Genomic DNA, 111,615 nt, shown 5'->3' on the forward strand with positions numbered 1-111,615 from the left:
GCGCCGGCCTCGATTCGAGAATTCGGCGTGCGTCAGGTAAAGTCTTCAAGGTTGCCGACGCGAAAGCGTCGCACAATCGGGGGTATAGCTCAGGCGGTTAGAGCGCTTCACTGATAATGAAGAGGTCCCAGGTTCAAGTCCTGGTACCCCCACTCACCACCCATTCAGGGGCCTTAGCTCAGTTGGTAGAGCGCCTGCTTTGCAAGCAGGATGTCAGGAGTTCGAATCTCCTAGGCTCCACCATCGGAAGAAGCCGGTCCCGCTAGGGGCCGGCTTCTTCCGATTATCGGGCACTGCGATTCGAACTGGCGGCGAAGCCGTCGTTCGGCGGGCCCACGGCTCAGAGGCTCCGCGCGACGCGAAGCGGCGCGTGGAGGGAGCCGGGGACTCCTAGGCTCCACCAGGATGAAGAAGCCGGTTCCCTCAGGGAGCCGGCTTCTTCGTTCTTCGGTCTGTGCCCGCCCGGTTTAGGGTGAAGCATGGATCTGCGCGTCGCTGCGTACGCCGTCGTGGTCGATGACGACCGGCGGGTGCTGCTCGCCCACTGGAACGAAGGCCGCAAGGCCGCCTGGACGATGCCCGGCGGCGGTCTCGAAGCGGGGGAGGACCCCGAATACGCGGCGCGCCGCGAAGTCTTCGAGGAGACGGGCTATCGGGTCGAGATCGGCGAGCTCCTCGGCATCCATTCGCGCGTCATCCCGCCCGCCCATCGCATCCCCGACGGGTCGACGAGTCCCCTGCACACGCTGCGGATCGTCTACCGCGCGACCGTCAAGGGCGGTCGGCTTCGGCACGAGGTCGGTGGCACGACGGATCGCGCTGACTGGTTTCCGCTGCCCGCGATCGACGACCTGCATCGCGTCAAGCTCGTCGACATCGCGCTGTCGATGGCGGGGCTGCGCTGACGGGGACGGGATGCCTCGCCCGGCGGGCTACTCGATCGGCTGCGAGATGTCGGCGACCGTCGCGCCGAACGAGGCGATGAGGTCGTCGGCCTGCACGAACAGGCTGTACCCGTGCGCGCCGGCACCCATCGCGATGCGCTCGCCGACGATGCGCTCGTCCGCGAAGACGGGCCACTCGGTCGCGCTGCCGATCGGCACGATCGTGCCGCGCTCGTAGCCGGTCGCGGCCAGCGCGCGCTCGGGATCCGGCAGCTGCAGCTTGTTGACGCCGACGACAGCGCGCAGCTTCGGCCACGAGATCGCCCGGTCGCCCGGGACGAGCGCGAACAGATACGTGTCGTCGCTGCGCTTGACCACGAGCGTCTTGACGATGCCCGCGGGGGCGATGCCGAGCAGCTCCGCTGCTTCGGGCAGACTCTTCGCGGCGGGCCGCTCGCGGATCTCGACGTTCAGATCGCGAGCGGATGCCGCCTCTCTGACGCGCGCTGTCGGATCGTCCGTCACGCGTCGGGTGCGCGGAGCGGGTCGTCCGCGACCCAGAGCTCGTCGTCGGCGCGCAGCGTCTGCCATGCGGCGTACGCGACGCCGAGGGCCGCGGCCACACCGAAGATGATCGCGATGATGCCGCCTGCGCCGATTCCGCGCTTGGGCGGCTCGATGATCGCGGGCAGCGGGATGCGGCCGCCCGAGAGCTTCGCGCGCGTCTCGTTGGCGGCATCCCACACCGAGAGCGCGGAGCCGACGACGGCACCCGCAGCGGGAACGACCTTGTCGTTCACGACGTGCTTGGAGACGGCCACGCCGCGGTCGACGTACGGCGCGGCGTACTTCCCGTACGTGTCGCGCGCCTGGGGCACGATCTGCTCACGGCCGTAGTTGCCGGCCTGCCGACGCGCTTCGCGCGCGATGTCGGCGGCGTCGCTCACGAGGACCTGCTGGGCCTCCCACAGGCGCGACGCCTGGTCCTGAAGCTTGTGGAGTTCCTTCTTGCGCTTGCGGCTGAGGCTCACGGGGCCCTCCCTGTCGATGGGGGATGTGGTGTTGACCATATTGCCAGACGGGGCCTCACACGAGAGGGGTTGCAAGGAACTCTGCGAGAATGTACACATGCCCACCCCTACCGCGGTCGCGACCCTGCACACCAACCACGGCGACATCGTCGTCAACCTCTTCGGGGACCACGCGCCCCGCACGGTCGGTAACTTCACCGGCCTCGCCGACGGCACCGGTGAGTGGAAGAACCCGGCGACGGGTCAGGCCGGCGAGGGCCCGCTCTACAAGGACGTCGTCTTCCACCGCATCATCCCCAACTTCATGATCCAGGGCGGCGACCCGCTCGGTCAGGGCACGGGCGGACCGGGGTACACGTTCAACGACGAGATCCACCCCGAGCTCGACTTCCAGAAGCCGTACATCCTCGCGATGGCCAACGCCGGCCTGCGTCGCAACGCCATCACGGGCAAGCCCGAGGGCACGAACGGCTCGCAGTTCTTCATCACGACCGACCCGACCCCGTGGCTCCAAGGCAAGCACACGATCTTCGGCGAGGTTGCGGATGCCGCCTCCCGCGCTGTCGTCGACGCGATCGCCCAGGTGCCGACGGGTGCCGGAGACCGTCCGATCGAGCCTGTCGTCCTCGAGTCGATCGACATCGTCGCGGCCTGACGCGGGCACCCTCTCCCTCGCCCGTGACCACCGACGCGTTCCGCCGCAACAGCGACAACTTCTGCTACCGGCATCCCGATCGCGTGAGCTTCGTGCTCTGCCAGCGATGCCTGCGCACGATCTGCCCCGAATGCCAGACGCAGGGCGCCGTCGGCGTCATCTGCCCTGAGTGCATCAAGGACCAGCAGAAAGCGCAGACGGAAGTCCAGCGCAAGGCCGAGCGTCGGTGGTCCCGGTCGCAGCCGATGGCGTTCGCGACCGATTCCCGGCCGCTCGTCACGTACGGCATCATCCTCGTGACGGCCGTCGTCTACGTCCTGCAGCTCATTCCGGGCTTCGGCACGATCGTCGAGAACTGGCTCGCCTTCAACAGCTACTTCGTGTGGCCGGGCGGTCCCGTGCCGATGCAGCCGTGGCGGCTCATCACCGTGCTCTTCGTGCACGGAAGCTTCTTCCACATGGCGCTGAACATGCTCGCGGTGTTCTACATCGGACGCAGCCTCGAGCCGCTCCTCGGCCACTGGCGATACCTCGTGCTCTACTTCCTCGCCGGGCTCGGCGGCTCCGTCGCCGTCGCGCTCCTCGCCCCGGGCGTGTGGGTCGTCGGCGCCTCCGGCGCGATCTTCGGCCTCTTCGGGGCCCTGCTCGTGATCGGCCGGCACATCGGCGCCAACATCCGCATGATCGCGATCGTCATCGGCATCAACTTCCTGTGGCCGTTCGCCGTCGCGCTCATCTCGAGCATCGGGCGCGGCTCGTTCGCCGATGCGCTCGACGCAATCGCCGTCTCGTGGCAGGCGCATCTCGGCGGACTGCTCGTCGGCGGACTCGTCGGATTCATCTACGCCCGCACGCGCCAGCGCTCCCAGCGCGCGCTGCAGATCTGGCTGCTCGTCGGCGTGGCGGTCGGCTGCATCGCCCTGCTCGCGATCCCGCCGCTCCTGTACTGACGGTCCGTGCGAAGCACGTTCTATCGAAACCGGTCGTCGAGTAGGCGCGCAGCGCCGTATCGAGACGGATAACTTCCCGCGTAGCGGGAAGTTATCCACAGGTTCATCCACAGGTGGGGATGAATCACACGCGTGTAATTAGTGTCACACCCGCCAAAGAAAGCGGCCGAGACGCAACATGTGCGTCTCGGCCGGAAGTCGGAGGTGGTGCTGCGGGTCAGCGCCACCTTGTCGTCATGAGGAAGCCGATGAAGGCGATGCCGAAGCCGATCACGAGGTTCCAAGCACCGATGCCCGGAATCGGATATGCCATGCCGCTCAGGTAGAACACGAGCACCCACACCAGACCGACCAGCATGAGCCCGATCATCACGGGCTTGAACCAGACGGGGTTGGGGGCCGCTTCGCCCTCGCTGCGTTCGACGAGATCCTCGTCTTTGCCAGAACGTGCCATAGCGCCCAGTCTACCGTCAGCCTCGTGCCCAGCCCCTGACCTAGAATCCCTCTGTGGATGACGCGGCGCAATCGGCGCAGCCGGCCGGCGAGGCGGATGCTTCGCGAGCCCGCACACGTCGGCGCGCACAGCACGCGCGACGCCCTTCCGTCGTCGGCGTCCTCGGCGAGATCCTCATCACGCTGGGCGTCGTCACGCTCCTCTTCGTGGCGTGGCAGCTGTGGATCGGCGACGTCATCTACGGCGCCGAGCGCACGCAGCAGGCCGACGCCCAGAGTGATGAGTGGCAGCGCGAGTACGAAGAGCAGATCGCCGCCTCGCCCGAGGTGACCGAGACCCCCGCGCCCGCCGACACGACGGCGGAGCCGATCATCCTGCCGCAGCCCGACGACGCCCAGACGTTCGCGACGATGCACATCCCGCGCTTCGGGCCTGAGTACAACATCAATGTCGCGGGCGGCGTGACACGCGCCAACACCCTCGACCCCATCGGCATCGGCCATTACCCCGGCACCCAGATGCCGGGCGAAGAGGGCAACTTCGCCGTCGCGGCGCACCGTACGACGTGGGGCAAGCCCTTCAACCGGATCGCCGAGCTCCGAGTGGGGGACGCCATCGTCGTCGAGACGCCTGACGGGTGGTACACCTACCGCTTCCGCACGCTCGAGTACGTCGAGCCGAGCGCCGTCGAGGTGATCCTCCCTGTTCCGCAGGAGACGGGCGTCGCCGCGAACGACCGGTATCTCACGATGACGAGCTGCAGTCCCATGTACTCCATGGCCGAGCGCATCGTCGCCTACAGCGTCTTCGAGAACTTCACGCCCCGCTCGGCGGGGGCGCCCGCTTCACTGACGGGAGGGGTCGCCTGATGTACGCGGCACTCTGGCGCATCATCCCCGGTCCCTGGTGGCTGCGCGTCATCATCCTAGCGATCCTCGCGGCCGCCGTGCTGTACGGGCTCTTCGTCTACGTCTTCCCCTGGGTCGGCAGCTTCGTCGTGCCCCAGGAAGTGACGGTCGAATGACCGACGGCGCTGTCCTGGTCGTCGACAACCACGACAGCTTCGTCCACACCCTGGTCGGCTACCTGCACGAGCTCGGCGCTCGCACGCGGCTCGTGGAGGCAGATGCGATCGCACCGGGCGACGTCCCGCGCCTCCTGGCAGGCTGCAAAAGCGTGCTGCTGTCTCCGGGTCCCGGAACGCCCGAGAACGCGGGAGCGTCGATCCCCGTCGTCCACGCGGCGGCGGAGCGCGGCATCCCGCTGCTCGGCGTGTGCCTCGGACACCAGGCGATCGCCGTCGCCTTCGGCGCGACGGTGGATCATGCGTCCGAGCTCATGCACGGCATGACGTCGTCGGTGCACCACGGCGGCGATCCGCTCTATGCCGGGCTCCCCGACCCTTTCACCGCGACGCGGTACCACTCGCTGGCCGTCGTGCCCGCGTCGGTGCCCGCGGCGCTCACCGTGACGAGCTGGACCGACAGCGGCGTCATCATGGGACTGCGGCATCGCTCGCTGCCCATCGAGGGTGTGCAGTTCCACCCTGAAGCGGTGCTGACGCAGGGCGGGCACCGACTGCTCGGCAATTGGCTCGAGAGCACGGGGATGACGGATGCCGCTGCCCGCGGCGCCGCGCTGACTCCTCACCGGTAGCTCGGCTTCGACGCTTCGGCGAGCTCAGCGACCGTGGTCGGGCGTCAGGTGCCGGAGCAGAAGGTCAGCGTGATCGTCGAGTGGACGGGCACGTCGCCCGGCGGCAGCGACTGCTGTTTGACCGTCTGCGGGTCGGTCGCGGGACACGTCGTGTCTTCCGCCGTGACGACTTCGAGGCCGATCGACGGATCCGACAGCTCGCGCTGCGCGGCTTCGACGGTGTAGCCCGCGTAATCCACGATCGTGACCATGCCCGTCGCGACAACGAGGTTCACGACAGTCCCGACCGCGACCTCCGTGCCGGCGGCGGGTGTCGACGACAGGACAGTGCCGGCCGCGAGGCCGGGATCGTTGCGCGGCGTCACCGAGCCCGCGGCCAGCTTCGCCGTCTCGAGCGCCGAGCGCGCGGCATCCTCACCCAATCCCTGCAGAGTGGGGACGACGACCATCTCCTGTCCCTCCGAGACGTAGACCCGCACCTGCTGTCCCGGCGCCACCGAGGTGCCCGCTTCGGGATCCGTGCGGATGACGTTGCCTTCCGCGATCTCGCTGCTCGGCTCGTCGACGCGGTACGCGAGCAGGTCCTCCTCTTCGAGTATCGAATTCGCGCGGTCGTAGCCCATGTCGGTGACGTCCGGCACGATCCGCGCGTTGCTCGGCACCTGCGTGCCGGGACGGATCGTCGTGACCCAGAAGAAGACTGAGATGAGCAGCACCGCGAGCACCGCGACGCCCGCCCAGATCCACGCGACCGGAGGGCCGGCCTGCGTGCGCTTCATCGTCGTGTCGGTGCTGAGCTGACGCAGCGACCGTGCCGTCTCTGCCGCCTGGCGCGGATTCGGTCCGTAGAGCTCGCTCGTGAGGGCGCCCACCTGCCGCTTCGACGGGGACTTCCCGTCGATCGTCGCGTCGAGCGCCTCGCGGAAGGACGCGGCATCCTGATAGCGCTGGAAGGGGTCCTTGGCGAGGGCGCGCAACGCGATCGCGTCGAGGGCGCGCGGAACCGACGCGTTGATCTCGGACGGCGCCACCGGCGTCTCGCTCACGTGCTGGTAGGCGACGGCGACGGGCGACTCGCCGCGGAACGGCTGACGGCCGGACAGCAGCTCGTAGAGCACGACACCGGCCGAGTAGAGGTCGGCGCGCGCGTCGACAGGCTCGCCCTTGGCCTGCTCGGGAGAGAAGTAGGCGGCCGTACCGAGGATCTGCGTCGTCTCGGCGACGGTCGAGGAGGAGTCGGAGACGGCGCGGGCGATGCCGAAGTCCATGACCTTGATCTGCCCTGCGGGGGTGACCATGACGTTGCCGGGTTTGATGTCGCGGTGCACGACGCCGGCGCGGTGGGAGTACTCGAGCGCCTCGAGGATGCCGTCGACGTAGCGGATCGCGTCCGCGACGGGGACCGGACCCTCGGAGATCACGTCCTTGAGGAGCGACCCCTGGACGAGCTCCATGACGATGAACGGCACGGGGCTGACGGTGCCGTCCGGCGCCATCTCGCTGTCTTCGCCGGCGTCGTAGACGCGCACGATCGTGGGGTGCGACATGCGCGACGCGGCCTGTGCCTCGAGGCGGAACCGTGTGCGGAACGTGTTGTCGTTCGCGAGGTCGCGCTTGAGCACCTTGATCGCCACGACCCGGCCGAGCGTCAGGTCGTAGCCCTTGTAGACGCTCGCCATGCCACCACGGCCGATCGGCTCGTCGACGCGGTAGCGCCCAGAAAGAACGCGCGGCTCAGCTGTCAACGATCACTCCCTGGGTGTGGCAGAGCCAGCCTAGCCGACCCCGCCGCGACCCCTCAGTCGCTGCCGGTGGTCGTGGCCTCCGGTGCGGGGGTGGCCGCTCCGGCGATCTGGGCGTTCGCCTCGGGCGATGCCGGCGACGTGCGCTTCTCGTTGTTGCCTGTGCAGTCCACCGTGTACGTGACGATGACCGTCTCGCCTTCGGCGCCCGTGACGGTGAGCGGCGCCGACCGCGCGTCTCCGGGGAACGAGCTCGTCGACTGGCCGTTGGCGAACTGGCCCCGCGTCGCGGTGAAGTTGTAGGAACTCGGCGAACCGGCTCCCGACGGGCACGAGTACCCGTCCCATGCGACCGTGACGCTCGAGCCCACCGTGACGGGCGACGAGAGCCGCGGCGCGCCGGGCGCGCTCAGCGGGGTCTGGTCGGAGTAGAAGGTCAGCGTCAGCAGCTGCGTCGGCTCGATGCTCCCGGTCGGGGCGATGCGGTAGACGAGGCCGGCCTGGTCGGCCGAAGGGGCGGCGTCGCCGGGCGTGCAGGTGACGGACTCGACGCCCGCGGCCTTGGCCTTCGTGCTCGCCTCGTCGCAGTTCATGCCGTCGAGCGCGAGCGCGTCGATGTCGATGCGCGTCGCCGACGGCGTCGGCGTCGCCGAGGTGCGCGACTCCGACGGGGTCGAAGACGAGGACGGCTCGGGATCGTCCTCGTTGTTCGCGAAGATCGCCCACAGCGTTCCGCCGAGCACGAGCAGGAGGAGCACGATGAGCGCGATGAGAGGCCACGTCCACGGGCTGCGCTTGCGCTTCTCGCCCTCTTCGACGCCGCCCGGCACAGCCTCTGGCAGCAGACGCGTGGCGGTCGACGTGTCGGTCGCGCCGAGAAGCTGCGTCACGTCGTCGACGGGTGCAGCTCCCGTCGCGATCGCGGGCACAGCGGCGGCGGCGGCCGCGACATCCCCTCTGCGAAGCGCCGTCGCGGCGCGCGCGACGGCCGATGCCGTTCCGGGACGCTCCTCGGGCTTCTTGGCGATCATCGCCATGACGAGGTTCTGCACGGGGGACGCGACGGTCGGCGGCAGCGGCGGCGGCTGCTCATTGATCTGGGCCATCGCGATCGCGACCTGCGACTCGCCCGTGAAGGGGCGCTTGCCGGCGAGGGACTCGTAGGCGACGATGCCGAGCGAGTACGTGTCGGTCGCGGGCGAGGCCGGGTGGCCGGACGCCTGCTCGGGCGACAGGTACTGCACCGTTCCCATGACCTGGCCGGTCGCCGTGAGCGGCACCTGGTCGGCGATGCGCGCGATGCCGAAGTCGGTGATCTTGACGCGGCCGTCGGGCGTGATGAGCAGGTTGCCCGGCTTGATGTCGCGGTGCACGAGGCCCGCGGAGTGGGCGGCCTGGAGCGCCGCAGAGGTCTGGGCGACGATATCGAGGGTCTTGTCGGTCGACAGCTGCCCGTCGCGCTCGAGGATCGTGGAGAGGGCTTCGCCCGGCACGAGCTCCATCACGAGGAAGGCGGAGCCGTTCTCCTCGCCGTAGTCGAAGACGCTCGCGATGCCCTCGTGGTTGACGAGTGCCGCGTGGCGGGCCTCGGCGCGGAAGCGCTCGAGGAACCCGGGGTCGCCCATGTACTCGTCTTTGAGGATCTTGATCGCGACCGTCCGGCCGATGACGTGGTCGGTGGCCTCCCAGACCTCGCCCATGCCGCCGATGGCGATCCGGGAATCCAGTTCGTAGCGTCCGCCGAAAGTCGCACCCTGCGTCGGTCTCATCGTCCCAGCACCGCCTCCATGACCTTCTTCGCAATCGGCGCCGCGATCGTGTTGCCGCTGCCCGTCTGACCCTGTCCGCCGCCGTTCTCGACGACGACCGCAACCGCGACGTCCGGGTTCTCCGCCGGAGCGAAGCCTGTGAACCACAACGTGAACGGCTGACTGTCGCCGTTCTCGGCGGTCCCGGTCTTACCGGCCACCTCGACGCCGTCTATTCTTGCACCCGATGCGGCGCCGTCACTGACATTCGCGACCATCATCGCGACCATCTCGGCGGCCAGATCCGCGTCGAGCGCTCGCCTGAACTCGGTGCTCTCGAACGTCTGCTGAACCGAGAGATCCGGTGCCAGGACGCTGTCGACCATTCGTGGGTTCATGACCACTCCTCCGTTGGCGATGCCCGCCGAGACCATCGCCATCTGCAGCGGCGTGGCGGTGACCTGGCCCTGGCCGAATCCCGTCAGCGCCGTCTGCGGGTCGTCGAGTGCGCGCGGGTAGCTCGAGGGCGTCGAGACGAGCGGCAGCTCGAACGACTGGTTGAAGCCGTACTTCTCGGCCTCGTCGCGGATCGCGGCATCGCCCAGTTGGACGGCGAGCTCTGCGAACGGGATGTTGCAGCTGAACCGCAGCGCGTCGGCGATCGTGACCGTCTCGCCGGGGCCGCACGCGCCACCCGTCGAGTTGAAGACGACGTTGCTCGACTGCGGCAGCGTGTACGAGGCGGGGTTGGGCAGAGCCGATTGGGGCGTGTAGTCGCCGGAGGCGAGGGCCGCCGAGGCGACGACGAGCTTGAACGTCGATCCCGGCGGGTTGAGGTCTCCGCCGATCGTGCGGTTGAAGAGCGGATGCGACGGGTCGGCGTCGAGACCGTCGTAGTAGGCGTTCGCCTCGCGTGCGCTGTGCGACGCGAGCAGGTTGGTGTCGAACGTCGGGCTCGAGACCATCGCGAGGACACGGCCCGTGGACGGCTCGATCGCGATGACGGCGCCCTGCAGGTCGCCGAGCGCCTCGAACGCGGCGCGCTGCGTCGCGGCATCCAGCGACAGGACGACGTTGGATCCGCGCTGGGGCTGACCCGTCACGATCTGCTCGATGCGCGCGAGGAACTGCGAACCCGCGGTGCCGCTGAGCTCCTGGTTCATGTCGAGCTCGATGCCCCGCGCCGAGCCGAGCGCGGGGTTGATCCAGCCCGTCACCTGGCTCCACATCGGTGCGTCGGTGTAGGTGCGCTGCCACGAGTACACGTCGTCCGAGGGGACGGATGTCGCGATCGCGGCGCCGCTCGCGATGATCGAGCCGCGCTGCACCTGGTACGAGTCGTACAGGGCGCGGGTGTTGCGCGGATTCTCGGCGAGCGTCTCGGCCTGGACGACCTGGATCCAGCTCGTCGAGACGAACAGCGCGAGGAACATCGCGAGCATCACGATGCTGAGGCGGCGGAGCTCTTTCGTCACAGGCTGCACCTCGTCGGAGTGAGGAACGAACCGGTTCCTGAGCAGGCCGGGAAGCGGCCGTATCGAAGGGCTTTCGTCACCCGATCACCACCCGCGGTCGGCTGCGCACGGCGTCCGAGATGCGCAGGAGCAGCGCGACGATGATCCAGTTCGCGACGAGCGACGATCCGCCGGCTGCGAGGAACGGGGTCGTGAGTCCCGTGAGCGGGATGACGCGGGTGACGCCTCCGACCATGATGAACACCTGCAGCGCGATCGTGAACGAGAGACCCGTCGCGAGGAGCTTGCCGAAGTCGTCCTGTCCCGCGAGGCCGATGCGGATGCCGCGGCTCGCGAACACCATGTACAGGCACAGGATCGCGAAGACCCCGATGAGGCCCAGCTCTTCGCCGAGGCTCGGCAGGATGTAGTCGCTCTGGGAGAGCGGCGTGATGTAGGGGCGGCCCTGGCCGAGGCCCGTGCCGACGAGCCCGCCCTGCGCGAGGCCGAAGATGCCCTGCACGAGCTGATAGCTGCCGCCCGTCGCCTCGATGACGTCGGGGTTGAAGGCGTCGAGCCAGTTCTGGAACCGGCCCTGCACGTACGGCAGCACGCGCGACGCGAGGAAGGCGCCCACGAAAGCGAGGCCGACGCCGATGACGACCCAGCTCGTCTTGCCGGTCGCGACGTAGAGCATCGCGACGAACATGCCGAAGATGAGCAGGCCCGTGCCCAGGTCGCGCTGCAGGACGATGATCGCGAGCGAGACGAGCCAGATGACCAGGAGCGGCCCCAGCTCACGCGCGCGCGGCCACGTCATACCGAGGAAGCGCGTGCCGACCGAGCTGAGCGACTCACGCGTGCGCACGAGGTAGCCGGCGAAGAAGATGCCGAGGGCGATCTTCGCGAGCTCACCGGGCTGGAACGAGAAGATGCCGAGGTCGACCCACACGTCGGCGTTGGCGTCCGCGCCGAGCCCCGGAATGATCGGCAGCAGCAGCAGCAGGATGCCGACGAGGCCCGCGATGTAGGTGTAGCGGAAGAGCACGCGGTAATTGCGCAGGAAGACCACGACGAGCACGGCGCCGACGACCGCGATGGCCGTCCACGCCAGCTGGCGCGTCGAGGCGGCGTCCCACCCGTGCAGCTCGACCGCGATGTCGATGCGGTAGATCATCGCGATGCCGAGGCCCGTCAACAGCGTCGCGATCGGCACGACGAAGGGATCGGCATCCCTCGCCCGCAGGCGCAGCACGATGTGCAGGGCGAGAACGAGCGCCGTGAGCCCGCCGCAGTACACGAGGAAGAGCCAGTCGATCGCGTCCGTCGCACCGAGCTGGACGAGGGCGACCGCGCCGGCGTTGATCGTGAACGCGAAGATCAGCAGCGCGAGCTCGCGGTTGCGCTGCGTCTGCGGAACCCGGATGCGCCCGAGCGCGCGGACGACGCTCGTGTCGGCGTTGACCGCGTTCACGGGGCTCGTGGCGTTCGAATCGGCAGGCGTCATCCGCTCGTCCCCGTCGAATCGGCGAGACTCGCGACGATCCGCTGCGCGTGCTGCAGCGACGACGCGGGGATCGTCTGCTCCACCGTCGCCCGTGCGAACTCCGAGAGGTCGTCGAGCGGGATGCCGGTGTCCTGGTAGGGCGTCGAGAGAGAGATCGGCCCGAGATCCTGCTGGATGCCCTGGTAGATCACGACGGTGTCCTCGTCAGAGCCCACGAAGTAGCGGGTCTGCGTCCACTGGTAGGCGAGTCCGATCGCGGCCGAGAGCAGCAGGAGGGCGAGCGCGACGCCGACGATCCAGCCGATCCGGCGACGGCGGCTGCGCCGTCGGTCCTCTTCGATGAGCTCCTCGAGGAACTCGGCGGCCGGCTCGAAGTGCGACGGCTCGTTCGCGGCCTGCCGCACGGGGTGCAGCCAATTGCCGCGGCCGGAGCGGGCCGCCGGCACCTCGATGCCGAGCGGATTCGAGGCGGACCCCACGATCGTGGGGGTTCCCGAGAAGAGCGGATGCTGCCCCCCGACATCCACGAGGACGATCGTGACGTTGTCGGGCGCCCCGCCGTCGAGCGCCTGCCGCAGCAGATTGTCGGCCGTGCGGCCCGGCGGGAGCCCCTGCGCGAGCGCCTTCTGCATGTGCGGCTCGTCGACGACGCCGGAGAGGCCGTCGGAGCACAGCAGCCACCGGTCACCCGGCTGCGTCGGCATGATGAACGTGTCGACCTCGGGATCGGTGTCCATGTCGCCGAGCACGCGCATCAGGACGGACCGCCGCGGGTGGTAGCGCGCCTCTTCCGGAGTGATGCGTCCCGAGTCGACGAGGCGCTGCACGAAGGTGTGGTCGGTCGTGATCTGGGTCAGCGTCTCGTCGCGGTAGAGGTAGATCCGCGAGTCGCCGATGTGGGCGATGACGGCGTACTGGTCGACCATCACGAGCGCGCTGACCGTCGTGCCCATGCCCGCGAGCTCGGGCCGGATGCGGACCGTGTCGCTCAGCTCGCCGGCGGCATCCGAGATGGCCTCGCGCAGCGCCCGCTCGGCCTGCGACGTCGCGTCGTATGGCTGGTCGAGCAGCTGCAGGCGTGCGATCGCGAGGCTCGAGGCGACGTCGCCGCCCGCGTGCCCTCCCATGCCGTCGGCGACGGCGAACAGGTTCGATCCGGCATAGCCGGAGTCCTGATTGTTGGAGCGCACCTTGCCGGTGTGCGAGATCGCGACGCTCGAGCCCTGGAAGACCATATGCCGGTGGACCGCCGCTACTTCCGCATTTCGAAGGTCGTGGCGCCCACCTTGATGGGTGCGCCGACGACGATCGGGACGGGAGTCGTGACGCGGACACCGTCGTGCCACGTGCCGTTGGTCGAGTCGAGGTCCTGCAGCATCCACTGGTCGCCCCACAGCAGCAGGCGCGCGTGGTGGCTCGAGGTGTAGTCGTCGCGGATCACGAGACCCGACTCGCTCGAGCGGCCGATCGTGAGGGGCTCGGTGCCGAGCGGCAGCTCGAGGCCCGCCTTGGGTCCGCTCGTGATGACGATGCGCGACGCGGTCGCGGTGGTCGCCTTGCCGCCCTTCACGGGCGCCGCGGGAGCAGGAGCGGGGCCGGATGCCGTCGCCCGGGCCGGTGCAGGAGCGGGCGTCGCCGCAGCCTGCGGCTCGGGCATGCGCCGCACCTTGACCCCGAAGAGGTCGGCCCGCAGCGAATAGACGACCGCGAACACGAAGGCCCACAGCAGCACGAGGAAGCCGATGCGCAGGAGGAGGAGCGTCAGCTCGCTCACGGCAGGGGCCCTCCTTCGCGGATGTCGAACGCGCGCGTGACATCGGACGGCAGTGGCGGCTTGGGAGGCAGCGACGGCGCGGCCTGTGCGATGACGTGGAAGACGATGTCTGTGCGGCCGATCGTGACGGTCGAGTCGGGCGCGAGCGCCGCCTCGCTCACCTTGCGCCCATCGAGAAGTGTGCCGTTGGTCGAGTTCATGTCGCGCACCATCGCGCGCGAGCCGTCCCACAGTATCTCGACGTGCCGCCTGCTGGTGCCCGCGTCGGCGATCGTGATGTCGGCGTCGCTTCCGCGGCCGATGACGGTGCGCGCTTTGACGAGTGGATGCCGCGTCCCCGCGATGTCGACGACGCCGCGCCACGACACGCGGCCCTCCGCCGACGCGGAGTCGACGCGGAGCGTTCCCGTCGAGAGCTGGTCGTCGCGCTCGAGCGAGATCGTCACGGGGCCCGCGAACGAGTACCCCTGCGCCTTCGCGTGCTTCTGCACGAGCGTGTCGAGCTCGTGGCCCAACGCCGAGCCGAGCGACGCCATCTTGTCGTCGTCGGCGGGCGAGAGGCGCACCGTGAACGAGTTGGGCGCCAGAATGCGGTCGCGGCTGACGACAGCGGCCTTCTTGTCGAGCTCGCTCCGAAGGGCGGAAGCGATCTCGACAGGTTGAATGCCGCTGCGGAAGGTCTTCGCGAACGCGCTGTTCACTGCGCGCTCGAGACCCTTCTCGAAGCTGTCAAGTAGTCCCACAAGACTCCTCAGGCAGGCGGGCCGGTGCGTACATGCTAGTCAACGTGGCTGGGATGCCCGTGGACGGCTGTCGTTCGATTCGGGTGGTCCGTGTCTCCGTGATATCCTCGGGAGGTTGATCCGCGGCGGCTTCGGAAGCCGCGGTTCGCGCGAGTGGCGGAATAGGCAGACGCGCTGGCTTCAGGTGCCAGTGCCCGAAAGGGCGTGGGGGTTCAACTCCCCCCTCGCGCACGAAATGGAGATGGCCCCCGGTTCACCGGGGGCCATCTCCATTCCTGCGCATGGTGCTGCTGTGAACTCCACTGGGCGGGCCCGACTTGACTCTGCACCCGGGTGCAGGCTCCACGATCGGTGGCATGACCCACGCACAGCTCATCAGGATCGTCCGGGCATCCGCCGTCTACGACCTCGTCGTGACGTCCCTCTTCGCGCTCCCGTTCACGGCCCGGTGGCTCTTCGATGCGCTCGCGGCGCTGCACGATCAGCTCGGATTGCCGGGCACGACGCCCGATTCGGGCGATGTCTACGCCGTCATGTTCGCGAATCTGATGGGCGGGCTCGTCGTCGTCTGGTCGATCCTCCGCCTCGTCCGTCCGTCGTTCGCCGCGGGGACCGCCGACATCGGCGCCCGCGTCTTCTTCTCGATCGGCATGCTGAGCGCGCTCGCCGCGGGGGCCTCGCCCCTCGTCGCCGTCATGCTCGTCCTCGAGCTCGCGTGGGCCCTCGTCCAGGGTGCAGCCGTCGCCGTGCGCGCGAGGCAGCGCCGGGCGGGCGCGCTCGCCGGGGTAGCGGCCTAGGTTGGGACGATGCGGATCGCAGAGCTCTCCCGTCGCGCCGGAGTCAAGGTGTCGACCATCCGCTATTACGAGCGCTGCAGCGTGCTCCCCGAGCCCGACCGCACGGGGACCGGCTATCGCGACTACGACGAGGAGTCGCTGCGCTACGTGAGGTTCCTGCGTCGCGGGCAGGAGCTCGGCTTCACCCTCGCCGAGCTCGCCGAGTTCGCGGGCTACTCGGCGCAGGCGCGACGCGGCACCGTGAGTCGAGCGGATGTCGCCGCGGTCGCCGAGGCGAAGCTGAGAGATCTCGACAGTCGCATCGACGACCTGCGCCGCACGCGCGCCGCCGTCCAGAGTCTGCTCGCGGTCGAGTGCATCGACCCGGACGCGCCGTGCCCCGTCGTCTCGGCACTCGCCGACGCGCCCTCGTCCGCGCGGGCGAACCGGAGCGCGTGAAGCAAGGAGCGCTCAGGCCCCGTCGAGAGCCGGCACGAGCGTCAGGAGCGCTTCCTCCACGTCGCGGCCGACGCCCGGCGCATACGAGAGCGTCCGCGACACCTCGGTGAAGCCGCAGTGCTCGAGCACCGCGAGGGACCGGGCGTTGTGCACCGCGGTGCGGGCGAAGAGCGGCCGGATCGGCTCGCGCGCGATCAGCAGGCGCAGCGCCGCGGTCGCGACGCCGCGGCCCCACGCGTGCCGCGCGATCCAGAACGTCACCTCGCGGTCGCCGTCCACGGTGAACACCCCCGCGGTTCCTGCGAACCCGCCGCGCTCGGTGACGACGAGCAGCGCGACATCCGTCGACGCGCGCTCGCGCGCGATCCACGCGTCGAAGGCAGCCCGGTCGTCGGGGTCGGATGCCGTGAACGCGGCCATCTCGACGGCCTCGGCGTCGCGCATCATCTCGAAGATCGCGTCGAGGTCGTCGTCGTCCAGCTCGCGCAGCTCTATGTGGGCCACGCGCCCACCGTAGCGAGCCCTCTCGCTCACGTGAACCCTCAGGCCAGGCCGTGCACGGCGCGCAGCGCCCGCTCGGCGGCATCGCCGTCGCGTGCGGCCACGGCGCTGCGGAAGGCGAGGTAGGCGTCCGTGCGCGCGATGGGACACTCCAGAAGCGGATTCCAGCCGCGCAGATTGCGACGGATCGCGATCTCGGCCTCGTCCATGAGCCGACGGAACGCCCGATTGTCGGTCGCGAGGGTCATTGCCTCGAACAGGTCGGCGCTCGCGTCGATGACGGCCGCGTGATCGTCGACGCGGGATGCCGCGATGATCGTGTCGATGTCGGCGAGCGCCTCGGCGAGCACTTCGTCGGAGCAGCGGCTCAGTGCGATGTGGACGACGTTGCCGAGGGCGAAGACCGCGAACTCGTGCGTCTCTGCGATGAGCTTCGCGTCAGGGATCGACACGCGCGTGTAGCGGTTGGGCGCCACTTCGACGAGGCCCGTGCGCTCGAGACGCTGCAACGCCTCGCGGACGGGCGTGCGGGACACGCCGAGCCATCCTGCGAGCTCGTGGTCGCGAAGGTGGGCGCCCGGTTGGAGGCGACCGTCGAGGATCGCCTCGCCGATGGCGCTGTGCACCTCGTCGCCGAGGACCTTCCCGTGCGGATTCACGGGCCTGAGCGGAGCGATGGTCATGGCGTGGACAAGTGTACGTCGGCGGGGAGACTCCTCCTGATCGACCGATATATCGGTAGAGTGTCGGTGTCGCGCTTCGGCGTGGCCTATCCGGGGGGATCCGTCGGCGCCCGGGCCTTTTGAGCTCTGCTCGGCCCGGGCGTTCGATGGTCGTGCCCACGATTCACCCGGTCGCAGGCGGAATTCAGCCTCGGTGACCGCTGCAACGTTTGTGTCACCTTCGGAAACCGGATTGGCGCGTTTTCGTCTGGCTTCGATAACGTGGTAAGGGTCGGCATCAAATCTTTGCCGGCGTAAAGAGCGAAGAACGGCATTTCATGAGCACGCAGGGCACCGTCAAGTGGTTCAACTCCGAGAAGGGCTTCGGCTTCATCGCGCCGGATGAGGGTGGCGCAGACGTCTTCGCGCACTACACCGCCATCCAGGCCGGCGGCTACCGCGCGCTGGAGGAGAACCAGCGCGTGGAGTTCGAGATCGCCCAGGGCCCCAAGGGCCTTCAGGCGGAGAACATCCGCCCCCTCTGAGCAGCGCACCCAAGCCGCCGGACCGCATCTGCGGAACGGCGGCTTTCGTGTTTCCCGGGTGGCGCCTCGTCAGTCCTTGTCGCCGCGGACGAGTTCGAGTCCCGCGCCCGCGAACTGCCGCAGTGTCGCATCCGGCAGGAATGCTCGGGTCAGCGCGGCGCCGATGCGCGTGAGGTCGCTCTCGTCGCGATAGAGGAGGTACATCGTCTCGTACCGAGGGTGGAACTTCTCTTTGAAGCGGTGCAGCGACTGGAAGCCGTACACCGGCTCGAGGATGCCGGCGAGCTTGTCGGTGAGGTCTGCGATGGGACCGGCATCCGGCGGGTGCTCGTGTGTCAGGGGTGCACCCGAGAGTGAGAGCACCTCGGCGCCCGCTTCGGAGAAGTGCTGCGCGGACGAGCCGATCAGGAACTCCATGACGGGTCCGAAGCCGCCTTCGCGGCGCCGCATGAGATCGAGCGTCCAGCCGCGCACGCCCCCGTCGGCGCCGTAGACAGGCAGCCACGACAGGAAGCCGTCGACGTCGCCGCGAGGCGAGATCGCGAGGGCGAGGCACACCTCCGGGTCCATGGCCTCGTCGAGCGTGCCGAGCGTGAAGCCCATCTCGGGCAGGCCCTTGTCGCCGACCCACATCTCGGAGATCGCCCGCAGCTGCTGCTGTACGCCCCACGGCTCGTCGGCGAGCCGCGTCATCCGGAACGTCATCTCCTCGCGCCCCGCGCGATTGATCGCGGTGCGCACCGAGTTCCACTTCTTGCCCGTGAACTGCAGACCGGGAAGATCGACGATCGTGTCGTCCGCGACCACGAGGCTGCGCCATCCGGCCGGCACCGCGTCCTTCGTCGCCCCGCCGGCGCTGAAGAAGCAGGGGACGAGTCCCGCGCGCTCGCTCGCATCGATGAACTCCCGGACGGACGCGGCGCGGGATGCCTCGGGCCCGAGCGGGTCCGCGAGTGCCAGGGCGACGCCGGACCGGCGCTGGAACGCCACGATCCCGTTCGTCGTGCGGGCGTAGCTGTTGCCGTCCCACGTCGTCATCCACGACAGGGTTCCGCCGCCCGTGCGCCGCAACTCGGCCTTGACGTCGGCGATCGAGGGAGCGGGCGGGATGCCGAGCGCGCCGCGGCGCCGCGCGCGGAAGGCGCGGCGGACCCAGACGAGGTACACGAAGAAGAGGAGCCACAGTGCCGAGGTCGCGAGCGTCACACTCGTGTCGCCGACGGAGTCGCGGAGATCGTCGGCGAAGGGGCTCACGAGGATCCCGACGATGAGGATCGCGGTCGCGATGTTGAGGAGCGCGTACGCGAGCGTCCACCCCCACGCCCAGCGGCGGCCGCGTCGCAGGCCGTCGGCGAAGAAGAGCACCACCACGACATCGATCGCGACATCGATCCAGGGCCCGCCGACGGCATCCGTGTGCCCGAACATCCCGTCCGTCGGCACCAGCACCGTGATGAGCTCGACCGCGCCCAGGGTCAGCGCGACGACGAACGCGATGAGGCGCTGCTCGCGGATCGTCGTGCGCTGGATGCGCAGCGAGCGGTCGACGAAGAGCACGAGGAGCACCGCGAGGGCGTGCTCGAGGTCGGCGAGGGCGCCCCAGAAGAAGAGCGCGACGAACACCGCGCCCAGCAGCACGAGCCACGCGCGCACGCGCCACGGCTGGCGCAGCAGCCCGACCGCGGCGGCGATGCACGCCAGCGTCCCGCCGGAAGGGCCCACATCGAGCGCGAGCGCCTGCTCCTGCGCCCACACCCACGGCAGCGGTGAGAGGACGAGCAGGAGCAGGGCGGAGGCGAGGACCGCGAAGAGCTGGCCGACGGCGAAGTACGCGAGCGCGACTCGCGTCCCGCGGCGCAGCTCGAGGTAGGCCATTCCCCCGAAGCTCGCGAGCGTGAACACGTAGACCCACGGCTGATCGACGAAGAACGTGCCCGTCACGGGCGTCCACCAGCGGCCCGCCGTGAACGCCGGCAGTCCGTACGCGACGGCGTCGAAGACGGTGCTCTCTTCGAACGGGCGCCACAGGCCCTGCCACACGACGCCGGCGACCAGGAGCAGGCCGACGAGGGTCAGGGTTCCCGGCAGACGTGCGACGACGCGCATCAGCGAGCCCCGGCGCGGTCGTAATCGGCCAGTGCCTTGGCGTCTTCGGCCTCGCGCATCGCGCGGCGGGCCGCGTCGAGCGCCGAGACGGGATCCTGCGCCTGGCGCGCGTCGGCGAGATCCCGCTGCGCCGACAGCAGCCGCAGTCGCGCCGATGCGGAGTGGGCATGGACGACGGATGCCTCGGCCTGCGCGATCGCGGCCCGCGCTGCCGCGAGGGTACCGGGCAGCGCGGTGCGTGCGCCGCGGAGTCGCTGCTGGGCCGTGCGGGCATCGCCCAGCGCGAGATCGAGCCGATCGCGCAGGCGTGCGATGCGGTCGATCGTCCGCGTCGGAGTGCGGGCCGCGTCGGTCTGGAGGGCGTCGAGCTGTTCCGTGATCGCTCGCACCTCGGTCTGCAGGCGGGCGGCGTCGCCGGGCTCGAGATGCTCCGCGATCGTGATCGCCTGGCGCAGCGCCGCGCGCGCCGCGTCGAACTCTCCGGGGATGGCCTGCGAGGCCTGCGTCACGAGCCGGTGCGTCTCCTCGAGCGTGCGCGCGTCGACCTCGGCGAGACGCAGGGAGCGCTCTGCCGCCGCGAGGTCGGCAAGGGCGGTGCGCGAGGGATCGCTCGCCTCTTCGGCCGCGCGGGTGAGTATGCGTTCGGCGGCATCCGCCTCGGACATCGCCGATTCTGCCGCGCGCGCGGCATCCCGCCACTCGTCCTCGGCGTAGCGGGACTCGAGCTCTGCGACGAGCCGGCGGGGATCGCCCATCGACGCGCGCAGCGCGGTCAGGCGCTGCTGCTCCCTGACGAGCTGCTGCGCCGCCGACACGTTCGCCTGCATCCAGGCCGCGTGCTCGGCGCGCGCCCGCTGGATCGTGCCGAGCGACTCGGCCACCGTCCGCTCGATGCGGGACGCCGTCTTGCGGACGAGGTCCGGCGCGACGCCGGGTGTCCCGGTCGCGCGATAGTCCTCGAACGCGCGGTCGCGCGCGTGCTGCGCCGTGAGCCGCGCGCGGCGCAGCGACGTGGGGGCTTCGCCGCCGTAGAGCGCCCCCGAGAGCCCAACCTCGAGCTCGAGCTCGGCCACGGCATCGTCGAGGCGCACGAGCGAGGCGCCGGCGCGCTCGCGGTCCGCGAGCGCCGCGGCCCGGGCGCGCGGCGACCGGCGCGCGCGGCGGACGAGCCAGGTCGTCACGACGACGAGGAGCGCCGTGACGCCGAACACCACGAGCGCGGGGATGATCCACCCCAGCGCGCTCGCGATGAGTTCAGGCATTCGTGTCGTCTACCAGCAGGAGGGCTCGGAGCTCGGTGGCGTCGTCGACGGCGGCCTGCGCACCGTCCGACTCGTGCGGCCAGCTGAATCCCCAGCGGACGAAGATGACGGGGACGCCGTGGACGGCGCCGCCCTCGACATCGTGGTGGCGGTCGCCCACGAGGACGGGTCGGCTGATGTCGGCGCCGGATGCCTCGAGCCTGCGCAGCGCCTCGGCGACGATGTCGGACTTGGCGCTGAGTGTGCGCTCATCGAGGGTCGCCCCGACGATCGCAGCGAGGTGCGGCGCGAGCCCGAAGTGGTCCATGAGGGCGTCGACCTGGATCTCGGGCTTCGAGCTGGCGGTCGCCTGCGGAACGCCGCACGCGCCGAGCTCGGCGATGAGCTCGCCGACGCCGGGGAAGAGCTTCGCGCCCGTCGTGTAGCCGTCGGCCCTGCCGAGGGTGCGGTAGAACGAGACGGCCTCTGTGGACTCGGCGGGCGTCATGCCGACGTTGACCTGGAAGGAGTCGTACATCGGCGGCCCGATCCAGTGCACGAGCTCGGCGCGCGTGGGCGGCTTCTTGCCGAAGTGCTCGAGTGTGATCTTCAGGCGGCGCAGGATTCCGTCCGAGGCATCCACGATGGTTCCGTCGACATCCCACAGGACACAGGTCCACGGCGATCGCATCGGCATGCGTTCAGCCTAGAGGGACGGGCCGCAGGGCTTTGAGGCCGGTGAGCGTCAGAAGAGGGTCGGGGTTCCGCTCTGGACGCCCTTCATGGCGTCGTAGTCGAGCAGGACCGTGTCGATGCCGCGATCGCCCGCGAGCGTCTTGGCCTGCGGGGCGATGCTCTGGGCGGCAAGCACACCGCGGACGGGTGCGAGGTGCGGATCGCGGTTGAGCAGCTCGAGGTAGCGCGTCAGCTGCTCGACGGCGTCGATGCCGGCCTTGCGCTTGACCTCGACGGCGACGTGGCGCACGGCGCCGGCCGCGAACTCGATCTCGACGCTGCGCAGCATGAGGTCGACGGGCCCGATCGCGGTCGGGAACTCCCGCCGAACGAGTGCGAGGTCGTCGCCGATGACCTCGACCTGCTCGGCGAGGAGGCGCTGCAGATCCGCCTCGACGCCGTCCTTGATGAGTCCCGGATCCACCCCGAGCTCGTGGGAGGTGTCGTGGATGACCTCGTGGATGCGCACGAGCAGGGCGTCGCCCGTCTTGGCGTGCGTGACACGCCACAGCTCGACGATCCCCTCGTCGGCGGCCTCGGCATCCGGAGCCTCGACCGTCAGCGTGCACGGCGGGCTCATCCAGTTCAGCGGCTTGTACGAGCCGCCGTCGGAGTGCACGAGCAGGCTGCCGTCGCCCTTGTGCACGAGCAGCCGGGTCGCGAGCGGAAGGTGCGCGTTGAGGCGACCCGAGTAATCGACGGAGCAGCGGGCGATGACCAGGCGCATCCGAAGAGCCTAGCCGCGCCGGTCCGCGGCGAGGGTCAGTGCGCCGACGGATGCCCCGCGCCGACCTTGGAGCCGGCGATGGGCTTGGCAGCGCCGGACGCGAAGCCCGACAGGGCGATGAGGCCCACGAGGATCCACAGCGTCGGGAGCAGCCCGATCTCGTGGCTGACCCACCCGAGGATGGGCGGGCCGCAGAGGAAGGCGATGTACCCGATCGTCGCGGCGGCGCTGACGGATGCCGCGGCCTTCGCGGGATCGTCGGCGGCGGCCGACATGCCGAGCGGGAAGCCGAGCGACGCACCCATTCCCCACAGCGCGACGCCGATCAGGGCGATGGGCGTCGACGGAGCGAGGATGAACAGGACGAGGCCCGTGCACGCCGTGATGGCGAGGATCCGGAGGGTCCAGACGCGGCCGAAGCGATCCACGAGCGGGCCGCCGAGCGCCCGGACGACCGTCATCGCGATGGAGAACACCGTGAGCGCGATCGCGCCCTGCGCCTCGGTGCCCCCGTGCCCGTCGACGACGGCGAGCGGCAGCCAGTCGTTCGCGCCGCCCTCGGCGAATGCCATGCCGAGCATGACCGCGCCGATCGCATACGTGCGCGGGTCGCGCCACACGGCGACGCTCGCAGCGAAGCGCTCGCGGCGCGTGGGCGCGTCGGCCACCGTGTCGTCGTTCGCCTCGCGCACGGGGACGAAGATGACGGCGAGGGCTCCGCCCGCCACCACGAGGGCGCCGATCGTCCACAGGTGGGGTGCGACGCCGATGCCCCATGCCGTCATCGCGACGCCGACGGCGGCGCCGGCGACCGTGCCGAAGCTGAAGAAGGCGTGGAACAGCGGCATGATCGTCTTGCCCGTGGCCTGCTCGACCGCGGCGCCCTCGACGTTCATCATGACGTCGGTCGCTCCCATGCCGAGGCCCATGAGCGCGAGGCCCACGGCCGTGACGGAGAAGAGGGCCGTGGAGTCGGCGCCGGCGCCCACGACGAGGATGCCGGCGGTGAAGATCGCGAGACCCACGAGGAGGCCGCGTCGCGCACCCCAGCGGGCGAGGATGACGTTCGCGAGCGAGAGGCCGAGGATCGACGCCGCTCCGGATGCGAACAGCAGGATGCCGACCTCGAAGTCGTTGATGCCGAGGTTCGACTTGACCGACGGGACGCGCGACGCCCATGTCGCGAAACCGAGGCCCATCGCGAAGAAGATCACGAAGATGGCCGTGCGCCAGGCGACGATTTGGCGACGGGCGAGCGCGGTGTCCATCAGAGCATGGTATCGAATCGATTCGACGTACGCCAAACCGGCCGAGTACTATCGAGCGCAATGAGCACCCGCCGCGCCACCATCGCCGACGTCGCCCGCGAAGCAGGGGTTTCGCCGTCGACGGCATCCGTCGTCTTCAGCGGCAAGACGCCCGTTTCGGATGCCACGAGACAGCGGGTGCTCGCCGCCGCCGAGTCCCTCGGCTACACGGGTCCCGATCCGCGCGCGGCGTCGCTGCGCCGCGGTCGCTCGGGCATCGTCGGGGTCGTCTTCGAGGAGCACCTCGGCCGGGCCTTCCAGGACCCCGTGAAGATCCTCATGATGGACGGCCTCACCGAGAGCGTCGCAGGGATGGGCGCGGGACTGCTCCTCCTGCGCGATCGGGGCGAGGCGGGTGCGCCGTCGCTCACGTCCGCGCCCGTCGACGCCGCCGTGCTCGTCGGGTGCAGCGGGCTCCTGCGCGAGTCGCTCGACGTCGTCCGGGCCCGCGGCATCCCGGTCGTCGTGATCGAAGGCGATGCGGGCGAGGGCATCCCTCGCGTCGGGCTCGACAACCGTGAGGCTCAGCGTCAGGCGGCCCACCATCTGCGCGGTCTCGGCCACGAGCGCGTCGTGATCGTCGCGCTGCCCGTCCGCAGCGAGTGGCCCGGGGGGTGGATCGATGAATCCGATCACGTCACGGTCGACGTCACGCGGGACCGCCTGCGCGGAGCGCGGGACGTGTTCCCGGGTGCACCGGCCTACGCCGCGGCCGGGAGCTTCATCGACGAGGGGCTGGCGGCCGGCCGCGTGATCTTCCGCGACCGCGAGAACAGGCCGACCGCCGTGATGGCACAGAGCGATCTGCTCGCGGCGGGCGTCATCCGCGCCGCCGAGGAAGCGGGGCTCCGGGTGCCCGAGGACGTCAGCGTCACGGGATTCGACGGCATCGTCGTGGACGGTCTCGCGCCGTACGAGCTCACGACGATCGTGCAGCCGATGGTCGACAAGGGCCGTGCGGCGGGCCAGGCGGTCGTCGCGATGCTGCGCGGCGACACCGCGGCATCCATCAGCTTCACGTGTGAATTCCGCGAGGGGAATACGACGGCGGAACCGCCTCGATGACCTCTCGGATGTCGCCCGCGAAGAGCCGCCGCCCCGCTCGCCGGTAGACTGGACGAGACCCCGAACGCCCGCGCCCCTGGCCGCGACCCCCGAGGAGGCCGCGCATGCTCATCCTCCTCGGCGCGTTCGCGGTGGTGCCCATCCTCCTGCCGTGGCTCGTCGGACGGATCGGTGCGCGCGCGTTCTACGTCGCGGCCGTGCTGCCCGTCCTGGCCTTCATCCAGGCCGCGATCGAGACGCCCGCCGTGCTGCGGGGCGACACGCCGTTCGAGACGTATTCGTGGATCCCCGCTCTCGGCATCCAGCTCTCGATGCGCATGGACACGCTCGGCTGGGTCATGGCGCTCATCGTCACGGGCGTCGGCGCGCTCGTCATGCTCTACTGCCGCTGGTACTTCCGTCCCGCTCCCGGTGCGGGCACTGCCGAGGGCGTCGGGCAGTTCGCCGCGGTGCTGCTCGCCTTCGCGGGCGCGATGTACGGCCTCGTGCTGACCGACGACCTCGTCGTGCTCGTGATGTTCTGGGAGATCACGAGCGTGCTGTCGTACCTGCTCATCGGCTACTACCACCGGCGCGGCGCGAGCCGCCGCGCAGCCCTGCAGGCACTCCTCGTGACGACCCTCGGCGGACTGGTGATGCTGATCGGCGTCGTGCTGCTCGTCGTCGAGGCGGGCACCTCGAGCCTGTCGACGATCCTCGCGGAGGCTCCGACGGGCTCGGTCGTCGATGCCGCGCTCGTGCTGATCCTCGTGGGGGCCCTCAGCAAGTCGGCGATCTTCCCCTTCCACTTCTGGCTCCCCGGCGCGATGGCCGCTCCGACTCCCGTCAGCGCCTACCTGCACGCCGCGGCGATGGTCAAGGCCGGCATCTATCTCATCGCGCGGCTCGCACCCGTCTTCGCGATCGCACCGCCGTGGCGGCCGATCGTCGTCTCGCTCGGTGTCTTCACGATGCTGCTCGGCGGATGGCAGGCGCTGCGCGAGTTCGACCTCAAGCGCATCCTCGCCTTCGGCACCGTGAGCCAGCTCGGACTCCTCACTGTCGTCCTCGGATTCGGAACGAGGGATGCCGCGCTCGCGGGTCTCGCATTGCTGATCGGGCATGCGCTCTTCAAGTCGAGCCTCTTCCTCGTCGTCGGCGTCATCGACCGTCAGCTGTCGACGCGCGACATCCGCGAACTGAGCGGCGTGGCCCGTCAGGCGCCCGTCATGGCGACGTTCTCTGCGATCGCGGTCGCCTCGATGATCGGCATCATCCCGACGATCGGCTTCGTCGCGAAGGAGAGCGCCCTCACGGCGCTGCTCTACGAGGCGTCGCACGGCTCGGTATGGGGCATCGTCGCGTTCACGGGCGTCGTGCTCGGCTCGGTGCTGACGGCCGGCTACGGCCTGCGCTTCCTGTGGGGCGCGTATGCCACCAAGCGCGACGCCGAGGGCACACGCATGCCCGACACCGAGTGGCCCGACCCGCCCATCGGCTTTCTCAGCGCCCCCGTCGTCCTCTCCGGCCTGACTGTCGTCGCAGGCTTCGCGGCCCCCCTGCTCGACCTCGTGCTCGCGCCGTACGCCGACACGGCGCCCTCATCGACGCCCGGCGTCGCCCCTCCCGAGCACACCGCCCACCTCGCGCTGTGGCACGGCCTGGAGCCGGCGCTGTGGATCTCGCTGCTCACGATCGTCGCGGGCGTCGGGGTCTTCGCCATCACGCGTCGCGTCGTGATCGCTCGCATCCTGCCCTTCACGGCCGCGGACGCCTACAACGCGACCCTGCGCGGCGTCGCGCGCGTCTCGGTGCTGACGACGACCTTCACACAGCGCGGCTCACTGCCGCTCTACGTCGGCACGATCTTCGTCGTGTTCGTCGCGGCCGAGGGCACGGTCCTGCTCGCCGGGGACGAGTGGCGCGCGGACTTCGAGGCCTACCAGACCCCCGCGCAGCTGCTCGTCGCGCCGCTCATGATCGCGGCGGGCATCATCGCGACACGAGCCCGGAAGCGCTACACGGGGGTCGTGCTCGTCTCGGTGACGGGCCTGGGCATGGTCGTGCTCTTCGCGACCAGCGGTGCGCCCGACCTCGCCCTGACCCAGATCCTCGTCGAGACGGTCACCCTCGTCGCCTTCGCCCTCGTGCTGCGCCGCATCCCATCGCGCCTCGGCGACCACAACGCCTCCGTCGCGCCGATCGCGCGCGCTGTGCTCGGCGTCGGCGTCGGGCTCACGATGGCGGTCGTCGCCCTCGCGGCGACGGGCGCACGCACCGCCGAGCCCATCTCGACGGCGTGGACAGACCTCGCGTACGGGCTCGGGCACGGCAAGAACGTCGTCAACGTCGCCCTCGTCGATCTGCGCGGGTGGGACACGATGGGCGAGCTCTCGGTGCTCATCGTCGCGGCGACGGGCGTGGCATCCCTCGTCTTCGTGACACACCGCTCGGACACGCTCTCGACCCTGACGGCGCCGCTGCCATTCGCAGCCTCGCGCACGCGGCGCCCGCTCGTCGAGACCGAGGACGGCGTGCGGCCGCAGACCGCCGACCTCAGCCATCGCCCGCGGGCCTGGCTCGTCGGCGGCCAGCGCGTGCGGCCCGAGAACCGCTCGATCATGCTCGAGGTCATCGTGCGGATCCTCTTCCACACGATCATCATCGTTTCGCTGTTCGTGCTCTTCGCGGGCCACAACCTGCCGGGCGGCGGGTTCGCGGGAGGCCTCGTCGCGGGCATGGCCCTCGTCATGCGCTACGTCGCGGGCGGGCGGTACGAGCTCGGCGCCGCGGCACCCACCGACGCGGGCCGCCTGCTCGGCGCCGGCATGACGATCGCCGTGCTGTGCGCCATGGCGCCTCTGCTGTTCGGGCTGCCGCCGCTCAAGAGCATGTTCTTCGAGCTGGAACTCGCGGGCATCGGCCACATCGAGTTCGTGACGTCGACGATCTTCGACATCGGCGTGTACCTCGTCGTGATCGGACTCGTGCTCGACGTGCTGCGCAGTCTCGGCGCCGAGGTCGATCGCCAGACGCTCGAGCTGCGCGCGGCCGGTGTGGGAGCGGGTGCCGCATGACCGTCTCGCTCGTCCTCATCGTGATCATGGCCGTGCTCTTCGCGTGCGGCGTCTACGCGATGCTCGAGCGCAGCCTCACGCGTGTGCTCATCGGCTTCCTCCTGCTGGGCAACGCAGCCAACCTGCTGCTGCTCATCGTCATGGGTCAGCCCGGCTCGGCGCCGTTCTACGGCGCGGAGGGTGCAGTGTCCGATCCGCTGCCCCAGGCCCTGACCCTCACGGCGATCGTCATCACGTTCGCCGTCTCAGCCTTCCTGCTCGCGCTCATCTACCGGTCGTGGCAGCTCGGCCAGGCCGACACCGTGACGGACGACGAGACCGACCTCGCGCTGCGCGGGCGACGCCTCGCGGCAGAGGAGACGATGGACGAAGAGGCCGAGATCGTGACCGAGGATGTGGCGACCGACTTCGTGGGCGTCGACACGGCGCCCATCACGGTGCTCGGCAGCCGCGACATCCCCTCTCTCCTCGACGACGCCCCTTCTGATCGCCTCGCCGACCGCAGGCCCCCGAAGGACGGAGGCGACGGCGCATGACGGCACTCGTCCCGCTCCTGACGACCCTCCCGCTGCTCGGTGCGGCGCTCGCGCTCATCGCGGGCCGCCACCGTCGCATCCAGGTCGGCGTCTCGATCGCGACGCTGAGCCTCGTCCTCGTGATCGCGGCGATCCTGCTGTACGTCGTCGACACGGGCGGCGTGCCGCTCGCCGTCTCGGTGGGCGGGTGGCCCGTCCCGTTCGGGATCGTGCTCTACGTCGACCGCCTCGCGGCGCTGCTCGTCGTCGTCTCGAGCATCGTGCTGCTCGCCGTCCTGCTCTTCTCGGTCAGTCAGGGCGCCGCAGACGGCGACGACGACACCCCCGTCTCGATCTTCCACCCGTCGTATCTGATCCTGGCGGCGGGCATCTTCACGGCCTTCATCGCGGGCGACCTGTTCAACCTCTACGTCGGGTTCGAGATCCTCCTCGTCGCGTCCTACGTGCTCATCACGCTCGGCTCGACGGAGTCCCGCATCCGCACGGGCGTGGTCTACATCGTCGTATCGCTCGTGTCGTCGATCCTGTTCCTCGCTGCGATCGCGATGATCTACGGCGCGCTCGGCACCGTCAACATGGCGCAGATCTCCGAGCGGATGACGCAGCTCCCGCCCGACACGCAGCTGCTGCTGCACCTCATGCTGCTGCTCGCGTTCAGCATCAAGGCCGCCGTCTTCCCGCTGTCGTTCTGGCTCCCGGACTCGTACCCGACGGCTCCCGCACCCGTCACGGCGGTCTTCGCGGGACTCCTCACGAAGGTCGGCGTCTACGCCCTCATCCGCACCGAGACGCAGCTGTTCGCCGAGAGCGACGTCAACATGCTCCTCATGATCGTGGCGCTCGCGACCATGATCGTGGGGGTTCTCGGCGCCGTCGCGCAGGCGGAGCTCAAACGCATCCTGTCGTTCACGCTTGTGAGCCACATCGGGTACATGGTCTTCGGGCTCGCGATCGCGACGCCCGCCGCGATCGGCGCGACGATCTACTACATGGTCCACCACATCGTGGTGCAGACGACGCTGTTCCTCGCGGTGGGCCTCGTCGAGCGCCGCGCCGGCAGCACGTCGATCCTGCGGGTCACGGGCCTCATGCGCGCGGCCCCCGTCATCGCGGTGCTCTACTTCATCCCCGCCATCAACCTCGGGGGGCTTCCGCCGTTCTCGGGCTTCATCGGCAAGTTCGCGCTCTTCGACGCGGCGGCGAAGGTCGGCACGCCGATCATGCTCGTCCTCATCGTGGGCGGCATCGTGACGAGCCTGCTCACGCTCTACGCCCTCATGCGCGCGTGGAACCTGTCGTTCTGGCGCGAAGAGGAGGACTCGGCCGAGACCGAGTCGCGCATCTCGTACCTCGGCGCCGCGCCCGCCGCCGCCATCGAGACCGAGCGGCGCGTCATCCCGCGCGTGATGACGCTCGCGACGGCCGGCATGGTCGCCGTGACGGTCGCGCTCACGATCTTCGCGGGTCCGCTCTACGACATCTGCGAGCGGATCGGCGCCTCGCTGCTCGAGCCGGTCAGTCTCTCGCAGCTGCAGGACGAGGTCGGGCAATGAGCCCCGACTCGCGCGTCGGCGCGCGGCGGCTCGCGACCACGGTGTGGCGGCAGCTGCCGTTCGTCGTCTGGCTTGTCGCTCTCTGGATGCTGCTGTGGGGCCAGCTCACGGTCGTCTCCTTCGTCACAGGCGTCATCGCCGCCATCTTCGTGACCCGGGTTTTCCGGCTGCCGCCCGTCGAGCTGTCGGGGCGCGTGAGCCCGGGGTGGGGCATCCTCTTCCTGCTCGAGTTCTTCGTCGCGCTCGTGCAGGGATCGCTCACTGTCGCGTGGCAGGTCTTCGACTTCCGCCGTCAACCCGGGGCGGCGATCATCGCGGTGCACCTGAGGATCGACGACGACCTCATCATGACCCACACGGCGGTCACGGCATCCCTCATCCCCGGATCCCTCATCGTCGACGCGGACCGCGATCGGCGCATCCTGTATCTGCACGTCATCGGCGTGCGCGACGACCGGGACGTCGAGCGGCAGCGCGCGAGCGTTCTGCACTGGGAGGCTCGCATCGTCCGGGCCGTGGGATCGCGCGCGCAGGTCGAGCGGATCGCCGCCGCCGAGCGGGGTGGTGCCTCGTGACGAGCATCCTCATCGGCGTCATCGCAGTCATCTTCGCGGCCTCGGCGCTGCTGACCCTGTGGCGGATCGTCAAGGGACCGTCGATCCTCGACCGCGCCGTCGCCGCCGACGTGCTGCTGACCCTCGTCATGTGCGCGCTCGGAGCCGAGATGGCGATCAATCACCACACGCGCACCCTCCCCGTGCTGCTCATCATCGCGGCCGTCGGAGTGTTCGGGTCGATCTCGATCGCGCGGTGGGTCGCCCGCCGGGACGGAGACGAGTCATGACCGAAGTCATCGACGTCATCGCGCTCGTGCTGATCCTGCTCGGCGCGATCCTGTGCCTGAGCGCAGCGGTCGGGCTGCTGCGCTTCCGCGACGTGCCGACGCGGCTGCACGCCGCGACGAAGCCGCAGGTGCTCGGCATGGTGCTCATCAGCCTCGCGATCGCGCTCTCGCTGCGGTCGTGGCCCGTCGTGGCGTTCCTCGTGCCGGTCGTGCTCATCCAGTTCGCGACGGCACCGCTGTCGGCGCACATGGTCGGCCGGCAGGCCTATCGCAACGGCACGATCGCACGGCATTCGCTCCACGTCGACGAGCTCGCCGAGCAGACCGAGACCCCGCCGGCCGCGGGCGGCTGAGCCGCGGCATCCGTCCTCGGGCCTTCCACACCGCGTTGAGGCCGCACGAACGGCGGATCGCCGGCCGCTCGCGCCGCCGTTCGTGCGGTCTGGGCCGGTTCTCGGAGAGCGGGCTCAGGATGCCGGGACGAGCGTCAGGGTATCCGTCGCTGCGGCGGCCACGGCGTCGGGCGAGAACGCCCACGGCGTCAGCTGGGCCTGCTGCCACGCCGACGTCTGGTCGGTGTAGTCGGCGTGGAAGGCGTGCCCGCTCGCTCCCGTCAGATGGTTCCACCCGGACGCGTCGAAGTCGGCGAGGTCGACGACCATGCGCATCGAGGGCACCGTGACCGTCTCGAAGCCCTCGCCGAGGGTCCATCCCGTCGCGTCGACGACGGATCCGCCGCCGCCCACGGCGTACGGCCCGCGGTTGAAGAGCCACTCGATCGGCTTCACGCCGGACTCGCCGAACGTGCCGTTCGTGAGTGTCAGGGCGTGCAGGTCGCCCCAGTTCCAGCGGTCCGGGCGGTCGCCCTGCAGCTTCGCGAGCCGCTTGTAGGCGCCTTCAGCGGTGCGCTCGAGCATCTCCTGCTGCCCCGAGACGTCCAGCCCCGTGTTGTCCCACCACGGCGAGTCGGGGTTCTCGAGGAGGCCGCCGACGACGAGGAAGAGCCGGCCCTGGCCCGCGAGCGGCGCCGCCGCCTCGCGCCCCCGCACGAAGAGGTTCTGCACGAGCTCGTCCCACAGCACGTTCGCGTACGCGGCGGCCGCCGAGTCGCCCGCGTTCTGCGCGTCCCACGTACGCAGCAGGTCGATCGCGGCATCCACGTCGGCCTCGCCGGTCTCGAAGCCGTCGTACGCGGCGGCGAGCCGGATGCCCATCCAGAACTGCTGGTCGGACTGGATGTCGCGCATGTCGTCGGCGGTCAGCTTGTGCTTCGCTGCCTTGCGCTCGATGAGCTCGCCGATGCGGGCGGCGCGCCAGCCGTAGTCCCAGTCGTTCGTGAGGAAGTACGGGTACTCGGGTCCGACTATCGCGTTGTTCGCCGTGACGATGTACCCCTCGTCGGGGTTGAAGGCGACCGGGAGCTCGGCGAACGGGATGTAGCCCGTCCAGTCGTAGGTCGAGTCCCAGCCCGGCTGCGGCAGTGAGCCGTCGCCCGCCCCGCGGATCGGCAGGCGTCCCGGCGTCTGGTAGCCGATGTTGCCCGACGTGTCGGCGTAGATGAGGTTCTGGGCGGGCACGTCGAAGAGCGCGGCAGCGGCGCGGAAGCCCGTGAAGTCCTGCGCGAGGCCCATATCGAAGATGGCGGATGCCGCCGTCCCGGGCTGCAGCGCCGTCCACTGCAGGCTCACGGCGTACTCGCCGGCCGGCGGGTCGGCGGGAGTCACGACGATCCCGCCGGTCCCCGTGTACGGATCGGCGGCCATCGCGGTGAAGTCCGGCGTGAGGCCCGAGAGAATCGGCCCGTGCACCGTCGAGCGGATCTCGAGCTCGACGGGGTCGCCGCCCGCGACCGCGATCGTCTCGGTGCGCACGTCGAGGGGCTGGAGGACGCCGTCGCGCCAGTACTCGTCGCCCTCGACCTTCTCGATGTAGAGGTCGGTGACGTCGGTCGTGAGGTTCGTGAACCCCCACGCGATGTGAGCGTTGTGGCCGATCACGACGCCCGGCAGTCCCGAGAAGCCGAACCCGGCGACGTCGAAGGGGCACGCCTCGCTGACTGTCGCGCAGCGCAGCCCGATCTGGTGCCACACGCTCGGCATGTCGGCGCCGAGGTGGGGGTCGTTCGCGAGGAGCGGCATCCCGGACTCCGTGAGAGCACCCGAGACGACCCACGAGTTGGAGCCGATGCCCTCTCCGACGTCTCCGACGAGCGCCGACACTGCTTCGACGACGCCCTCGACCTCCTGCCACTGCACCGACGCCGTCACGGCTCGGGGAGCGGCATCCGTGTGCTCGATCATGCCGACGGGCGCGATCGCACCGTCCACCGGCGTGATCTTCGGCACGATGACGGGATTGAGGTCGAACGGATATGAGGGGTACAGCTCGGCGATCTGCTCGGGCGTGAAGTCGGGCGCCATGAGCGCGCGTTCGGTCTCGGTCTCGATGTTGCCGCGGAGGTCCCAGGCCATCGCCTTGAGCCATGCGACGGAGTCGGCGGGTGTCCACGGCTCGATCTCGTAGTCGGGGTTCTGCAGTCCCAGCACGGCGTACTCGAGCGAGACCGCTGAGCCGTCGTGGTCGGCGAGGTAGGCGTTGACGCCCTCCGCGTACGCGTCGTAGTAGCCGCGCACGGTCTCGTCGAGAGCCTCGACCTCCTGCTCGGCCACGTCGTGCCAGCCGAGCGTCCGCAGGAACTTGTCCGTCGCGAGCTGGGACTCGCCGAACAGCTCCGAGACGCGACCCGCCGTCACGTGACGGCGGAAGTCCATCTCCCAGAAGCGGTCCTGCGCGTGCACGAAGCCCTGCGCATAGAAGAGGTCGTGCGTCGTCTCGGCGGTGATGACCGGGATGCCGAGCGCATCGCGCTGCACCGTGACCTCGTTCTCGAGACCCGCGAGGGCGACCTCTCCCGACAGCTGCGGGAACGACCGCTGGATCGTCCAGGCGACGGCGCCGACCGCCACGAGCGCGATGACGACGATGCCCGCGAGGATCGCGTACGCGATCAGCCCCATCGTGCGCGCGCGGGAGCGCTTTCGCGGCGAGACGGGGACGGGCCCCGTGGCGGTCTTCGACATTGAAGTGTCCTTCGGCGTGACGCATGCCGAGACGGCGTCTCACGCGACGCGACCCGGGGTTCCACGCTCTCGGGTCGCGCAGGCACCGTGGGAAATCGTATCCCGCCGCTCGCGCAACGGTGAACCTCGTCAGCCGATGAGGCTCGGCTGCAGGTCGCGGAGCGTGCGGAAGTGCGTCATCCGGGTGACCCCGAGCGCTGCGATCGCAAGCGCCGCCAGCATCCATCCGACCAGCACGAGCACGTCCATGCCCGCCCGCTCGAACGCGCCGCCGTACATCAGCTGGCGCATGGCGTCGACGACGTAGCCCATCGGCAGGACATGGTGCAGCGAGCTCAGGGGCTCCGGCAGCGTCTGCCACGGGAACGTCCCGCCCGCCGTCACGAGCTGCACGACCATCAGGACGAGCCCCAGGAACTGCCCGACCGAGCCGAGCCACACGTTGAGCGCGAGGATCACCGCCGCGTACGTGAACGAGGCGAGCACCATGACCCCGAGAGTGCCGAGCGGGTTGGCGAACGAGAAGCCGAGCGCGACGGCGAGCACGCCGAACAGCGCGATCATCTGGATGCCGCCGAGAAGGGCCGGCGTGAGCCATCCCGCCGCCGTGACCCGGATCGGCGAGTGCAGTGCCGTCACGGCGCGCCGCGAGACCGGCTTGACGATGAGGAACAGCGCGTAGATGCCGATCCACCCCGCGAGGGCGGCGAAGAACGGCGCGAGGCCCGCTCCGTAGTCCCCCGCGGCCGTGAGCTCGTCGGACGCGACCGCGACGGGGTCGGCGATCGTCTGCGCCTGTCGCTCGCGCTGATCCGCCGTCGAATCCGGGATGCCGTCGACCCCCGTCTGCAGCCCGTCACGCAGCTGCGCCGTGCCGTCGGCGAGGGTGCCGAGGCCGTCGGCGAGCGTCGCGACGCCGCCGCTCAGCTGCGCGGAGCCGTTCGCGGCGGAGTCGGCGCCGGACGCGACCTGCCCGGCGCCCGCGGCGACCTGCGCCGCGCCCGAGGCGAGCGCGTCGACGCGTCCGACCGCCGACTGGACGGTGTCGTTGCCCTGCCGGAGGTCGGCCGCGAGCGGATCGAGCTGGGCGAGCACGGCGTCGATGTCGGTCTGGTCGAGACCCTGGTCGGCGAGGGCCGCCGCGATGTCGGCGCGTGCCCGCGGCAGCGCGTCGGTCGCGCTCTGGACCGCCGTGCCGGCACGGTCGGCGTAGCCCGCGATCGTCTGCGTGCCCGCTGCGACCTGCTGCGCTCCGGACGCGACGTCGTGGGCGCCGGCGGCAAGCGTCGCCGTGCCGTCGGCGAGCCGTCCCGCGCCGCTCTGCAGCTGCGCGGCGCCGTCGACGGCCTGCACCGCGCCGTCCGCGAGCTGGGACGCCCCGTCGACGGCGGTGCCGAGCTGCACGCGCACGTCGGCGAGGCCGTCGAGCAGCCGGCCCGCGGCCTGCTCGCCGACGAGCCGCGCGACCGAGGCGCGGATCTTCTCCACCGCCTGCGCGCCGATCGTGGAGGCGAGATAGTTGTTCGCGTCGCTCGTCTCGAGGCGGATCGTGGCTTGCCGTGGGTCGTCACCGGCGGCCGAGGCCAGGGCGTCCGAGAAGTCCGCTGGGATGACGACGGCGAAGTCGACGGTCCCGGCCTCGAGCGCGTCCTGTGCCGCGGCGGTCGACATCGGCCGCCAGTCGAAGGCGGCACCGTCGAGCAGTTCGTCCGCGATCTGCTTGCCGTAGTCGGCGGCCGGCTCGTCACCGGATGCCGCGACTCCCGTGTCGGCTTCGACGAGCGCGACCGGGATCCGGTCGAAGCTCGCGTAGGGATCCTGATTGGCCCACAGGTAGAGCCCGCCGTACAGGACGGGCACGAGCACGAGGGCGACGAGCGCGATGACCGACATGCGCGTGGAGGTCAGGCGGCGCAGTTCGGCCGCGATCATGGCGGGGATCTTCACGACCGGCCCCCACGCGCCGCGAGGGCGCCGGTCGCCCGCACGCGACTGCGGCTCGCGCCGGAGCGGGTCGCGCGGGCGCGCTGGGCAGGCGCCTTCGAGTGCGGCTGGGCCGCGAGGACGATCGCCGAAGCGTGCCCCGCGACGACGAGCACGGCGTACCCGCGCGCCGCGAACTCCTGCGCGAGCTGCCACCACTCGCGCGGGTCGCCCCCGTGGCGATCGGGCGAGACGAGGACGAGACCCTCGACGCCCTCGCGCAGGACGGCGAGCTCGAGGAGCAGCCGCACCCGCCGGGCAGGGTCCACATCGGCGATCGGGATGCGCGCGAGGTCGCGCGCGTCGAGCTGCTCGAGCCACCGCAGCGCGGAGCGCGGGTCGGAGCGCCGGCCCGAGAACATGAGCTCCTCCGCGACGATGCCCGCGACGGCGACGTCCGGCGCGGGATCCGAGACGTCCGGCGCGTCCACGAGCGCGACGCGGCGGCGGATTGCCGCGGCATCCACTTCGCCGTCGATCAGCACCGTGCCGGTATCCGGGCGCATGCGCCCCGCGGCGATGAGCCCGAGGATCGTCGGGCGCTGCTCTGTCTCGGCGATCGCGAGCCGGGCGCTGCCGGATGCGAAGGCGAGGCTCGTCTCGGGCAGCGCGATGCCCTTGCGTCCCTTCGAGACGCCCGTTGCTTCGACGCGCATCAGGCCTCCTCGAGCAGCGAGGGATGCGTGGCGAACAGCGCGGCCGACTCGGTCCACGACAGTCCCGCGATACTCAGCACGGCGCGGACGGCGAGCGACCGCGCCTCGGTCGAGGTCGCGTCCATGCGCGTGATGACGGCGCGCGCGGTCTCTTCGATGAGCCGCGCGAGCGTCGGTGCGACGACATCGGTGCGCAGCGAGCCGTCCGCCTGTCCCGTCGCCACGATCGCGGCGACCCGGCGGCGCACGGGCGCGAGGGCGTCGGCGGTCTCCTGCACGTGGACTTCGTCGAGGGCGATGGATGCCGCGACCTGCACGTGCGCGGCCTCGCGCCACAGCAGCGATGCGAGCCGTGCGAGCGCGACGCGGGGATCCGGGTCGTCGATGCGCAGGGCGATGTCGTTGAAGCGCTGTGCGCCGACCGCGATGACCTCGCGGACGAGGGCGTCGCGGTCGTCGAAGTGCCCGTACAGCGCCCGCCGCGAGAGTCCCGCCGAGCGGGCGATCGCGTCGACCGAGGCGTGCGGGTCGCGCGCGATGAGCTCGGTCGCCGAAGCGAGGATGTCGGCGCGATTCTCTCGCGCGTCCCGTCGCGGGCGTCGCTCGGCTGGGGTCGGTGTGCTCACCTACCCCAGGGTACTAACTTGCACACTACTGTGCAAGTTAACGAAACTCAGTCGGTGCCGAAGTCGAACGCCGAACCTTCGTTCGCGGCATCCGTCGCGCTCGTCAGCGCCTCTTCCGCCGCGCCGACCGGCAGCGCGGGCTCGACGATCTCGTCCGCCTCGCCGGCCGTGACACGGCCGACGAGAGCGCCCGTCGCGCCGCCGATGAGCCCCAGGCCCGCGTACTGCTCGAGCCGCGCGCGCGAGTCGGCGATGTCGAGGTTGCGCATCGTGAGCTGGCCGATGCGGTCGGTCGGTCCGAAGGCGGCGTCGCCGACGCGCTCCATCGAGAGCTTGTCGGGCGAGTAGGACATGCCGGCGGCCTGCGTGTCGAGGATCGTCCAGTCGTCGCCGCGGCGCAGGCGCAGCGTGACCGAGCCCGTGATCGTCGAGCCGACCCACTTCTGGATGGACTCGCGCAGCATGAGCGACTGCGGCTCGAGCCAGCGGCCCTCGTACATGAGGCGGCCGAGGCGGCGGCCCTGCTCGTGGTACGTCGCGAGCGTGTCCTCGTTGAGGATGCTGTTGACGAGGCGCTCGTAGGCGATGAACAGCAGCGCCATGCCGGGGGCCTCGTAGATGCCGCGCGACTTCGCCTCGATGATGCGGTTCTCGATCTGGTCGCTCATGCCCAGGCCGTGGCGGCCGCCGATGCGGTTGGCCTCGAAGACGAGCTCGACGGGGTCGGTGAACTCCTGGCCGTTGAGCGCGACGGGACGGCCGCGGTCGAACGAGACGGTGACGTCCTCCGTCGCGATCTCGACGGCGGGGTCCCAGTACCGGACGCCCATGATGGGCTCGACGGTCTCGAGCGAGACGTCGAGGTGCTCGAGGGTCTTCGCCTCGTGCGTCGCGCCCCAGATGTTGGCGTCGGTCGAGTAGGCCTTCTCGACCGAGTCACGGTAGGGGAAGCCGTGCTCGACGAGCCACTCGCTCATCTCCTTGCGCCCGCCGAGCTCCGTCACGAAGTCGGCGTCGAGCCACGGCTTGTAGATGCGGAGGGCGGGGTTGGCGAGCAGGCCGTAGCGGTAGAACCGCTCGATGTCGTTGCCCTTGTAGGTCGAGCCGTCGCCCCAGATGTCGACGCCGTCCTCCTTCATGGCGCGCACGAGGAGCGTGCCGGTCACGGCGCGGCCGAGCGGCGTCGTGTTGAAGTAGGTCTTGCCGCCCGAGCGGATGTGGAACGCGCCGCACGCGAGGGCGACGAAGCCCTCCTCGACGAGCGCCGTCTTGCAGTCCACGATCCGTGCGACCTCGGCGCCGTACTCGAGCGCGCGGCCGGGGATCGCATCGATGTCGTCCTCGTCGGGCTGGCCGAGGTCACCCGTGTAGGTGCAGGGGACGGCGCCCTTGTCGCGCATCCACGCGACGGCGACTGACGTGTCCAGGCCCCCCGAGAAGGCGATGCCGACGCGCTCGCCGACGGGCAGGGACTGAAGGACTTTCGACATGCCCTCAAGTCTACTGAGCGGCATCCGGACGAAATTCAGGGGCGGGAGGCCGCGCTGCGCGTCATCCCGCCCCTGAAACGGTCCGTCAGACCGGCAGCGCGCCCGGTGCGTGCACGGCGCTCCGTCGCGCCGCTCGCCGCTCGCGGTAGCGCCCGGTCGCGACGATCATCGCGCCGATCGCGAGGAACCCGGCGAAGATCGCGCCGATGTAGGCGAAGACCGAGCCGTAGCCGCCCGCACCGTGCGGGTCGAGGAACGGGTACGGGTACCACCACGGCGTGCTCCCGTCGGGGTTCGCGACGATCTCGCCGCGCACCATCGTGTACGTGATCCAGACGAGCGGGTAGCCGACGATGACGCCGAGCGACCACCAGGGCAGTCCGCGCCGTCGCGGTGCCAGCAGCAGGTCGAGTACGAAGTAGATCGGCATGACGACGTGCAGGACGTCGACCGCGTACGTGTCCAGCAGGTGGATCCCGGCGGAGTCGCCCAGCGCGACAGTGCTCGGCATGCCCCGCAGGAGAAGGTTGTAGACGAGTCCGAGCAGGATGACGGGGGCTGCCACCGCCGCCATTCCCAGGGCGATCGCCAGCGGTTCCCGAGCGCTTCCCGGGTGCCGCTCCGACCATGACGCTGCCGTCACGAGGATCGCGACGCTCAGGAGCGACGAGACGATCGTGAACAGGCTGAAGTAGTTCGCCAGAACGTCCCCAAGCTGCTGTCCTTCACGGGCGGCGCGATCGACGTTGACGATGAATCCCGCGACGACCCCGGACAGTGCCGTGAGCGCCGCTGCGATTCTGATCCAGATCCAATGCATTTCGAGACGACCCTTCGTTGTGGCTTCGGGTTGTCTCCCCCGCGATCAGGATCCTCGCCAGGGTGCCTCAGGCGGTGAAACTCCGTGTCACGGCGCGCTCCTCCGCGGGGCGCGATGAAGCGTTCTTGTACTCAGCCGACAAACTGTCCCCCGAAGGGTGGACACGTGTGGGGACGTGCCTTTTCCCCTGGTGAGAGGCCTTTCAGTCGGTGGTCTCGGCCGAAGTCGAGACCACCGGAATCGGTGCGCGGAGCTCGGCGCCCCGCCGCCGGCCGACCCACACGACGAGGGTCGCAGCGAGGCCGATCGCGACGGCGATGCCCACGACGTAGACCGCGACCCCCGCATATCCGTCGTCGAAGTTCGCGGGGTTGAGGAACGGGTACGGGTACCACGAGCCGTCGCCCGTCACGGGGCTCGTCGTGAGCGGCCCGCGCACGAGCGTGTAGATGACCCACGCGATCGGGAAGACGAGCACTTCGGCGATGGCCCGCCACGGCAGGGCCCGGCGGCCCGGCCCCAGGAAGAGGTCGGCGAGCAGGAACAGCGGGCCCACGACGTGCAGGACCTCGTTCGACCACGGCACCGTCGTGCCCTGCGGGAGCGTGATGCCGCGCAGCAGCAGGTTGTAGACGATCCCCGTCACGATCATGTAGGTCGTCGCGCAGGCGAGCACCGTCGCGAGGGCGCGCGGCTCGGGGGATTCGGTCGACCGCCCCTTCGACCAGAACCACACGGCCGCCCAGGCGAGGACGACGACCGAGATGACGTTCGAGAGGATCGTGAAGAAGCTGAAGAAGTTGACGGTCGTCGTGACGACGTCGCGTCCCCCGTCGATCGCGCCGCCGATCGTCGTCTGGGCCTGCGCGACGATCGCCGCGAGGATCAGGAGTGCGGCGACGGCACGTGCCGCTGTCCAGATCGAGGCCCAGGCGGGCGTGCGCGTCATGGCCTCACCCTAGCGGCGGGCGGACGGGGCGATCCGTGCGCCGCCCGGCGGGGCGAGCTCAGCGCGGAAGCCGCGGGACCGAGCCCACGAGGGTGCGGGCGTACTCCGTCGCGGGCGCCGTGAGAAGCGTCCGGGTGGGCGCCGACTCCACGACGCGACCGGATCGCAGGACGACAGTGCTGTCGCACACCGCGGCCACCGCGCCGAGGTCGTGCGACACCATGACGAGCGCGAGGCCCTGCTCGCGGCGCAGGCTCGCGAGCAGGTCGATGACCTGCACGCGCGTCGTGACGTCGAGCGCGCTCACGGGCTCGTCGGCCAGCAGCAGCCGCGGGCGCGAGACGATCGCCCGCGCGATCGCGATGCGCTGGCGCTGACCGCCCGAGAACTCGTGCGGGTAGCGGGTCAGGGTGCCGGCATCCAGATTGACGGATGCCAGTGCCTCGGCGACGCGCGTCCTGACCTCGTCGCCCTTCGCGAGCTTGAGCGATCGCAACGGCTCCGCCACGATCCGATCGACGCGCTGCCGCGGGTCGAGCGACGAGTACGGGTCCTGGAAGACGGGCTGTACGGATGCGCGGAAACGGCGCACGAGCGCTCGATCGCGCAGGTTCAGGGGGGCGCCGTCGAAGCGCACATCTCCGGAGTTCGGTGCGGCGAGCCCCAGCAGCAGCCGCAGGATCGTCGACTTGCCCGCCCCCGACTCGCCCACGAGGCCCAGGCTCTCGCCTTCGTCGATGGTCAGCGAGACGTCTTCGAGCACGGTCTGCGAGCCGTACGCGAAGCCCGCCTTCGTGAGTTCGAGGATGCTCATCGCGTCCCTCCCGCCCGCGGATCGGCGTCGAGGGCCGCATCGAGCGCCCGCGCGCTGTCGACGAGCGTTCGCGTGTACGGATGCCGCGGCTCGCGCACGATCTGCATCACGGGCCCCTCTTCCACGACGACGCCGTCCTGCATCACGATGATCCGCTCGACCATGCGCGCGACGACCGCGAGGTCGTGGCTGATGAACAGGAGGCCCATGTCGCGCTCGGCCACGAGGCGCTCGAGGAGGCTCAGCACGCCGTCCTGCACTGTGACGTCGAGGGCGGTCGTCGGCTCGTCGGCGATGAGCAGCCGCGGGCGCGCGGCCAGGGCGATCGCGATCGCGACGCGCTGGCGCTGCCCCCCGGACAGCTCGTACGGGAACGCGCGCGCGATTCGCTCGTCGGGCAGAGCGACGTCGGCGAGGGCCGCTGCGACGCCCGCTCGGAGGGCAGAGCCGCGCAGACCGCGGTGGCGTGTGAGCGGCTCTGCGATCTGGCGGCCGACGCGCATGAGGGGGTCGAGCGCCGTGAGCGGCTCCTGGAACACGATCTGCGCGACGGGACCTCGCAGGGGGCGCAGCGCGGCGTCGGGGCGGCCGACGATCTCGTGGCCGTCGAGCCGGATCGATCCGGAGGCCGACAGGGCGTCCGGCAGCAGGCCGAGTGCCGCGAGCGAGGTCACGGACTTGCCCGACCCCGATTCGCCGATGACGCCGAGGCGCTCGCCGGGTGCGAGCGTGAACGACACGTCGCGTACGAGCGCCCGCGCGCCGGCGTGCACCGACAGTCCTGACACTTCGAGCAGGCTCATCGCGCCCTCCTCCTCGTCGGGTCGGTGAACTCGCGCAGCCCGTCCGTCAGGAAGTTGACGCCGAGCACGAGGACGACGATCGCGATGCCGGGGGCCAGCGCTCCCACGGGCGCGCTGAGCACCGTGCCCTGCGCTTCCTGCAGCATCCGTCCCCACGACGCATTGGGCGGCGGCGCGCCGAGGCCGAGATACGACAGGCTCGCCTCGGCGAGCACCGCGACGCCGAACTGCAGCGCGAGGGCGACCGCGAGCGTCGGGGCGATGTTCGGGAGGATGTGGTGCAGCACGATGCCGGGCAGTCGCGTGCCGCTCGTGCGGGCGGCCGTGACGAACTGCTCCTGCAGCACGCGACGCGACAGGATGCGCGCGAGGCGGGCGATCACGGCGGCCATCGCGAGCCCGATCGCGAAGATCGCGGAGCCGAGCGACGCACCCTGCACGGCGACGATGAGCATCGCGAGCAGCAGGACGGGGAAGGCGATGACGACGTCGAGCGTCGCGGAGAGCGTGTCGTCGACCCACGGCCGCGCGAGCGCCGCCGTGAGTCCGACGAGGGTTCCGAGCGTCCCCGCGAGCAGGACCGCCCCCGCGCCCACCGTGAGCGCGATGCGCGCGCCCGCCATGAGCTGCGAGAGCAGATCGCGGCCGAGGCGGTCGGTGCCGAGCAGATGCGCACCGCTCGGCGCCTCGAGCCGCCCGCCCTGGATGTCGGAGAGCGGATACGGCAGCCACACGAGCGAGACGAGCGCCGTGACGACGACGAGTCCCGTCAGGACGATTCCGATGACGAGCGTCGCGTGCCCGCGACGACGGACAGTGGATGTCGCGACGTGCACCTGCTGCTCGGCCGCCGTCTCGACGCGGCCCTCCGGCGCGCTCATCGGTTGCCCGAGATGCTCGTGCGCAGGCGCGGATCGAGGATGCGCTGGGCGATGTCGGCCGCGAAGCCCACGATCAGCACGAACAGCGTGCTCACGACGAGGACTCCCTGGATGTTGGCGTAGTCGTGCTGCTCGATGCCCGTCAGCAGCATGCTCCCGAGGCCGGGCAGCGTGAAGACGCTCTCGACGACGACGGCGCCGAGCAGCGTCGTGGACAGCTCGATGCCGAGCACGGCGACGACCGGCACGGCGCCGTTGCGCACGCCGTGGCGCAGGAGCGACTCCGTGAGACCCGCGCCGCCCGCCCGCGCCGTGCGGAGGTAGTCGCTGCCCAGGACGTCGAGGGTCGCCGAGCGCACGTAGCGGCTGATCGACGCGCTCATGACGAACGCGATGGTGAGGATCGGCAGCGCGAGCGAGCGCAGCGCGTCGGCGGGATCCTCCCAGTCGTCGCGCGGGAACCCGCCCGAGGGCAGCATCCCGAGCTGCAGCGCGAAGATCCACACGACGATGACGCCGACCCAGAAGACGGGGACGGCGACGCCGAGCTGCGAGAAGCCCGAGAGCAGGATGCCGTACCAGCGGTCCGCCCGGACGGCCGCCGTGATCCCGATGACGAGCGCGAGCACGAGGGCCACGACGAACGAGATGAGCGCGAGGGGCAGCGTCACGCCGAGGCGCGACCCGACCTCGGGGCCGACGGGACGCGACGAGATGTAGGAAGAGCCGAGGTCGCCGCTCAGCAGCTGCGCGGCCCACGCCGCGAACTGCTGCGGCAGGGGCTGGTCGGACCCGACCTGCGCGCGCGCCGCCGCGATCTGCTCGGGGGTCGCGTCGATCGACAGGAGCGCGTTCGCGGGGTCGCCGGGGAGGAGCCGGAGGAGCACGAAGATCACGATCATCGCGACCACGAGCGAGATCACGAGGAAGGCCGTGCGGCGGAGCAGATACGGAAGCATGTTTCACGGGAAACGGCGGATGCCGGGACGCCTGGGCGTCCCGGCATCCGCCGTTGGATCAGGACTTGACGATGTCGTAGGCGAAGAACTGCGAGTTCAGGCCGTTGACACCGTAACCGCTGATGTCGCTCGAAGCCACGACGATCTGCGGGTAGAGGTAGAGCCAGACGCTTGCGGCATCCTCGGCGATCTGCTGGTTGACCTGCTTCAGCAGCTCGGTCTGCTCGTCGGTCGTGGCGGCCTGCTCGGCGTCGGCGACCCACTGCGTGACCTGGGCGTTGTCGTAGCCCCAGTAGAAGTCGGGGTTGCCGTACCAGACGACGTCGCGGTCGTTGACGTGCTCCTGCAGCGTCGCCTCGAAGTCGCGCTCCTGGAAGACCTTCGTGTACCACTCGTCGGCGCTGATCGTGTTGATCTCGACCGTGATGCCGACCTCGGCGAGCTGCGACTGGAGGAACTCGGCGACGGCCGGGTGCGGGTCGTAGCTCGGAGTGTCGAGCGTGAACGTGAAGCCGTCGGCGTAGCCGGCCTCGGCGAGCTCTTCGCGCGCGAGGTCGGGGTCGTACGGGTTGACGTCCGTGAGGTCGATGTACCACGGGTCGGTCGGCGGCACCATCGAGCCGATGAGTGTGCCGTAGTCGCCCCAGATCGAGGTGAGCAGCTTCTCGGTGTCGATCGCCGAGTAGACGGCCTTGCGCACGAGCGCATTGTCGAAGGGCGCGACGCGGTCGTTGAACGCGAGGAGCTCCTTCGTGGTCGAGGTGCCCTCGCTCACGACGAAGTCGTCGTTGCCGTCGAACTGCGCGAGCGCGTCGGGGCTCTGGACGCTCGTGATGACGTCGATCTCGCCCGTGAGGAGCGCGTTGTTCTCGGCCGTCGCGTCGGTGAAGTACGTGAAGACGACCTCGCCGTTGCTCGCAGCTTCGCCCCAGTAGTCGTCCCAGCGCTCGAGGGTCAGGGTGCTGCCCTGCTTCCACTCGTCGAGCGTGTACGGCCCCGTGCCGTCCTCGGTCTGGGTCAGGTCGCCCGCCTCCGAGTTGACGATCCAGATGTAGCTGAGGTTGTACAGGAACGAGATGGACCGCTGCGAGAGCGTGAAGACGACGGTCTTGTCGTCGGGCGTCGCGATGTCGGCGATGTACTTGAACGACGACTTGCGGGCCGACTTCGAGTCCTCGGCCGTCACGGCCTCGACGCTCGCCTTGACGTCGGCCGACGTGAGGTCCTTGCCGGAGTGGAACGTGACGCCGTCGCGCAGCGTGATCGTGTACGTCAGGCCGTCCTCGCTCACGGCGGCGTCCTCGGCGAGGAGCGGCTCGACCGCGCCGTCGTCGGTGAGCTTGTAGAGGCCCTCGTAGACGTTGCCGTTGAACGCCTCGGTGACGCCCTGGCCGCCGCCCTGCGTGTTGCTGAGGTTCTGCGGCTCGTAGAGCGAGCCGACGTAGATCGTCGCGTCCTCGGCGCTCGCCGCGGTGCTGCCGCCGTCTGCGGCCGGCGCGCAGCCGGCCAGGATCAGGGCGGCGGTGAACGCGGACGCGACGGTGAGGGATCTCTTCATGGGGTGATGCTCCAGATTGCTGTGGATGTGACGACGGGTCACGCCGCGTAGATGTCGAAGCCGTCGCGGAAGACGACGGACTTCTCCCCGGCTCGGATCGGCAGGGGGAACCGGTTCGAGGCGGGAGGCAGGGGGCAGTTGTACTGGGCCGAGAAGCCGCACGGCGGCACGAACGCGCGGTTGAAGTCGAGGACGACCTCGCCCGGCTCGCCGACGCCCGCTTCGCGGTGCACGTGCAGGAAGCGGCCGGCGCCGTAGGTCTCGGACCCGTTCGTCTCGTCGCCGAAGACGAGCAGCAGCGTGCCGCCGTCGTCGAACGCGGCGATCGTGTGCTCGCGGCCGTCGACCGTCACGATGATGTCGCCCGGCACGACGAGGTCGCGCGTGCCGCCGTTGTCTCGGATGTGCTCGAACGGCACGGTGCGATCCTCGGCGACCGGGACGAACCGGCCGGTCAGCACCCACTCCTCGTCGAAGTCGTACGAGTCGATGTGGTCGAACGAGCGGATGGCGGGGGATGCGGCATCCCACACCCGGAGACCGTGCTGCGTGCCGCCCGTCTCGATGTCGGCGCGCTGGATCGGAGTGACCTGGGAGGTCGGCCCTGCCGACGCGCGGACAGCCTCGAGATCGGCGGGCTCGCCGGTCCAGCGGGTCTCGACGAGGGCGAGGTTTCCCGTCGGCGCCGTGACGGCGCTGCGGCGATCGGCCAGCCAGCGGGCGTGGTCAAGGGAGGAAGGCATGGTGCGCCCATTCTTTGGAATAGGAAGTGGATGTCGGAATCGACCGTCACGAAAGGCAATGCAGAGCCCTCGCTCGGTATTCCCGAACGACGGGTCACGCCGGAGGGGTCGCGCAGACGCGCCTGGATAGGATGGGGTGTAACCGTCCGATAACGGGGGAGCTTCCATGCCAGGCATCGTGATCATCGGCGTTCAGTGGGGCGATGAGGGCAAGGGCAAGGCCACCGACCTGCTCGGCGAGCGCACTGACTGGGTCGTCAAGTTCAACGGCGGCAACAATGCGGGTCACACCGTCGTCATCGGCGACGAGAAGTACGCGCTGCACCTGCTGCCCTCGGGCATCCTCTCGCCCGGCGTGCACCCCGTCATCGGCAACGGCGTCGTCGTCGACCTCGAGGTGCTCTTCTACGAGCTCGAGGCCCTGCACTCGCGCGGGCTCGACACGTCCCGGCTGCGCATCAGCGCGAACGCCCACATCATCACGCAGTACCACCGCGTGCTCGACCGCGTGACGGAGCGCTTCCTCGGCAAGCGCCAGATCGGCACGACGGGCCGCGGCATCGGCCCCGCGTACGCCGACAAGATCAACCGCGTCGGCATCCGCGTGCAGGACCTCTTCGACGAGAACATCCTGCGCCAGAAGGTCGAGGGTGCCCTCGACCAGAAGAACCACCTGCTGCTCAAGGTCTACAACCGCCGCGCCATCACGGCCGACGCCGTCGTCGAGGATCTGCTCTCCTACGTCGATCGACTGCGCCCCATGGTCGCCGACACGGGACTGCTGCTCAACCAGGCCCTCGACGCGGGCGATGTCGTGGTCTTCGAGGGTGGCCAGGCGACGATGCTCGACGTCGACCACGGCACCTATCCGTTCGTGACGTCGTCGTCGGCGACGGCGGGCGGCGCCGCGACCGGCTCGGGTGTCGGGCCCAACCGCCTCGACCGCATCGTGGGCATCACGAAGGCGTACACGACGCGCGTCGGCTCGGGCCCGTTCCCGACCGAGCTCTTCGACGAGCAGGGCGAATGGCTGCGCTCGCGCGGCTTCGAGTTCGGCACGACGACGGGCCGCGCCCGCCGCGTCGGCTGGTACGACGCGCCCATCACGCGCTACGCGACGCGGATCAACGGCATCACCGACATCGTGCTGACCAAGCTCGACATCCTCACGGGCCTCGACGAGATCCCGGTCTGCGTCGCCTACGACGTCGACGGCGAGCGGGTCGACGAGGTGCCCGTCAGCCAGTCGGACTTCCACCACGCGACGCCGATCCTCGAGTACTTCCCGGGCTGGCAGGAGGACATCTCGACGGCGCGCACGTTCGACGACCTCCCGAAGGCGGCGCAGGACTACGTCCTGGCCCTCGAGGCGATGAGCGGAACGCGTATCTCGGTCATCGGCGTCGGCCCCGCGCGCGACGCCGTGATCGTGCGCCACGACCTCGTCGACTGACCGTGCGCTTCTGGCTCGGCGGGTACACCGCCGACATGGACGGCGCGGCGACCGGCATCGGCGTGCTCCTCGCGGGCGCCGCCGACGACGCGCTCGCGGGCGGATCCCTCGGCTTCGCGGGCGATGCCGCGACCACCGGCGGGTCGCCGTCGTGGCTCACGCGGCATCCGTCCCTCGACGTCGTCTACGCGGCACTCGAAGGGGCGGGCACCGTCCAGGCCTTCCGCCGCACGGGCCAGGAGTCGTTCACGCGACTCGGAGCGCCCGTCGCGGCCGGTGAGTCCGTCTGCCACATCGCCGTCGCGCCCGACGGCGCATCGCTCGTCGCGAGCTGCTGGAGCGACGGCCGCGTCGTGCGCATGGCGGTGGATGCCGCGGGCGTGCCCTCCGCGCCGGTCGTCGCCGCCGCGGCGGTCGACCCCTACGACTCCGCCGCCTCCCTCGCCTCCCCCACGCGCGCGGGCGATATCGACCTCGCCGCCGCCGCGCGCGCCCTGCGCGAGGCCGCGGGCGCGGAGTACGCCCACCTCGTTCCCGACCACGACGAGCCTGCCGCCCAGGAGGGAAACGCGACGTCGCGCCCGTCCCACGCGCATCAGGCGGTCTTCCTGCCGGGCGGCCTGATCGCCACGACCGACATGGGCCTCGACCTCGTCCGGTTCTGGCGGGTCCGCGGCACGGGTCTCGCTCCCGTGCAGGAGATCGTCCTCCCCCGCGGCTCGGGCCCGCGCCACACCGTCTGGCACCCGAGCGGGCACCTCTACGTCGTGACGGAGCTCTCGCACGAGGTGTTCGTCCTGGCACCCGACCCCGCGAACCCGTCGAACTGGCGCCTCGTCGGCGGCACGCACCTGGGCGCCGGCATCCTCCCCGACGACACGGCGGCCGAGCTCGCGCCGTCCCGCGACGGCGACTTCCTCTATGCGGGCGTCCGCGGGAGCGACACGATCGCGACGCTCCGCGTGCGCGGCACGGGCGCGCAGCTCGACCCCGTCGCGCTCGTCGAGGCGGGCGTGCACTGGCCGCGGCACCACGTCGTCGCGCGCGACACGCTGCTCATCGCGGGTCAGCTCGCCGACGAGGTCGTCTCGCTCGGGATCGATCTGCGGACGGGCGTCCCGGGGCGTGTGCGGCACCGGACGGCGGCGCCGTCGCCCACGTGCATCGTCCCCGCGCGCTGACCCGGATTCCTCCCCCGCGACGGGTGATCTCGTCGCGCGCGGACCTTTCCGGTGCACCCCCTCGCGACTAGCTTGAGATCGATGCCGGGGGCCCTCCCGTCGAGCACGGCGGAGGCCCCGGCCTCCACCCGTGACTTCAGAAGGGAAGACAATGGTTGATTTCCGTTTCGGACCCGTCGAGCTGTTCCTGCTCGGCCTCGAGGACGAGCGTCCCGATCCCGCGGTGATCGCGGAACTCGCGGCCCTCGTCCAGGATGACGTCCTGCGCGTGCTCGACTTCGTGGTCATCTCCAAGTCCGAGTCGGGCGAGGTCGAGGTCACCGAGATCTCGGACGACTCCGACGACTACGCCGCCCTCGACCTCGTGCTGTCGGGCATCACCGGCGAGGAAGACATCGCGGAGCTCGCCGAGCTCGTTCCCCCGGGCGGCTCCGCCGCCATCGTCGCGCTCGAGCTCGTCTACGCGCGCAAGCTCGCCGCGAGCCTCGCCGCGAGCGGAGGCGTCGTGCTCTCGTCGGAGCGCATCCCGGCCCCCGTCGTCAACGCCCTCGTCGACGTCATCGAAGAGGAAGCCGCTGAAGAGATCGTCGAAGAGATCGAAGGAGAAAACGCATGATGCGCAGAGTGGGCCGTCCCGGCCTCGTCGGCCTGGCCGCACGCACCGCGGTCGTCGCCGGCACCGCGACCGCCGTCAACAACGGCATGAACAACCGCCAGCAGCGCAAGGCGCAGGACCAGTGGGAGCAGGACCAGTACCAGGCCGCGCAGCAGCAGGCCGCGATGAACGCCGCGGCTCAGCAGGCCGTCGCGCAGCAGATGGCGGCAGCCCCCGCTCCCGCCCCGGCGGCTCCCGCCCCGGCGCCCGCGGGCGAGGTCGACATCGTCGCGTCGCTGCAGAAGCTCGCCGCGCTGCGGGATGCCGGCGCCCTGAGCGACGCGGAGTTCGAGGCCGCCAAGGCCCGCCTGCTCGCTTGATCCGCTGACGCGCCCGCCCGGTCATCTGAAAGGGGTGATTCGGGCGGGCCGTCGCGAAATGCACGCGACAGACTGATCACCTAGCCCGACCTTGTCCTTTGTTGGAGGAAATGAAATGTTCGACGGCGGCTTCTGGAACCTCGTCCTCTGGTTCTTCTGGATCTTCGCTTTCGTCGCTTACCTGTTCGTGCTCATCACGATCTTCAGCGACCTGTTCCGCGACCACAAGCTCAGCGGATGGTGGAAGGCCCTGTGGGTCATCTTCCTGATCTTCCTGCCGTTCCTCACGGCGCTGGTCTACCTCATCGCACGTGGTGCAGGCATGCAGGAGCGCGGTCTCGCCGAGGCCAAGCGCCAGCAGGAGGCCACCAACGCCTACATTCAGTCGGTCGCCAAGCCCGCGAGCCCGACCGATGAGATCGCGAAGGCTGCCGAGCTGTTCAAGGCCGGCACCATCACGCAGGCCGAGTACGACGCGCTGAAGGCTCGCGCGCTCGCCTGATCCGGGCCACAGAAACAGCACTCCGCGCATAGCGCGGGGTGCTGTTTCGTTTGTGCGGCGTTTTCGCCCGGAGGCGCGGCACGTGCCGAGGCAGTAACACGGCCGTTGTACAATCACGGGGCGACTCCGCAGACCGCCCGTTCCGGCGGGAGGCAGCTGCGAGACCTCGCCGGCTCCGAGAACTCGCCGTCACGGAGCCGAGCAGCAGAGGAGGAGGCCGTATGACGTTGCCGACGTCTGTGCTGTCCCCCGTGGTGTGGAGCCGGCACCAGCCCCCCGTGCGCCAGCCCGCGACGCTGGCGCGCCCCGAGCTGATCCAGCTCATCGATGACGTCGTCGACCAGCATCCCGTCACCGTCGTCACCGCGCCCAGCGGATTCGGCAAGACGACCGCCGTCGCAGCCTGGGCGGAACGCTCGCCCCGCCTCGTCGCGTGGCTCGCCATCGCCCCGCTCGACGAGGGTTCGGTCGACGAGGGGATCGTCGCGGCCCTCGAGTCGGTGCTGCCGCCGGATCGCATGCACGACGTCGACTCGTACGGCCTCGCGCCCGCGCCCCTCGACCTGCGCCGACGGCTCGAGGCCGTCCTGGCGGGAGTGCTCGAGCCGTTCGTGCTCGTCATCGACGACGTGCAGCGCGCCCACGAGAGTCTCGAAGCGGGACTCCTCGCGGCCCTGCTCGCGCGCACCCCGGCGGCGCTGAGGATCGTCCTGGTCGGCACGACAGCTCTCGAAGCGCGGATCCCCCGCTTCATCCTGAGCAATCCCGACGCCGTCATCGGCGCCGAGGCCCTCGCCTTCGAGGCGCACGAGGTCGTCGATCTCGCCGCCGCCATGACGAGCACGGCGGATGCCGCGGCCGTGCACGCCGACACCGCGGGGTGGCCGATCGCCGTGCGCCTCGCCCTCTTGAGCGGGGCGGCGCGCTCGCGCGGTGCGGACCGCAGCCGCGGACTCATGCGCGACTACGTGCGCGACGTGATCCTCTCGGCGCTCGAGCCCGAGCTCGCCCGCTTCGTCGTCGACGCGACGGTCTGCGGCGAGCTCACGCCGCGGCTCGCGGTCGAGCTCACGGGCCGACCCGACGCGGCGCGCCTGCTCGAGGAGTGCCGCCGCCTCGGCCTCTTCCTCGATCGCCACGACGGCCCTTCCGGCGTCGAATACCGCTGGCACGCGCTCTTCGCGCGGCACTGCCTCGAGCTGCTCGCCGAGGAGGATCCGGCGCGGCTGGAGAGGATGCGCCGGCGCGCGGGAGCGCTCCTATCGGAAGAGCGGCCGCTCGAGGCCGTGGGCCATCTGCTCGAAGTGGGCGACGGAGAGGGCGCGGCACGGGTCATCCTCGACGCGTGGGTGCGGCTCGTCATGGGCTCCGCCGCGGCCGCTCTCGACCGGGCATGCCTGTCGCTTCCGGCTCGTCTCATCGACAGCACCTCGATCCAGCTCGTGCGCGCGTGCGCCCGCGACGTGCTCGGCGAGCACAAGGCGGCGCGCGAGCTCTTCGCGCGGGCCGAAGCAGACGCTGCCGACGACGGGTCATCCCAACGCACTCTCGACCTCGCGCGACTGTTCTTCCTCGACGACAGGTCCCGCCTCGGCGCGACGTTGACGGCGGTGCGCGGGCATCTCGTCGAAGGCGAGGCGTCTGCGAGCGAACGCGCCGCGATCACGTTCCTCGTCGGCTGGACCGAGCTCATCCACCGCGTGCAGCCCGAGCAGGTCGTCGAGACGCTCGAGTCCGCCGTGCGCAAGGCCGAGGCTGTCGGCGACCGCGCGCTCGCGCGTCGCGCGCGGGAATGCCTCGCCTACGCGCTCGCGTGGGCCGGCCGGTTCCGCGAGACGCGCCCCCTGCTCACGGCGCTCGCCGACGAGGACCCCGAGGAGTCGACGCTCGTCGCCTACGTCGGAGGCAGCGGCGGGGTCGCGGCCGGGGTGGTGGCGCTGTGGGCGCACGACCTTCCCCGCGCCGAGCAGGAGTTCCGCCGCGTCATCGCGTTCGGTGGCGGCAGTCGCATGTTCTCGGACTTCGCCCGCATCCTGCTCGCGGCATCCGCGTCGGCGACCGGCGACGCGCGGCTGTGCCGCCGCGCCGCCCTCGAGCTGCAGTTCCTGCCCCGGACCGAGGCGCAGGGCATCGCGTGGCCGCGCTACCGCCAGCTCGCCGTCGCGCTCCTCGAGGAGGGCGTCGGGCATCGCGATCGCGCGCTCGAGCTCGCGCGGGGCCTCACGGACGAGACGTCGATGCCGCTGCTCGCGGCCCTCGTCGCAGGCATCCTGCGCCGTACCGGCGCCTACAGTGACGCGCTCCAGCTCCTGCGCCGGCTGACGCCCTACGCGGGCGTCTCGTACATCCGCGTCTCGACTCTCGTGACGAATGCGCTTGCGCAGTGGAGCGCGGGACGGACGGATACCGCGCACGAGCTGTGCGAAGAGGCGCTCGCGCAGGCCGAGACCGAGGGCATCCGCCTCCCGTTCTCAGAGAACGATCCCGAGCTGCGCGAATTGCTCGGCGCACATGTCGCGTGGGGCACGCGGCACGAGGACTTCGTCCTCTCGTGCCTGCGGCCGGGCGCGTCCGGCACCGCGATGGGTGCCCTGTCCGAGCGCGAGCGCGACGTCTTCGAGCAGCTGCGCACGACGCTCACGACGATCGAGATCGCCGACAAGCTCGGGGTGTCGGTCAACACCGTCAAGACGCATCAGCGCTCGATCTACCGCAAGCTCGGAGTGACGTCGCGGCGCGAGGCGCTGCGCCAGTACACCTGACCCGCCGCTCGGGTCCGCTCGCGTCAGCGCGGCGGTGTCAGCACCTTGGCGTCCTGGCGGGGGACGAAGATCCGCTTGATGATGAGCAGGATCGACGCCGTGACGGGGATCGCGACGAGGGCGCCGAGAAGGCCCATGAGAGTGCCGCCGACCATCGCGCCGATCACCACGAGGGCCCCTGGCACCGAGATCGTCTTGTTCATGACCTTCGGCGTGAGGAAGTATGCCTCGATCTGCATGTAGATGAGATAGATCACGGCGAAGATGACCGCCGCCGTCGGATCGGTGAACAGCGCGATGACGGAGGCGAAGATGAGGTAGACGACCGAGCCGATGAGCGGGATCAGCGTGATGCAGAAGGCGGCGAGGGCCATGAGCCCGGGATACGGCAACTTGAGGAAGAAGTGCAGCAGGAAGGCGATCACCGAGTTGCAGAACGCGAGGATCACCATGCCGGTCAGATACCCGCCGATCGACCCCGTGATCTCCTCGGTCATGCCGCGCACGGTCGGACGGCTGTGCGCGGGGCTCAGCTGCGTGAAGGCCTCCTTCATGGCGGGCAGCCCCGCGAGGAAGTAGAGGCTCAGCACGATCACGATGATGCCGCCCGAGATGGCCGTCGCGATGCCGACGCCGACCTTGAGCACGCCGGCGCCGATCGCGGCGAGGTTGGCGGGATTCGTGAGGAACGACTCGATCTGGTCGAGCATCGTGCCGATCTGCGACCCGAAGGTGCTCTGCATCCACGCGTAGGTGTCGGAGGCCTGGAACGTCGAGATCGTCTTCGGGATGTTCTGGATGAATGTCCCCACCTGCGTGAAAAGCGAGGGCACGACGAGCCACAGGAACAGCCCCAGCGCGATGCCGAAGACGGAGTACACCAGGACGATCGCCCACGTGCGCGACATCCGCTTGCGCGAGAGCCGCTCGACGAGGGGGTTGAGGGCGAGCGCCACGAACAGCGCCAGGACGATGTAGATGACGATCGTCGAGAGGTTGATGAAGGCGACGCCCAGTGCGAGCGCCACGAGCCCACCGATGGTGAGGACGAGCCCCGCAGCGAAGGGATGCCCGATGTTGGTCCACACCTCGCGCCGCGGCGGGTCGGCGATGACCGCCGGGATCAGGTCGTCCACCGGCGGCGAGGTCGTGACCTCCGAGGTGGTCGCGCCGGGCGCGCCCGGTGCGACGGGAACGGCGGGGACGGCGGCGGGCTCGTCGGTCATGGCGCCACTCTAGGGCGTGCGGCCCCGCGATAGGGTCGGAGAACGAGGAGGCCACCCATGACAGGCGAGGACCCGAAGCAGACACTTCAGCGTCTGCGAGGCAGCATCGACAACATCGACGCCGCCCTCGTGTTCATGCTCGCGGAGCGCTTCCGCTGCACGAAGCAGGTCGGCGAGCTCAAGGCCGAGCACGGCATGCCGCCCTCCGACCCGGCGCGCGAGGAGCAGCAGCTCGCGCGCCTCCGTGCGCTCTCCGTCGACGCCGAACTCGATCCCGAGTTCGCCGAGAAGTGGTTCAACTTCGTCGTGGCGGAGGTCATCCGCCACCACACGGCAGCCGCCGAGGGCGCTGACGCCCCCTGATGCGCAGACGACGGATGCCGCACCCGGCGGGGTGCGGCATCCGTCCGTCGATCGCAGATCAGGGCACGGTGCGCCGCAGTGTGAGGTAGGCGATGCCTGCGAGCACCACCGCGGCGACCGCCATCCCCGCGGCCAGTCCCAGCGAGCCGGACGTCGCCAGCCAGACGCCGATCTGCTCCCATGCGTCGAGCCGGCCGATGAGCCAGAGCAGTCCGACGAACAGCAGGCCGATGCCGACGAGGACGCTTGTCAGCACGGTGGCGCCGAAGCGCTTGTAGAGCGTCGCGGCCCAGAAGCCCACGATGAAGAGCAGAACCGCCGTCACGAAGTAGAAGAAGGCGGCGCCGAGGGGGCCGGCCGCCCAGATCCACGGCAGGTAGAAGAACCAGCCGTTCATGCCCCAGCCGTCGGTCGCCTGCTCGATGAGTCCGCCCACCACGAAGACGATCGCGAGGACGGCGGCGGCGATCCCCGCCGTGAGCAGCGTGCCGAGGTAGAACTCGCGCCGCGTGACGCTCATCGCCTGCGAGAAGGGGAAGGTCATCGTGAGCGACTGGATGCCGACGGCGAGCAGATACCAGAGGGGCGCCCAGGCGCCGCCGCCGTATTTCGGGAAGTCGCCGGGGATCATCGCGTAGATCAGGAGCGACAGCAGGAGCGAGCCGCCCAGGACGATGAGAGGCACCCAGACGAAGGTCTGTCGGTTGACGAACTGCATCCGGATGACATTGAGCGTGCGGTTCATCGGAGCGCTCCCTCTTCGGACGTGACGGGTTCGCCGGTCAGGTGCTGCGTCGTGCGGACGATGAGCTGCTGGAGCGACACGGGCCCGACGTCGAGCCCCGCATCGCTCAAGCGGCGGCGTTCGTCCGCCGTGAGCGCGCCGAGCACCGTGACCGACGACACGTGGCCGAGGCTCTCGCGGTGGATGACCTCGCGGCCGGCGACGAAGGCTTCGACGGCGGCCGAGTCACCCACGATGTTCGCGGCGCGGTCGCGGACGGCATCCGTGTCGTCGTCCATGATGATGCGCCCGCGATCGATCACGAGGACCTTCTCGATGAGGTTGGACACCTCGTCGATGAGGTGGCTCGAGAGGATGACCGTGCGGGGGTGGCGCGAGTAGTCCTCGAGCAGCCGGTCGTAGAAGATCTGCCGCGCGACGGCGTCGAGGCCGAGGTAGGGCTCGTCGAAAAATGTGATCTCGGCGCGCGAGGCGAGGCCGATGATGACGCCGACGGCGGAGAGCTGACCGCGCGAGAGCTTCTTGATGCGCTTCTTCTGGGGGAGCTGGAACTCGTCCACCAGACGGTCGGCGAACTCCTGATTCCAATTCGGGAAGAAGAGCCGCGCCGTCGCGAAGGCGTGCTTCGGCAGAGCGTCGTCGGGATACTTCTGGCTCTCGCGGACGAAGCACATGCGCCGCAGCACGCGGGCGTTCTCGTAGGGCTGCTCGCCGAAGACCCTCACGTCGCCCGACGTCGCGAAGTTCTGCGCGGTGAGGATCGACATGGCGGTGGTCTTGCCGGCGCCGTTGCGGCCGAGGAGACCGTAGATGCGGTCCTTCTCGATCGAGAAGCTCACCTCGTCGAGCGCAAGGGTGCCGCGGTAGCGCTTCGTGAGGCGCTTCACCTCGATCACGGTGTCGGGCGTCGTCATCGTGCGTTCCCTTCATTGACGGATGCCTCGCCCGCTGCCGCGATGGCGCGCGTGCGGACGAGATCGGCGAGTTCGTCGGGTCCGAGCCCGAGCTTGCGCCCCTCCGCGAGGAGGGGTCCGACGTAACGGTCGGCGAACGCCGCGCGGCGCTCGGCGAGAAGGCCCTCTCGGGCTCCCGTCGAGACGAACATGCCGATGCCGCGGCGCTTGTAGAGCACACCCTTGTCGACGAGCATCGCGATCCCCTTCGCCGCGGTCGCGGGGTTGATGCGATAGAACGCGGCGAGCTCGTTGGTCGACGGAGCCTGTGCCTCTTCGGCGAGCATGCCTTCGACGATGGAGTCCTCGACGCTCTCTGCGATCTGCAGGAAGAGCGCCCTGCCTTCTTCGATCACATCGCTCCCTGTTGCCTGGTTACTTACTTGACTAACTAACCATGCAACGAATGGATGCCGCTGTCAACCCCTCCGTTTGACCGGGCGCCGCTGCGCCAATAGGTTGCAGAAGACGGGAGGCAGGATGCAGGTGTCCACCGCGTTCGTGCTGGGCGGCGGCGGCGTGCGTGGAGCCGTCGAGATCGGCATGGTCCGTGCGCTCTTCGAGGCCGGCATCCGTCCCGATCTGGTCGTGGGCACCTCGATCGGCGCGATCAACGGCGCGCTCATCGCGAACGACCCGAGCCTCGGCGTCATCGACACGCTCCTGCACGCCTGGACCTCGCCCGAGGCCAACGCCGTGTACGGCGACTCCCTCATCATGCAGCTGAGCAGACTCGTCAAGACCAAGACGCACCTCAATTCACCCGAGCCTCTCGCGCGGCTGCTCGCGGTCGGCCTCGGCGAGGCATCCCGCTTCGAAGACCTCGAAGTGCCCCTGCAGGTCGTGGCGGCCAGCATCGAACGGGCGGCCGAGCACGTCTTCGACTCCGGCCCGCTGATCCCCGCGATCCTCGCATCCGCGTCGGTGCCGGGGCTCTTTCCGGCGACCCGTATCGACGACGAGCACTTCATCGACGGCGGCATCGTCAACTCGATCCCGATCGAGCAGGCCGTCACGGCAGGCGCGCAGAGGATCTTCGTCCTGCAGGTCGGCCGCGTCGAAGCGCCGCTCGAGCCGCCCACGACCGCCGTCGAGACCGCCCGCGTCGCCTTCGAGATCGCGCGACGGCATCGCTTCGCCCGCGACATCGCCACGCTCCCCGACGGCGTCGACCTCTACGTGCTGCCGAGCGGCGGCTCGCTGACGGGCGACGACTCGATCCGGGCCTACCGCAAGCTCGACACCGTGCGACAGCGCATCGACCAGGCGTACGAGGCGAGCAGGGACTTCCTGTTCGAACGCGGGATGCCGCCGCTCACGGCGGAGCGGGACGACGAATGAAGCTGCCTCCTACCTGGTTGCGCCGCGTCCTGATCGCGCCGCTCGTCATCGTCATCGCCCTCCTCCTGGTCGTCACGATGCCGCTGTGGCTCATCGGCGCGATCGGTCTCACGTCGCTCGTGCCCGGCCGCTTCCGGCTGCCGCGCGTCCTGTGGCTCATCACGGTCTACCTCCTGTGGGACTCGGCCCTGCTCATCGTGATGTTCGGCCTGTGGATCGCGTCCGGGTTCGGGTGGCGCATCGACTCGCCGACATTCCGACGCGCGCACTACCGGGTCGGCGCGCGGGCGCTCGAGATCCTCTTCCAGATCTTCGGATCGGTGCTGCGGCTCACCATCGCGACGTCGGGCTCCGACGACGAGGAGGATCCGGATGCCGCGACCGCCGCATTCGACGCGCTCTTCGCGCCGGGGACGCCCCTCGTCGTCGCGAGCCGGCACGCGGGCCCCGGAGATTCGTTCATCATCGTCCACACCCTGCTCAACGAGGTCGACCGCATGCCGCGCATCGTCCTGAAGTACACGATGCAGTGGGATCCCGCGGTCGATGTGCTGCTCAACCGCATCCCGACGAGGTTCATCGTGCCCTCGAGCTTCGGCGGCAAGGCCCGCGGCGGGGGCCAGCGCGTCGAAGACAGCCTGCGTGACCTCGCGACGGGCCTCGGCCCCGAGGACGCGTTCGTCATCTTCCCCGAGGGCGGCAACGTCACCTCGACGCGCCGCCGCAGCCGCATCGACCGGCTGCGCGCGTCGGGGCGCACGGCCCTCGCCGAGCGCGCGGAGGCGATGCTCCACGTCATGCCGCCGCAGCCGGGCGGCATGCATGCGGCGCTCGAGGCATCCGCAGACGCCGACGTCGTCTTCATCGCGCACACGGGCCTCGACCGCCTCGTGACGATGGCCGACATCTGGCGCGAGCTGCCGATGGACAAGAGCATCACGATGCGCGCGTGGCGCGTGCCGCGCTCCGAGATCCCCGCCGACCGCGACGCCCAGGCCGAGTGGCTCTTCGGCTGGTTCGAGCGCATCGACACGTGGATCGCGGCGCACGGCGGAGGCGACGCGGCCTGAGGCCGCCCCTCGGCCCCCGAGGCCGTCGGGTGCCTTGCTAATGCGGACAACCGGACACCCCGGGAGTCGCATGGAATCGCGGCATCCCGAAAATAATGCGCATTATCACCTTGGCAACGTGAGCTGCGCGCCGCAGACTCCTTTACGACACGACGACGTGTCCGATCGAGGAGGATCCGTTGCTGCACCACCGCATCACACAGGCGGATGTCGCGGCGCTCGCGCGCGTGAGCCAGGCGACCGTGTCGCTCGTGCTCAACGACGCAGCGCCCGCCGGGGTGCGGATCAGCGACGAGACGCGACAGCGGGTGCTCGATGCCATCCGCATCACGGGCTACATGGCCAACCCCATGGCGCAGCGTCTCGCGGGCGGCCGCAACCAGATCCTCGGCGTCTTCACGTACGAGGCGACCTTCCCGGCGCGCGGGCGCGACTTCTACGGGCCGTTCCTCAACGGCATCGAGCGCGCCGCCGAGGGACTCGGCGTCGACATGCTGCTCTTCACGAGCGCGCGGGTCGTCGAGGGGCGCCGCAGCCTCACGCGCGAGGGATGGCATCGGCTCGGCGTGGCCGACGGATGCCTGCTGCTCGGGCAGCAGGAGGACCAGAGCGAGCTGCAGCACCTGCTCGACACGAACTACCCGTTCGTCTTCATCGGGCGCCGCCGCAGCGAGCGCATGCGCCTGCCGTACGTCGGCGCCGACTATGTGACGGCGACGTCGCGCCAGGTCGACCGTCTCGTGCGCCTCGGGCACGCGACGATCGCGTACGTCGGCCCGCAGGGTCCCGATCAGCCGAGCGCGGACCGCGTCGAAGGATTCCGCGCCGCGATGGAGGCCCACGGTCTGCCGGCGCGCTTCCTCTCCAGCGAGGACGGCGCCGCGGCGGCGGGTGAGATCATCTCCCGCGGGATCACGGCCGTGCTCGTCGCACCCGAGCTGCACCCCGAGGAGCTCGCGGACGAGCTCACGGCGCGGGGCGTCGCGGTGCCGCGTGACCTGTCGATCATCGTGCTCGGCCAACCCCACCACGGCCGACCGCACGGGCACGAGTGGTCGGGGTTCGCCATTCCTCGCGAGGAGATGGGCGCGCGCGCCGTCGTGCTGCTCTCGCGGCTCGTCGAGGCGGCCCGCCCCCGTGCCGGGGGATCGGCGACCGCACCCGTTCCGTCCGACGAGCTGCACCAGCTCCTGCCGTGCCCGGATATCGAGGGCGCGACGATCGCCGCGCCCGCGGAGAGCGCCGTCACGCGACCGGGGGTGACGGCATGACGGCTGTCGAGCTGGACTGCGACCTGCTCATCGTCGGGGGAGGCCTGGGCGGCGTCGCGGCGGCGCTCGCCGCGGCGGATCGCGGCGCGCGCGTCGTGCTGACGGAGGAGCACGCGTGGCTCGGCGGTCAGCTGACCTCGCAGGCCGTGCCGCCGGACGAGCACCCGTGGGTCGAGCGGTTCGGCACGACGGCGCGCTATCGCGCCCTCCGCGACGGCATCCGCGACGTCTACCGCCGCCGGTATCCGCTCACGGCGGGCGCCCGCGCCAGGGAAGAGCTCAATCCGGGCGCCGGTTGGGTCTCGAAGCTGTGCCACGAGCCTCGGGTCGCGGTCGGGGTCATCGAGGAGATGCTCGCGCCGCATCGCTCGTCGGGCAGGCTGACGCTCCTGCGCCGCGTCCGCCCCGTCGCGGCGACGACAGACGGCGACCGGCTCACGTCGGTCACCCTCGCCTCCGTCGTCGGCGAGGAAGACACCGTCGTGCGCTTCGCCTACGTCCTCGACGCGACCGAGACGGGCGAGCTGCTGCCGCTCGCGGGCGTCGAGCACGTGACGGGCTTCGAGTCGCAGGCCGAGACGGGCGAGCCGAGCGCTCCCGCCGAAGCCCAGCCCGACAACATCCAGGCCCTCAGCGTGTGCTTCGTCGTCGAGCACGTCGACGGCGATCACACGATCGACCGGCCCGAGCGGTTCGACTTCTGGCGCGACCAGGCGCCCGCCGCCTGGCAGGGTGCGAACCTGCTCTCGTGGCAGGCGCCCAACCCGCGGACGCTCGCTCTCGAGACCCGCAGCTTCACACCGAACCCCGGGGACGACCCCCTGCTCGTCGACGCCGACCAGTCCAAGTCGGCGGGGGACGGCGACCTGTGGGTCTTCCGCCGCATCCTCGCCCGCGACCTCTTCGCGCAGGGGGCGTACGAGAGCGACCTGTGCCTGGTCAACTGGCCCACGATCGACTACTTCCTCGCCCCCGCGATCGGGGCGGATCGCGAGAAGGAGCTCGCGATCTACGAGGACGCGCGGCAGCTGAGCCTCTCGATGCTCTACTGGATGCAGACCGAGGCGCCGCGCGCCGACGGCGGCACGGGGTTTCCGGGCCTGCGCCTTCGGCCCGACGTCATGGGCTCCGACGACGGACTCGCCCAGGCGCCCTACCACCGCGAGGCGCGACGGATCCGGGCGCTCACGACGATCACCGAGAACGACGTCTCGTACGAGGTGCGCGGCGCTCGAGGCGCGACGCGGTACGCCGACAGCGTCGGCGTGGGCATGTACCGCATCGACCTGCACCCCTCGACGGGCGGCGACACGTACATCGACGTGGCCTCGACGCCCTTCGAGATCCCGCTCGGCGCCCTCGTCCCGCGGCGGGTGTCGAACCTGCTCGCGGCGGGCAAGGACATCGGCACGACCCACATCACGAACGGCTGCTATCGCCTCCACCCCGTCGAGTGGAACGTCGGCGAGGCCGCAGGGCACCTCGCGGCGCACTGCCACGCGACGGGACGCACTCCCCACGCCATCCATTCCGCCCCGGAGCTCCTCGAGGAGTTCCAGCGCGAGCTGACCGCCACAGGGTTCGAACTGCGGTGGCCGGCCGAGGCGCATCCCTACTGAGGGCGGCGAACCATGCGATCACAGAAAGGAACGACCATGAACCACTCCCTTGCGCGACACCGTCGCACAGCGCTCACCGGCATCGCGGCCGCCGGCGCACTCGTCCTCCTGGCAGGCTGCTCCGGCGGCAGCGGACAGCCCACGACCGAGACCGAGGCCGCAGGTCCCGTCGACCTGCGGATGACGGTCTGGACCGCCGACGAGACGCAGCTCGGCGTCTTCCAGGACATCGCCGACGCGTACGTCGAGGCGAACCCCGACTCCGTCTCGAGCGTCACTTTCGAGACGATCCCGTTCGCCGACTACACGACGACCCTCACGACGCAGCTCGCGGGCGACAATGCGCCCGACCTCGCATGGATCCTCGAGAGCTACGCCCCGCAGTTCGTCGCGAGCGGCGCGCTCGTGGACGTCGCGCCGACCCTGCAGGAGACCGAGGGGTACGAGTACGACGACCTGCTCGAGAGCTCGCTCGCCCTGTGGCAGCAGGACGACGGCCTCTACGCGTACCCGTTCTCCAACAGCCCCTTCGGCGTGTTCGTCAACACCGACCAGATCGCCGCGGCCGGTCAGCCGAATCCGGCCGATCTCGTCGCCGAGGGGGACTGGACCTACGACGCGGCCCGCGACATCGCGGCGGCGGCGGCCGCGGCATCCGGGAAGCAGGGTCTCGTGGTCCGCGACTTCGACTACAAGGTCTGGGAGAACCTCGCGACCATCTGGGAGGGCTGGGGTGCACAGCCCTGGAGCGACGACGGCCAGACGTGCCAGTTCACCGAGGATCCCATGGTCGACGCCCTCACCTGGGTCCACGACGCGATCTTCGAGGACGCCGCCCTGCCCGGACCCGGGACGACCGCGGACTTCTTCGCGGGCGAGTCGGCGATGACGATCACGCAGATCAGCCGCGCGTCGGCGCTCGACGACTCGTTCGCCTGGGACATCGTGCCGCTGCCGGCAGGACCCGAGGGCAAGCAGAACGTCATCGGGCAGGCAGGCATCGGCGTGTTCGCGGCGGGCGAGAACCCGCAGGCCGCTGCTGACTTCCTGGCGTGGTTCACGAACCCCGAGAACGCCGAGACGCTTGCGGCCTACTTCCCGCCGCCGCGCGAGTCGCTCCTGAACGCGGAGACGCTCGCCGCCGCCAACCCCCGTTTGAGCGAGGAGCAGCTGCAGGCGGTCGTCGTCGACGGGATCCAGGATGCCGTGACGAAGCCGTCGCACGTCGACTTCGCCCGCATCCAGGACACCGTCCGCGCTTCGCTCGACGCGCTGTGGGTCCCGGACGCCGATGTCGAGGCCGTCCTCGACGCGACGTGCGAGGCGATCGAACCCCTTCTGGCGGGCTGACGATGACCCGGACGGCACCGGAGGGGATCGACGTGACCCGGTGGGGGCGCTTCCGGCGTCCCCGCCGCCTCACGAGCGTGCAGCACGACTGGATCGCGGGATACCTCATGACGGCGCCCGTCGTCATCGGCGCCCTGCTGTTCGTCGTCGTCCCCCTCGGTGCCGTCTTCTGGTACTCGCTGCACGACTGGAACGTGCTCGCCGGCACCTTCGTCTTCGCGGGAGCCGACAACTACGCGCGGATGCTGTCGGACCCCGGTCTGCGCGATGCGCTGCTCGCGAGCCTGTGGTTCTCGATCGGGCTCGTGGTCCTCAACATCTCGCTCGCGCTCGGCCTGGCGGTGCTGCTCGATCAGCACCTGCCGGGCACGACGACCTTCCGCACGTTCTTCTTCTCGCCCGTCGTCGTGTCGCTCGTCGCCTGGACGATCGTGTGGGGCTTCCTGCTGCAGGACGACGGCGGCATCAACGGGTTCCTCGCGCTGATCGGGATCGACGGTCCGAACTGGCTGCGCAACGAGACGACGGCGATGATCTCGGTCATCGTCGTGCAGGTGTTCAAGAACGTGGGGCTCAACATGATCCTCTTCCTCGCGGCGCTGCAGGGCGTGCCGCAGGACCTCCACGAGGCGGCGCGCCTGGACGGGGCGGGGGCGTGGCGCCGCTTCCGGTCGATCACGCTTCCGCTCATCAGCCCCACCGTGCTGCTCGTGTCGATCCTCACGATCGTCGGCTCGCTCGAGGTGTTCGCGCAGATCGCGGTGCTCACGGGTGGCGGTCCCGGCACCTCGACGACGGTTCTGGTGTACTACCTCTTCCAGCAGGCCTTCCGCTTCAACGACTTCGGCTACGCGAGCTCGATCTCGGTCCTGCTGTTCGGCATCGTGCTCGTGCTGACCCTCATCCAGTGGCAGACCCGGAAGCGGTGGGTGTTCCATGAGAACTGACGTGCTGGACAGGACGGGCGACGTGGACTTCGACAGCTTCGCGGACACGACCCCCGCGAGCCGCTCGGCGCGCTCTCCTTCTCGGAGACGGCGCCGGCGGGGACGGATGCTGCTCGTCGCGCTGCTCGCGATCGCGTGCATCCCCTTCGTCTTCCCGACGTGGTGGATGGCGACGTCGAGCCTCAAGCCGATGAGCGAGATCCTCAGCTCGGTGCCGACCCTGTGGCCGCAGTCGCCGACCTTCGACGCATACGCCGACGTCTTCCGGCTGCAGCCCTTCGCGGCGCAGTACGCGAACAGCCTGTACATCGCGCTCGTCGTGACCCTCGGGACGATCCTCGTGTCGTCCCTCGCGGGCTACGCGTTCGCGCGGCTGCGGTTCCCGGGGGCGAACGCGCTCTTCCTGCTCGTGCTCACGGGCCTCCTCGTGCCGAGCGAGGTGACGATCGTCCCGCTCTTCCGGGCGGTGAGCGCACTCGGTCTCATCGACACGCACTGGCCGCTCATCATCGTGCCGATCTTCGGGGCGCCCAGTGTTCTGGCGACGTTCATCATGCGCCAGTTCTTCCTCGGGCTGCCCGTCGAGCTCGAGGAGGCGGCGCGCATGGACGGGCTCGGACGCTGGGGCATCTTCTGGCGCATCGCCTTCCCGCTCGCGCGCCCCGCCGTCGCGGCCGTCGCGATCTTCACGTTCCTGAAGTCGTGGAACCTCTACCTCGAGCCGATCGTCTACCTCTCGAGCAAGAGCATGTTCACGCTGCCGCAGGCGCTGACGCAGTACGTCGACGCCTACGGCGGGCCGATGTGGAACGTGCAGCTCGCGGCGACGACCCTCACGGTCGTGCCCGTCCTGCTCGTCTTCCTCTTCGCGCAGCGGCACTTCGTCGAGGGCCTGGCCCACACGGGTCTGAAGGGCTGAGCTTCGGCGCGCCGAGCGCGTCGCGTCAGGGGTGCGGCTTGGGGTGGATGACGCGTCCGGGTGCCGTGTCGGAAGTCCGCGAGGGCACGGGCCACGACTGGCGCGGCGCCGGCGAGGACGCGGGCAGCGGCATCGGCTCGGGACCCGCCTCGGCGCTGCCGGGCGCTCCGGTCCCCGTGCTCGCCGGCGTCGCGGCCGGGCGCGCGGCCTGCGGCCCCGTCGTGAGCTCGAGCGCGACCTGCGTCTCGAGCACGACGATCGCCTCGTCCGAGAGCGAGATGAGCCCGTCGAGCTCTTCGCGCACGCGCTTGTACGCGAGCTGGCGCTCCGCGGGCGTCGCGGCCTGGTCGATCGCGACGCTCAGGAGCTGCTTCGCCGTGTCGAGCCGCTTGCGCTCGACATCCGTGAAGCCGGAATCCTTGATGCGCCGCGCATCGCGTTCGGCGACCTCGAACGCGACTTCGTAATCGGTCACGGCGTCGCGGTACTCGGCGAACTGCGCCTTGGTCAGCCTTGCCTTGGGCGAGAGCGGACGCCGGCCGTCGGCCACCTTCTTGGCACGCAGGAAGGCCGCGGTGAGCGGCTGGCGGCCGTCGCTCATGGCCGGGAAGGCGATCAGCTTCGCGACATCCAGCTCGTACTCGAGCCAGCGCGCCGTGACGGCGTCGTGCTCGGCGAAGAGCCGCTCGAGCTGACTCGCCGACGCGGCCACGGTCGGCTCGCGGTGGATCGCGGGCACCCCGACGGCGCCGACGGGAGCCGTGATCGGACCCGTGACGGGATAGCCGCCGATGCCGCGGGCCGCGGCCTGAGCCGCTTTGAGCTCCGCTTTGGCGTGCAGCACTTCGAGCCGACGCCGATGGCGACGGCGCGCACCCCGCTCCCAGGCACCTCCGACCGAGGCCAGCACCCCGAACAGCGGGAAGACCAGCCACCAGAAGTTCCCCAGGAACTCGAAAAGCGGCTCCACCCTGTCATGGTAGCCGCGCCAGGGGCCCCTGAGACCTGCGGGAACCCTGGGGATCAGGGGATCAGGATGCCGGCGGGCGTGCTCCGCGCGCCGGCACGGGCCAGACCTGCCGCGGCTGCGCGGGCTCCTGGGCCTTCTCGGCGCGCGACGGCACCGGCTCGGGCGCCTCGGAGCGCGCCGCCGGCCGCGTGCCGAGGAAGGCGGCCACGGCTGCCGCGCCTTCGCTCGCCCGGGCGATCGCCTCGGTGGAGCGCGCGAGCGCCTCGGTCGAGCGCGTGAGGAAGCCCTGGGCCGCGGCCGACCACTGCGCGGCGGGATCCTGCCGCGGCTGGGGCGGAGCCATGCCCGCCGCGCGCGCCTGGCGCCACGCCTCGCGCTCGGCGACCTCGAAGGTCTGCACCAGGCGGTCCACGGCGCCGCGATAGGACGAGTAGGCGACGGGCGTGATGCGCGCCTGCGCGGAGGCGGGGCGCAGCCGCTGGGCCTCCGCCCTCGCCGTCAGGTAGGCGGCGGTCTCGGGGACGCGGCCGTCGCTCATCGCGGGGAACATGATGAGGCGGGCGGCGTCGGTCTCGTACTCCATCCAGCGCGCCGTGATCGAGTCGTGCGTCGCGACGAGCATCGCGAGCGGGCGGTGCGCGGGGTCGGAGGTCGCCGCGAGGCCCGCCCTCGCCGTGCTCACGCGGGCGCGGCGGACGCGCAGATCGGCCGATGCCGCGCGCAGAGCGCGCTCGGCGGACTGCAGTCCCCGGCGCGCGGCGCCGACGTCGGCCGACGTCGCGCGGGCGGCTGCCCGCTCGGCCTGCGCGAGCGCGACCTGGGCGCGGGCGAGCTTGAGGGCGCTGCGTGCCGCACGGGTGCGGGTGCGGGCATCGGCGAGCTCGAGTCGCGCCGCGTCGTACTCGAGACGGCGGGAATCGACGGAGCGCTGGTGCAGCAGTCCGAGCATCGCGAACACCCCCGCGCCGACCACGGCCGGCGCGATCCACCAGAACTCGGCGACGGTCGCCCAGAGCGGATCCACGCCGCCATGCTAACCCGTCGGTGCGCGCTGCGGCCTGGGTATCCGCCGAAACCGGGGGCGCGGCATCCGTCCCCCGAACTCGGGAGCGGGGATCTTGCCGAACCGGGCGATCTCGCGGCCGGGTCTCCTGCTTCGACGCGAGCGGGAGGTGTCAGCCGAAGAGCAGCGCGAGCACCGTCGCGCCGCCGCCCACGAGGATCAGGCTCGCGATGACCACCCACGCGATGACCTTCACGCGCTTCTGTCGTGCGTCCTGAAAGCCCGTGTACTCCTCGTCCTGCGACATGCGACCCAGTCTAGGCCGAGGCCCGGCTCGTGCCGGTCGGCTCGGCGACGATCGGGCCGAAGGCTGCGGGCAGGGTCGCGCTCGAGTGGCCGCGCAGCTCGTCGAGCGAGACGGTGAACAGGCCCTGCACCTCGAGAGCCGGAGCGTCGCCGTCGCCGGGAGCGTCCGTCACGCCGATGCGCAGGACGGGGTAGCCGCGTCCCTCGCACAGCCCGCGGAACTTGACGTCGTCCTCGCGCGGCACCGAGACGATGACGCGACCCGTCGACTCCGAGAAGAGCGCTGTCGCGGCATCCAGTCCATCGCGCTCGATGAGCTCGGTGAGCCACACGCGCGCGCCGACGCCGAAGCGCATGACGCCCTCGGCGAGGGCCTGCGCGAGGCCGCCGGAAGAGAGGTCGTGGGCGCTCGAGACGAGCGACTGCAGCGAGGCCGCGTGCAGCAGTTCCGCGAGGCGCTTCTCGCCGGCGAGGTCGACGGCGGGCGGGCGGCCGCCCAGATGGCCGTGCACCGTGCCGGCCCACGCCGAGCCGCTCAGCTCGGGCGCCGTGACGCCGAGGAGGTAGATGTTCTCGCCCTCGTCCTGCCATCCCGACGGGATGCGGCGCGCGACGTCGTCGATGATGCCGAGCACGCCGACGACGGGCGTCGGGAAGATCGGCACGTCACCGGTCTGGTTGTAGAAGCTGACGTTGCCGCCGGTCACGGGGATGCCGAGCTCGAGGCATCCGTCCGCGAGACCCGCGACGGCCTGCGAGAACTGCCACATGACCTCGGGGTTCTCGGGGCTGCCGAAGTTGAGGCAGTCCGTGACGGCCGTCGGGATCGCACCCGACACGGCGACGTTGCGGTAGGCCTCGGCGAGGGCGAGCTTGGCGCCCTCGTACGGGTCGAGCTGGCAGAACCGGCCGTTGCAGTCGGTCGCGATCGCGAAGCCGAGGCCCGAGTGCTCGTCGACGCGCACCATGCCGGCGTCGTCGGGGAACGACAGGGCCGTGTTGCCCATGACGTAGCGGTCGTACTGGTTGGTGACCCAGTCGGCGTCGGCGAGGTTGGGGCTCGCGACGAGCTGCGTGAACTGCGCGCGCAGCGTCTCGGGGTCGCCTGCGCGGGGGAGGGCCGACGCGGAGTCGTCGCGCAGCGCGTCGATCCACGTCGGGTACGCGACCGGGCGCTCGTAGACGGGGCCGTCGACCGCGACGGTCGAGGGATCGACGTCGACGATCTGCTCGCCGTGCCAGAAGATCTGCAGCCGGCCGTCACCCGTGACCTCGCCGAGGACGCTCGTCTCGACATCCCACTTCGTCGTCACCGCGAGGAAGGCCTCGAGCTTCTCTGGCGAGACGATCGCCATCATGCGCTCCTGGCTCTCGCTCATGAGGATCTCCTCCGGCGTGAGCGTGGGGTCGCGCAGCAGGACCTTCTCGAGGTCGACGCGCATGCCCGAGCCGCCGTTGGCGGCGAGCTCGCTGGTGGCGCACGAGATGCCGGCGGCGCCGAGGTCCTGGATGGCCTCGACGAGCTCGCCCTTGTACAGCTCGAGGCAGCACTCGATGAGCACCTTCTCGGCGAAGGGGTCGCCTACCTGCACGGCGGGCCGCTTGGTGGGGCCGCCCTCCGAGAATGTGTCGGAGGCGAGGATGGATGCTCCGCCGATGCCGTCGCCGCCCGTGCGGGCTCCGAACAGCACGACCTGGTTGCCGGCGCCCGAGGCGTTCGCGAGCTTGAGGTCTTCGTGGCGCAGGACGCCGACCGCGAGCGCGTTGACGAGCGGGTTGCCCTGGTAGACGGAGTCGAAGACCGTCTCGCCGCCGATGTTGGGCAGGCCCAGGCAGTTGCCGTAGAACGAGATGCCGGAGACGACCCCGTGCACGACGCGTGCCGTGTCGGGGTCGTCGATCGCGCCGAAGCGCAGCTGGTCCATGACCGCGACGGGGCGCGCACCCATCGAGATGATGTCGCGGACGATGCCGCCGACGCCGGTCGCGGCGCCCTGGAACGGCTCGATGTAGCTCGGGTGGTTGTGCGACTCGACCTTGAAGGTGACCGCCCAGCCCTCGCCGATGTCGACGACGCCCGCGTTCTGGCCCATGCCGACCATGAGGCGCGTCTTCATCTCGTCGGAGACCTTCTCGCCGAACTGGCGCAGGTAGATCTTGCTCGACTTGTACGAGCAGTGCTCGCTCCACATGACCGAGTACATCGCGAGCTCGCCCGACGTGGGGCGGCGGCCCAGGATGCTCTTGATCTGGTCGTACTCGTCGGGCTTGAGGCCGAGCGCCGCGTACGGCTGCTCCCGCTCAGGAGTCGCGAGTGCGCCTTCGACCGTGTCGGCGACGGGGCGGACGGATGCCTCGGCCGAAGCCGAAGAAGTGGGGGTGGTCACGCGGCTGAGCTCCTGAAATCGGGGATGCCGGACCCGTCCATTCTAGTTGGCGGGTGGATCGCGCGTTGCGGAAGGCGGACGGACGCGGAAACACCCTCCGCCGGCCCGGTGACCTCCGCTGAGCGAAGGAGGAGGGCAAGCGGAGGGTGCGTGCGTATGAGGGACCGCTCAGGACGGGCGGAAGCGGCTCACGAGGTGGCAGTCGAACGGGTCGCGGGCCGAGAGGCCGACGCGGTTGAGGTACTCGATGACGAGCCGGTACGACTCGATGAGGCTCGTCTCGGTGTACGGCACGTCGAGCGCGCGGCACTGCTCCATGACGATCTCGCGGGCCTTCGCGAGGTGCGGCCGCGGCATGCTCGGGAAGAGGTGGTGCTCGACCTGGTAGTTGAGTCCGCCCATGAGTGAGGTCGCCCACCAGCCGCCGCGGATGTTGCGCGATGTGCGCACCTGCTTGGAGAAGAAGTCGAGCTTCGCGTCGGGCGCGATGATCGGCATCCCCTTGTGGTTCGGCGCGAAAGCGGCGCCCATCATGACGCCGAAGACGGCGAGCTGCACGCCGATGAACGCGAACGCCATCCCGAGCGGCAGGAACAGGAAGATCGGGGTGAGGAGGAGGGCGAAGCGCAGGGCGATGAGGCCCAGCTCGAGCCAGCGGCCCTTGATCTCGCCGCGCGAGACGAGGTGCTTGATGCCGAGGTAGTGCAGGTTCAGGCCCTCGAGCGTCAGGAGGGGGAAGAACAGCCAGCCCTGCTTGCGTGTGATGAGCGCGCGGAGACGGCCCGCCGACTCGGCATCCTTCTCGAGGAACGAGATCGTGTCGAGCTCGATGTCGGGGTCTTTGCCCACGCGGTTGGGGTTGGCGTGGTGGCGCGTGTGCTTCGCGTTCCACCACGAGAAGCTGAAGCCGCCGATGCCGTTCGCGAGAATGCGTCCGAGGCGGTCGTTCGCCGGTCCCGAGGCGAGGATCTGGCGATGCGCCGCCTCGTGGGAGAGGAACGCGACCTGCGTGAAGATCAGGCCGAGCGCTGCCGCCATGAACAACTGGTACCAGCTGTCGCCGAACAGGATGAAACCCGTCACGCACCCGCCGAAGGCGAGCAGCAGGCCCAGCCCGATGGCTCCGTAGAAGAGGGGAGTGCGCTGCAGCAGGCCCGTCTCGCGGACGACTTGCGCGACCTCGGTGTAGGCGCGGGCGATGGGAGGGAAGGTCTCGGTGCCGGCGTATGTCTGTCGGACGGGCCCCAGTCGGGCCTCCGGAGCGATAGTGGCGATGAGCGCGCCCTTCGGTCGGGTGCCGACCCGTCCAGGTCGACTTGTAGCCACAGGCAGAACGCCGACGACTTGGTTGTGAGCCTACGGAGGTGCATATGGCCGGATCGTTATGGAACTGCCCCTTCGGGTGATTTCGGGGCCGAACCTGAGAGGGGGTTGACATCGGAGCGATCGCGTGCATAACCTACAACCAAATGGTTGTACAAACGGAGCTTGCAGACGATGAGATGGACCGGATCTTCCACGCGCTCGCCACGAGGACGCGCCGCGACATCCTGCGTCGGACGATCGAGCACGAGCAGTCGGTGTCGACGCTCGCGCGCGACTACGACATGTCGTTCGCCGCGGTGCAGAAGCACGTCGCGGTGCTCGAGGCTGCAGGACTCGTCGTCAAGCGGGCCGACGGTCGCGAGCGTCTCGTGCGGGCGGATCCCCGTATGATCGCCCGCGCCCGGGCCCTTCTCGACCGGTTCGAGGCGCTGTGGCGCTCGCGTGTCGATCGCCTCGACGCCCTGCTCGCCGAAGATGCTGCGACCCCGCACGAACCATCGTCCAACGAAGAACAAGGAGACTGACATGCCCGTCACCGACGTCACGACCGACGCCGAAGCGCTCACCATGACGCTCACGGCCGAGTTCGAAGCCCCCGTCGAGCGCCTCTGGACCGCCTTCACCGACCCCGATCAGCTCGAGCGCTTCTGGGGCCCGCCCGGATGGCCGGCGACTTTCACGGCGTTCGACTTCTCCGTCGGCGGTCGTGCGAATTACCACATGACGAGTCCGCGCGGCGAGAAGGCCGGCGGTTCCTGGGAGTTTCTGGAAATCGATGAGCCGAAGCGATTCACGGTCCTCGACTCGTTCGTCGACGACGGGGGGAGCCCCGCCGACGGACTCCCGACGATGCGCGTGGTCTTCGACTTCGAGCCCACGGCATCCGGAACGAAGCTCACCAACACGTCGTACTTCACGTCGGCCGACGCTCTCGAGCAGGTCGTCGCGATGGGCGCCGTCGAGGGGTCCACGATGGCCCTCAACCAGCTCGACCGCGTGCTGCAGGGCCTGCGCGAGTTCGCGGCGGGCAAGGGGACGCGGACCGAGATCCTCGACGACACGCACGTGCGCATCACGCGCCTCGTAGAGGGCCCGCGCGAGCTCGTGTGGCGCGCGCACCAAGAGCCCGAGCTCATGACGCAGTGGCTGCTCGGGCCGGACGGCTGGCGCATGAGCGTCTGCGAGATCGATCCGACCGTCGGCGGGAAGTACCGCTACGCGTGGGAGCCGGTCGACGGGACGCCCGGCCAGGCGTTCGGGTTCTCCGGCGAGACGCTCCTGTCGGAGGCGCCGCACCGCGCCGTCACGACGGAGCGCATGACCGGCACCGAGTTCCCCTCGACGCTGAACGACCTGAGCCTCGACGAGGAGGACGGCGCGACGCTCATCACGCTCCTGATCGAATACCCCGACAAGGAGACCCGCGACATGGTGCTCGCGACCGGCATGACCGACGGCATGGAGACGAGCTACGCGCGCCTCGAAGGAGTGCTCGAGCGGGTCGGCTGACGCGCGGGACGGATGCCGCGACCGCGGGTCGCGGTATCCGTCCCCGTAGCATGGCGCTGTGGACTTCAGCATCGCCCTAACGCCCGAGAACATCGCGATCTTCCTGACGCTCTTCGTCCTCGAGATCGTCCTCGGCGTCGACAACGTCATCTTCATCTCGGTGCTCGCCTCGAAGCTCCCGAAGGAGCAGCAGGCTCGCGCCCGCAACCTCGGCCTCACGCTCGCGATGATCATCCGCGTCATCCTCGTGTTCTTCGCGGGCTGGATCATCACCCTGACCGAACCCGTCTTCACGATCATGGGCATCGCGTTCTCGTGGAAGGACATGATCCTCATCGCGGGCGGTCTGTTCCTGATCTACAAGGCCGTCACCGAGATCCACCACAAGCTCGAGGGCGTCGAGGAGGGCGATGACGGGCACGCGCCGAAGACGATCACCTTCACCTCGGTCATCCTGCAGATCCTCCTGCTCGACATCGTCTTCTCGCTCGACTCCGTCATCACGGCGGTCGGCATGACCTCCAACATGGCGATCATCGTCTCGGTCGTCGTCCTGTCGTTCGGCATCATGCTCTTCGCCTCGCGCTTCATCTTCACGTTCGTCAACAAGCACCCCACCGTGAAGATGCTCGCGCTGTCGTTCCTCATGCTGATCGGCGCCTTCCTGGTCGCCGAGGGCTTCCACATCAAGGTCGACAAGGCGATCATCTACGGCGCCATGGCCTTCGCGGTGCTCGTCGAGGTGCTCAACCTCACGTACGCGTCGCGCAAGGCGAAGCGCGAGGAGAAGAAGCGGACGACCGTCAAGCTCCTGTCGAGCTACCCCGACATCGACGAGTCGGTCGCCGTGGGCGCCGCGCTCTCGAAGGCGCCCGGCTCGGGCTCGGTGGGACTGTCGAGCAAGCCCGTCGAGGGCGAGATCGACCGAGACTCCGAGGGCCGCGCCGGCCTGGGCTGACCCGCGCTCGTCCTGAACCCTGCGGTCTCGGCCGGTTCTCGAAGGGCGCGGATGCGCGGGCCCGAGCAGCCGCGCTAGGGTGCGGGCATGGCCGGGGCCGCGCGGGGGCTCGTCGCCGCCGGGATGCTCGTCTACGGCGTCGCGGTGGCGGCTGTCGCGCTCCTGGCGCTCCCCGCGCTCGAGGACGCAGGGTGCGCGGGCGTCGACCTCAGCCCGCTCCCGCTCTCGCGCGGGATCGGAACGCTCGGACCCGGCGACCCGCTCGCGGATCCCGCCGTCCTGCTCTTCGTGCTCACCGCGGGCCTGTTCATGCCGCTGGGCTTCTTCGTACGCGTGCTGTGGAGCCGCGGCGTGCTCGTCTCGCTCGGGCTGGGTGCGGCCTTCGCACTCCTGATCGAGCTCTCGCAGCTGGCGGGGTCCCAGCCGTGCGGCGCCGTCGCGCACGTCGTCGCGGGCGGCGCGGGGGCCCTGCTGGGCTCGGTCGCATCGCTCGCGCTGCCACGCAGGTGGCGCGTCCGTTCCGCGGTGGTCGCGCAGCCGCCGGCGACGGTCACGCGGCTCCGCCGAGGCCTCGCGATGGCGTGCGACTGGGTCTCGGTGTACCTCACGGGGTTCGTGCTCTCGGCGCCCGTCGCGGCGGTGCTCTACGCCTCGGGTGGTTCGGGCGCGGTCGAGGCGGCCGGCGTCCCTCTCGATGCCGTCGCGACCTACTCGGCGATGGCGGTGACGGCGGCCGTCGCACTCGGCACGGGGCGCACGATCGGCGACCGCATCCTGCAGCTCGAATACCGGGGCGGGAGCCTGCCGCCGTTCGTCGCGCGACTCGTGCGGTACGTCTGCGGCATCGGCGGCTACCAGATCCTGACCGCGCCCACGGAGGGTGCGAACCCCGTCTCGCTCGCGTTCGTGCTCGTCTCGATCGTGCTCGTCTTCACGACGGCGCAGGGGCGGGGGCTTCCGGGGCTCGCGACGCGGCGAGAGCTCTTCGACGTGCGCGAGCCGCGAGCCGCTGAGGCTGTCGACTCGCGCTGACGGCGATCCGGGATGCCGCGCGCGGCCGGCGCTCGCGAGCGTCAGGCCGGCTCGAGCACGAGCCGGTAGCCCATGCCGGACTCCGTGAGGAGGTGGGCGGGGCGTGCCGGATCCGGCTCGAGCTTCTTGCGCAGCTGCGACATGTAGAGCCGCAGGTAGCCCGTGTCGGCGACCTGATCGGTGCCCCAGATGTCCTTGAGCAGCGCCTGGCGCGTCACGAGCGACCCTGCGTTGCGGGCGAGGAACTCGAGCATCCGCCACTCCGTCGGGGTGAGGTGCACGCGCGTGCCGTCGCGCGTCACGGTCTTGGTCGAGAGGTCGATCGTGACGTCGGCGAACGCGACGATGGGCTCGCCCGTCGCGGGTCCCGCGCGGCGCGTGAGGGCGCGAAGGCGCGCGAGAAGCTCGTCGATCTGGAACGGCTTGGTGACGTAGTCGTCGGCGCCCGCGTCGAGTGCCTCGACCTTGTCGGCCGAGCCCGTGCGTCCCGAGACGACGATGATCGGCACCGTCGTCCAGCCCCGCAGCGCCTCGATGACCGCGACGCCGTCGAGACGCGGCATCCCGAGGTCGACGAGGACGATGTCGGGATGCTGCTGCGCCGCGAGTCCGATGGCGGCGGCTCCGTCGGGCGCCGCGACGACCTCGTAGCCATGGGCGCCGAGCGTGATGCGCAGGGCGCGCACGAGCTGCGGGTCGTCGTCGGCGATGAGGATCTTCACGAGGCGGCCTCCGGCTCGGGCACGGACGCCACCGGCAGCTCGACGACCATCGTGAGCCCGCCGCCCGGCGTGTCCTCGGGGGTGAGCGTACCGCCCATGCCCTCGGCGAAGCCGCGCGAGAGGGCGAGCCCGAGGCCCAGGCCCGTCGTGTTGTCGGTGTCGCCGAGGCGCTGGAAGGGCGCGAAGATGTCGTCCTGCCGGTCGGGGGCGACGCCGGCGCCGTGGTCGACGATCCGGATCTGCGCCCGCGCGCCCAAGCGGCTCGTCCCGACGCGCACGCGCGTTCCCGCCGACGTGTGGCGGACGGCGTTGGCGAGGACGTTGACGACGACGCGCTGCAGCAGGACGGGATCGGCGAGCAGGAGCGGCAGATCGGGATCGAGCGCGAGCTCGACGGCGTCGGGCCCGAGCCCCAGCTCGTCGACGGCAGCGAGCACCGTGTCGGCCGAGTCGACGGGGGCCAGCGACACGGCGAGTACGCCCGCTTCGACGCGGCTCACGTCGAGCAGGTCGGTCACGAGGGCCGACAGGGTGGCGAGGCTCTCGTCCGCCGTCGCGAGCAGCTCCGCCCGGTCGTCGTCGCTGAGGCCCGGCCCCGCGGCCCGCAGCCCGCCGATCGCCGCGACGGCGGCGGCGAGCGGGCGGCGCAGGTCATGGCTCACGGCCGACAGCAGGGCGCTGCGCACCTGGTCGGTCTCGGCGAGCAGTCCCGCCTCGCGCGCGGTCTCGGCGAGGTCGGTGTGCTCGAGGGCCGCGCCCAGCTGCGCGGCGATGATGTCGAGCAGCCGGCGTCCCGAGGAGTCGAGCTCGCCGCCGTGCAGCTCCAGCGTCGCGCGCGGCGCTGCGGGGTCGCCGACGGGGACGGTGACCATCCTGCCGTCGGGCACGGGCTCTCCGTCCGTCGCGAGGACGGTGCCGTCCGCGCCGACGAGGCGGGCTCCCGTCATGCCGAATGCCTCGCGCGCGCGGCTCACGAGGGCCGGGATCGCGCTCTGCCCGCGCAGGACGCTGCCCGCGACGGTCGCGAGCAGCTCGGACTCCGCGGCGGCGCGCTGCGCGATGCGCGTGCGGCGTGCGGCCTGGTCGACGATCCAGCTCACGAGGGTCGCGATGACGACGTACAGGAGGATCGAGAGCGCGTGGTCGGGATCCGCGATGGTGACGGTGCCGACGGGCGCGATGAAGAGGTAGTCAAGGGTCAGGCCGGACAGCACGGCGGCGAAGAGGGCGGGCCAGATGCCGCCCACGAGCGCCACGACGACGACGAGCAGCTGATAGGCGAGGACGTCGGTCGTGATCGAGTCGGGGCTCGAGACGGCGAGGAGCAGCCACGACAGCAGCGGTCCGCCGACGAGCGCGACGGCGAAGCCGAGCAGCCTCCGGCGTACGCTGAGCGCGCCCCCTGTGACGCGGGGCAGATGGATGCCGCGGCTCGCGGCGGCGTGCGTCACGATGTGCACGTCGATGTCGCCGGACTCGCGGACGACGGTGGCCCCGATGCCCGCCCCCGTGAGCAGCGTCATGATCCGACCGCGCCGGCTCGCGCCGATGACGAGCTGCGTCGCGTCGACCGAGCGCGCGAAGTCCACGAGGGCCTGCGGGATATCGTCGCCGACGACCTGGTGGTACGTGCCGCCGAGCATCTCGACGAGCCGCCGCTGAGCTGCGAGCGCTCCCGGCGTCGAGGAGCGCAGGCCGTCCTGCCCTGAGACGTGCACGGCGTGAAGCTCGCCGCCCGCCGTGCGCGCCGCGATGCGGGCTCCGCGGCGGATGAGGGTCTCGCCCTCGGATCCGCCCGTGAGTGCGACGACGACGCGCTCGCGGGCCTGCCACGTGCCCTCGATGCCGTGCTCGGCGCGGTAGAGCTTGAGCGCGCTGTCGACCTCGTCGGCGAGCCACAGGAGGGCGAGCTCGCGCAGCGCCGTGAGGTTGCCGAGCCGGAAGTAGTTCGAGAGGGCCGCGTCGATCCGCTCAGCGGGATAGACGAGCCCCGCCGACAGCCGGTCGCGGAGCGACTGCGGCGCGAGGTCGACGACCTCGATCTGGTCGGCGCCTCGGACGACGGCATCCGGAACCGTCTCCCGCTGCGGTATGCCGGTGATCCGCTCGACGACCTCGCCGAGTGACTCGATGTGCTGGACGTTGACCGTCGTGATGACGTCGATGCCCTCGTCGAGGAGCTGCTGGACGTCCTGCCAGCGCTTGTCGTGGGTCGAGCCGGGGGCGTTCGTGTGGGCGAGCTCGTCGACGAGGGCGACCTCGGGATGCCGCGCGATGACCGCCTCGACGTCGAGCTCGCTCAGCTCGACGTCGCGGTGGCGCGTGACGCGGCGCGGGACGGAGCGGAGGCCGCGCGCCTGCGCGGCGGTCGCGGCGCGGTCGTGCGTCTCGAGCAGGCCGATCACGACGTCGCGTCCCTCGGAGCTCAGCCGACGGCCCTCCTCGAGCATCTCGTAGGTCTTGCCGACGCCCGGAGCGGCGCCGAGCAGCACCCTGAGCCGGCCCCGCTTCATCGCACTCCTCCCCGCAGAACCCCGCGAGACTTCGCAGCCGTCTCGTCTCGGGACGCGCAATCGTACACAGGTGAAGTCTCGCGGGTCGGGGACGACGTGTCAGCCGAGCGCATCGAGAGCGAGGTTCAGCTCGAGCACGTTGACGCGCGGCTCGCCGAGGAAGCCGAGGTCGCGCTGCCGCACGTGCGCCTCGACGAGGTCGCGCACCTCGGATTCGGACAGCCCGCGCGCGGCCGCGACGCGCGGCGCCTGCAGCAGGGCGTACGCGGGGCTGATGTCGGGATCGAGGCCCGAGCCCGAGGCCGTCACGGCGTCGGCGGGGATCTGAGAGACCGGGACCCCCTCGAGCGCCGCGATGCGGGCCTGGCGCTCCTCGATCGCCGCGACGAGGTCGTCGTTCTCGGGGCCGAGGTTCGAGCCGCTCGACGCACCGCCGTCATACCCCGCGCCCGCTGCCGAGGGGCGGGACTGGAAGTATCCGGGCGCCGGCTCGCCTGCGGACGGGCCCACGCGCCCGGGCGCGGGGACGACGAATCCCTGTCCGATGAGGGCGCTGCCGACCGTCTTTCCCTGCGCGTCGGTCACGAGTGAGCCGTTCGCCTGCCAGGGCAGGACGAGCTGGCCCACGGCGGTCACGACGAGCGTGTAGCCGACGCCGAGGACGAGCGTGAAGACGAGCATCGCGCGGACCGCGACGCCGGTCGTGCGGAGGGTCGTGCGGGTGGTGGACATGATGTCTCCTCGGCGGGCTCAGAAGCCCGGGATGATGCCGACGACGAGGTCGATGAGCTTGATGCCGATGAAGGGCGCGACGAGCCCGCCGAGGCCGTAGATCAGCAGGTTGCGGCTGAGGATCGACTCGGCGCTCGCCGCGCGGTACGCGACGCCGCGCAGCGCGAGGGGGATGAGCAGGACGATGACGATCGCGTTGAAGATGATCGCGCTCAGCACGGCCGACGCGGGCGAGCTCAGATGCATGACGTTGAGCGCCGCGAGTCCGGGGAAGACGCCCATGAACATCGCGGGGATGATCGCGAAGTACTTGGCGATGTCGTTCGCGAGTGAGAACGTCGTCAGGGCGCCGCGCGTGATGAGCAGCTGCTTCCCGATGCGGACGATGTCGATGAGCTTCGTGGGATCGCTGTCGAGGTCGACCATGTTGCCGGCCTCCTTCGCGGCCGACGTGCCCGTGTTCATCGCGACCCCGACGTCGGCCTGCGCGAGCGCCGGCGCGTCGTTGGTGCCGTCGCCGGTCATCGCGACGAGCGCGCCCCCCTGCTGCTCGCGCCGGATGAGGGCGAGCTTGTCTTCGGGAGTCGCTTCCGCGAGATAGTCGTCGACGCCCGCCTCGTGCGCGATCGCGCGCGCCGTGAGGGGGTTGTCGCCGGTGATCATGACGGTCCGGATTCCCATCGCGCGCAGCTCGGAGAACCGCTCGCGCAGGCCCGCCTTGACGATGTCCTTGAGGTGCACGACCCCGAGGACGCGGCCCGCCCCGTGCGCGTCCCGCACGGCGACCACGAGCGGCGTGCCGCCGCTCTGCGCGATCGCATCGGTCTCGACCGCGACCCGGGCGCGCAGCTCGGCCGACGCGTCGGCACCGAGCCACGCGAGGACGGCCGACCCGGCGCCCTTGCGCACCTGCGTGCCGTCGGCCAGATCGAGTCCGCTCATGCGCGTCTGGGCCGTGAACGGCACGATCTCGGCATCGGAAGGAAGCGCGACCCGGATGCCCCGCACCGCCGCCAGTTCGACGACCGAGACGCCCTCGGGGGTCGGGTCGGCGAGCGACGACAGGGCCGCGGCGCGGGCGAGCTCGTCGGCGGCCGACCCCTCGACGGGCTCGGGGACCGGCCCGGCGTCGGGGACCGGCTCGGTCTCGGCGACCGCCCCGATCGCGACGAAGTCGGAGGCGCGGCGGTTGCCGTAGGTGATCGTGCCGGTCTTGTCGAGCAGGAGCGTCGTGACATCGCCCGCCGCCTCGACGGCCCGCCCCGACATCGCGAGGACGTTGCGCTGCACGAGGCGGTCCATGCCCGCGATGCCGATCGCCGAGAGCAGCGCGCCGATCGTCGTCGGGATGAGGCACACGAGCAGCGCCACGAGCACCGCGATGCTGACGGGTGACGCCGCATACGACGCGATCGGGTTGAGCGTCAGCACGACGATGACGAAGACGATCGAGAGGCTCGCGAGCAGGATGCCGAGCGCGATCTCGTTCGGAGTCTTCTGCCTGCTCGCCCCCTCGACGAGGGCGATCATGCGGTCGACGAACGTCTCGCCCGGCTTCGAGGTGATCCGCACGACGATGCGGTCGGAGAGCACCCGCGTGCCGCCCGTCACGGCGCTGCGATCGCCGCCCGATTCGCGGACGACGGGAGCCGACTCGCCCGTGATCGCGGACTCGTCGACCGTCGCGATGCCGTGGACGATGTCGCCGTCGCCGGGGATGAGCTCGCCCGCCGAGATCACGACGACATCGCCGAGCGTGAGGTCGGCGGACGCGACCTCAGCGGTCGGGGCCGCGGCGGCTGCGGCATCCGTCCCCTCGTCGTAGTCGGTGACCAGGTGAGCCATCGTCGAGGTGCGGGTCTCGCGCAGCGACGCGGCCTGAGCCTTGCCGCGTCCCTCGGCGACGGCCTCGGCGAGATTCGCGAAGAGCACCGTGAGCCAGAGCCAGACCGCGATGGCCCACGTGAAGCCGGCCGGAGTCGGCGTGCCGCCGCTCGGCTCGGCGCCGAGGAACGGCTCGGCGATCGCGAGCAGCGTCGTGAGGGCCGCGCCGACCCACACGAGGAACATGACGGGATTGCGCCACAGCGCGCCCGGATGGAGCTTGCGCAGAGCGCCGGGCAGCGCCTGCACGAGCTGCGTCCAGCCGAAGGCCCGGGCCGTGCGGGGCGGCTTCGGGGCGATCGATCCGGGGACCGGCCCGGTGACGGTCGACGGAGAGGGGGAGAGGGAGGTGGACATGTGTCAGACGAGCCCTTCTGCGAGGGGACCGAGCGTGAGGACGGGGAAGTAGGTGAGCGCCGTGATCACGACGGCGACGACGGTGAGGAGGCCCACGAACTGCGGGCGGTGGGTGGGCAGGGTGCCCGCTGTCGAGGGCACGTGCGCCTGCGCCGCGAGCGAGCCGGCGAGGGCGAGGGCCAGGACGATCGGGATGAAGCGGCCGAGCAGCATCGCGACGCCGAGCGCTGTGTTGAGCCATGCCGTGTTCGCTGTGAGGCCCGCGAACGCAGAGCCGTTGTTGTTCGCGGCGGACGTGAAGGCGTAGAGCACCTCGCTCAGTCCGTGCACGCCGGGGTTGAGGATCGAGGTGCCCTCGACATCGGCTCGGACGCCCGGGATCGCGAAGCTCAGCGCCGTGCCGCTCAGCACGAGGATCGGCGTCACGAGGATGTACAGGCTCGCGAGCTTGATCTCGGTCGGACCGATCTTCTTGCCGAGGTACTCGGGCGTGCGTCCGACCAGGAGTCCGCCGACGAACACGGCGATGACGGCGAGGACCAGCATCCCGTACAGTCCCGAACCGACACCGCCGGGGGCGACCTCGCCGAGCATCATGTCGACCATCGGCACCATGCCGCCGAGCGCTGTGTACGAGTCGTGCATCGAGTTGACGGCGCCGGTCGAGGTGAGGGTCGTCGCGCCGGCGTAGAGCGCCGAGCCGAGGATGCCGAAGCGCTGCTCCTTGCCCTCCATCGCGGCTCCCGCGAGCTGCGGCGCCGTTCCGAGGCCGAGCGATTCGAGCCAGCTCACTGCGGCGATCGACGCGAGCGCGAGCGTCGACATCACGGCGAGGATCGCGCAGCCCTGACGGTCGTCGCCGACCATGCGGCCGAAGGCGCGCGGCAGCGCGACCGGGATCGCGAGGATCAGCAGCACCTGCAGGACGTTGCTCCACGGCGTCGGGTTCTCGAAGGGATGCGCGGAGTTGGCGTTGAAGAAGCCGCCCCCGTTGGTGCCGAGCGCCTTGATGGCCTCCTGGCTCGCGAGGGGTCCGCCCGGGATGACCTGAGTGCCGCCCGTGACGGTCGAGACCTCGATGAAGCCGGTGAAGTTCTGGATGACGCCCGCGGCGAGCAGGGCGATCGCCGCGACGACCGCGAGGGGCAGGAGAAGTCGCGTGATGCCCCGCACCAGGTCGACCCAGAAGTTGCCGATCGTGGCCGAACCGCGCCGAGCGAAGCCCCGCACGAGGGCGATGGCGACGGCGATGCCGACGGCGGCCGAGACGAAGTTCTGCACCGCGAGACCCGCGAGCTGCACCGTGTACCCCATCGTCACCTCGGGCGAGTACGACTGCCAGTTCGTGTTCGTCACGAACGACACCGCTGTGTTGAACGCGAGACCCTCGGGGACGGGCGGCAGGCCGAGCGCGTACGGCAGCACGGCCTGCAGCCGCTGCAGGCCGTACAGGAACAGCACCCCGACGAGCGACAGCGCGAGGACTCCGCGCGTGTACGCCTGCCAGGTCTGCTCCGACGCGGGATCGACGCCCACGACCCGGTAGAAGCCGCGCTCGACGCGCCAGTCCTTCGTGCTCGTGTAGATGCGAGCGATCGCGTCACCGAGCGGCCGGTACAGCAGGGCGAGCAGGAGGACGACGGAGGCGACCTGAAGGATGCCGCTCCAGACGGTCGCCGAGCCTGTCGACGCGTCCATCAGAACCTCTCCGGATTCACGAGGGCCACGACGAGGTAGACGACGGCGGCGAGACCGAGCACTGCGGCGAGGAGCGAGAAGACGATCACGCCTGCTCCCGCCCGCCCGCCGCCCCGCGGACGCCGGAGCCGCGCGGGCGCGAGAGCACCTGCTCGACCCCTTTGGCGACGAGGGCGACGAGCACGAAGAGCGCCACTGTCGCGACGAGGTAGACGACATCGAGCATGGGTGATCCTCAAGGGACGGGGTCCGCGCGACGGCTGTGGCGCGGGTGCCGGGGCACGGGATCCGATGCAACTCGGCCGGGGGCTCCCCGGGGCGCGTCCTCACGATTCGCATACGGCGGCGGCCGGTTTCCCTACGCCATCCGCACGCTGAAGGCATCCCCGCGCGCGGCGGTCGAGATGTGGGCCCGCCCTAGGATGAGGGCCGAGGAGGGCCATGGACGCCGACGCCGGAAGGGCCGCCCCGACGGGGGATGCCGCAGCCGCCGCGCCGGCCCGCGACGACCGCCTCGGAGCCGTCGTCGAGCCCGTCGCACCGCGCACGCAGCCGGGCCGGCTCGTCGTGCCCGACGTCCTTCGCGGCATCGCGATCCTCGCGATGCTCATCGCCCACGCCGCACCGCTCGTGCGCTCGCTGCCCTTCCCCGTCCTCTTCGTGCAGAGCAACGTCAACGACCTCGCATCGCCGCTGTTCGCGCTCGTCATGGGCATGTCGACGGCGCTCGTCGTGCGCCGCGCCGGGCCGTTGGCCACGAATCGCGCACTCGTCGTGGGTCAGAACCTCATCCGCGGGCTCATCCTCGTGGCGCTCGGGATGTGGCTCAGCACGTGGGGATCCTGGATCGCGATCGTCCTGTCGTTCCTCGGCCTCGTCCTGATGATCGGCACCCCGCTGCTGCTGCTGTCGACGCGCACGATCCTCGTGATCGCCGCGGTCGTCGTCGTCCTCAGCCAGCCCGTCAACGCGCTCGTCGGCTCGCTCGTCACGGCGGGCGGCGACGTGCCGCTCGCGCTCCTGCCCGTCGACTGGATGTTCACGAACAGCCACTACCGCGTCACGAACCTGCTGCCGTTCTTCCTCGTCGGGGCGGCGCTGCTGCGCCACGGCTTCCGGCGCGACCCCCTGCTGCTCGGGATCTTCGGCGCAGCCCTCATCGCGTATCCGCTGCGACCGCTCTACGACGTCGTCGCGCCGGCCCTCGGCACCGACGCCCTGACGTACATCGCGATGACCCGCTCGGGCAGCTGGCTCGACACGCTGCACGACGTCGGGCTCGTCTTCCTGACGTACAGCGCCGTCGTCGCGCTCGCGACCGTGCGCTCACCGCGTGCCGCGCGCATCACCGGGGCGGTCTTCGTGCCGTTCCGCGCGCTCGGCTCGGTGGCGCTCTCGGTCTACGTGCTGCAGGTCGGCGTCGTCGCCATCATGGCGGCCACGCCGCTCGGCTTCGACAACCGCTGGCTCGAATGGCTCATCCTCGTCGGAGGCGTCAGCGCGGCCGGCATCCTGTGGTGGCGGTTCGTCGGCAAGGGACCCGTCGAGTGGGCGATCGGCGTCGTTTCAGGCCGATACCGGATGCCGCGCCGCCGCCGTCCCTGACGGGGTCGGCGCCGCCGGGAGTCAGGCGCGGGCGAGGGCGTCCTCGAAGGCGACCCACGCGAGCATCGCGCACTTGACGCGCGCCGTGTAGCGCGAGACGCCGCTCAGGGCCGCGGCATCCGAGAAGATCTCCTCGTCGAGCGGCTTCGTGCCGCGCGAGCGCAGCGCCTCGCGGAATCCTTCGACGAGAGCGGATGCCTCGGCCCGCGACATCCCGTCCTCTTCTGCGACGAGTGAGGCGAGCATCGAGGCGGAGGCCTGCGAGATGGCGCAGCCGGCGCCCTCCCACGTGACGTCGCGCACGACGTCGCCCTCGACGTGCACGCGCAGGGTGATGTCGTCGCCGCAGATCGGGTTGTGCTGGTGCGAGGTCGCGACGCCCACGAGCTCGTCGGTGAGCCCGAAGCCGACGCGGCGCTTCGAGTGGTCGAGGATGAGCTCCTGGTAGAGCGAATCGAGCTCGCTCATCGGCCCACCCCGAAGTAGCCGCGGACGCCCGAGACGGCGTCGAGGAAGGTGTCGATCTCGTCCTCCGTCGTGAACAGCGAGGCGCTTGCGCGCACCGACGCCGTGAGTCCGAAGCGCCGGTGCAGCGGCTGCGCGCAGTGGTGGCCGACGCGCACCGCGATGCCGCGCGCGTCGAGGAACTGCCCCACGTCGTGCGCGTGGACCCCGTCGACGTCGAAGGCGCTCAGAGCGACGCGGTCCACGCCGGCCGGCGCGTCGCCGAGCAGGCGGATGCCGTCGACCGACCGCAGCCCGTCGCGCAGGCGGCGCTCGAGCAGGCGCTCGTGCGCGTGGACGGCGTCCATGCCGACCTCGTCGAGGTAGCGGACCGCGGCCGCGAGGCCGATCGCCTGCGACACGGGCTGCGTGCCCGCTTCGAAGCGCTGCGGCGGCGGCAGGTAGGACGCTTCATCGAGCGTCACTGTCGTGATCATCGAGCCGCCCGTGAGGAACGGCGGCAGCGCCTCGAGCACGTCGGAGCGCCCGTAGAGGCCGCCGATGCCGTACGGCCCGAGCATCTTGTGCCCCGAGAAGACCGCGAGGTCGACGTCGAGCGCCGGCAGATCGAGCGCGAGGTGGGGCGCCGACTGGCACGCGTCGAGCACCGTGAGGGCGCCCGCCGCGCGCGCGAGCGCCACGAGCTCGGCGACGGGGTTGACGATGCCGAGCACGTTCGAGACGTGCGGGAACGCGACGACGCGGGTCCGGTCGCCGATGACGGATGCCGCGGCCTCGAGGTCGAGCATCCCGTCGTCCTGCACCGGGATGTGCCGCAGCACCGCTCCCGTGCGGAACGCAAGCTCCTGCCACGGGATGAGGTTCGCGTGGTGCTCGGTCTCGGTCACGACGATCTCGTCGCCGGGTGCGAGGGCGAAGCGCCGGGCCTCGGCCCCGCCGCGACCGAGCGTCGCATTGCCGATCGCGTAGGCGACGAGGTTGAGCCCCGCCGTCGCGCCGCTCGTCCACACGAGCTGCTCGGGCTCGGCGCCGACGAAGCCCGCGACTACGGCGCGCGCGTCCTCGTACAGCTCCGTCGCGTCGGCCGCGAGGGTGTGGGCACCGCGGTGAACGGCGGCGTTCGAGCCCGTCAGGAACGCGACCTCGGCGTCGATGACGGCCTGCGGCTTCTGGCTCGTCGCCCCCGAGTCGAGGTAGACGAGGGGGCTGTCGCCGATGCGGGTGGCCAGGATCGGGAAGTCGCCGCGCACGGTCTGCGGGTCGAGTGCCGTCGTGGAGGGAGCCGAAGTCACCCTTCCAGGCTACGCGGGGTGCCGGCGGTGCGGGTCGCGTCGGCTGTCACCCGCGTTCACCCTCGCGGCCCTGCGGGCTCAGATCTCGTCGGGGCGCTCGAGGCTCGACCGCTCGACGGGCGGAGCCCCCTCGGGGACGGCCTCGAACGGGCGGCCGGCGCGCTCCTGGCCGGGCACCGGCCGCGAACGGCGTCCGTAGATGAGCTCGGACGAGTCCAGCAGCCACGGCACGAGCGCGATCGTGACGCCGTGGATGAGCATGAGCTGCTGGCCGATGCGGCCCGCGCGGCGGTTGTGCAGGAGGCTCTCCCACCAATGGCCGACGATGTACTGCGGCAGGTAGACCGTCACAACAGTCGAGCCGTGCTTCTCGCGGTACTGCTTGATGAACTCCGCGACGGGGCCCGCGTAGGTGCGGAACGGCGACTCGATGATGATGAGCGGGATCGGCATCCGGTGCTCTTCCCATTGCTTCTGCAGCGCCTCGGCCTCCTGCTTCGTGACCGCGACGTGGAGTGCCACGGTCTTGTCGTGCTTCGCGGCGAGGGCGTAGTCGATCGCCTTCGCGACAGGCTTCTGCAGGCGGTTGACGAGGATGAGGGCGATGTCGCCGGAGGCGCCGAAGTGCTCGCCGTCATCCATCTCGATCTCGTGCTCGACGTCGCGGTAGTACCGGTTCACGCCGATCATGAGCGTCGCGAGGATCGGGATCGCGATGAAGACGAGATACGCGCCATGCGTGAACTTCGTGATCGTCACGATCACGAGGACGAAGACCGTGAGGCTCGCGCCGATCGAGTTGATGATGAGGCCCTTGATCGTCGCGCGCCGCTCGGCGGCGGCCGCGGCATCCCGTCTCGCCTCGGTGCGGGTCGTCTCGCGCAGGATCTTGCGCCAGTGCCGCACCATGCCGATCTGGCCGAGCGAGAACGACACGAAGACGCCGATGATGTACAGCTGGATGAGCGTCGTGAGGTTCGCCTGGTACAGCACGATGACGCCGATCGCGGCGATGCCCAGGATGATCATGCCGTTCGAGAAGACGAGCCGGTCGCCGCGCGTGTTGAGGGCCTTGGGCGCGTAGCCGTCGCGCGCGAGGACGGCGCCCAGCAGCGGGAAGCCGTTGAACGCCGTGTTGGCCGCGAGCAGCAGGACCGCGGCCGTCGCCGCCTGGATGATGAAGAACGGGATCGAGCCCATGCCGAACGTCGCCGAGGCGACCTGGGCCATGAGGCTCGGCTGCACCATCGACTCGCAGTCGAAGCCGATGAGGTTGCACGGGTTCTCGGCGTAGTGCACGCCTGAGATGAGGGCGAGCGCCGTGAGGCCCGCGAACAGCAGGACGGCGATCGTGCCCATGAGGGCGAGCGTCGTCTGGGCGTTGCGCACCTTGGGCTTGCGGAACGCCGGCACTCCGTTCGCGACGGCCTCGACGCCCGTGAGCGCCGAACATCCGCTCGAGAACGCGCGCAGCACGAGCAGGATGACGGCGGCCTGCGTGAGGTCTTCGGCCTGCACCGCGAACTCGGCGCTCGATGCGACGGGCGGGTTGCCGAGTGCCGTCTGCGCGAGCCCGACGACGATCATGACGGCGACCGAGCCGACGAACACGTAGGTCGGGATCGCGAACAGCAGCGACGCCTCGCGCACCCCGCGCAGGTTGACGACGATGATCAGGATGACGAACCCGACGGCGAGCTCGACCCGCCCGGGGGCGAGGACGGGTATCGCCGAGATGATGTTGTCGACGCCCGATGAGACCGACACCGCGACCGTCAGGACGTAGTCGACGAGCAGAGCGGATGCCACGACCACGCCGGGCACCTCGCCCAGGTTGGTGCGCGCCACCTCGTAGTCGCCGCCGCCCGACGGGTAGGCCTTGATGAGCTGCCGGTAGCTGATGACGACGACGATCAGCAGCACGACGACGGCGGCCGCGATCCACGGGCTGAACGCGAGGAAAGCCAGGCCGCCCGTCAGCAGGATCATGAGGAGTTCCTGCGGCGCGTAGGCCACCGACGACAGGGCGTCCGACGCGAAGATCGGCAGCGCCATCTTCTTCGGGAGCAGGTGGTCGTCGGCCACCTGGGACGAGATGGGCTCGCCCAGGAGGATGCGTTTCGCGATGGGGGAATCAGCTGCGCCCGGCTCGCGTCCGTCGGTTGTCACGGCGGGCGATGTTACTCTTCCCCCCGGTCGGAGGACGTATCGGGAACGCCATCCTTACGGTTTCCTTACGGCGCCCTCGGCACGTGGCGGGCGCCGGAACAGGCCTCAGGAGGCCGCGAGGAACTCCCGCGCCGCGACCACGAGGGTGTCGACGCCGCGCTCGATCGTCGGGTGGAGGACCGGCGCGAAGAAGGGCGAGTGATTGGTCGGGATGTCGCGCTCGATCGTGCCGCCCGCGATCGCGTCGGCGAACTTCTGCGGGTCGACGCCGCCCCAGAACCAGTAGACGAGCGGGACGCCCGCTTCGCGCGCGAACCACGAGACATCCTCGCTGCCCGTGAACATCCCGGGGTCCACGACCGTGCCGGCGCCGAACGCCGCGTCGAAGGCCGTCGTCAGGCGCGCCGTCGCGTCGATGTCGTTGATCGTCGGGGGGAGCGAGTGGTCGACGACGATCTCGGGATGCTGCTCGGCGCCGGATGCCGCGGCCTCGGCGCGCACGATCCGCTCGACCTTCTCGAGCACGCGTGCGCGGGCGACCTCGTCGGGGTAGCGCAGGCTCAGTTCGAGCTTCGCCTCGGCCGGGATGATGTTGTTCTTGAGACCCGCGTGGATCGAGCCGACGGTCACGACCGCGACATCCCTCGGGTCGACCTCGCGCGAGACGATCGTCTGCAGGCGCATGACGGTCGCCGCGGCCATGACGACGGGGTCGATCGTCGCGTGCGGACGCGACCCGTGGCCGCCGCGGCCGTGGAGGGTCACAGTGATGCCGTCGGACGCCGCCATCTGGGTGCCCGAGCGCACGCCGATCGTGCCGGCGGGGAGCGGCGTGAGGTGCTGCCCCAGCACGATGTCGGGCTTGGGGAAGCGGTCGAGCACTCCGTCGGCGATCATCGCCTGCGCGCCGGCGCCGTACTCCTCGGCGGGCTGGAAGACCGCCACGACCGTTCCAGACCATTCGTCCTTGGTCGCGACGAGTCGCTCGAGCGCACCCAGCAGCGCCGTGACGTGCATGTCGTGGCCGCACGCGTGCATGACGGGGACGTCCTGGCCGGCGGGGTCGACGCCGCGCGCCGTCGAGGCGTACGCGAGACCCGTGCGCTCCTCGACGGGCAGGCCGTCCATGTCGGCGCGCAGCCACACGACGGGTCCGTCGCCGTTGGGGATCGAGGTCGCGACCCCCGTCCGGCCGACCCCCTCTTCGAACGCGAGGCCGAGCTCGGCGAGCTTCTGCGTCACGATCCCCGCGGTGCGGGTCTCCTGGAACGACAGCTCGGGATGCCGGTGCAGGTCGATGTACAGAGCCTCGAGGTCGATCGCCATGCGTTCGAGCCTATCGACGGGCTCGCAAGCGCGGTCCGCCCGCACGTTCCTCCGCTGTCGCCGCGTGGCGTCAGGGGCTGGGGAGGCGGGCCGTCGAGCCGCGCACGATGAGCTCGAACGGGAGGTCGGCGCGCGCGTTGCGGCCGTCGGCCGAGGGGCTGTCGAGCTCGGCGAGGATCGCGTCTGCGGCGCGCTCGCCCTGGCGCAGCGGGAACTGGTCGACGGTCGTGAGCCGGAAGAACGCGCCCAGCTCGTGTCCGTCGATGCCGACGACCGAGAGATCCTCGGGCACGCGGTAGCCGAGTTCGCGGGCTGCGAGCAGCGCGCCGATCGCCATCTCGTCGGACGCCGCGAAGATCGCCGACGGCTGGGCGCGCGGGCGCCCGAGCAGCTGCTTCGCGGCGCGGAAGCCGCCCTCGATCGTGAAGTCCGCGTGCTCGTACAGCTCGGGGCGGGGCGGGATGCCGGCATCCGCCAATGCCTGCTCGAATCCCTGCCGGCGCTGGGTCGGAATGTGGAAGTCGAGGTCGAACTCGGGACTCGCGCCGATGTGGGCGATCGCGCGATGACCCAGCGCGATGAGGTGCTCGGTCGCGAGCCGCGCGACGGCGACGTCGTCGACCGTGAGCGTCGTGAGCCGCGGGTTCGGTCCGCCGATCGCGATGACGGGCAGGTCGAGCTCGATGAGGCGCTCCGTCTCCTCCTCGCCGAGCTCGATCGCGATCGCGATGACGCCGTCGACGCGCTGCCGGCGCAGGAACGTCTCGAAGATCTCGCGGCGCTGGCCTGCGTCGGCCGTCAGGTTGTAGAGCGTGATGTCGTAGCCGCGCTTCTGGAGCGCCGTCGCGGTGCCGCTCAGCACCATCGAGAAGAACCAGCGGTCGAGGAACGGCACGAGCACGCCGATGTTGCGGGTGCGCCCCGACGCGAGGCTCGACGCCGCCGACGACACGACGTAGCCGAGCGACTTGGCCGCCGCCTCGACGCGCGCACGGGTCGGGTCCGAGACGTGTCCGCGGCCGCTCAGCGCGCGCGAGACGGTCGCCGTCGAGACGCCGGCCTCGCGGGCCACCTCGTCGATGCTGACCACGCGGTCACTCCATCCTCAGTCGCCGTCGAGCGGCTCGTCCGTCAGTCGTCGGCGAGCCAGACCGCCGCGTCGGCGGGCAGCGTGCCTCCCAAGACGGGCGCGCTCGACGCGATCACGATACCGTCCGGCAGCGCCACGGCCGTGGAACCCGTGTTGGCCACGACCGTCACCGTGCCGTTGCGGAACGCCACGACGTCGTCGCCGAGCCCCTCGATCCACTCGACCGCGCCCGCTCCGAGGTGACGCGCGCGGCGCGACGCGAGCAGTGAGCGATACAGCGAGAGAGTGGATGCCTCGTCGGCGAGCTGCGCGTCGCGCGCGAGCACGGCCCACTCCGCCGGCTGCGGCAGCCAAGAGTCACCCGTCGGGCTGAAGCCGTAGGCGGGGGCGTCCGACGACCAGGGGATCGGCACGCGGCAGCCGTCGCGGCCGTAGCGCTCGCCGCCCGTGCGGAACCACGTCGGATCCTGGCGCACGTGGTCGTCGAGCTCGATGACCTCGGGAAGGCCGAGCTCCTCGCCCTGGTAGAGGTAGGCGGATCCCGGCAGCGCGAGCATGAGGGTCGTCGCGGCGCGGGCGCGCCGCAGGCCGAGCTCGGCGACGGGCTTGCCGGGGGAGTTCGGGCCGATGCCGTGCCCCTGCGGGTTCTCGGCGGTCAGGGCGAGGCGCGACGCGTGCCGCACGACATCGTGGTTCGACAGCACCCACGTGCTCGGCGCGCCGACGGCGCCGTAGGCGCGCAGCGAGCTGGTCACGACATCGCGGAGGGATGCGGCATCCCACGGCGTCTCCAGATACGAGAAGTTGAACGCCTGGTGCATCTCGTCGGGACGCACCCACAGCGCCGTGCGCTCGGGGGTGGGCAGCCACGCCTCGGCACACAGGGCGCGGTCGCCCTCGTACTCGGCGACGAGCTCGTGCCAGTCGCGGTAGACCTCGTGGACGCCCTCCTGACCCCAGTAGGGGACGTCGGCGGCGTCGCCGCCCATCGAGCCGCCCTCGGGGTCGGGCGTGTGGTCGGGCAGGCCCTCGGCCTTGACGAGGCCGTGCGCGACGTCGACGCGGAAGCCGTCGACACCGCGGTCGAGCCAGAAGCGCAGGATGCGGCGGAACTCCTCGCGCACGACGGGGTTCGACCAGTCGAAGTCGGGCTGCGTCGAGTCGAAGAGGTGCAGGTACCACTGCCCGAGCGAGCCGTCGGCCTCGACGACGCGCGACCACGCGGGACCGCCGAAGACCGACTCCCAGTTGTTCGGCGGCACGTCGCCGTCGAGGCCGCGCCCCTCGCGGAAGAGGTAGCGGGCGCGCTCGGGGCTGCCGGGCGCAGCCGCAAGGGCCTCCTGGAACCACACGTGCTGGTCGGAGGAGTGGTTGGGGACGAGGTCGACGATGACCCGGATGCCGCGGCTGTGCGCGCCCGCGAGCATGTCGTCGAAGTCGGCGAGCGTGCCGAAGAGAGGGTCGACGTCGCAGTAGTCCGAGACGTCGTAGCCGGCGTCCTTCTGGGGCGAGCGCTGGAACGGGCTGAGCCACAGCGCATCGACGCCGAGGGTCTCGAGGTCGTCGAGACGCGACGTGATGCCGGGCAGATCGCCGATCCCGTCGCCCGAGCTGTCGGAGAAGGAGCGGGGGTAGATCTGGTAGATGACGGCGGTGCGCCACCACTCGGAACCGGTGGCGGCCACGGGCGCGTCGACGAGGTCGGTCTCGGGCGAAGTCATTGGTACAGCGTAATGCAAGCGCTTACATTCTGCCTCCGAGCGTCCAGGTGGTCCTTGTAAAGTGGCGCGGTGGCCTCCTCCGTCGACCTCGCGCACGCCGAATCCCTCATCCGCACGATCCCGGACTACCCCGAGCCCGGCGTGCTGTTCCGCGACATCACGCCGCTGCTCGCGGATGCCGCGGCCTTCCGCACGTGCATCGACGCGCTCATCGAGCCGTTCGCGGGCGAATTCGACGTCGTCGCCGGGATCGAGGCGCGCGGATTCCTGCTCGCGGGAGCCGTGGCCATCGCGGCCGGCGTCGGCCTCGTGCCGATCCGCAAGGCCGGCAAGCTGCCCCGGCCCGCGGCATCCGTCTCGTACGCCCTCGAGTACGGCACCGCGACGATCGAGGCGCACGACGACGGCCTCGCGGGCGCCCGCGTGCTGCTCGTCGACGACGTGCTGGCGACGGGCGGCACGATCCAGGCGGCGCACGAGCTCGTCGCGACCCTCGGCGGCTCGGTCGTGGGCACGGCGGTGCTGATGGAGCTCGACGCGCTCGGCGGCCGCGCCCTCGTCGGCGACGTGCGCTCGCTCTTCCACGCCTGACCCGGTCGCCCCGCCCCGCCCGGCCCCGCCCCGTCCGGCTTGCCGAAACCGCGCGGATGACGCCTTCCCCGGCCGGGGACAGGTGATTTGTGCGGTCTCGGACGGTGGCCGCATTTCGGGTTCGTGTCCGCCGGTAAAACCTCCGAGAAGGTCGGGGGCGCGGCATCCCGAACCCGCCCGTGATCTTCTAGCGTCGGCCGAAAGGCAGCGGGGCGCGTGATCGCTCGTGCGCCCCAGGAGGCAGGGAGCGCGAGATGACCACGACCGAGAAGGAGCAATCGCCCCGCGCGGCCGCGAAGGCCGCGCGACGGGCCGCACGCAGATCCGAGAACACCGTCGACGGGATCCCCCCGTTCGCGCGGCTGTTCCCGCTGGGCCTGCAGCACGTGCTCGCGATGTACGCGGGCGCCGTCGCGGTGCCGCTCATCGTCGGCGGAGCGCTCGGCTACTCGGCGGGCGACCTCGCGTTCCTCATCAGCGCCGACCTGTTCGTCGCGGGCATCGCGACGATCATCCAGTCGGTCGGATTCTGGCGATTCGGCGTGCGGCTGCCGCTCATGCAGGGCGTCACCTTCGCGGCCGTCGGGCCCATGATCGCGATCGGGCAGAGCGAAGGCATCCAGGCGGTGTTCGGCGCGACGATCGCGTGCGGGCTCTTCATGATCATCGTGGCGCCGTTCTTCTCGCAGCTGCTGCGGTTCTTCCCGCCGATCGTGACGGGCACGGTGATCCTGATCATCGGCCTGTCGCTCATGCGCGTCGCCGCGGGCTGGATCATCGACGGCTCGCAGGACGGCGCACCGCCCATCAACGTCGCCTTCGCCTTCGGGACGCTGCTGCTGATCGTCCTGATCGAGCGCTTCGCGCCGCCCGCGCTTCAGCGCGTCTCTGTGCTGCTCGGACTCCTGCTCGGCACGATCGCGGCGCTCTTCGTGCCCGGCATGGTCGACTGGTCGGGCGTCGACGAGGCCGGCTGGTTCGCACTCGTGACGCCTTTCCACTTCGGCCTGCCGACGTTCCAGGTCGCGTCGGTCGTGTCGATGATCATCGTCGGCATCGTGATCATGACCGAGACGACGGGCGACATGATCGCCGTCGGAGAGATCGTCGAGAAGCCCGTCGACCGCCGCCAGCTCGCCGACGGCCTGCGCGCCGACGGTCTCGGGACGGTCATCGGCGGCGTCTTCAACACGTTCCCGTACACCGCGTTCGCGCAGAACGTCGGGCTCGTCTCGCTCACGGGTGTCCGCTCGCGGTACGTCGCGACGCTCGCCGGCGCGATCCTCGTCGTCCTCGGCCTCATCCCGAAGATCTCCGCCGTCGTCGAGGGCGTGCCCCGCGCCGTGCTGGGCGGCGCCGGCATCGCGCTGTTCGGCATGGTTGCGGCATCCGGAATCCGCACCCTCGCGAAGGTGAAGTTCAACAACAAGAACGTGCTGATCGTCGCGATCTCGGTCGGCGTCGCCCTGCTGCCGACCGTCGCTCCGACGATCTACGACCAGTTCCCGGAGTGGTTCACGCTCATCTTCGACTCGGGCATCAGCGCGGGCGCGATCACGGCGATCCTGCTCAACCTCCTGCTCAACTCCGACGAGATGCGGCGCGAGCATGCGAACGATCCGGCGCTCGACGCGTTCGACGCCGTCCGCGGGCCGGCGGCCGTCGCGCTCGTGCATCCCGAGGCGCAGGGGACGGGCCTGATCCCCGTGACCCTCGACCCCGACCTCGAGCAGGAGCGGATTCGGGATGCCGCGGCCGAGGCATCCCTCGATCCCAAGCCCTGACCCCGGTCCTCGCGCCCCGGACCGTGCCGACACCGCGCGAATGACGGCTCTCCCCGGCCGGGTGCCGTGATTCGTGCGGGCTCGGCGCGGGTCGGGCGAGCCCGGGGCGGAGGGGACCTCAGACGAACGTGGGGAGGTCGAGCCAGGCGCCGGGGGCGGGCGCCGCTCCGTCGCGGACGACCGTGCCCTCGATGAGGCCGTAGGGACGGTCGGCGGCGTAGAAGACCTCGCCCGGGTTCTCGAGGCCGAACGGCGCGAGGTCGTACGTGAAGTGGTGCTTGTTGGGCATCGCGAAGCGCACCTCGGCGATCTCGGGTCGCGCCTCGATCGCGGCCTTGCCCATCTCGAACAGGGTCTGCTGCAGCGCGAGCGAATGCACCGTCGCGAAGGTCGACAGCAGGACGGCCGACACCTCGGCGTACAGGCCGTTGTAGTCGATGCCCGCCTCGACGGCCTCGGGCATGAATCGCCACCGGCCCGTCACCGAGGTCGCCATGATGCGGTCGTCGGTCTCGATGAGCGTCGTGTACTTGTCGCGCGGGAAGCCCGCGAACTCGCTGCCGGTCGACTTGAGCACGACGAGGTCTTTGACGCCGCCCGTGACGTGCGTCTCACCGTCGACGACCTGCACCGCCGCGAGACGGGTGCCGCGGCCCGCGCGCACGAACGAATGGTCGTGGGGCGCGCCGTCGACCGCGATCCGCTCCCACTCGTACTGCTCGGCCTGCCAGAGCCCGCCCTCGATCCAGTCGAACTCGCCCGTGAAGTGCCGCGAGAGCGTCAGGAGGAAGTCTTCGGGGGAGGCGATGCCGTGCTCCTTCGCGAACGCGAAGATCGTGTTCTTCTGCGTGTCGGTCGCCACGACGAGTGCGTTGTCGCCCTCGAGGTACGAGTCGACGAGCGCCGCCCCGCGCAGCTGCGACGACACATTGAGGTCGATGATCTCGTGGCGCGGAGTGTCGCGGACGATCCGCACGACGCGGTTCTCGGCCTTGCCGTACTTGTTGGCACCGAGGCTCACTGACACCATGACTAGCTCCCTCTGTAGGTCGAATACGCGAACGGGCTGAGCAGCAGGGGCACATGGCAGTGCCGGCTCGTGCCGTCGGCCGCGTCTTCGACGATGAAGGTCACGGTGACGAAGGGGTAGAAGGTCTCGGTGCCGCTCGCGGAGAAGTACTCGCCCGTGAGGAACGTCAGGGTGTAGTCGCCGGGCTCGAGCCGGTCGGGTCCGATCGACAGTCGGCCGTCGGCATCCGTCGTGCCGTGCGCGACGATCGATCCGGCGGCCTCGGTCACGACGGCATCGCCCGAGACCGACGCGAGCACGATCCCGACCCCGGCGGCCGGCTTTCCGGTGGCGGCGTCCAGGACGTGGGTCGTGACGTGGCTCATGCGGGGGTCCCATCGTCGGTTACGGTCGCGCGCAGGCGCAGCAGCGCGATCTGCGCGAGCTGGTCGAGGGCTTCGGATGCCTCGGTCCTGTCGTCGTTGCCGAGTCTGCGCTGCAGCTCGGCGAGCATCTCGGCGGGCGCACGCCCCGCGGCGCGGATGAGGAAGACCCGTCCGAACCGCCGCTCGTACTCCGCGTTGCCCGCCGCGATGGCCGCCGCGACGTCGCCGTCGGCGGTCGCCATCGAGGACTGTTCGCGACGGGATGCCGCTGCCTCGGCACCCGTGCCGGCGGGCCGCTCCCCGATGCGGGGGTGGTGGGCGAGCGCCGCGTCGAGGTCGGCGCGGGTCCACCGGGCCGAGGCGGCTTCGGCGGTCGAGGCGAGCGCGTCGACGGAGGCGTACGGGCGGCCGGAGGCGACGGCATCCGTCCATGCGGGGATCGCCGCCCACACGCCGATCGTCTCGGCGGCCGTTGCCGCGTCGAGGGCGTTGAACTCGGCGAGCTCCATGGCGTCACGCTACCGGGCGGGCGTTTCCCGCGGATTACGTTCCCCGGTCCGCCCTCACCCGGTCGGGAGCCTGCGGCAGCGCGGAAACACCCGGGAAACGCGCCGGGGCTAGCGTGAGCGCATGACAGCGAGTCCCGCCTCGATCGCCGCGCGACGCGCGTACATCGACGGCGGCTGGGCGCCTGCGACGGTCCGCATCGCCGACGGCGTGATCGCCGCGATCGACCCGTTCGACGACACCGCCGACCTCGTCCTGCCGGGCGACGCCGCGCTGCTGCCGGGCCTCGTGGATTCGCACGTGCACCTCGACGAACCGGGCCGCACCGAGTGGGAGGGCTTCGCGACGGGCACGGCCGCCGCGGCCGCCGGCGGCGTCACGACGGTGCTCGACATGCCGCTCAACTCGGTGCCCGTCACGACGACCGTCGAGGCGCTCGCCGCGAAGCGCGCCGCCGCCGCGGGCAAGCTCGCCGTCGACGTCGGGTACTGGGGCGGAGCCGTGCCCGAGAACCTCGGCTCGCTGCGGGCGCTCGCGGCGGCCGGCGTCGTCGGGTTCAAGTGCTTCCTCGCGCCGTCGGGAATCGACGAGTTCGGCCACCTCGATCCGACGCAGCTGGAGGCGGCGCTCGCCGAGATCGCGGAGTTCGACGGCGTCCTGATCGTCCACGCCGAGGACCCGGCGCACCTGCACGCCGACGGCGCTCTCGGCCGCCACTACGCCGACTTCCTCGCGTCGCGCCCGCCCGAGAGCGAGGCTGCCGCGATCGAGGCCGTCATCGAGGCATCCCGCCGCACGGGCGCCCGCGCCCACATCGTGCACCTCTCGGACGGCACGGCGCTCGACGCCGTCCGCGCCGCGAAGGCCGACGGCGTGCGGCTCACGGTCGAGACGTGCCCGCATTACCTCACCCTGCGCGCCGAAGACGTCCCGGACGGTGCGGGCACCTTCAAATGCTGTCCGCCGATCCGGGATGCCGCGAACCAGGATCTGCTGTGGGACGGCGTGCTCGACGGCACGATCGACGCGATCGTGAGCGACCACTCGCCCTCGACGCGCGCGCTCAAGGAACAGGGCGGCGGCGACTTCGGACTCGCGTGGGGCGGCATCGCGGGCGTGCAGACGGGACTCTCTGCGGTCTGGACGGCGGCGCGGGGACGCGGCATCCGTCTCGAGCGAATCCTTCCTCTCTTCACTACCGGACCCGCCCGCATCGCGGGGCTCGGAACGCGCGGCACGATCGCGATCGGCGAGCCGGCGCACCTCGTCGACTTCCGTCCCCACGAGTCGTGGACGGTGCGCGCGGCCGACCTCGAGTACCGCAACAAGCTCTCGCCGTGGGACGGCGCGACGCTGCGCGGCCTCGTCGCCGAGACGTACGTGCACGGCGCGCTCGCCTACCGCGGCGGTGTCGCCGCGCGCCGCGGCCGTGAGATCCTGGCGCCACCGCCCGACGAAGGAGCGCCGTGACCGTCGAGATCCTGCAGCCCGGCACGGGCGACGTGCCTGGCGACCACTACCTGCCCTCGACGCCCGAGACGGTCCTGTGGGGCCGGCTTCCGTGCGGGACGGATGCCGCGGTCCTCACGATCTCCGCGGGCGAGACCGTCACGGTCGACACTGTGAGCCACGAGGGCATCCTCGAGGACCAGGGCAAGGACCCGCTCGCGTATTTCGGCGGGCGCGGCGTGGAGGCGGCATCCGTCCTCTCGGATGCCGTGCAGCTCGCCGCGACCCTCGCGCGCGACCCCGCGGCCGACGGCCCGCACATCGTGACGGGCCCGGTCTTCGTGGCGGGCGCCGAGCCGGGCGACCTGCTCAAGATCACGGTCGAGCGGCTCGTGCCGCGCGTGCCGTACGGCGTCATCTCGAACCGGCACGGCAAAGGCGCGCTCGTCGGCGTGCTGCCGCGGTCGGAGGGGAGCGTGAGCGTCTTCACGCCCGTCGAGCGGCGCGAGAGCGGCCTGGTGGGAGTGCTGCCGCTCACGCACGGAGGGCAGCGCATCGTCGAGTTCCCGCTCGCGCCGTTCCTCGGCACGATGGGGGTCGCGGTCGCGGGGGGCGAGCGGCCGCACTCGGTGCCGCCCGGGTCGCACGGCGGCAACATCGACATCAAGCTGCTCGTCGAGGGGACGGTTCTCTACCTTCCCGTCCAGGTGCCCGGCGCCCTCGCCTATGTGGGAGACCCGCACTTCGCGCAGGGTGACGGCGAGGTCGCGCTGACGGCGCTCGAGGCGTCGCTGCGTGCGACGCTGCGGTTCGACGTCGTGCCCCGCGCCGAGGCGCTCGCCGAGTTCGGGGATGTCGCGGGTCCGCTCGTGCAAACCTCCGAGTTCCTCGTGCCGACGGGACTCGACCCCGACCTGAACGTCGCGATGCGCAAGTGCGTGCACGCCGCGATCGAGCTCATCTCGGCCCGCTGGGGCATGGACGAGCACCTCGCCTACGCGTACCTGAGCGCCGCGACCGACTTCGACATCTCGCAGGTCGTCGACATCGTGTGCGGCATCCATGCCCGCATCCGCGAAGCGGACTTCGCCGCGGTGACGCGCGAAGGAGGTGCCGCATGAGCGACGCGCACGCGCTGCCCGACGACCTGTTCACGGCGTTCGAGGACTACGAGCGGGCGATCCTCTCGAACGACCTCGACGCCCTCGACGCGGCGTTCGCGCCGGGTCCCGACACGATCCGCGGCGACGGCGCTGGCCTGCTCGTGGGGCACGAGGCGATCAGCGCGTTCCGCAGCGTGCGGGGCGGGGTGCCGCCGCGCACGATCGAGCGCGTCGAGTACCGTCCGCTGAGCGAGGATGCCGCGCTCATCGTCTCGGTCTCGCGGTATCACGGCGGCGGGACCGGTCTGCAGACGCAGCTGTGGGAGCGGATCGGCGCCCGCTGGCTCATCACGGCGGCCCACGTCACGCCGCGCGCGCAGGCCCTGGACCGCTCCGTGTGGCGGACGGTCGGCGATCCGCTGTACCAGGGTGCGTGGGAGGGTCCGCTCGCGGGGCTGACCGTCGCGGTCAAGGATCTTTTCGCGATCAAGGGCTACCGCATCGGCGCGGGCAATCCGACCTATCTCGCCGAGGCGCGCGCCGAGACGACGACGGCACCGGCCGTCGGCGACCTGCTGCGCGGTGGGGCGTCGCTGCGCGGCATCGCCCGCACCGACGAGTTCGCGTACAGCATCGCGGGCGACAACGCCCACTACGGCACTCCGCCCAACGGCGCGCTCCCCGGTGCGCTCCCCGGAGGATCCTCGAGCGGACCGGCCTCGGCCGTCGCGAGCGGGCAGGCCGAGATCGGGCTCGCGACCGATACCGCGGGGTCGATCCGCGTGCCGGCGTCGTACCAGGGGCTGTGGGGGCTGCGGACGACCCACGGACTCGTGCCGCGGCAGGGTCTGCTGCCCCTCGCGCAGTCGTTCGACACGGTCGGCTGGCTCACGCGCGACGGCGCGACGCTGCAGCGGGTCGCGGAGTGGTGCCTCAGCTACGACGGATCCGAATCGACCGAGAGCGTCTACGGCGAGTCCGGGGCCGACCTGCCGTGGCGCCTGTTCGTGCCCGAAGAGGTGCTGGCTTCGGTCGAACCCGACACCCGCGCGGCCTTCGACGCGCTGCTCGCGCGGGTCGCGGCATCCGACGATCCGCCGGTCTTCGCGCGCGTGCCGCTCGGCAGTCTCGACGACTACTTCGAGCCCTTCCGCACCGTGCAGGCCGCCGAGGCGTGGCGCAGCAACGGCGACTGGGTCACAGCGCATCCGGATGCCGTCGGCACCGCCGTCGCCGAGCGCTTCCGCTTCGCGGCCGGGGTGACGGCCGAGGCAGAGGCATCCGCTCGACGCGCCCTCGATCCGCTGCGCGAGCACGTGCAGTCACTCGTCGGCAACGGCGTGCTCATCATGCCGACCCTGCCGGGGCCCGCGCCGCTGCGCACGCACGACGGCGCGTCCGTCGACGCGATCCGCCAGGCGACGCTCCGGATGACGACGCCCGCCGCCGTCGGAGGCCTGCCGGCCGTCTCGGTGCCCCTGCTGACGGTGTCGTCGCGGCTCGGCCCCGCGCCCGTGGGCGTGTGCCTCGTCTCGCGCGCCGGGACCGACATCGCCCTCGTCCGCCTCGCGCGCCGCCTCGCCCGGATCGTCGCCGACCCGTGGCTCGAGTCGTGACGTGCGGGGCACCCCGCCTGGACGGGGCGGATGCGGCGGCGCCGCAGGCGAGCCAGCGCCACCGAGAGGACGAGATCTCATGACCACGATTCCGGGACCGATCGATCCGCCTACGCGCCTGTTGATGGGGCCGGGCCCGATCTCGGCGTACCCGAGCGTGCTGCGGGCGATGTCGGCGCCGCTCGTCGGGCAGTACGACCCCTTCATGACGACGGCGATGGCGCAGACGCAGGAGCTCTACCGTGGGGTCTGGTCGACCGCGAACGACGCGACGCTGCTCGTGGACGGCACGTCGCGCGCCGGCATCGAGGCGGCGCTCGTGTCGCTGATCCGTCCCGGCGACCGCGTGCTCGTGCCGGTCTTCGGGCGCTTCGGGCACCTGCTCGCCGAGATCGCCGAGCGCGCGATGGCGGAGGTGCACACGATCGGGACGGCGTGGGGCCAGGTGTTCACGCCCTCGGCGATCGAGGAGGCCATCGAGCGGGTCCGGCCCGCGGTGCTCGCGATCGTGCAGGGCGACACCTCGACGACGATGAACCAGCCGCTCGACGAGCTCGGCGCGATCTGCGCGAAGCACGGCGTGCTGTTCTACACGGATGCGACGGCGACGCTGGGCGGCAACGCCTTCGAGGCCGACGAGTGGGGACTGGATGCCGCGACGGCGGGCCTGCAGAAGTGCCTCGGCGGCCCGTCGGGGTCTGCTCCGATCACGCTCTCGGACCGTGCCGTGGCCCTCGTGCAGTCGCGCAAGAAGATCGAGGCCGGCATCCGCGAGCCGGGCGATCCGTCGGCGCCCGACTTCGTGCGGTCGAACTACTTCGACCTCGGCATGATCCTCGACTACTGGGGTCCGCGCCGCCTCAACCACCACACCGAGGCGACGTCGATGCTCTACGGCGCCCGCGAGTGCGCGCGCGTGCTGCTGCTCGAGGGGCGGGATGCCGTCATCGAACGCCACCGCATCGCCGGATCGGCGATGCTCGCCGGCGTCGAGGCGCTCGGCCTCGCCGTCTTCGGCGACGTCGCGCACAAGATGAACAACGTCGTCGCGGTCGAGATCCCCGAGGGCGTGCCGGGCGACGCCGCCCGCGCGGCGCTGCTCGAGGACTTCGGCATCGAGATCGGCACGTCGTTCGGACCCCTCCACGGCCGCGTGTGGCGCATCGGCACGATGGGCTACAACGCGCGGAAGGATGCCGTGCTCACGACCCTCGCAGCGCTCGAAGCGGTGCTCGCGCGCTTCGGCGCCGTCGTGCCGACCGGCGGCGGGGTCGAGGCCGCGGCCGGCGTGTACGCGGGCGCGGCATGACCGATCGGCGGGCGCGATCCGCATGACCACGCGCCTGGGCGCCACCCCCGACGAGGTCGCGACGGCGGCCCGGCGGGTCATGGCGCGCTGCGACGAGCTCGCCCACGTCACCTCGACGCCCGGCCGCATCGAGCGCGTGTACCTCTCGCCCGAGCATGCGCGGGTCAACCGCCTCGCGGCGGAGTGGATGCGCGAGGCCGGCATGACGACGAGACAGGATGCCGCGGGCAACCAGGTAGGCAGGCTCGGGCCGCCCGAGGCCCCCGCCCTCGTGATCGGGTCGCACCTCGACACCGTCCCCGACGCGGGCCGCTACGACGGCATCGCGGGCGTGCTCATGGGGCTCGAGGTCGTGCGTCTGCTGCGCGCGCCGGGCGCCGACGGGGGATGGGTCTCGCCCCTGCCGTTCGCCCTCGAGGTCATCGCCTTCTCGGACGAGGAGGGGACGCGGTTCGGCAAGGCCTTGCTCGGGTCGTCCGCCGTCGCGGGCCAGTGGGATGACGCCTGGTGGACGCTCACGGATGCCGAGGGGACGACCGTCCGCGAAGCGTTCCTCGACTTCGGCCTGGACCCCGGACGCATCGGCGAAGCGGCCCGGCGCCCCTCCGAGCTCGTCGCCTATCTCGAGGCGCACATCGAGCAGGGTCCCGAGCTCGACCGCCGCGGCGAATCCCTCGCCGTCGTCTCCTCGATCGCGTCGGCCCGGCGCTTCCAGCTCGTCGTCGAGGGCGAGGCACGCCACGCGGGCGGCACGCCCTACGACATGCGCCGCGACGCGCTGCTCGGCGCCTCCGAGTCGGCGCTCGCCGTCGAGCGCCTGTGCCGGGCCGAGCACCACATCATCGGCACCGTCGGGCAGCTCGAGGCCTTTCCGGGAGCGGTCAACATCGTGCCGGGCGAAGCGCGGTTCAGCCTCGACCTGCGCGGAGAGTTCGACGGTGCGCGGGACCGCGTGTGGGACGCGATCTCGCGCGAGCTCGACGACATCATGGGCCGCCGCCACCTGCGCTGGACCGCCCGCGAAGTGCACAGCGCGCCCGCCGTGTTCTGCGCACCGCTCCTGCAGGACGTCCTGCGCGAGGGCATCCTGTCGACCGTCGCGACGCCCTCTCTCACCGCCGGGGCGCCCGCAGCCTCGGGGCGCGAAGACCCCGCGACCCTCTTCAGCCCCGCGGGGCACGACGGCATGGCGATCGGGTCGATCACAGACGTCGGGATGCTGTTCCTGCGCAATCCCGACGGCATCAGCCACCACCCCGACGAAGCCGTCTCAGAAGGCGACGTGGGCCTCGGCATCCGGGCCCTCGCGGAAGCCGTCCTGCACCGCGCCGCCGAACCCGCCTGACGCGTGCGCTTGCGGAGGTGTTGTCTGCTTCGGAGGAGGATCCACGCGATCGCGTCCTCCGACTGAGGACATCTCCTCCGTCGCCGCCCGTCAGACCGCCGAAGCGAGCTCGCCCCAGCCCATCGCGATGAAGAACGACAGCACCGCCAGGACGGCGCACACGGGCACCATCGTGTAGCGCTCGGGCTTGCTCCGCGACACGGCGTTCATCGCGATGCCGAGCACGAAGTAGCCGAAGACGACCCACATCGCGATCTCGGAGAATGGCTCGTCGAAGACGTCGATCGCCCCCACGCGGTCCCATGCGATCACCGCGATGAGGGCGTAGACGAGGATCGAGACGGCGCTCCCGATCCGCAGGCGCGCGGGCAGCACGCGGTGCTGACCGCCCCACGCGAAGCGCCCGAGCGGAGCCCCGAAGACGAGCGCGAGCTGGAAGAGGGCCAGGAGGCCCAGGACGACGGTGAGGGCGAGCGCGAAGAGCACGCCTCTCACCGTAGCGACGCCGAGGACGTCGATGCGCGCTCAGGCGGGCGGCGAGGCGGTCACACCATCGCGGGCACGAGACGGCGGGGATACAGCTCGTGCATGGCCCGCTCGTACCGCCGCTTCATGAGCAGGAGGTACAGCACCCGGATCGGCGCCGGCACGTTCGTGTGGAACCACTCCTCGCGCTCGGCCTCGGGAACGCTCGCGAGCAGCAGGCCGAGCTGCAGCGACAGCACGTCACGCCCCAGCTCCTTGCGGTGCGCCGTGAGTTCGGCGCGCGTGTGGGTCTCGAGCTCATCCCACTCCTGCTGCGAGAGGACCGCGCCGGCGACCGGGAGGATGTCGTCCTCCTCGCGGCCGAGATGCACGAAGAGGGTGTCGCGCAGGACCTCGATGTCGCCCGCGAAGGTGTCGCGCAGACGGGCGTCCGCCGTCGCCATCCACGGGGAGCGCTGGGGCTCGATGCGGGTGAGCTGCGCCGCGACCTCCTCGTGCTGCGCCCGCATCTGATCGACGTGCACGACGCACGCGGGATCCCGAGTCGAGAGCCGATCCCACAGCATGAGGTCCTCGGTCTCGTGGTGCAGGTGCAGCGCGTAGAAGTCGAGCTTCGCGAAGTCCCCGACGACGACGGCGCGGGCGGTGTCTCCCGCCTCGACCTCGCGGATCAGCATCGGCAGCTCGCTGTACAGCCAGCGGAAGATGCGATGCACGAGGATCAGGCCGGAGGTGTCGCATCCCGGACTCTGTCCTTCCGGAAGCGCCCCCGACGACGGCAGCTTGGCAGCCATTTCGTCCCCCCGATCTCGCGCCGCATGGTCTGCAGGCGACGGCTCAGGCCCCTCGAACAGCCGCAGGATATACCCGGGAGGCCCTCACCACATCAGGGTCGGCTGCGCGCGCTCCGCGGAAGATCTTGCCCCGCGGGACCAGGGGACTACCATGACGCCCATGGGGAACGACACCCCCGGCGGACGAGACCTCGGTGCCGCCGCCGTCGGGTTGCAGGTGAGAGTGACGGAGCGTCGCTGGACGCGCCGCATCCTCGTCGAGGCCACCGTGAACCACGGCGTCGAGGCCGTGTTCCCGTACCTGGCGGATCCTCTGCGGTGGCACGACTTCGCACCGGCGGTCGCCTTCCGCAGGCAGATCGACCCGGGGCCGCCCGAGATCGGGACGAGGTGGATGGCGACCGACCGGATCGGACCCTTCCGGATCCACTTCACGGATCGCCTCGAGGAGATCGACGAGAACCGGCGGGTGGTCTGGCTGTCGTCGGCGCCGTGGAACGCGCGGGTCGAGTACGAGTGCGCGGCCGCGCACGAGAAGACGCACGTCCGAGCGGACTACGAGGGCGACCTGAGCGACTCGCTGCGCTGGCAGGTCGGATGGATGCCGGTGTGGGGCTGGCATCGGATCCTCGCCGGGGACTTCCGCCGGCTGGATCGACTTCTGACGCTCCAGGCCCGGGCGGCGGGCTGGTGGGAGCCGCGCCCTGCCCAGGCCCGTGATGGCTAGGGATCCTGCCGTGGTACGATTGAGGGCTCCCACATGGGGGCTGCGCGTCCCTCCCTCCGCATCGCTGTGGAGGTGCAGATGCGGACGCCCCACCACTTCATTGCGGCAGCTGCACACCGCCATGCGCTTGAGAGCCCCACCTCTCGCGCCCGAATCGATTGACATGATCTTCACCTCCCCTCTCAGCGTCACCTGGCGCCAGGCCGACCACGGCGTGTTCGTGGCGACGGCCGCCGAGGAGTACGCCGGGTTCATCCACGACGCGCCCGCGGGCGTGTGGGCGCACGGCGCCCGCGGTGAGAACCTCGGCCTGTACGCCACGGAGGAGCTCGCACGGGCCGCTGTCGCGGACCGCATCGAGCGCACGGCGTTCCCCCTCGCCTCCTCCCGCCCATATCGTCCGCACCGCATTCGTCGGCGCGGCACCCCCGGTCGCTCAGGCGGCCCGAAGAATAGGAAAGACACGATGGCCACTGGCACCGTGAAATGGTTCAACTCGGAGAAGGGCTACGGGTTCATCGCACCCGACGACGGCTCCGCCGATCTCTTCGCTCACTTCAGCGCGATCACCGGAGAGGGCTTCAAGGAACTCCGCGAAGACCAGAAGGTCGAATTCGACGCGGAGCGCGGCCCCAAGGGCATGCAGGCAGCCAACATCCGGCCGCTCTGACAACCAGCTCTGATGACGCCCGCCTCGGCCACCGGCCGAGGCGGGCGTTGTTCTTTCCCCACGCCGCCGTCCCGCCGCCCGGCTAGCGTGGGAGCGTGCGTGAACTGAGCCCTGCCGGCATCGAATTCGTCCGCGTCCGCCATCTCGCGACCCTTTCGACCCTCGCGCCGTGGGGCGGGATCCACACAGTCCCCGTCGGATTCACGTTCCATGGCGGCATCCTGCGCATCATCACGTCGGGCGATTCCCAGAAGGTCCGCAACGTCCGCAGGGACGCGACGGCGACGATCAGCCAGCTCGACGGCGGTCACTGGATCACCTTCCAGGGCGTCGCGACAGTCCACGACGACCCCGCCGCTGTCGCCGAGGCCGTCGCCCTCTACGCGGCCCGCTATCGCCAGCCGCGCGAGAATCCGCGTCGCGTCGCGATCCACATCACGCCGCAGCGGCTCATGGGCAGCGCCCTCATGGTCGAGAAGTAGGGCTCTTCCCTCGACGACGCACGTGTCCGCCGAACGGCCTACAGACCGCGGTGATCGACGGGTCTAGCCTCCGAGATGTTGCCGACGATGACGTTGAAGGGTGCAGAGATGAGCGAATCGCGCGAACCGAGCCGTCTGATCCCGCCGGGCTGGGTGGGCGGCTTCGCCCAGTCGAATCCCGCCTTCGCGTACCCGGATCCCGATCTGTCGTCGCTTCCGATGCTTCCCAACATGGCGAACATCGGCAAGCTCGACCGGCAGCAGGCGGTGCTCTGGCCCGAGTTCTCGTGGGAGTCGGATCCGGGTGTCCCGAGCTCGCGCTGCTATCAGATGTTCGCGCCGGACATCTCGCGGATCGGCTACGACGACGCGGGGCGCGTCTACTCGATCATCTGCCCGCAGCAGGGAGTGGTCTTCGCCTCTCTGGGCTGTCTCAACGTCGAGGTCAGCGTCACGGGCCAGCGAGGGTGGGTCGACGAGCCGGCCAAGACGCTCGCGGGCGACCTCGAGGTCACGGGGAAGATATGGTTCAGCCCCAGCGCGAAGGAGAACAGCCTCGTCAAGTGGCTCTGGAACGAGTTCATCACGTCGGGCCATCCGTTCCCGCACGACAAGGACCACGCGATCAAGGTGGCCACCTTCGATCCGGGCAATCCGCAGCAGCCGATCTTCCCGCTCCGGCAGAGGGAGAGCACGGCCTTCCCGAGCCCCGCCTTCGCGCGGCATGAGGACGTCGCCTGGAATGTCGGTCACATCGCCGTCGAGATCGGCGACATCGCCACGACGGGCGATGAGGTGGCCGACGATTTCAACGCGCTCGTGATGGACCTGTTCAACGCCTATGCGGGCAATCTGCTCACGCCCGGGAACACGCTGACCTGGAACGTCTGGTTCGACGAACCCCAGCTGGTGAACCGCTACGAGTGGGCCACCCACGCGGAGCGGTGGCGCAAGTCGATCGACGCCGACCACGGCAGCCCCGACGGACCCGGCACCTCGGCCCGCTACTTCGACGGCGCGCCGTACCGGCCGCTCGAGGCCGCGGTCGAGCGAGAGCTCGAGGCGATCCTCAGGTTCATCGAGTCCCACCTCTGAGCCCCCTCGGCCCGACTGTGGGCCGCGGATCATCGCGGCAGGTCAGACCGGCTCGGTGGTGCGGATCGGACCGCAGGTCAGGCACGACCATGCGACCAGGAAGCGCTCATCGTCGAGGATCTCGAACGTGAGCGGGTCGCCGCACGTCGGGCAGTGTCGCAGATCCGCAGCACGCGCCGTCATCCCGCCAGCCTAGGGAGTGCGGCTGGAGATCTCCTCGGGGCGGCGCGGCCGCCGTGTTACGGCGTGGGGCGGCCGTCCTTGGCCGGCAGGAGGCGCTCGCCTAGCGTGGCGGCGTGACTCTCGAGGGCGGACAGGCGGAGACCGCCCTGCGGACGGCGACGCTTGTCGAGCACGCGCCGCCCGCGCTCGAACGGGTGTGGGCGGGTGCCCTGTCGGAGCTATCCAGGCACGTGACACCCGTGCGCACTCCCGACCCCCGTCTCCTGGTGCTGAACGACGAGATCGCGTGTGAGCTCGGATTCGACACGGACTTCCTGCGATCCGCCAGTGGCGCGCGCTTCCTCACTGGGGAGTCGCTCGGAGCGGGTTCGACGCCCGTCGCACAGGTCTACGCGGGGCACCAGTGGGGCGTCTTCACGCCGATCCTCGGGGACGGGCGCGCCGCCCTGCTGGGCGAGCGCCGCGACCGCGACGGGCGGCTGCGCGACATCCACGTGAAGGGGATCGGCCCGACGTCGATGTCGCGCGTCGACGGCTTCGCCGTCGTCGGGCCCATGCTCCGCGAGTTCCTGATGGGCGAGGCGATGCATGCGCTGGGCGTGCCCACTACGCGGGCGCTCGCCGTCGTCGCGACGGGTGCGCCTCGCGATCTCGACGGCCGGGTGCTGCCCGGCGCCGTGCTGGCGCGCACGGCGTCGAGTCACGTCCGATTCGGCTCCTTCGAGTACGTGCGCGCGCAGGACGATCCGCCCCTGCTGAGGCGTCTCGCCGACCATGCCATCGCCCGGCACTATCCGCGAGCGGCAACGGCGCGGCATCCGTATCGCGCACTGCTGGAAGGAATCGTGGATGCCGCGGCCGCCGTCACCGCCGCGTGGACGCGCGTCGGGTTCGTCCACGGCGTGCTCAGCACCGACAACGTGCTCGTCTCGGGCGAGACGATCGACTACGGTCCGTGCGCCTTCCTGGACGCGTATGAGCCCGGGGCGTACTTCAGCTCGATCGACCGGTTCGGCCGCTATGCGTACGACAGGCAGCCGGCCATCATGCGCTGGAACCTCGAGCGGCTCGGCGAGGCACTCGCCCCGATCCTCGACGCCGACGCGCTCGCGGGGGAGCGGCTCGCCGCAGAGATCATCGACGCGTTCGACACGCGCTATCGGGTGCACTGGGTCAGCGCGTTCCGCGACAAGCTCGGACTCGACGACAGCGTCCGCGAGGCTGTCGTCGCCGACCTCGCCGCCGCTGCCGAGGGCGACGAGCGACCGCTGCGCGGGCGATTCCTGGGCCCCGTCGCGGCCCTCGACGCGTGGCTGATCCGCTGGACGTCGGAGATCCCGGATGCCTCGCGCATCCGCGCCGCGAACCCCGTCTACGTCCCGCGCAACCACATCGTCGAGGAGGTCCTCGGCGCGGCCACGGAGGGCGACCTCGAGCCGTTCCGGCGGCTGCTCGAGCTGGTGAGCGATCCCTTCACGGAGCGCTCCGGGGCGGAGTACCGCCGCTACGCCCGGCCCGCGCCGGCCGGCGCACCACGCCACCGCACCTTCTGCGGCACCTGATCGTCAGCGGCCGGCACGAGCCCTGGCGGTCGTGCTCTGCGCCGGCAGGGTAAACTGGATGCTCTGGAAGAATATTCCACGGAATATACAGTGACTGAGCGGAGTCCCCACGTGAGTCGCAGCACGGACTTCTTCGACGCCGTCGTCGGCTATGAGACGGCTCTGTGGGGTCACGTCGCCGAAGTCCTCGAGCAGCGTGGTCGGGTGAGCCTCGGCCAGCTCGGCGCGATGCGGATCATCCACCGCTTCTCGGGGACGTGTCGCGTGCACGAGGTCGGCGCGGGGCTGCAGATCACAGTGGGCGCGGCGAGCAAGCTCGTCGACAGGCTCGAGCAGTCCGGCCTCGCGCAGCGGCATCCCAACCCCGAGGATCGGCGCTCGTCGCTCGTGATCCTCACCGCCGAAGGCGAGAAGGCCCACGACGAAGCGATGGTCGTGTTCGACGAGGCCCTCACCGCGCACCTCGCCGAGGCCGAGGAGGACGCGGCCACCGTCGCCGCGCTGCTCGATCGGCTTCGACGGCGCCTGTGACGCCGCTGCCCCCCGAAGGCGCTGGGCGCGCATACGGATCGGCCGGCGATCTCGTAGGTTGAACGAGTGGGCGAAGAGACGAATCCGCTGATCCCGGCCGGCTACGACATCGTGTGGTCGGTGGTCGCGGGCCTGGTCATCGCGCTCGTGATCGTGGCGCTCGTCGTGCTCGCGCGCTCCGCGAAGCGATTGACCCCGCTCGAGGCTCTCGTGTGGACCCTCGTCGTTCTCTTCGTTCCCGTGCTCGGCCCGCTCGCCTGGCTGACGATCGGCCACCGGTCGGCGACGCCCGAGCGCAGCAGTTGACGGGCGTGCGCGAGACGCAGGTGCGCGTCGCGGATCTGAGCGGGCCGGATGCCGCGGCGGTCGGCTCTCTCGTGCGCGCGTACCTCGTGCAGACGGAGCGCGAGAAGCAGACCCACCTCGGTGAGCCTTTCGTCGCGGAGCGCCTTCCGGACCGGTACCGGGACGAGGTCGCGCACCCTGCGCGCGCCTACGACGGTGCAGTCGTCTTGGTCGCGGAACTCGACGGCGCGACCGTCGGCGTCGCCGTCGTCCAGGACGCGGGCGAGGCGGGTGAGCTCAAGCGACTGTGGGTGGATCCTCGCGCGCGAGGTCACCGAGTCGGCTCGGCGCTCATCGATGCGGCCCTCGACGGCCGAGACCGACCGCTCCGACTGACCGTCTGGGACTGGCGCGTCGATGCCGTCGAGCTCTACCGTCGCCGCGGCTTCGTCCCCGTGCCGTCGTGGGACGAGCGGCCGCGGCTGCTGTGCTTCGAGTGGCGGGCGACCCGCGGCCTCTAGGGGTCCACGACTCCATTGTGCTGTCCGTCTGACACAAGTTGTGATAGACAGGTGACACAACAAGGATCGGAGACGGGATGCCGCACCGCAGCACCTCCTCGTTCGGGCTGACCGAGCTCGTGGCGGCGGCCTTCTCACTGCCGCTGATGTCGCTGTTCATCGCGCTGATCGTGGGAGGCGTCATCCTCGTGATCCGCTCTCGGCCAGGCGGCGCGGGCTCGCGCGCAGCACGATCCTCCGAAGCCGTCGCCCGATCGGTGCGGGCGCGATACGTGCCCGAGCACCGCGCGGCGGGCATCACGGCGATCGCCGTCGTCGTCCTCTTCACGGTGGACAATGTTGTGCGCGGGTATCTGATCGTCGCCCCCGATCTGGTCGCCTGGTGGCGATTCGCCACCCCGGTCGTGTGCGCGGCAGTCGGGCTGGGCGTCGCCCTCGCGCTGATCCGCACCCGCGGGACGACCGCCCCCGAGGCGCCCGTCGTGCCCACGGCGCGGCGCACGTGGCTGAGCTTCAGCAGGCGAGGTGCCGTCATCGGCGCGGGCATCGCTTTGCTCGCGCTGACGGCGACGACCATCACGGCGGGATTGGCCTCGTCGGCGGACGGCGAGGGGCGGCATGTCTGGCTCGTGATCCCCGCGCCCAACGAGGCGCAGATCGACCCGATCCGGGTCGGCTTCTACGGATGGGCCTACGGCGTGCCCGTGCTGATCGGCCTGGCGGCGCTGTCGGCGCTGACCTGGGCGGTGCTCCACGCGAACGCAGCGCGCCCCTACCTCCGGCCCGAGACGGTCGCGGCCGAGCGCGACGCGCGTCGCGAGGTGGCTGCCGCCGCCGTGGCCATTGCGACCGCGACGATGCTGCTCGCGCTGGCGGGCGCGTGGCGACTCATCGCCCGCGCCGGGTCGGTCTCACAGCTGACGATCACCGGCTCGGACGCGCCGGCGCCGTACGAGGTGGCTTGGCGGTACGCCGAGCTCGCCGTCGCGGCCGGCTGGCTCGCGCCGATCCTCGAGGTCACGGCGTTCGTGCTCCTCATGCTCGTCGCGAGTCGACTGTGGCGCGGATCGTCGGATGCCGCACCGGCACGCGAGGCATGGCTCGGGTCCAGGGCCGAGGCGACTCGGTGACGACACAGCCGATCCTGTCTGCGGCGGACGAAGCGAGCCCGACGCGAGACATCTACCGGCAGCTGCGCGGCCTCATCGTCTCGGGGCAGCTCGGCGCGAACGAGCGGCTGCCCACCGTGCGGCAGACCGCGAGCGACCTCGGCGTCGCGCCCGGCACCGTGGCGAAGGCGTACAAGCTGCTCGAGCAGGACGGTCTCGTCGTCAGCCGCACCGCCGCCGGCACGCGCGTCGCGGA

Annotated in this window: 110 protein-coding genes and 3 tRNA genes (1 of these 113 cut by a window edge); 55 read left to right on the forward strand and 58 right to left on the reverse strand. The window is 70.7% G+C overall.

Annotation, left to right across the window (positions count from 1 at the left end; genetic code table 11):
* Positions 1-78: 78 nt before the first annotated feature.
* The 3 genes from MJ607_RS12635 to MJ607_RS12645 all read left to right on the forward strand — a co-directional run bounded on the left by MJ607_RS12635 (position 79) and on the right by MJ607_RS12645 (position 905).
* A tRNA-Ile gene (locus tag MJ607_RS12635) sits at positions 79-152 on the forward strand.
* A gap of 15 nt (positions 153-167) precedes the next feature.
* Positions 168-243, forward strand: a tRNA-Ala gene (locus tag MJ607_RS12640).
* 236 nt (positions 244-479) lie between these two features.
* Positions 480-905 carry an NUDIX hydrolase gene (locus tag MJ607_RS12645; RefSeq protein ID WP_243075950.1) on the forward strand — a complete coding sequence of 142 codons (426 nt, stop codon included), beginning with the start codon at positions 480-482 and terminating at the stop codon, positions 903-905.
* 27 nt (positions 906-932) lie between these two features.
* Here MJ607_RS12645 and MJ607_RS12650 read toward each other — a convergent pair whose 3' ends face one another.
* The gene (locus MJ607_RS12650; RefSeq protein WP_243075951.1) at positions 933-1,409 is read right to left on the reverse strand and encodes an aminoacyl-tRNA deacylase; all 477 of its coding nucleotides are present in this window, start codon (positions 1,407-1,409) and stop codon (positions 933-935) included.
* Positions 1,406-1,915, reverse strand: coding sequence for a DNA helicase (locus tag MJ607_RS12655; protein WP_243075952.1), 510 nt, complete (start codon positions 1,913-1,915; stop codon positions 1,406-1,408). The genes MJ607_RS12650 and MJ607_RS12655 overlap by 4 nt, the downstream gene beginning before the upstream one ends.
* A 97-nt stretch (positions 1,916-2,012) precedes the next feature.
* Between MJ607_RS12655 and MJ607_RS12660 the strand changes: the two genes are divergently transcribed.
* Together MJ607_RS12660 and MJ607_RS12665 are read left to right on the forward strand one after the other, a co-directional pair.
* Positions 2,013-2,570: a peptidylprolyl isomerase gene (locus MJ607_RS12660; protein WP_243075953.1), complete on the forward strand. Its 558-nt coding sequence runs from the start codon at positions 2,013-2,015 to the stop codon at positions 2,568-2,570.
* A 23-nt stretch (positions 2,571-2,593) separates the two neighbouring features.
* Positions 2,594-3,520 (forward strand): rhomboid family intramembrane serine protease, encoded by a 927-nt coding sequence (locus MJ607_RS12665; protein ID WP_243075954.1) that lies wholly within the window; start codon positions 2,594-2,596, stop codon positions 3,518-3,520.
* 217 nt (positions 3,521-3,737) lie between these two features.
* On the opposite strand, the gene MJ607_RS12670 is transcribed toward MJ607_RS12665, so the two are convergent.
* Positions 3,738-3,974: a cell division protein CrgA gene (locus MJ607_RS12670; protein ID WP_243075955.1), complete on the reverse strand. Its 237-nt coding sequence runs from the start codon at positions 3,972-3,974 to the stop codon at positions 3,738-3,740.
* Between the two features lie 53 nt (positions 3,975-4,027).
* On the opposite strand from MJ607_RS12670, the gene MJ607_RS12675 reads away from it, so the two are divergent.
* The 3 genes from MJ607_RS12675 to MJ607_RS12685 are packed head-to-tail and all read left to right on the forward strand — an operon-like array spanning position 4,028 to position 5,630.
* Entirely contained in the window at positions 4,028-4,843 is an 816-nt protein-coding gene (locus tag MJ607_RS12675; protein WP_243075956.1) for a class E sortase, read from the forward strand.
* Complete coding sequence (locus MJ607_RS12680; protein ID WP_243075957.1) at positions 4,843-4,998, forward strand: hypothetical protein; 156 nt, start codon at positions 4,843-4,845, stop codon at positions 4,996-4,998. Before MJ607_RS12675 ends, MJ607_RS12680 begins: the two co-directional genes overlap by 1 nt.
* Positions 4,995-5,630 carry an aminodeoxychorismate/anthranilate synthase component II gene (locus MJ607_RS12685; protein ID WP_243075958.1) on the forward strand — a complete coding sequence of 212 codons (636 nt, stop codon included), beginning with the start codon at positions 4,995-4,997 and terminating at the stop codon, positions 5,628-5,630. Before MJ607_RS12680 ends, MJ607_RS12685 begins: the two co-directional genes overlap by 4 nt.
* Before the next feature lie 44 nt (positions 5,631-5,674).
* Here MJ607_RS12685 and pknB read toward each other — a convergent pair whose 3' ends face one another.
* The 7 genes from pknB to MJ607_RS12720 form a co-directional block, all read right to left on the reverse strand.
* Positions 5,675-7,375 (reverse strand): Stk1 family PASTA domain-containing Ser/Thr kinase, encoded by a 1,701-nt coding sequence (gene pknB / locus MJ607_RS12690; RefSeq protein ID WP_279234639.1) that lies wholly within the window; start codon positions 7,373-7,375, stop codon positions 5,675-5,677.
* Positions 7,376-7,428: 53 nt separating this feature from the next.
* Entirely contained in the window at positions 7,429-9,141 is a 1,713-nt protein-coding gene (locus MJ607_RS12695; protein WP_243075959.1) for a serine/threonine-protein kinase, read from the reverse strand.
* Positions 9,138-10,595: a penicillin-binding protein 2 gene (locus tag MJ607_RS12700; RefSeq protein ID WP_243075960.1), complete on the reverse strand. Its 1,458-nt coding sequence runs from the start codon at positions 10,593-10,595 to the stop codon at positions 9,138-9,140. The genes MJ607_RS12695 and MJ607_RS12700 overlap by 4 nt, the downstream gene beginning before the upstream one ends.
* A gap of 76 nt (positions 10,596-10,671) precedes the next feature.
* Complete coding sequence (locus tag MJ607_RS12705) at positions 10,672-12,081, reverse strand: FtsW/RodA/SpoVE family cell cycle protein (protein WP_243075961.1); 1,410 nt, start codon at positions 12,079-12,081, stop codon at positions 10,672-10,674.
* The gene (locus tag MJ607_RS12710; protein WP_243075962.1) at positions 12,078-13,316 is read right to left on the reverse strand and encodes a PP2C family serine/threonine-protein phosphatase; all 1,239 of its coding nucleotides are present in this window, start codon (positions 13,314-13,316) and stop codon (positions 12,078-12,080) included. The genes MJ607_RS12705 and MJ607_RS12710 overlap by 4 nt, the downstream gene beginning before the upstream one ends.
* Before the next feature lie 17 nt (positions 13,317-13,333).
* Positions 13,334-13,855: an FHA domain-containing protein gene (locus MJ607_RS12715; protein WP_243075963.1), complete on the reverse strand. Its 522-nt coding sequence runs from the start codon at positions 13,853-13,855 to the stop codon at positions 13,334-13,336.
* Positions 13,852-14,598 (reverse strand): DUF3662 and FHA domain-containing protein, encoded by a 747-nt coding sequence (locus MJ607_RS12720; protein WP_243075964.1) that lies wholly within the window; start codon positions 14,596-14,598, stop codon positions 13,852-13,854. Before MJ607_RS12720 ends, MJ607_RS12715 begins: the two co-directional genes overlap by 4 nt.
* A 147-nt stretch (positions 14,599-14,745) precedes the next feature.
* Between MJ607_RS12720 and MJ607_RS12725 the strand changes: the two genes are divergently transcribed.
* From MJ607_RS12725 to MJ607_RS12735, 3 genes are all read left to right on the forward strand, one after another.
* Positions 14,746-14,829: transfer RNA gene (locus MJ607_RS12725), tRNA-Leu, on the forward strand.
* A gap of 125 nt (positions 14,830-14,954) precedes the next feature.
* Positions 14,955-15,395 carry a hypothetical protein gene (locus MJ607_RS12730; RefSeq protein WP_243075965.1) on the forward strand — a complete coding sequence of 147 codons (441 nt, stop codon included), beginning with the start codon at positions 14,955-14,957 and terminating at the stop codon, positions 15,393-15,395.
* A gap of 9 nt (positions 15,396-15,404) precedes the next feature.
* Positions 15,405-15,833, forward strand: coding sequence for a MerR family transcriptional regulator (locus MJ607_RS12735; RefSeq protein WP_243075966.1), 429 nt, complete (start codon positions 15,405-15,407; stop codon positions 15,831-15,833).
* 12 nt (positions 15,834-15,845) lie between these two features.
* Here MJ607_RS12735 and MJ607_RS12740 read toward each other — a convergent pair whose 3' ends face one another.
* Positions 15,846-16,337, reverse strand: a complete 492-nt coding sequence (locus MJ607_RS12740; protein WP_243075967.1) for a GNAT family N-acetyltransferase — start codon at positions 16,335-16,337, stop codon at positions 15,846-15,848.
* Positions 16,338-16,375: 38 nt separating this feature from the next.
* A complete protein-coding gene (locus tag MJ607_RS12745) occupies positions 16,376-17,017 on the reverse strand; it encodes a GntR family transcriptional regulator (protein ID WP_243075968.1) in 642 nt (213 codons plus the stop codon).
* A gap of 317 nt (positions 17,018-17,334) precedes the next feature.
* Here MJ607_RS12745 and MJ607_RS12750 point away from each other — a divergent pair, with 317 nt between their 5' ends.
* Entirely contained in the window at positions 17,335-17,541 is a 207-nt protein-coding gene (locus MJ607_RS12750; protein WP_243075969.1) for a cold-shock protein, read from the forward strand.
* Positions 17,542-17,610: 69 nt separating this feature from the next.
* Here the strand turns inward: MJ607_RS12750 and MJ607_RS12755 are convergent, their stop codons facing one another.
* Genes MJ607_RS12755 through MJ607_RS12775 form a run of 5 tightly spaced genes read right to left on the reverse strand, consistent with a single transcriptional unit; the run spans position 17,611 to position 23,618 of the window.
* Complete coding sequence (locus tag MJ607_RS12755; RefSeq protein WP_243075970.1) at positions 17,611-19,647, reverse strand: bifunctional lysylphosphatidylglycerol flippase/synthetase MprF; 2,037 nt, start codon at positions 19,645-19,647, stop codon at positions 17,611-17,613.
* Positions 19,647-20,909: a hypothetical protein gene (locus MJ607_RS12760; RefSeq protein ID WP_243075971.1), complete on the reverse strand. Its 1,263-nt coding sequence runs from the start codon at positions 20,907-20,909 to the stop codon at positions 19,647-19,649. The genes MJ607_RS12755 and MJ607_RS12760 overlap by 1 nt, the downstream gene beginning before the upstream one ends.
* Positions 20,902-21,585 carry an HAD hydrolase-like protein gene (locus tag MJ607_RS12765; RefSeq protein WP_243075972.1) on the reverse strand — a complete coding sequence of 228 codons (684 nt, stop codon included), beginning with the start codon at positions 21,583-21,585 and terminating at the stop codon, positions 20,902-20,904. Before MJ607_RS12765 ends, MJ607_RS12760 begins: the two co-directional genes overlap by 8 nt.
* 48 nt (positions 21,586-21,633) lie before the next feature.
* Positions 21,634-22,350 carry an endonuclease NucS gene (gene nucS / locus MJ607_RS12770; RefSeq protein WP_243075973.1) on the reverse strand — a complete coding sequence of 239 codons (717 nt, stop codon included), beginning with the start codon at positions 22,348-22,350 and terminating at the stop codon, positions 21,634-21,636.
* 35 nt (positions 22,351-22,385) lie between these two features.
* Positions 22,386-23,618 (reverse strand): MFS transporter, encoded by a 1,233-nt coding sequence (locus MJ607_RS12775; protein WP_243075974.1) that lies wholly within the window; start codon positions 23,616-23,618, stop codon positions 22,386-22,388.
* A 60-nt stretch (positions 23,619-23,678) separates the two neighbouring features.
* On the opposite strand from MJ607_RS12775, the gene MJ607_RS12780 reads away from it, so the two are divergent.
* From MJ607_RS12780 to mnhG, 7 genes are all read left to right on the forward strand, one after another.
* A complete protein-coding gene (locus MJ607_RS12780; RefSeq protein ID WP_243075975.1) occupies positions 23,679-24,722 on the forward strand; it encodes a LacI family DNA-binding transcriptional regulator in 1,044 nt (347 codons plus the stop codon).
* Positions 24,723-24,826: 104 nt separating this feature from the next.
* The gene (locus tag MJ607_RS12785; RefSeq protein WP_243075976.1) at positions 24,827-27,778 is read left to right on the forward strand and encodes a Na+/H+ antiporter subunit A; all 2,952 of its coding nucleotides are present in this window, start codon (positions 24,827-24,829) and stop codon (positions 27,776-27,778) included.
* The gene (locus MJ607_RS12790; protein ID WP_243075977.1) at positions 27,775-28,314 is read left to right on the forward strand and encodes a Na(+)/H(+) antiporter subunit C; all 540 of its coding nucleotides are present in this window, start codon (positions 27,775-27,777) and stop codon (positions 28,312-28,314) included. Before MJ607_RS12785 ends, MJ607_RS12790 begins: the two co-directional genes overlap by 4 nt.
* On the forward strand, positions 28,311-29,867 hold the full coding sequence (locus MJ607_RS12795) for a Na+/H+ antiporter subunit D (protein ID WP_243075978.1): 1,557 nt from the start codon (positions 28,311-28,313) through the stop codon (positions 29,865-29,867). Before MJ607_RS12790 ends, MJ607_RS12795 begins: the two co-directional genes overlap by 4 nt.
* Complete coding sequence (locus MJ607_RS12800; RefSeq protein ID WP_243075979.1) at positions 29,864-30,442, forward strand: Na+/H+ antiporter subunit E; 579 nt, start codon at positions 29,864-29,866, stop codon at positions 30,440-30,442. Before MJ607_RS12795 ends, MJ607_RS12800 begins: the two co-directional genes overlap by 4 nt.
* Positions 30,439-30,711, forward strand: coding sequence for a monovalent cation/H+ antiporter complex subunit F (locus MJ607_RS12805; protein WP_243075980.1), 273 nt, complete (start codon positions 30,439-30,441; stop codon positions 30,709-30,711). Before MJ607_RS12800 ends, MJ607_RS12805 begins: the two co-directional genes overlap by 4 nt.
* Positions 30,708-31,064 (forward strand): monovalent cation/H(+) antiporter subunit G, encoded by a 357-nt coding sequence (gene mnhG, locus MJ607_RS12810; protein ID WP_243075981.1) that lies wholly within the window; start codon positions 30,708-30,710, stop codon positions 31,062-31,064. Before MJ607_RS12805 ends, mnhG begins: the two co-directional genes overlap by 4 nt.
* 114 nt (positions 31,065-31,178) lie before the next feature.
* On the opposite strand, the gene MJ607_RS12815 is transcribed toward mnhG, so the two are convergent.
* The 13 genes from MJ607_RS12815 to MJ607_RS12875 all read right to left on the reverse strand — a co-directional run bounded on the left by MJ607_RS12815 (position 31,179) and on the right by MJ607_RS12875 (position 46,073).
* Entirely contained in the window at positions 31,179-33,791 is a 2,613-nt protein-coding gene (locus tag MJ607_RS12815) for a penicillin acylase family protein (RefSeq protein WP_243075982.1), read from the reverse strand.
* Between the two features lie 129 nt (positions 33,792-33,920).
* Positions 33,921-35,738, reverse strand: a complete 1,818-nt coding sequence (locus tag MJ607_RS12820; protein WP_243075983.1) for a YhgE/Pip domain-containing protein — start codon at positions 35,736-35,738, stop codon at positions 33,921-33,923.
* On the reverse strand, positions 35,735-36,430 hold the full coding sequence (locus MJ607_RS12825) for a hypothetical protein (RefSeq protein WP_243075984.1): 696 nt from the start codon (positions 36,428-36,430) through the stop codon (positions 35,735-35,737). The genes MJ607_RS12820 and MJ607_RS12825 overlap by 4 nt, the downstream gene beginning before the upstream one ends.
* The gene (locus tag MJ607_RS12830; protein ID WP_243075985.1) at positions 36,430-37,056 is read right to left on the reverse strand and encodes a TetR/AcrR family transcriptional regulator; all 627 of its coding nucleotides are present in this window, start codon (positions 37,054-37,056) and stop codon (positions 36,430-36,432) included. The genes MJ607_RS12825 and MJ607_RS12830 overlap by 1 nt, the downstream gene beginning before the upstream one ends.
* A 47-nt stretch (positions 37,057-37,103) precedes the next feature.
* Entirely contained in the window at positions 37,104-38,546 is a 1,443-nt protein-coding gene (argG, locus tag MJ607_RS12835) for an argininosuccinate synthase (protein ID WP_243075986.1), read from the reverse strand.
* 85 nt (positions 38,547-38,631) lie between these two features.
* Positions 38,632-39,366, reverse strand: a complete 735-nt coding sequence (locus MJ607_RS12840; protein ID WP_243075987.1) for a Pr6Pr family membrane protein — start codon at positions 39,364-39,366, stop codon at positions 38,632-38,634.
* A 202-nt stretch (positions 39,367-39,568) separates the two neighbouring features.
* Complete coding sequence (locus MJ607_RS12845; RefSeq protein ID WP_243075988.1) at positions 39,569-40,315, reverse strand: Pr6Pr family membrane protein; 747 nt, start codon at positions 40,313-40,315, stop codon at positions 39,569-39,571.
* Positions 40,316-40,373: 58 nt separating this feature from the next.
* Positions 40,374-41,129, reverse strand: coding sequence for an ABC transporter ATP-binding protein (locus tag MJ607_RS12850; RefSeq protein WP_243075989.1), 756 nt, complete (start codon positions 41,127-41,129; stop codon positions 40,374-40,376).
* A complete protein-coding gene (locus tag MJ607_RS12855) occupies positions 41,126-41,932 on the reverse strand; it encodes an ABC transporter ATP-binding protein (protein WP_243075990.1) in 807 nt (268 codons plus the stop codon). The genes MJ607_RS12850 and MJ607_RS12855 overlap by 4 nt, the downstream gene beginning before the upstream one ends.
* Positions 41,929-42,813 carry an ABC transporter permease gene (locus MJ607_RS12860; protein ID WP_243075991.1) on the reverse strand — a complete coding sequence of 295 codons (885 nt, stop codon included), beginning with the start codon at positions 42,811-42,813 and terminating at the stop codon, positions 41,929-41,931. Before MJ607_RS12860 ends, MJ607_RS12855 begins: the two co-directional genes overlap by 4 nt.
* Positions 42,810-43,772 (reverse strand): ABC transporter permease, encoded by a 963-nt coding sequence (locus MJ607_RS12865; protein ID WP_243075992.1) that lies wholly within the window; start codon positions 43,770-43,772, stop codon positions 42,810-42,812. Before MJ607_RS12865 ends, MJ607_RS12860 begins: the two co-directional genes overlap by 4 nt.
* Positions 43,773-43,830: 58 nt before the next feature.
* Positions 43,831-45,330 (reverse strand): ABC transporter substrate-binding protein, encoded by a 1,500-nt coding sequence (locus tag MJ607_RS12870; RefSeq protein ID WP_243075993.1) that lies wholly within the window; start codon positions 45,328-45,330, stop codon positions 43,831-43,833.
* A 38-nt stretch (positions 45,331-45,368) separates the two neighbouring features.
* The gene (locus MJ607_RS12875; protein ID WP_243075994.1) at positions 45,369-46,073 is read right to left on the reverse strand and encodes a DUF1684 domain-containing protein; all 705 of its coding nucleotides are present in this window, start codon (positions 46,071-46,073) and stop codon (positions 45,369-45,371) included.
* Positions 46,074-46,239: 166 nt separating this feature from the next.
* On the opposite strand from MJ607_RS12875, the gene MJ607_RS12880 reads away from it, so the two are divergent.
* The 6 genes from MJ607_RS12880 to MJ607_RS12905 all read left to right on the forward strand — a co-directional run bounded on the left by MJ607_RS12880 (position 46,240) and on the right by MJ607_RS12905 (position 52,946).
* A complete protein-coding gene (locus MJ607_RS12880; RefSeq protein ID WP_243075995.1) occupies positions 46,240-47,526 on the forward strand; it encodes an adenylosuccinate synthase in 1,287 nt (428 codons plus the stop codon).
* A gap of 2 nt (positions 47,527-47,528) precedes the next feature.
* The gene (locus tag MJ607_RS12885; RefSeq protein WP_243075996.1) at positions 47,529-48,707 is read left to right on the forward strand and encodes a beta-propeller fold lactonase family protein; all 1,179 of its coding nucleotides are present in this window, start codon (positions 47,529-47,531) and stop codon (positions 48,705-48,707) included.
* Between the two features lie 151 nt (positions 48,708-48,858).
* Positions 48,859-49,323 carry a DUF6325 family protein gene (locus tag MJ607_RS12890; RefSeq protein ID WP_243075997.1) on the forward strand — a complete coding sequence of 155 codons (465 nt, stop codon included), beginning with the start codon at positions 48,859-48,861 and terminating at the stop codon, positions 49,321-49,323.
* Entirely contained in the window at positions 49,320-49,682 is a 363-nt protein-coding gene (locus MJ607_RS12895) for an SHOCT domain-containing protein (protein WP_243075998.1), read from the forward strand. Before MJ607_RS12890 ends, MJ607_RS12895 begins: the two co-directional genes overlap by 4 nt.
* Positions 49,683-49,797: 115 nt before the next feature.
* Positions 49,798-50,184, forward strand: coding sequence for an SHOCT domain-containing protein (locus MJ607_RS12900; RefSeq protein ID WP_243075999.1), 387 nt, complete (start codon positions 49,798-49,800; stop codon positions 50,182-50,184).
* Positions 50,185-50,405: 221 nt separating this feature from the next.
* Positions 50,406-52,946 (forward strand): LuxR C-terminal-related transcriptional regulator, encoded by a 2,541-nt coding sequence (locus MJ607_RS12905; RefSeq protein WP_243076000.1) that lies wholly within the window; start codon positions 50,406-50,408, stop codon positions 52,944-52,946.
* A 23-nt stretch (positions 52,947-52,969) separates the two neighbouring features.
* Here MJ607_RS12905 and MJ607_RS12910 read toward each other — a convergent pair whose 3' ends face one another.
* On the reverse strand, positions 52,970-54,172 hold the full coding sequence (locus tag MJ607_RS12910; RefSeq protein WP_243076001.1) for an AI-2E family transporter: 1,203 nt from the start codon (positions 54,170-54,172) through the stop codon (positions 52,970-52,972).
* Positions 54,173-54,229: 57 nt separating this feature from the next.
* Between MJ607_RS12910 and MJ607_RS12915 the strand changes: the two genes are divergently transcribed.
* Positions 54,230-54,535, forward strand: a complete 306-nt coding sequence (locus tag MJ607_RS12915; protein ID WP_243076002.1) for a chorismate mutase — start codon at positions 54,230-54,232, stop codon at positions 54,533-54,535.
* Positions 54,536-54,593: 58 nt separating this feature from the next.
* Here MJ607_RS12915 and MJ607_RS12920 read toward each other — a convergent pair whose 3' ends face one another.
* From MJ607_RS12920 to MJ607_RS12930, 3 genes are read right to left on the reverse strand one after another with little or no spacing between them, the layout of a single operon-like run.
* Positions 54,594-55,280: a hypothetical protein gene (locus MJ607_RS12920; protein WP_243076003.1), complete on the reverse strand. Its 687-nt coding sequence runs from the start codon at positions 55,278-55,280 to the stop codon at positions 54,594-54,596.
* Entirely contained in the window at positions 55,277-56,194 is a 918-nt protein-coding gene (locus tag MJ607_RS12925) for an ABC transporter ATP-binding protein (RefSeq protein ID WP_243076004.1), read from the reverse strand. Before MJ607_RS12925 ends, MJ607_RS12920 begins: the two co-directional genes overlap by 4 nt.
* Entirely contained in the window at positions 56,191-56,589 is a 399-nt protein-coding gene (locus MJ607_RS12930) for a GntR family transcriptional regulator (protein ID WP_243076005.1), read from the reverse strand. Before MJ607_RS12930 ends, MJ607_RS12925 begins: the two co-directional genes overlap by 4 nt.
* A gap of 130 nt (positions 56,590-56,719) precedes the next feature.
* Between MJ607_RS12930 and MJ607_RS12935 the strand changes: the two genes are divergently transcribed.
* The 7 genes from MJ607_RS12935 (at position 56,720) to MJ607_RS12965 (ending at position 64,750) form a co-directional block, all read left to right on the forward strand.
* Positions 56,720-57,574, forward strand: coding sequence for a patatin-like phospholipase family protein (locus MJ607_RS12935; protein WP_243076006.1), 855 nt, complete (start codon positions 56,720-56,722; stop codon positions 57,572-57,574).
* Positions 57,571-58,644 (forward strand): 1-acyl-sn-glycerol-3-phosphate acyltransferase, encoded by a 1,074-nt coding sequence (locus tag MJ607_RS12940; RefSeq protein WP_243076007.1) that lies wholly within the window; start codon positions 57,571-57,573, stop codon positions 58,642-58,644. Before MJ607_RS12935 ends, MJ607_RS12940 begins: the two co-directional genes overlap by 4 nt.
* Positions 58,645-58,823: 179 nt before the next feature.
* Positions 58,824-59,915, forward strand: a complete 1,092-nt coding sequence (locus MJ607_RS12945; protein ID WP_243076008.1) for a LacI family DNA-binding transcriptional regulator — start codon at positions 58,824-58,826, stop codon at positions 59,913-59,915.
* Entirely contained in the window at positions 59,912-61,534 is a 1,623-nt protein-coding gene (locus tag MJ607_RS12950) for an FAD-dependent oxidoreductase (protein ID WP_243076009.1), read from the forward strand. Before MJ607_RS12945 ends, MJ607_RS12950 begins: the two co-directional genes overlap by 4 nt.
* A gap of 36 nt (positions 61,535-61,570) precedes the next feature.
* Positions 61,571-62,884 (forward strand): sugar ABC transporter substrate-binding protein, encoded by a 1,314-nt coding sequence (locus MJ607_RS12955; protein WP_243076010.1) that lies wholly within the window; start codon positions 61,571-61,573, stop codon positions 62,882-62,884.
* 32 nt (positions 62,885-62,916) lie between these two features.
* On the forward strand, positions 62,917-63,831 hold the full coding sequence (locus tag MJ607_RS12960) for a carbohydrate ABC transporter permease (RefSeq protein WP_243076011.1): 915 nt from the start codon (positions 62,917-62,919) through the stop codon (positions 63,829-63,831).
* Positions 63,821-64,750 (forward strand): carbohydrate ABC transporter permease, encoded by a 930-nt coding sequence (locus MJ607_RS12965; protein WP_243076012.1) that lies wholly within the window; start codon positions 63,821-63,823, stop codon positions 64,748-64,750. Before MJ607_RS12960 ends, MJ607_RS12965 begins: the two co-directional genes overlap by 11 nt.
* 25 nt (positions 64,751-64,775) lie before the next feature.
* On the opposite strand, the gene MJ607_RS12970 is transcribed toward MJ607_RS12965, so the two are convergent.
* The 5 genes from MJ607_RS12970 to MJ607_RS12985 all read right to left on the reverse strand — a co-directional run bounded on the left by MJ607_RS12970 (position 64,776) and on the right by MJ607_RS12985 (position 70,691).
* Complete coding sequence (locus tag MJ607_RS12970) at positions 64,776-65,720, reverse strand: hypothetical protein (RefSeq protein ID WP_243076013.1); 945 nt, start codon at positions 65,718-65,720, stop codon at positions 64,776-64,778.
* A 61-nt stretch (positions 65,721-65,781) separates the two neighbouring features.
* Positions 65,782-66,744 carry a hypothetical protein gene (locus MJ607_RS12975; RefSeq protein WP_243076014.1) on the reverse strand — a complete coding sequence of 321 codons (963 nt, stop codon included), beginning with the start codon at positions 66,742-66,744 and terminating at the stop codon, positions 65,782-65,784.
* Between the two features lie 151 nt (positions 66,745-66,895).
* Positions 66,896-67,030 carry a hypothetical protein gene (locus MJ607_RS19985; RefSeq protein WP_279234640.1) on the reverse strand — a complete coding sequence of 45 codons (135 nt, stop codon included), beginning with the start codon at positions 67,028-67,030 and terminating at the stop codon, positions 66,896-66,898.
* Positions 67,031-67,040: 10 nt separating this feature from the next.
* Entirely contained in the window at positions 67,041-69,416 is a 2,376-nt protein-coding gene (purL, locus tag MJ607_RS12980) for a phosphoribosylformylglycinamidine synthase subunit PurL (protein ID WP_243076015.1), read from the reverse strand.
* 168 nt (positions 69,417-69,584) lie between these two features.
* On the reverse strand, positions 69,585-70,691 hold the full coding sequence (locus MJ607_RS12985; protein ID WP_374238059.1) for a fatty acid desaturase: 1,107 nt from the start codon (positions 70,689-70,691) through the stop codon (positions 69,585-69,587).
* Positions 70,692-70,885: 194 nt separating this feature from the next.
* Here MJ607_RS12985 and MJ607_RS12990 point away from each other — a divergent pair, with 194 nt between their 5' ends.
* The 4 genes from MJ607_RS12990 (at position 70,886) to MJ607_RS13005 (ending at position 74,241) form a co-directional block, all read left to right on the forward strand.
* Entirely contained in the window at positions 70,886-71,266 is a 381-nt protein-coding gene (locus tag MJ607_RS12990; protein WP_243076016.1) for a helix-turn-helix transcriptional regulator, read from the forward strand.
* A gap of 1 nt (position 71,267) precedes the next feature.
* Positions 71,268-72,251 carry an SRPBCC family protein gene (locus MJ607_RS12995; protein WP_243076017.1) on the forward strand — a complete coding sequence of 328 codons (984 nt, stop codon included), beginning with the start codon at positions 71,268-71,270 and terminating at the stop codon, positions 72,249-72,251.
* A 58-nt stretch (positions 72,252-72,309) separates the two neighbouring features.
* Positions 72,310-73,209 carry a TerC family protein gene (locus MJ607_RS13000; protein WP_243076018.1) on the forward strand — a complete coding sequence of 300 codons (900 nt, stop codon included), beginning with the start codon at positions 72,310-72,312 and terminating at the stop codon, positions 73,207-73,209.
* A gap of 87 nt (positions 73,210-73,296) precedes the next feature.
* Complete coding sequence (locus MJ607_RS13005; RefSeq protein ID WP_243076019.1) at positions 73,297-74,241, forward strand: VanZ family protein; 945 nt, start codon at positions 73,297-73,299, stop codon at positions 74,239-74,241.
* Between the two features lie 41 nt (positions 74,242-74,282).
* On the opposite strand, the gene MJ607_RS13010 is transcribed toward MJ607_RS13005, so the two are convergent.
* The 7 genes from MJ607_RS13010 to MJ607_RS13040 form a co-directional block, all read right to left on the reverse strand.
* The gene (locus tag MJ607_RS13010; protein WP_243076020.1) at positions 74,283-74,963 is read right to left on the reverse strand and encodes a response regulator; all 681 of its coding nucleotides are present in this window, start codon (positions 74,961-74,963) and stop codon (positions 74,283-74,285) included.
* On the reverse strand, positions 74,960-77,476 hold the full coding sequence (locus tag MJ607_RS13015; RefSeq protein ID WP_243076021.1) for an ATP-binding protein: 2,517 nt from the start codon (positions 77,474-77,476) through the stop codon (positions 74,960-74,962). Before MJ607_RS13015 ends, MJ607_RS13010 begins: the two co-directional genes overlap by 4 nt.
* Before the next feature lie 99 nt (positions 77,477-77,575).
* A complete protein-coding gene (gene kdpC / locus MJ607_RS13020) occupies positions 77,576-78,208 on the reverse strand; it encodes a potassium-transporting ATPase subunit KdpC (protein WP_243076022.1) in 633 nt (210 codons plus the stop codon).
* Between the two features lie 18 nt (positions 78,209-78,226).
* The gene (kdpB, locus tag MJ607_RS13025) at positions 78,227-80,449 is read right to left on the reverse strand and encodes a potassium-transporting ATPase subunit KdpB (protein ID WP_243076023.1); all 2,223 of its coding nucleotides are present in this window, start codon (positions 80,447-80,449) and stop codon (positions 78,227-78,229) included.
* A gap of 3 nt (positions 80,450-80,452) precedes the next feature.
* Positions 80,453-82,147, reverse strand: a complete 1,695-nt coding sequence (gene kdpA, locus MJ607_RS13030; RefSeq protein ID WP_243076024.1) for a potassium-transporting ATPase subunit KdpA — start codon at positions 82,145-82,147, stop codon at positions 80,453-80,455.
* Positions 82,147-82,236 (reverse strand): potassium-transporting ATPase subunit F, encoded by a 90-nt coding sequence (locus MJ607_RS13035; RefSeq protein ID WP_243076025.1) that lies wholly within the window; start codon positions 82,234-82,236, stop codon positions 82,147-82,149. Before MJ607_RS13035 ends, kdpA begins: the two co-directional genes overlap by 1 nt.
* Complete coding sequence (locus MJ607_RS13040) at positions 82,233-82,373, reverse strand: hypothetical protein (RefSeq protein ID WP_243076026.1); 141 nt, start codon at positions 82,371-82,373, stop codon at positions 82,233-82,235. The genes MJ607_RS13035 and MJ607_RS13040 overlap by 4 nt, the downstream gene beginning before the upstream one ends.
* Positions 82,374-82,588: 215 nt before the next feature.
* Here MJ607_RS13040 and MJ607_RS13045 point away from each other — a divergent pair, with 215 nt between their 5' ends.
* Positions 82,589-83,752, forward strand: a complete 1,164-nt coding sequence (locus tag MJ607_RS13045) for a heparan-alpha-glucosaminide N-acetyltransferase domain-containing protein (RefSeq protein WP_243076027.1) — start codon at positions 82,589-82,591, stop codon at positions 83,750-83,752.
* A 21-nt stretch (positions 83,753-83,773) separates the two neighbouring features.
* Here the strand turns inward: MJ607_RS13045 and sufU are convergent, their stop codons facing one another.
* The 6 genes from sufU to MJ607_RS13075 form a co-directional block, all read right to left on the reverse strand.
* Positions 83,774-84,220 carry a Fe-S cluster assembly sulfur transfer protein SufU gene (gene sufU / locus MJ607_RS13050; protein WP_243076028.1) on the reverse strand — a complete coding sequence of 149 codons (447 nt, stop codon included), beginning with the start codon at positions 84,218-84,220 and terminating at the stop codon, positions 83,774-83,776.
* Entirely contained in the window at positions 84,217-85,509 is a 1,293-nt protein-coding gene (locus MJ607_RS13055; RefSeq protein ID WP_243076029.1) for an aminotransferase class V-fold PLP-dependent enzyme, read from the reverse strand. Before MJ607_RS13055 ends, sufU begins: the two co-directional genes overlap by 4 nt.
* Before the next feature lie 78 nt (positions 85,510-85,587).
* On the reverse strand, positions 85,588-87,564 hold the full coding sequence (locus tag MJ607_RS13060) for an APC family permease (RefSeq protein WP_243076261.1): 1,977 nt from the start codon (positions 87,562-87,564) through the stop codon (positions 85,588-85,590).
* Between the two features lie 219 nt (positions 87,565-87,783).
* The gene (locus MJ607_RS13065; protein WP_243076030.1) at positions 87,784-89,004 is read right to left on the reverse strand and encodes an amidohydrolase; all 1,221 of its coding nucleotides are present in this window, start codon (positions 89,002-89,004) and stop codon (positions 87,784-87,786) included.
* A 70-nt stretch (positions 89,005-89,074) separates the two neighbouring features.
* Positions 89,075-90,094: a LacI family DNA-binding transcriptional regulator gene (locus tag MJ607_RS13070; protein ID WP_243076031.1), complete on the reverse strand. Its 1,020-nt coding sequence runs from the start codon at positions 90,092-90,094 to the stop codon at positions 89,075-89,077.
* A gap of 41 nt (positions 90,095-90,135) precedes the next feature.
* On the reverse strand, positions 90,136-91,815 hold the full coding sequence (locus tag MJ607_RS13075) for a glycoside hydrolase family 13 protein (RefSeq protein ID WP_243076032.1): 1,680 nt from the start codon (positions 91,813-91,815) through the stop codon (positions 90,136-90,138).
* 69 nt (positions 91,816-91,884) lie between these two features.
* Here MJ607_RS13075 and MJ607_RS13080 point away from each other — a divergent pair, with 69 nt between their 5' ends.
* On the forward strand, positions 91,885-92,406 hold the full coding sequence (locus tag MJ607_RS13080; protein ID WP_243076033.1) for an adenine phosphoribosyltransferase: 522 nt from the start codon (positions 91,885-91,887) through the stop codon (positions 92,404-92,406).
* Between the two features lie 254 nt (positions 92,407-92,660).
* On the forward strand, positions 92,661-94,190 hold the full coding sequence (locus MJ607_RS13085) for a nucleobase:cation symporter-2 family protein (RefSeq protein ID WP_243076034.1): 1,530 nt from the start codon (positions 92,661-92,663) through the stop codon (positions 94,188-94,190).
* Between the two features lie 118 nt (positions 94,191-94,308).
* Here the strand turns inward: MJ607_RS13085 and pucL are convergent, their stop codons facing one another.
* From pucL to uraD, 3 genes are read right to left on the reverse strand one after another with little or no spacing between them, the layout of a single operon-like run.
* Positions 94,309-95,220, reverse strand: a complete 912-nt coding sequence (pucL, locus tag MJ607_RS13090; protein WP_243076035.1) for a factor-independent urate hydroxylase — start codon at positions 95,218-95,220, stop codon at positions 94,309-94,311.
* 2 nt (positions 95,221-95,222) lie between these two features.
* A complete protein-coding gene (gene uraH / locus MJ607_RS13095; RefSeq protein WP_243076036.1) occupies positions 95,223-95,585 on the reverse strand; it encodes a hydroxyisourate hydrolase in 363 nt (120 codons plus the stop codon).
* Positions 95,582-96,094, reverse strand: coding sequence for a 2-oxo-4-hydroxy-4-carboxy-5-ureidoimidazoline decarboxylase (uraD, locus tag MJ607_RS13100; RefSeq protein ID WP_243076037.1), 513 nt, complete (start codon positions 96,092-96,094; stop codon positions 95,582-95,584). Before uraD ends, uraH begins: the two co-directional genes overlap by 4 nt.
* A gap of 121 nt (positions 96,095-96,215) precedes the next feature.
* On the opposite strand from uraD, the gene allB reads away from it, so the two are divergent.
* The 5 genes from allB to MJ607_RS13125 all read left to right on the forward strand — a co-directional run bounded on the left by allB (position 96,216) and on the right by MJ607_RS13125 (position 102,914).
* The gene (gene allB / locus MJ607_RS13105; protein WP_243076038.1) at positions 96,216-97,562 is read left to right on the forward strand and encodes an allantoinase AllB; all 1,347 of its coding nucleotides are present in this window, start codon (positions 96,216-96,218) and stop codon (positions 97,560-97,562) included.
* On the forward strand, positions 97,559-98,662 hold the full coding sequence (locus tag MJ607_RS13110) for an acetamidase/formamidase family protein (protein WP_243076039.1): 1,104 nt from the start codon (positions 97,559-97,561) through the stop codon (positions 98,660-98,662). The genes allB and MJ607_RS13110 overlap by 4 nt, the downstream gene beginning before the upstream one ends.
* Positions 98,659-100,260 carry an AtzH-like domain-containing protein gene (locus MJ607_RS13115; RefSeq protein WP_243076040.1) on the forward strand — a complete coding sequence of 534 codons (1,602 nt, stop codon included), beginning with the start codon at positions 98,659-98,661 and terminating at the stop codon, positions 100,258-100,260. The genes MJ607_RS13110 and MJ607_RS13115 overlap by 4 nt, the downstream gene beginning before the upstream one ends.
* Positions 100,261-100,339: 79 nt before the next feature.
* Positions 100,340-101,569 carry an alanine--glyoxylate aminotransferase family protein gene (locus MJ607_RS13120; RefSeq protein WP_243076041.1) on the forward strand — a complete coding sequence of 410 codons (1,230 nt, stop codon included), beginning with the start codon at positions 100,340-100,342 and terminating at the stop codon, positions 101,567-101,569.
* Between the two features lie 22 nt (positions 101,570-101,591).
* The gene (locus tag MJ607_RS13125; RefSeq protein ID WP_243076042.1) at positions 101,592-102,914 is read left to right on the forward strand and encodes an allantoate amidohydrolase; all 1,323 of its coding nucleotides are present in this window, start codon (positions 101,592-101,594) and stop codon (positions 102,912-102,914) included.
* Positions 102,915-103,004: 90 nt separating this feature from the next.
* On the opposite strand, the gene MJ607_RS13130 is transcribed toward MJ607_RS13125, so the two are convergent.
* Both MJ607_RS13130 and MJ607_RS13135 read right to left on the reverse strand, forming a co-directional pair.
* Positions 103,005-103,400, reverse strand: a complete 396-nt coding sequence (locus MJ607_RS13130; RefSeq protein ID WP_243076043.1) for a hypothetical protein — start codon at positions 103,398-103,400, stop codon at positions 103,005-103,007.
* 59 nt (positions 103,401-103,459) lie between these two features.
* Entirely contained in the window at positions 103,460-104,194 is a 735-nt protein-coding gene (locus tag MJ607_RS13135; RefSeq protein ID WP_243076044.1) for a hemerythrin domain-containing protein, read from the reverse strand.
* 160 nt (positions 104,195-104,354) lie between these two features.
* Here MJ607_RS13135 and MJ607_RS13140 point away from each other — a divergent pair, with 160 nt between their 5' ends.
* The 4 genes from MJ607_RS13140 to MJ607_RS13155 all read left to right on the forward strand — a co-directional run bounded on the left by MJ607_RS13140 (position 104,355) and on the right by MJ607_RS13155 (position 107,168).
* Positions 104,355-104,921 (forward strand): SRPBCC family protein, encoded by a 567-nt coding sequence (locus tag MJ607_RS13140; RefSeq protein WP_243076045.1) that lies wholly within the window; start codon positions 104,355-104,357, stop codon positions 104,919-104,921.
* Between the two features lie 466 nt (positions 104,922-105,387).
* Positions 105,388-105,591, forward strand: coding sequence for a cold-shock protein (locus MJ607_RS13145; RefSeq protein ID WP_026059428.1), 204 nt, complete (start codon positions 105,388-105,390; stop codon positions 105,589-105,591).
* A gap of 95 nt (positions 105,592-105,686) precedes the next feature.
* Complete coding sequence (locus tag MJ607_RS13150; protein ID WP_243076046.1) at positions 105,687-106,073, forward strand: PPOX class F420-dependent oxidoreductase; 387 nt, start codon at positions 105,687-105,689, stop codon at positions 106,071-106,073.
* A 108-nt stretch (positions 106,074-106,181) separates the two neighbouring features.
* Positions 106,182-107,168, forward strand: a complete 987-nt coding sequence (locus MJ607_RS13155; protein WP_243076047.1) for a hypothetical protein — start codon at positions 106,182-106,184, stop codon at positions 107,166-107,168.
* A 42-nt stretch (positions 107,169-107,210) separates the two neighbouring features.
* Here the strand turns inward: MJ607_RS13155 and MJ607_RS13160 are convergent, their stop codons facing one another.
* A complete protein-coding gene (locus MJ607_RS13160; RefSeq protein WP_243076048.1) occupies positions 107,211-107,351 on the reverse strand; it encodes a hypothetical protein in 141 nt (46 codons plus the stop codon).
* A 113-nt stretch (positions 107,352-107,464) separates the two neighbouring features.
* Between MJ607_RS13160 and MJ607_RS13165 the strand changes: the two genes are divergently transcribed.
* The 6 genes from MJ607_RS13165 to MJ607_RS13190 all read left to right on the forward strand — a co-directional run.
* Entirely contained in the window at positions 107,465-108,913 is a 1,449-nt protein-coding gene (locus MJ607_RS13165) for a YdiU family protein (RefSeq protein ID WP_243076049.1), read from the forward strand.
* Between the two features lie 111 nt (positions 108,914-109,024).
* Positions 109,025-109,444, forward strand: a complete 420-nt coding sequence (locus MJ607_RS13170; RefSeq protein WP_243076050.1) for a MarR family winged helix-turn-helix transcriptional regulator — start codon at positions 109,025-109,027, stop codon at positions 109,442-109,444.
* Between the two features lie 66 nt (positions 109,445-109,510).
* Positions 109,511-109,750 carry a PLD nuclease N-terminal domain-containing protein gene (locus MJ607_RS13175; protein WP_243076051.1) on the forward strand — a complete coding sequence of 80 codons (240 nt, stop codon included), beginning with the start codon at positions 109,511-109,513 and terminating at the stop codon, positions 109,748-109,750.
* A gap of 5 nt (positions 109,751-109,755) precedes the next feature.
* Complete coding sequence (locus tag MJ607_RS13180; RefSeq protein WP_243076052.1) at positions 109,756-110,250, forward strand: GNAT family N-acetyltransferase; 495 nt, start codon at positions 109,756-109,758, stop codon at positions 110,248-110,250.
* Between the two features lie 77 nt (positions 110,251-110,327).
* Positions 110,328-111,380 carry a hypothetical protein gene (locus MJ607_RS13185; RefSeq protein WP_243076053.1) on the forward strand — a complete coding sequence of 351 codons (1,053 nt, stop codon included), beginning with the start codon at positions 110,328-110,330 and terminating at the stop codon, positions 111,378-111,380.
* On the forward strand, positions 111,377-111,615 hold the 5' portion of the coding sequence (locus tag MJ607_RS13190) for a GntR family transcriptional regulator (RefSeq protein WP_243076054.1). Its footprint extends 142 nt past the window's final position; the window shows 239 of its 381 coding nt (coding positions 1-239); it begins with the start codon at positions 111,377-111,379; the stop codon falls past the right edge of the window. The genes MJ607_RS13185 and MJ607_RS13190 overlap by 4 nt, the downstream gene beginning before the upstream one ends.

Source organism: Microbacterium sp. SS28 (assembly GCF_022761035.1).
In the GTDB taxonomy this organism is placed as follows: domain Bacteria; phylum Actinomycetota; class Actinomycetes; order Actinomycetales; family Microbacteriaceae; genus Microbacterium.

Excerpts from the sequence above, each read along its gene's own strand:
- MJ607_RS12645 (WP_243075950.1), top strand. The coding sequence starts at position 480 with ATGGATCTGCGCGTCGCTGCGTACGCCGTCGTGGTCGATGACGACCGG.
- MJ607_RS12660 (WP_243075953.1), top strand. The coding sequence starts at position 2,013 with ATGCCCACCCCTACCGCGGTCGCGACCCTGCACACCAACCACGGCGAC.
- MJ607_RS12670 (WP_243075955.1), bottom strand. The coding sequence starts at position 3,974 with ATGGCACGTTCTGGCAAAGACGAGGATCTCGTCGAACGCAGCGAGGGC.
- MJ607_RS12680 (WP_243075957.1), top strand. The coding sequence starts at position 4,843 with ATGTACGCGGCACTCTGGCGCATCATCCCCGGTCCCTGGTGGCTGCGC.
- MJ607_RS12685 (WP_243075958.1), top strand. The coding sequence starts at position 4,995 with ATGACCGACGGCGCTGTCCTGGTCGTCGACAACCACGACAGCTTCGTC.
- MJ607_RS12695 (WP_243075959.1), bottom strand. The coding sequence starts at position 9,141 with ATGAGACCGACGCAGGGTGCGACTTTCGGCGGACGCTACGAACTGGAT.
- MJ607_RS12705 (WP_243075961.1), bottom strand. The coding sequence starts at position 12,081 with ATGACGCCTGCCGATTCGAACGCCACGAGCCCCGTGAACGCGGTCAAC.
- MJ607_RS12710 (WP_243075962.1), bottom strand. The coding sequence starts at position 13,316 with ATGGTCTTCCAGGGCTCGAGCGTCGCGATCTCGCACACCGGCAAGGTG.
- MJ607_RS12730 (WP_243075965.1), top strand. The coding sequence starts at position 14,955 with ATGACCCACGCACAGCTCATCAGGATCGTCCGGGCATCCGCCGTCTAC.
- MJ607_RS12735 (WP_243075966.1), top strand. The coding sequence starts at position 15,405 with ATGCGGATCGCAGAGCTCTCCCGTCGCGCCGGAGTCAAGGTGTCGACC.
- MJ607_RS12745 (WP_243075968.1), bottom strand. The coding sequence starts at position 17,017 with ATGACCATCGCTCCGCTCAGGCCCGTGAATCCGCACGGGAAGGTCCTC.
- MJ607_RS12750 (WP_243075969.1), top strand. The coding sequence starts at position 17,335 with ATGAGCACGCAGGGCACCGTCAAGTGGTTCAACTCCGAGAAGGGCTTC.
- MJ607_RS12755 (WP_243075970.1), bottom strand. The coding sequence starts at position 19,647 with ATGCGCGTCGTCGCACGTCTGCCGGGAACCCTGACCCTCGTCGGCCTG.
- MJ607_RS12760 (WP_243075971.1), bottom strand. The coding sequence starts at position 20,909 with ATGCCTGAACTCATCGCGAGCGCGCTGGGGTGGATCATCCCCGCGCTC.
- MJ607_RS12765 (WP_243075972.1), bottom strand. The coding sequence starts at position 21,585 with ATGCCGATGCGATCGCCGTGGACCTGTGTCCTGTGGGATGTCGACGGA.
- nucS (WP_243075973.1), bottom strand. The coding sequence starts at position 22,350 with ATGCGCCTGGTCATCGCCCGCTGCTCCGTCGATTACTCGGGTCGCCTC.
- MJ607_RS12775 (WP_243075974.1), bottom strand. The coding sequence starts at position 23,618 with ATGGACACCGCGCTCGCCCGTCGCCAAATCGTCGCCTGGCGCACGGCC.
- MJ607_RS12780 (WP_243075975.1), top strand. The coding sequence starts at position 23,679 with ATGAGCACCCGCCGCGCCACCATCGCCGACGTCGCCCGCGAAGCAGGG.
- MJ607_RS12785 (WP_243075976.1), top strand. The coding sequence starts at position 24,827 with ATGCTCATCCTCCTCGGCGCGTTCGCGGTGGTGCCCATCCTCCTGCCG.
- MJ607_RS12790 (WP_243075977.1), top strand. The coding sequence starts at position 27,775 with ATGACCGTCTCGCTCGTCCTCATCGTGATCATGGCCGTGCTCTTCGCG.
- MJ607_RS12795 (WP_243075978.1), top strand. The coding sequence starts at position 28,311 with ATGACGGCACTCGTCCCGCTCCTGACGACCCTCCCGCTGCTCGGTGCG.
- MJ607_RS12800 (WP_243075979.1), top strand. The coding sequence starts at position 29,864 with ATGAGCCCCGACTCGCGCGTCGGCGCGCGGCGGCTCGCGACCACGGTG.
- mnhG (WP_243075981.1), top strand. The coding sequence starts at position 30,708 with ATGACCGAAGTCATCGACGTCATCGCGCTCGTGCTGATCCTGCTCGGC.
- MJ607_RS12815 (WP_243075982.1), bottom strand. The coding sequence starts at position 33,791 with ATGTCGAAGACCGCCACGGGGCCCGTCCCCGTCTCGCCGCGAAAGCGC.
- MJ607_RS12825 (WP_243075984.1), bottom strand. The coding sequence starts at position 36,430 with ATGCGCGTCGAAGCAACGGGCGTCTCGAAGGGACGCAAGGGCATCGCG.
- argG (WP_243075986.1), bottom strand. The coding sequence starts at position 38,546 with ATGTCGAAAGTCCTTCAGTCCCTGCCCGTCGGCGAGCGCGTCGGCATC.
- MJ607_RS12840 (WP_243075987.1), bottom strand. The coding sequence starts at position 39,366 with ATGCATTGGATCTGGATCAGAATCGCAGCGGCGCTCACGGCACTGTCC.
- MJ607_RS12845 (WP_243075988.1), bottom strand. The coding sequence starts at position 40,315 with ATGACGCGCACGCCCGCCTGGGCCTCGATCTGGACAGCGGCACGTGCC.
- MJ607_RS12850 (WP_243075989.1), bottom strand. The coding sequence starts at position 41,129 with ATGAGCATCCTCGAACTCACGAAGGCGGGCTTCGCGTACGGCTCGCAG.
- MJ607_RS12855 (WP_243075990.1), bottom strand. The coding sequence starts at position 41,932 with ATGAGCCTGCTCGAAGTGTCAGGACTGTCGGTGCACGCCGGCGCGCGG.
- MJ607_RS12860 (WP_243075991.1), bottom strand. The coding sequence starts at position 42,813 with ATGAGCGCGCCGGAGGGCCGCGTCGAGACGGCGGCCGAGCAGCAGGTG.
- MJ607_RS12865 (WP_243075992.1), bottom strand. The coding sequence starts at position 43,772 with ATGCTTCCGTATCTGCTCCGCCGCACGGCCTTCCTCGTGATCTCGCTC.
- MJ607_RS12870 (WP_243075993.1), bottom strand. The coding sequence starts at position 45,330 with ATGAAGAGATCCCTCACCGTCGCGTCCGCGTTCACCGCCGCCCTGATC.
- MJ607_RS12875 (WP_243075994.1), bottom strand. The coding sequence starts at position 46,073 with ATGCCTTCCTCCCTTGACCACGCCCGCTGGCTGGCCGATCGCCGCAGC.
- MJ607_RS12880 (WP_243075995.1), top strand. The coding sequence starts at position 46,240 with ATGCCAGGCATCGTGATCATCGGCGTTCAGTGGGGCGATGAGGGCAAG.
- MJ607_RS12890 (WP_243075997.1), top strand. The coding sequence starts at position 48,859 with ATGGTTGATTTCCGTTTCGGACCCGTCGAGCTGTTCCTGCTCGGCCTC.
- MJ607_RS12895 (WP_243075998.1), top strand. The coding sequence starts at position 49,320 with ATGATGCGCAGAGTGGGCCGTCCCGGCCTCGTCGGCCTGGCCGCACGC.
- MJ607_RS12900 (WP_243075999.1), top strand. The coding sequence starts at position 49,798 with ATGTTCGACGGCGGCTTCTGGAACCTCGTCCTCTGGTTCTTCTGGATC.
- MJ607_RS12905 (WP_243076000.1), top strand. The coding sequence starts at position 50,406 with ATGACGTTGCCGACGTCTGTGCTGTCCCCCGTGGTGTGGAGCCGGCAC.
- MJ607_RS12910 (WP_243076001.1), bottom strand. The coding sequence starts at position 54,172 with ATGACCGACGAGCCCGCCGCCGTCCCCGCCGTTCCCGTCGCACCGGGC.
- MJ607_RS12915 (WP_243076002.1), top strand. The coding sequence starts at position 54,230 with ATGACAGGCGAGGACCCGAAGCAGACACTTCAGCGTCTGCGAGGCAGC.
- MJ607_RS12920 (WP_243076003.1), bottom strand. The coding sequence starts at position 55,280 with ATGAACCGCACGCTCAATGTCATCCGGATGCAGTTCGTCAACCGACAG.
- MJ607_RS12925 (WP_243076004.1), bottom strand. The coding sequence starts at position 56,194 with ATGACGACGCCCGACACCGTGATCGAGGTGAAGCGCCTCACGAAGCGC.
- MJ607_RS12940 (WP_243076007.1), top strand. The coding sequence starts at position 57,571 with ATGAAGCTGCCTCCTACCTGGTTGCGCCGCGTCCTGATCGCGCCGCTC.
- MJ607_RS12950 (WP_243076009.1), top strand. The coding sequence starts at position 59,912 with ATGACGGCTGTCGAGCTGGACTGCGACCTGCTCATCGTCGGGGGAGGC.
- MJ607_RS12955 (WP_243076010.1), top strand. The coding sequence starts at position 61,571 with ATGAACCACTCCCTTGCGCGACACCGTCGCACAGCGCTCACCGGCATC.
- MJ607_RS12965 (WP_243076012.1), top strand. The coding sequence starts at position 63,821 with ATGAGAACTGACGTGCTGGACAGGACGGGCGACGTGGACTTCGACAGC.
- MJ607_RS19985 (WP_279234640.1), bottom strand. The coding sequence starts at position 67,030 with ATGTCGCAGGACGAGGAGTACACGGGCTTTCAGGACGCACGACAGAAG.
- MJ607_RS12990 (WP_243076016.1), top strand. The coding sequence starts at position 70,886 with ATGGTTGTACAAACGGAGCTTGCAGACGATGAGATGGACCGGATCTTC.
- MJ607_RS12995 (WP_243076017.1), top strand. The coding sequence starts at position 71,268 with ATGCCCGTCACCGACGTCACGACCGACGCCGAAGCGCTCACCATGACG.
- MJ607_RS13005 (WP_243076019.1), top strand. The coding sequence starts at position 73,297 with ATGGCCGGGGCCGCGCGGGGGCTCGTCGCCGCCGGGATGCTCGTCTAC.
- MJ607_RS13015 (WP_243076021.1), bottom strand. The coding sequence starts at position 77,476 with ATGAAGCGGGGCCGGCTCAGGGTGCTGCTCGGCGCCGCTCCGGGCGTC.
- kdpC (WP_243076022.1), bottom strand. The coding sequence starts at position 78,208 with ATGTCCACCACCCGCACGACCCTCCGCACGACCGGCGTCGCGGTCCGC.
- kdpB (WP_243076023.1), bottom strand. The coding sequence starts at position 80,449 with ATGTCCACCTCCCTCTCCCCCTCTCCGTCGACCGTCACCGGGCCGGTC.
- kdpA (WP_243076024.1), bottom strand. The coding sequence starts at position 82,147 with ATGGACGCGTCGACAGGCTCGGCGACCGTCTGGAGCGGCATCCTTCAG.
- MJ607_RS13040 (WP_243076026.1), bottom strand. The coding sequence starts at position 82,373 with ATGCTCGATGTCGTCTACCTCGTCGCGACAGTGGCGCTCTTCGTGCTC.
- MJ607_RS13045 (WP_243076027.1), top strand. The coding sequence starts at position 82,589 with ATGGACGCCGACGCCGGAAGGGCCGCCCCGACGGGGGATGCCGCAGCC.
- sufU (WP_243076028.1), bottom strand. The coding sequence starts at position 84,220 with ATGAGCGAGCTCGATTCGCTCTACCAGGAGCTCATCCTCGACCACTCG.
- MJ607_RS13060 (WP_243076261.1), bottom strand. The coding sequence starts at position 87,564 with ATGGCGCTGCCGATCTTCGCGTCGGACGCCCTGTCGTCGGTGGCCTAC.
- MJ607_RS13065 (WP_243076030.1), bottom strand. The coding sequence starts at position 89,004 with ATGGCGATCGACCTCGAGGCTCTGTACATCGACCTGCACCGGCATCCC.
- MJ607_RS13075 (WP_243076032.1), bottom strand. The coding sequence starts at position 91,815 with ATGACTTCGCCCGAGACCGACCTCGTCGACGCGCCCGTGGCCGCCACC.
- MJ607_RS13085 (WP_243076034.1), top strand. The coding sequence starts at position 92,661 with ATGACCACGACCGAGAAGGAGCAATCGCCCCGCGCGGCCGCGAAGGCC.
- pucL (WP_243076035.1), bottom strand. The coding sequence starts at position 95,220 with ATGGTGTCAGTGAGCCTCGGTGCCAACAAGTACGGCAAGGCCGAGAAC.
- uraH (WP_243076036.1), bottom strand. The coding sequence starts at position 95,585 with ATGAGCCACGTCACGACCCACGTCCTGGACGCCGCCACCGGAAAGCCG.
- uraD (WP_243076037.1), bottom strand. The coding sequence starts at position 96,094 with ATGGAGCTCGCCGAGTTCAACGCCCTCGACGCGGCAACGGCCGCCGAG.
- allB (WP_243076038.1), top strand. The coding sequence starts at position 96,216 with ATGACAGCGAGTCCCGCCTCGATCGCCGCGCGACGCGCGTACATCGAC.
- MJ607_RS13115 (WP_243076040.1), top strand. The coding sequence starts at position 98,659 with ATGAGCGACGCGCACGCGCTGCCCGACGACCTGTTCACGGCGTTCGAG.
- MJ607_RS13120 (WP_243076041.1), top strand. The coding sequence starts at position 100,340 with ATGACCACGATTCCGGGACCGATCGATCCGCCTACGCGCCTGTTGATG.
- MJ607_RS13125 (WP_243076042.1), top strand. The coding sequence starts at position 101,592 with ATGACCACGCGCCTGGGCGCCACCCCCGACGAGGTCGCGACGGCGGCC.
- MJ607_RS13135 (WP_243076044.1), bottom strand. The coding sequence starts at position 104,194 with ATGGCTGCCAAGCTGCCGTCGTCGGGGGCGCTTCCGGAAGGACAGAGT.
- MJ607_RS13140 (WP_243076045.1), top strand. The coding sequence starts at position 104,355 with ATGGGGAACGACACCCCCGGCGGACGAGACCTCGGTGCCGCCGCCGTC.
- MJ607_RS13145 (WP_026059428.1), top strand. The coding sequence starts at position 105,388 with ATGGCCACTGGCACCGTGAAATGGTTCAACTCGGAGAAGGGCTACGGG.
- MJ607_RS13155 (WP_243076047.1), top strand. The coding sequence starts at position 106,182 with ATGAGCGAATCGCGCGAACCGAGCCGTCTGATCCCGCCGGGCTGGGTG.
- MJ607_RS13160 (WP_243076048.1), bottom strand. The coding sequence starts at position 107,351 with ATGACGGCGCGTGCTGCGGATCTGCGACACTGCCCGACGTGCGGCGAC.
- MJ607_RS13185 (WP_243076053.1), top strand. The coding sequence starts at position 110,328 with ATGCCGCACCGCAGCACCTCCTCGTTCGGGCTGACCGAGCTCGTGGCG.